The following is a 115,343-nucleotide window of genomic DNA, read 5'->3' on the forward strand; positions in this document are numbered from 1 at the left end:
AGGAATTTCAGGATACCCTGATTTACAGAAGGATGGAATCTTAAACCACCTTTGTATGGTCCGATGGCGCTGTTGAACTGAACGCGATATCCTTTGTTAACCTGTACAGTTCCGTTGTCATCGATCCACGGTACTTTGAAGGAGATGATTCTCTCTGGCTCTACAAGACGCTCAAGGATGGAAAGTTTACGATATTCTTCCTCATTTTTGTCAATTACAACTTTAAGGGAATCGAGAACTTCCTTAACTGCCTGATGGAATTCTGGCTCGCCAGGATTCTGTGCTACAACTCTTTCATAAACTTCTTCTGTGTAAGACATAGTTGTTTCCTCCTCATCACATATTAAATTGCGTTGAAAACTAAATTCGAGTGCTATTATACATTAACATGCTAAAAAAGGGAAGTGCTAAGTTTATTTTTTTTAAATTTTTATTTCTTGCGTTGAAAGCCTAAATGTGAGATGATATAGAATAAATATTTTTGACTATGAAATTAAAATGGTTAAATAATAGTGAAAATTAGAAGAGGAGTGGTTTTTATGAGAACATTCGGGAAATCATCAAAGCTTGACAACGTGCTGTACGATGTGCGCGGACCGGTTGTGGATGAAGCTGCCAGAATGGAAGAAGATGGAATGGAGATTCTGAAGCTGAATATTGGTAATCCGTATCCGTTTGGGTTTTCAGCACCTCAGGAAGTGATCCTGGATATGCTGAGTAATGTCCGTACTTCCCAGGGATATTCTGACTCCAAGGGCATTTTTTCTGCAAGAAAAGCGATCATGCAGTATGCACAGCTTCGCGGGATCCCGGGAGTTACCATTAATGATATTTATACGGGAAATGGTGTCAGTGAACTGATCAACCTTTGTATGCAGGCGTTGCTTGATAACGGGGATGAGATCCTGATCCCGGCTCCGGATTATCCGCTGTGGACAGCTACTGCAACACTGGCAGGCGGAAATGTAGTTCATTATATCTGTGACGAACAGTCTGACTGGTATCCGGATATTGAGGATATCAAGAGCAAGATCACACCAAGGACCAAGGCGATCGTTATCATCAATCCCAATAACCCTACAGGTGCAGTATATCCGAAGGAGATCCTGGAACAGATTGCAGACATTGCAAGAGAAAATGAGCTGATCATCTTTTCTGATGAGATATATGACCGTCTTGTTATGGATGGATATAAACATACTTCTATTGCATCCCTTGCACCTGATGTGTTCTGTGTAACGTTTTCAGGATTGTCCAAGTCTCATATGATCGCAGGTTTCCGCATCGGATGGATGATCTTAAGTGGTGCAAAAAGTAAGGCAAAGGGTTATATAGAGGGAATCAATATGCTCTCGTCCATGCGTCTCTGTTCAAATGTTCCGGCACAGTCCATTGTACAGACCGCACTTGGCGGATATCAGAGTGTCAATGAATATATTCAGCCGGGCGGACGTGTTTATGAGCAGAGAGACTTTATTTACAAGGCACTGAATGATATTCCGGGAATTTCCGTTGTAAAACCACATGCGGCATTTTATATATTCCCGAAGATCGATACTGAGAAATTTAATATTTTCAATGATGAACAGTTTGCTTTGGATTTTCTTCATGAGAAACAGGTGCTTGTTGTTCCGGGCAAGGGCTTCAACTGGAATCAGCCGGATCACTTCCGCATTGTTTATCTGCCGGATATACGCCAGCTTGACAAGGCAATGAAGAAGATGAAAGAGTTTTTTGCTACATATAAGCAGGTCTGATCGCAGATAGATAAGAGGAGGTTTGCGATCCACATTCGCTGCCGGTTCATAACCGATAAACTGTAAAGCAGGTATTCGGTTATATTTTCGGCATAGACCGGAACAGAAAAAAATGTTATAATATATCTGAAATATCCCGGCCAGCTATGCCGGGATATACAAATAAGACCAAAATTGCTTGAGAGGGGAATGAGGAGGGACCGTTATCGAACAGCAATAAAACAGAAATCGAAAGGGGAAATAACTGATGAGCAAATTCAACATGAAAGTGACACCTGAGATTGAGAAACTTACCCAGATCTGTCGTGAGAATGACAAACTGGATCTGTCTTTATATGGCAAATACGATGTCAAGCGAGGCTTGCGTGACCTGAATGGAAAGGGTGTCCTTGCAGGACTGACCCAGGTTTCCAATGTTCAGGCAACAAAGATTGTGGATGGAAAAGAGGTTCCCTGTGCAGGTAAGCTTTCTTATCGTGGGTATGATATTAAGGATCTGACAAATGGATTTATCAATGACCGGCGCTTCGGCTTTGAGGAAGTAACCTATCTGCTTCTTTTCGGAAAGCTTCCGAATCAGGAAGAGCTGAATGAGTTCTCCGGGATTCTTGCGAATCAGCGTATGCTGCCGCGGAATTTTGTAAGGGATGTCATTATGAAGGCACCGTCCAGAGATATTATGAACGCTCTGTCAAGAAGCGTGCTGACGCTTTATTCCTATGATAAAGACCCGGATAATATTGAACTGGAGAATGTGCTCCGTCAGTGTATCAACCTGATCAGCGTTTTCCCATTGTTATCTGTTTATGCATATCAGGCCTATAACCACTATGAGAAAGGAAAGAGTCTTTATATCCATCAGCCTAAAAAGGAGCTTTCCACAGCTGAAAATATCCTGCGTCTGTTAAGACCAGATAAGAAGTATACGGCATTGGAGGCAGAGATCCTTGATATTGCTCTGATCCTTCATATGGAGCATGGTGGTGGTAATAACTCTACCTTTACTACACATGTGGTTTCCTCTTCCGGGACAGATACGTATTCTGCGATCGCGGCAGCACTGGGCTCTTTGAAAGGCCCGAAACACGGCGGTGCCAACATCAAAGTCGTAAAAATGTTTAACGATATGCGTAAACATGTACATGACTACAGTGATGAAGAGGAAATCAGTGCATATCTTAAGAAGCTTCTTCATAAAGAGGCTTTTGATAAGCGTGGACTGATCTATGGTATGGGACATGCGATCTATTCTGTTTCCGATCCACGTGCAGAAGTCTTTAAAGGCTATGTAGAACAGCTTGCAAGAGAAAAGGGCAGAATGAAGGATTATCAGCTGTATGCTACAGTAGAGCGTCTTGCACCAAAGGTTATTGCAGAGGAACGTAAGATCTATAAGGGCGTCAGTGCCAATGTGGATTTTTACAGCGGATTTGTTTACAGCATGCTGGATCTGCCTCTGGAGCTTTATACACCGATGTTTGCCATTGCACGTATTGTAGGCTGGAGCGCACATCGTATGGAAGAGCTTATCAATGTGGATAAGATTATCCGTCCTGCATATAAGAATGTCCTTCCGGAAGCAGAGTATGTTCCTCTTTGCGAGCGATAGGAAAGGACTGAGGTGGAATAGATGTTCAGATGCTTTTTTCCGGATGAATATCTGGATTCTGCGTATGGTATCGATTATGAGAAGCTTTACAGAGAAGGATACAGAGGGCTTCTCTTTGATATCGATAATACTATTGTTCCCCACGGGGCACCGGCGGATGCCCGGGCAAAGAAACTGTTTGAAAAGCTAAGGGCTATCGGGTTTCGATACTGTTTTGTATCCAATAACCAGAAACCTCGTGTAGAACCCTTTGCCAAAGCAGTAGAGGGGGATTTTATAGAAAATGCCCATAAACCGGCTGGAAAAAATTATAAGAAAGCCTGCCAGGTGATTGGAATCGATCTTGACAGGACGATCTTTATAGGAGATCAGCTGTTTACGGATATTTATGGAGCAAAGAGGGCGGGGATCCGGACGATCCTTGTGAAACCGATTCATCCAAAAGAGGAGATCCAGATCGTGCTGAAGCGATATCTGGAAAAAATAGTATTACATTTTTACCAAAAAGAGGAGGGAAAGAATTCATGAACCATATTGTAATCATCGGCTTTATGGGTTCAGGAAAGACACGAGTTGGAAAGAGACTGGCGAAGGACCTGGGGCTTCCGTTTATTGACGTGGACAGACTGATCGTGAAAAAAATGAACATGTCAGTAAAGGAGGTATTTGAACGCTTTGGAGAAGCATTTTATCGTGCGTTGGAGACTATGGCAGTCAAGGAACTGTCCACAGACAGTGAACGCAAGGTGATCTCTGTAAGTGCGGGATTGCCTCTTCAGGAGCAGAACCAGAAATATCTCCAGAGTATGGGAACGATCATCTATCTGAAAGGTTCTGCTGCAACGTTGATCAAACGTCTGGAAGGAAGCAACAATCCTACACTGGAAGGAACTGAGAATAAAGAAGAGAAGATCAAGAAACTTCTGAAACAGAGAGATCCGGTTTATGAGAAGTTTGCGGACATTAAAGTTGTCACAGGAGTGAAGCCTTTTGATGAGCTGATCGCAGAAATTGAAGAAAAATTGAAGGCTTAAACAAAAAAACAGTTGAAAAATGGCAAAAGGTATTATAGAATAATCCATAGCGAAAAAGAACCGCATATATTAAGGAGGAAATATTTATGATTTCAGCAGGTGATTTCAAAAATGGTATCACACTTGAAATTGATGGAAACGTATGTCAGATCGTTGAATTCCAGCATGTAAAACCAGGAAAAGGCGCAGCCTTTGTAAGAACAAAATACAAGAACGTTATCACAGGCTCTGTATTAGAGAAATCCTTCCGTCCTACAGAGAAATTCCCGGCAGCACGTATTGAGCGTGTAGATATGCAGTATCTGTATCAGGATGGTGGTTTATATTACTTCATGAATACAGAGACATATGATCAGGTTGGTCTTACAGAGGATCAGGTTGGCGATTCTCTGAAATTCGTTAAGGATAATGAGATGGTTAAGGTTTGCTCTCATAACGGCGAGGTATTCGCAATCGAGCCGCCTCTTTTTGTAGAGCTTGAGGTTATTGAGACAGAGCCAGGATTTGCAGGAAATACAGCACAGGGTGCTACCAAACCGGCAACTGTTGAGACAGGTGCACAGGTTCAGGTTCCTCTGTTCGTAAACCAGGGCGACAAACTGAAGATCGATACAAGAACAGGTGAGTATCTCTCACGTGTATAATGCAACAAAAAAACCCGCGTAAGCGGGTTTTTTTGTGTCATAAAATAGAAAGATCATTTTTTTAACTGCTTCAGATATTGGCTGGGAGACATCCCCTCATGAGCTTTAAACACCCGGCTGAAGTAAAAGGCATCAGAAAAGCCTATCATTTCTGCGACATCCTTGGTAAGAATATCAGGGTTGTTTTGTAATAATGTCTTAGCCATTTTCAGGCGAAGTTCACTGATATATTTACTGGGAGAGATACCGAATTCTGATTTGAAAAGTGTGGAAATATATTTCTCATTATAGCCAAAAATATCCTGAAAAGATTTCGTGGTGATCTGTTGGGTAAAATTTCTGTCCAGATAATTGCGCACCTGACGGGCCAGAGAAGGAAGTTCTTCTCCGAAAGCAGGATTTTGGAAACCGCAGATTTTGGAAGCTTCGTATTGAAGTTCCCGTTCCAGTTCATCATAGGAATGGCTGGTAGAAACAATCTCAGATACATCCGGATAAATGATATCTTTGTGACTGTTCTGGATCACGGCGGAGAAGAAATATCTCAGGTTGGCAGTTAGCTGGAACTGGGAAAGTTCTTTCTGATCCTGCATGATGATCAGAGAATGGATCATATGGTACAGGCTTTCCTGGTCAGAAAGAGCGGTGATCCCTGCACAAAGCTGCTGGACATCCGGAGAAACGATCATCTTTTGGTTAGATAAAATACTACATGTCTGTAAAGAGCTGGATCCGAATCCGTTTTTGAACAATGCAAAAAGATAAGTGTCTTTAATAATGTCAGAAACAGATCCGGAATCTGGTGATCGCGGTGACAGTACTGTGTTGATCCATGATTCCGGATGCTGGGCTGACAGATCAAGGCTGCTATGGATCTTGCCAGCAAGTCCTTCTATATCCGGATGCCTGGAAGATGGGTAAGTGACGGCATATACCTGTTCGTTAAAATGTCTTCCATGAAGAAGAATGAGGGAAACTTGAAATTCATTTTCCAGCGTGGTCATATATTCAGGAGAAATCGGTGCAAAATCCGAATCAGAAATGGTCTCGCTGTATATACTGGGACGCAGTGGCCCCTGAAAAACAAAAATAAAAGAACAGGATGTACTGTCCATAAAATCAGGGGCAGGTTCCACAGGATTATTGCTGCGCAGGGCACATTGCAGATATTCTTTCTGAAGCAGATGTATCTTTGCTTTTTGCTGTTCCAGGCAGGAATGCAGGATATCCTCCAATGTTTTAGGCACAATAGGCTTGAGAAGATAATCAGAAACACCGAGATGGATTGCTTTTCTGGCATATTCGAAATCAGCATATCCGGTAAGAATCACAAAACGGGTGTGAAAATGAGCTTTCTGTACTTCCTCGATCATATCAAGACCATTCATTACAGGCATGGTAATATCCGTAAATACCAGTTCAGGCTCCAGCTCCAGGATATTCTGAAGTCCATCTCTGCCATTTTTGCAGATGCCAAGAACCTCAAAGTCAGTATAATTTTTTGTGATGAGAAGAGAAAGTCCTCTGGCAAGTGCTGGTTCATCTTCAACAATAAGTACGCGTATCATAAATCCTCCTTTGCAGATCAGCAAAATTTTACATATGTTTTGACCGAAACTGCGGAGCAGTTATTCGGTTTGTATCATAGGGAATTCCGGCTGAAGGATTTTTCTGGTTTTAACGGGCCGCCAATAGTTACGGTGGTCTGTTCATTTTCATTTCCGGAAACATGGAAATATTCTTCACCGTGATAGTAGATATGAAGGCGGAGAATGGTATTTTCCAGACCATATCCTTGATGTCGGAAAATGGACTCGTGATCCATATCCTGATTTCCGGTAAAAGTAAAGCCGGCAATCTTGCGGCGTAAATTGGAAAGCTTTTCTTTCTGGAAAGGCGCTCCGTTATTGGCAATGGAAAGATACCATCTGTTTTTGTCGTGGTGAGAACGGATCTGTATTTTCCATGGGGGAAGGATTTCCGTGCCGGCCTGATGAAAACCATGCTGAAAGCAATTCTCAATCAGAGGCTGGAGAATCAGCTTCGGGACAGTGATATCGTTTAGGGAATCATCCAGCTGCCATTCATACTTCAGATCATCTTCGTAGCGGATCTTCATAATATAGAGATAATGTCTCGCATTGTCGATCTCCTGGGACAGAAGAACAGACTGCCCTGTATAGGAAAGGGAGTAGCGGAGAAGCTGAGACAATTCTGTGCACATATCGGAGACATCCGTATTTCCGGAGGCTAACCCGGTCATTCCTATAACAGAAAGGGTATTATAAAGAAAATGCGGGTTCAGCTGCGCTTCCATAGCATCATAATGGGCAATCAATGTTCGGTGCCGTTCTTCTGTAAGACGCTGGTTCTGGTCATAAATTTCAGAAAGATATCCCTGGATCGCATTGGTGAGAAAGATGATTTCATTGTCGACGCTTCCGGGGAGAGCAGGAATATTTTCACCTGGTTCGAGCCTGATCAGCTTATCCGTTAGCTGACGGAGCGGCTGTGTAAGATTTTGTGTCAGACCCATAAGGAAGGCGGACATAACTGCAAACATAATTACAAAAAGCAAGGTGCTGATCATAAGAAGCCGTTTTATGGACGCGGCAAATATGGATGAGTTTTCGCTGAGGATCACAGTCCATCCGGTCTGCGGAGAAAGATGATAGCTGGAAACAGATAGATTTCCATTGGAAAAGCTCCCGCTGTCAGGAGAAGCCTGAGCAGCAGTGTGCCAGCTGTCCAGAAAAGTCCTGCGATCCATTGAAGTTCCGCTTGTATAGACAAGGTTATGATTGCCGTCCAGAATGGTGATATCATAATCTTCCGGAGTGTCAAAGTCAGAAAGGAGCTGACTGGTCAGGGTATCCATATCAAAATCGGCAACGAGAAGTCCATATTGATGATAAATATCACGCATGGAACGTACAACCGAAATTACGGTACGATTGTATCCCCAGTAATCCTTATGGGGCGGGATATAGAAAAAATAGTTAATGTTATCCATAACACTGGTAAGATTGGCGTTATTTTCCAGAACGGATTTTTCTGTGTAGCGGGTACCGTTTGGGGAAAAAATCCCCAGGTGATCGTAATATTTGCTTACGTAGTTAAGAGAGATATCCAGATCTGAAGATATCAAAGCAGTACGAAACCGGTCCTGAAAAGCGAATCTTGCTGTAATATGGGTAGGCAGGTAATTGTTTTCTCCCTCTGGAATATTTCTGGCGGTATCAAGAAGCGTGGTATTTAACTGTAATTCTTTCAGAGTGTTATCAGCATCGTTCAGGAATGTGTCCAGATTAGTCTGTATCATGGCTGCGCTGCCACTTAAGGTACTGCGCATATTTTCGCGCAGAGAGTTTGCTGAATAATAATAGAAAAACAATGAAAATCCGGCAAGCAGCAGAGAGTTCAGTATGATACAGGATATAAAGAGCTTTTTCTGAAAAGGAAATTCATGAAATTTCATAGTCGGACCTCCGGGAAAGTGTTGTATCTATTTTATATGAAGTGCGTGAAAGAAACAAGTAAGATTGTGCAAATAGATGAATTAATGTAAAGATGGAAAAAAGTACATGTTGAATTAAACAAATATCCATGGTATTTCTGAAAATGTATTTGTATAATGTGAACATATTAAGAACGAAAGAAAAAGTTATACAAAGGGAGGATTTGTACAATGAAGAAAAAAATGTTTGCAGCACTTATGGCAGCGTGCATGACAGTATCCGTATTCGGAAGCGTGGCAACAGTCAGCGCAGCAGATGGAGTGACACTGACACTTTACGGAAATGCAGATGACCTTGCAAAACCGTATATGCAGAAGATCATTTCTCTGTGGGAAGAGTCATCCGGAAACAAGATCGATCAGCAGGGTCTTGATACAGACAATGCAGAGACTATCGCGCTGACAAAATTTACAACAGGTGATATCCCGGATCTTTATATTCATTTTGGAAACAGCAATCTGAAAAACTTCAATCCGGAAGAGAATTTTGTAGACTGGTCAGATGCTGACTGGGTGTCCGATATTCAGGATTCTGTTCTTCCTCAGGCAACTTATAATGATAAAGTGATCGGACTTCCGTTCTGGGAAGCATCTAATTCAGGCTGTTTCTATAACACAAAGATCTTTGAGGAGCTGGGAATCAAGCAGCCGACGACACAGGAAGAATTCAATGCAGCTTGTGATACTCTTCTGGAGAATGGTGTGCAGCCGATCTACCTTGCGGCAGCAGATGCATGGCCGATCCTCTACCAGTTCGCACTGGATCCGGTACTTGAGGAGCATCCGGAATATATCGAGAAGCTGAATGCAGGAGAAATGTCCTATGCAGATATCCCGGAATTCACAGATATGTGTACCTGGTTTAAAGAAGCGGCAGATAAAGGATACTTTGGAAAGAACTTTGCATCTGATACATGGGATTATACAAGTGAGGTTCTCGGAACCGGTGAAGCAGCAATGCTCTTTTGCTGGGATACCTGGTTTGATACAGATTATGACAGTGAATCCTACGATTATGTAGGCGATGATTTTGGAATCATGCCGGTATTTATGGGAACCTGTGATGAAGGAACTTATGAGGGTGGTAACGTAAACCTGATGCTTGTAAATAAAAATGGTGATAATGTAGAGGCTGCCAGTGATTTCGTAAACTTTATGGCAGATCCTGAGAATTATAATCAGGCATTTGATGGTGTTTCTACAGCAGCAGTTTTCAAACAGGAGACAACCAATGTGAATTCTTCTCAGTATGACGGAAATAAAGACAGCGTAGATAAGCTGATTCGTGCATCTTCCGCCCAGCCTAAGATCGTAGGATTCAACCAGCAGGAAGGTGGTAAAGCACTGCTTCAGCTTATGAATGGAGACATTAGTGTAGAAGAATGTGTGAAGCTGATCGATGACGACAGAGTAGCAACACTTGAATCTTTTGCCCAGTAAATAAACATCCGTTTTAAAGATGGTTTCAGGTTTGGGGATAAAACTTCAAACCTGAAACTGTTTAAGGAGGAAATTATGAATCGAAAAAAAATATATCCACTGTACCTGGCACTGATCCCGGCTGTGGTATTTTTTATCTTTTTTATTGTACCATCCACAGTTGGATATTATTATGCATTTACAAACTGGAGTGCAGCCAGAACAACGAATCTGAAATTTGTAGGATTTGACAATATCATGTCTGTTCTCAGTAGTACAAAAGTTCCGGTGGCTTTTGTAAATACGCTGATCTATGCAGGCGTAAAAACTGTTACCGTAACACTTCTGGGCTTTGTTTTTGCTTATATTCTCAACCGTGAGATCAAAACCCGTACTGCTCTGAGAACGGTTTATTTTATTCCGTCCATTTTTTCCTGCCTTGTTGTAGGACTTATTTTCAGCGCTGTATTCCAGACTCGCCATGGTACCATCAACAATATCCTGAATCTTATGGGAATTGCAAATATACAGTGGTTAGGACAGAGAGGAACTGCTGTTTTTGCTATTTGTGTAGCTGAGGTATGGAGAAACGTAGGTTATGCGATCATCATCACATTGGCAGGCCTTCAGTCAGTATCTTCGGATTACCTGGAAGCAGGTAAGCTTGACGGAGCATCTGAGTGGCAGCTTTTCCGCCATATCACATTGCCGCTGATCATGCCTACCGTAAATGTAAACATCCTGTTCAGCCTGATCTATGGCCTTAAAATGTTCGACCTGATCTATGTTATGACAGGCGGCGGCCCCGGAAATGCAACGGAGAGCTTTGGTACTTTGATGATGAATGAAATGTCAGCAGGACGTTATGCGCAGTCTGTAGCTGTCAACCTTGTATTTACAGTGCTTTTGGTGATCGTTTCAGTTGTTTATCAGAAGTTTTCATCAAGATGGGAGACGGTGTTATAGTATGAATAAGAAAAAAACTAGAATCAATCTGCTGCTGGAGATCATACTCTGGCTTGTGAGTATCGTGACGATTTATCCGATGCTGATGGTGCTTCTCACTTCCTTTAAGAACAAAGGAGAAGCTGCTTATATGAATATCAGTCTGCCCAGTGAGTGGCATCCGGAAAATTATATAGCAGTTCTGGAAAAAGATTTTATGCGCTCACTTGGGAACAGTGTGTTCATTACATTTATATCTGTGGCGCTGATCGTTTCTCTTTCTGCATTTTTAAGTTTTATTATTGTAAGAAGAGATACAAAAGGATGCAGGATCGGATATAAGATCATTACGCTTGGAATTATTGCACCCTTTGCAGCACTTCCTACTATTCAGCTGATGCAGAAAATGGGGATTTACGGATCGAGAATTGGTCTCTGTTTTGTGTATTCTTCTCTGTATATGCCATTTACAACGATGATGTTCAGTGGATTTATCAAAGGAATCCCGAAAGAGTTGGACGAGGCAGCGGTTATGGATGGAGCAGTGGGTGGAAGGCTTTTCTGCACAGTGATCCTGCCACTTTTGAAGCCGGTCCTTGCGACAACAGGTGTTCTGAATTTTATGTGGGTATGGAATGAACTTCAGATTCCGATGTACCTTCTGAATTCTTCATCCAAATGGACATTACCTCTTTCTGTATACAATTTTTACGGACAGTTCAGCAGAAGCTGGAATCTTGTATGTGCCGATGTTGTACTGGTTTCCCTGCCGGTGATCCTGGTATACATTTTTGCACAGAAGTGGGTGATCGCAGGTATGACAGCCGGTGCAGTAAAAGGCTGATCTGTTAGGAAATTATATTCCAGACTGCACAGGTAACGAAAAAACTGTACAGTCTGGACTTTTTTTGAAATATCCTTGACACGAAAAATCATTCTGGTATAATTAAACCCAGTCAAAAAACTGACTAAGAAGTTCGTCTGTCCACCAGAGATGACCGGAAATGATCCGCCCATAGAAGTCTTTTAAGGGCTTGTACTGGTTTCGACGGGGGCTTTGAAGTTAGGGAAGCCATCCGCAGACTCCTGGACTGCGTACCAACCGGGAACTAAATATAAACGCAGACGAAAAGTTAGCGTTAGCAGCCTAAGCTGCTCGTCAGCCCCGTTGCACTCACACATCGGGAATCTGGCGTCGACCATGTGAGAAACCTTGCCGGGTAAGCTTTGCCCCGGTAGATGTATCATGAAGCTACTGAAGCAGTAAGCCTGTCGGTGGGCGTACTGCTGAGGGAATGTTAAATCAGCGACTGTGATGGGAGATGCCTTAAGGGATAGGCTTTCGGACAGGGGTTCGATTCCCCTCAGGTCCATTTATGGAACGTCCCGGAAAGACAGCATTTATGCGGCTTTCCGGGAATTTTTTTTACTTTCGTTATTACTCGTGGATATCAGGAAATTCTTCGCAGATACAGAAAGCGATGGTGATAGAATGAAAAAAACTCTGCTTAACAGAAAAAAGCAGAATAAGAAATCTGATTATTATGATTATAATCTGGTAGCTGTTATTGTACTGCTGGTGTGCTTTGGACTGGTCATGCTTTATAGCACCAGTTCATATATGGCAGAAGTGAATTATGGCAACGATATGTTTTATTTTAAGAAACAGGCACTGATCAGTTCGGCATGTCTGATCGGAGCATTGTTTATTTCAAAAATACTGGATTATCATATCCTTCTTCCTCTTACAACTGCGCTGTATGTGGCTTCACTGATCCTTATGGGACTTGTGCGGACTCCGCTGGGACATTCCTCTCATGGTGCTACCAGATGGCTGTATATCGGACCGATCAACTTTCAGCCTGCCGAGCTGGCAAAGATCGCGGTTATTATCATGATGGCTTACATGATCGGAAAAATGGGACGAAAGGTGAAGACTTTAAAGAGCTGTATGATCCTGGGACTTCCGGGGGCAGGACTTGCGCTTGCGGCTTATATACTTACGGATAATCTGAGTACAGCCATGATCATTCTGGGAATAACAGTTGGAATGGTATTTGTGGCACATCCGGATATGCGTCCGTTTATTGTTGTGGCAGTGGCAGGAGTGATCCTTATTGTGATCGGAGTACTTTTCCTGGTTGTGACGACCAAGGACAGTGACAGCTTCCGTGTTATGCGAGTGCTTGTATGGCTTCAGCCGGAGAAGTATTCGGATGAAGGCGGTTATCAGACGCTGCAGGCATTGTATGCCATCGGATCCGGAGGGCTTTTCGGCCGCGGGCTTGGAAATAGTATCCAGAAGCTTGGAAGTGTTCCGGAAGCACAAAATGATATGATCTTTTCTATTATCTGTGAGGAGCTTGGAATTTTCGGAGGGATTTTTGTACTGATCCTGTTCGGATATCTTTTGTACAGGTTGTTTTTTATTGCGCAGAATGCACCGGATCTGTTTGGTTCACTGATTGTTACCGGGATTTTTATACATATTGCGCTGCAGGTGATCCTTAACATTGCCGTTGTACTGAATCTGATGCCCAATACAGGTGTCACATTGCCCTTTATCAGTTACGGAGGAACATCCATTTTGTTCCTGATGCTGGAGATGGCAATAGCTCTCAGTGTGGCTCGTCAGATAAAATTTCAAGAGTAAAATAGTTTTAAAATCAAAATATTTTTGCTCTGGAGCCATTTTTTGAGAAAATCCTCTTGACAACTGTTTTTGCAGACTATATACTTTGCTCAAAAAGAGGAAACAGATTCGATCTGTAATGATTAAAGGAGAAAAAGACATGTTAGAAAAAATGAAAGAAATGCTTGCAGAGCAGTTAAATTGTGAGGCATCTACAATCACACCGGAGACATCTTTCAAGGATGATCTTGGAGCAGATTCTCTTGATCTGTTTGAGCTGGTTATGGCTCTTGAGGATGAGTACAATGTTGAGATCCCGGCAGAGGAGCTTACAGATCTGAACACGGTTGGAGATGTGATCGATTATCTTAAGAACAAAGGCGTAGAAGCATAAACAGGAATTAATGATCCTCTGAGACGACAGTGTCTCAGGGGATTTTTTCTGTATACATGAAGATACAGGAGCGGTATGGCAGGGGATTCCGCCGGAAAACCTATGGACATTTTGAAGGATTTGGGTATATAATAGCACCTATAAAGAGAAACAACAAAAACGAGGAGAAAAGAAATGACAAAGATCAGAACAAGATTTGCACCGAGCCCTACAGGAAGAATGCATGTGGGTAATTTAAGAACAGCTCTTTATGCTTATTTGATCACAAAACATGAAGGCGGAGATTTTATCCTCCGTATTGAAGATACAGACCAGGAACGTTATGTGGAGGGAGCTGTAGATATCATCTACCGTACTCTTGAGAAAACAGGACTTCTTCATGATGAGGGACCGGACAAAGATGGTGGATTTGGTCCGTATGTACAGAGTGAGCGTCAGGCAACAGGCATGTATTTGAAATATGCCAAACAGCTTATTGAGCAGGGAGATGCATATTACTGTTTCTGCGGTAAGGAAGAACTGGAAAGCATGAAACGTACTGTTGCAGGTAAGGAGATCTCTATTTATGACAAGAGATGTCTCCATCTTTCCAAGGAAGAAGTTCAGCGCCGTCTGGATGCAGGTGAGCCACATGTTATCCGCTTTAATATGCCAACAGAGGGAACAACCACATTTCATGATGTTATTTACGGAGATATCACTGTTAACAATGAGGAGATGGAGGATCTGATCCTGATCAAATCTGACGGTTATCCGACCTACAACTTCGCAAACGTAATTGATGATCACCTTATGGGAATCACACATGTTGTAAGAGGTAACGAATACCTTTCCTCTTCACCGAAATATAATCGTATTTATGAGGCGTTCGGATGGGAAATCCCGACCTATGTTCATTGTCCGTTGATCACAGACGAAACACATCAGAAGCTTTCAAAGAGATGTGGACATTCTTCCTATGAAGATCTGATCGATCAGGGATTTGTGACAGAGGCAGTGATCAACTATGTTGCACTCCTTGGATGGAGCCCGGCAGACAACCGTGAGATCTTTTCTCTTCCGGAGCTTGTGGAGACGTTTGATTATCATCATATCAACAAATCACCGGCAGTTTTTGATATTGCCAAGCTGAAATGGATGAATGGTGAGTATATCAAGAAGATGGATCAGGAGGCATTCTATGAGAGAGCACTTCCGTATCTGAAAGAAGTTCTGAAAAAAGACTTTGATTTTAAGAAGATCGCAGGAATGGTTCAGACCAGAATTGAAGTATTCCCGGATATTCCGGAGCTTGTAGATTTCTTTGAGGCAGTTCCGGAGTATGACAGTGCGATGTATTGCCACAAAAAAATGAAGACAACAGAGGAAACTTCTCTTGCAGTTCTCAAAGAAGTGCTTCCGGTACTGGAAGCACAGGAGGAGTATACCAATGATCCGCTGTATGCATCTTTAAGTGCCTTTGTAAAGGAGCACGGATATAAGAATGGTTATGTTATGTGGCCGCTTCGTACAGCAGTATCCGGCAAGCAGATGACACCGGCCGGTGCAACAGAGATCATGGAGATTATTGGCAAGGAAGAGACACTGAAACGTGTACATGCAGCAATCGAAAAGCTTGAAAATAAATAAGTGTGTGATTGATAATCCAGTTATGAAACGAAATCCATCTCAGAAAAGGGCGATCGCCCACCTGTCAGGACCTATGATGGTTCTGGCAGGCCCCGGTTCGGGGAAAACTTCCGTCATAGTAGAAAGAACAGCACATATGATCCAGGAAGGGAAGATACCGGCTTCCTCTGTTCTTGTTGTGACTTTTTCCAGGGCAGCAGCAGTGGAAATGAAAGAACGGTTTCTGAAATTTACCGGTGTTCAGCGAACCGGCGTTACTTTCGGGACTTTTCACGGAGTGTTTTACGGGATCCTCAAACAGGCTTATGGTCTGAATGGAGGAAATATCCTGTCCGAAGAAGAAAAATATGCGATCTTAAGAGAATTGGTGGTAAATTGTGCTGCGGAACAGTCCCAGGAAGGGGATTTTGTGGAAGATATTGCCAAGGAGATCAGTGTTGTAAAAGGTGGAAGGATCTCTCTGGAACATTATTATTCTTCCTGCTGCCCGGATGAAGTATTCCGACAGATCTTTCAGGGATATCGAAAAGTCCTGAATGAAAGAAGAAAACTTGACTTTGATGATATGCTGTTAAGCTGTTACGAACTTCTGAAAAAGCGAAAAGATATCCTGTCTGCATGGCAGAAGAAGTTTCACTATATTCTGGTGGATGAGTTTCAGGATATCAATCATCTTCAGTATGATATCGTGAAGATGCTGGCAGCACCGGAGAACAATCTGTTTGTGGTGGGAGACGATGATCAGTCTATCTATCATTTCCGCGGCGCTCGCCCGGAGATCATGTTGAATTTTCCGGAAGATTTTAAAAATGCGGAGACGGTGATCCTGAATATCAATTACCGGTGCAGTGGAAATATCCTGGATACAGCTATGAAGGTGATCAACTGCAATGAAAACCGTTATGCAAAAAAACTTTCCACACCAAATGAACCGGGAGAGCCGGTGCAGATAAAAGAATTCCGAAATCCCAGAGACGAATATATGGCAGTTGCAGGCCTGCTGCGGAACCGTATGGAAGAAGGGGATAATATTGAAGATACAGCGCTGCTTTTCAGGACTAATCAGGAAACCGAAGGACTGGTCGCCGCGTTGATGGAGTATGGGGTTCCTTTTACTATGAAGGAAAAACTGCCCAACCTGTTCCGACATTGGATCTGCCGGAATATGATCGCTTATTTGAAGATGGCAGAAGGAGACCGGAGCCGCAGTACATTTCTGGAGATCATGAACCGGCCAAACCGATACATAGCCAGAGACGCTCTGACAGAAAAAAACATTGATTTTAAAGCACTGGGAGAGTTTTACAAAGACAAGGACTGGATGTGTGACAGGATCACAACGATGGAGACACATCTTCGGATCTTAAAGACTATGGCCCCTTATGCAGCCATTAATTTTATCCGGAACGGCATGGGATACGAAGAATACTTGCAGGAATATGCAAGGTATCGTAAAATAAAACCGGAAGAGCTTATGGAAACCCTGAACCGGATCCATGAAAGTGCCAGAGGAATGAAAACATTGGAAGAATGGCTGGCCTATATGGATGAGTATACCAGAAAGCTGGAAGAACAGGCGAAGAAACAGGATGTGAAACGGGAAGGAGTGGTGATATCCACTCTTCATGCGGTCAAAGGTCTGGAATATGACAATGTATATATCATGAATGTAAATGAAGGCAGCATGCCTTATCGGAAGGCAGTCCTGGAGGCACATCTGGAGGAAGAACGGAGGCTTTTCTACGTTGGTATGACACGGGCAAAGAAGAAACTCTGCCTGTATTATGTAAGACAGCAGTATGAGAAGGAACGGGAACCGTCCCGTTTTCTTGAGGAGGCCGGATTATGAACGGGATCATTTATTATACGAAGATCAGAGATGAATATAACAGCAAGAACATGGAGCATATGATCGGGGAAAAGCTTCTGGAAATCGGACTTGAGCGGGAATTTGGACGGAAGCTTGCTTTTGAGCCTCGGTCAAAGGGGGAACATGGGAAACCGTTTTTTACCCTGCTTCCAAGAATTCATTATAATATCACACATTCCGGAAAATATGTGATGTGTCTGTTTGCCGGAGAAGAGGTGGGCATTGATGTGCAGATCCACAAGAAGGTGAATTACGAACGGATCCTTGAAAGAATGGTACCGGCAGATATGATACGGGAAATCCTGGATGCAGATGATATGGAGAAAGCTTTTTTTACCCAGTGGGTTTTGAGAGAGGCATATATCAAATGGACCGGAGAGGGACTGTCCAGGGATCTGCGTACGATTTCCATGGACAAGGGAAATTACATAATGCTGGAACTGGAACCGGGATACAGTGGTGCGATCTGGTCCAGAGACAGCCTGGAATTACGATTTGAATACGAAGACATCATTTTGAGATAGCAAATAGAGACGATGAAATGAACAAAGAGATGAAACGCAGCTTCAGGATTTTCATTCTGAAGATCCTGGCAGTTGTTTTTGTGCTGTGCATATGTTATTTTTTATATGCATTTGTTTACCGTGCAAAAACTGAGCTGCCCACAAAAGCTGTGGTGACAAACCGAGGTGCTGCAGTGTATACACTGCGGGGACAGAAACAGATGCTTTCCCAGAAAGAGGATTTTTCTTATTTTGCCTTTGATGGGAGAGAAAAAGAGAAGGAATATGGAACATATGTCATTCCCGGGCTGAAGAATACCAGGACGCTGCTCACAGAAAAAGGTGCCACTCCTGCCATGTGTACGTCCATGACGCCTCAGGGACTGGCGGTTACAGAGGATTATGTGCTGATCAGCGCTTACTGCAGCACACAGAAACATAGTTCGGTCATCTATGTGATCGATAAGGAAAAACATAATTTTATTAAAGAAGTGATACTGCCTGGACAGCCTCATGTGGGAGGACTTGCCTATGACCCGAAGCATAAGTTATTATGGTATTCCTCCAATATCAACGGGATCGCCCAGGCAGTGAGTATAAAGATGGATACAATAGAAGCCTATGATTATGATGACAGCCATCTGCCGGTGGAGACTTTCCAGATAGTCAGTCTTTATGGGATCGTGAGAGATTCTTTTATGACCTTTTATGAGGGGTGTCTGTATGTAGGCTGCTTTGAAAAATATAACGAAAGTGTAATTGCACGATACGGAGTTGACGAAGAGGGAAAACTGATCAATACCATGGACGAGAAACTGGGCATGGATTTTGAAATGGCAGTTCCATTGGATTATTCCACCATATCGGAGCAGGTTCAGGGAATTGCTTTTTATAATGATAAGCTTTTGATCTCTCATTCTTTTGGAATTCTGCCATCCAGGCTGGTGTTTTATGAACAATCCGATAAGCGTTTGTATGTAAACGAGAATTCTGCCAGAACTTATCGTTTTCCGGAACGACTGGAACAGATCGTGGTGGAGGGTGACAGCCTTTATGTGATGTTTGAATCCTGCGCCTATGCATACCGTGCGTCCTCCGTAAATATTGTGGATCGGGTTCTGAAGCTGAATCTTTCGAAGATGGAGACCTATGACGAAGAAGAAAGCCTTTTTTTTCTGTCGGAATAAAGAAAAAACGAGAGAACATCAAAAAAGACAACAGGTACTAAATCCGGCATGTCCGCAATATATTTAAGTGTAAGAGGTGAAAACATGGACGCAAACCAGATCCAGAACCTGTTTGCCAGTAATGTCCGCCAGCTTCTGGTGGATGCAGACCTTGATTATGATAAATTATATGAGATACGTCTCCGCGTGGGAAGACCTCTGTTCCTCACTTATGATGGGGGAGAATGTTTCCTCCGGCAAAAAGATACAGAACCTTATCTGGTTACGCGGGAAGATCTTAAGGAAACACTGGAGTATGTCAGCGGCTATTCCCTGTATGCTTATGAAGATGAGATCCGCCAGGGGTTTTTGAGTGTACAGGGCGGGCACCGTGTAGGAGTTACCGGAAAGGTGATCCTGGACGGAAATCGTATTCGTGGGATGAAATATATTTCCTGTATCAATGTCCGTCTGGCACATGAGATCCAGGGATGTGCAGAAGAAGTGCTGCCATATATCCAGACAAGAGAGCAGATCATGCATACCCTGATCGTTTCTCCGCCCAGATGTGGGAAGACCACGCTTCTTCGGGATATCATCCGGCAGATGAGTAATGGATGGGGAAATATTTCCGGTGTAACGGTAGGAGTAGTCGATGAGCGCAGTGAGCTGGCTGGATGCTATCAGGGGATCCCTCAGAATGACCTTGGAATGCGTACGGATATCCTGGACGGATGTCCGAAAGCAGAAGGGATGCAGATGCTGATCCGGTCAATGTCGCCGGTTGTGGTTGCTGTGGATGAACTTGGAAAAGAAGAAGATTTCAAGGCCGTGGAATCAGTTATCCACTGTGGATGTCGTCTGATCGCAACTGCACATGGAGCTTCCATGGAAGAGACATTATCCCAGCCGTTTTTTCGGAAATTGTGGGAAGCGCGGGTTTTCCAGAGATATATTTTTCTGGGAAAGCATGAACGTGCAGGAATCGTGGAAGGAATCTATGATGAAAATGGGAAATGCCTATGTACCGGATTGTAGGATGTATTCTGGTAGTGGCGGCAGGAGCTGGTATGGGATTTTCCGGAAGTATGAGACTTTCGGAGCAGATCCGCATACTGGAAAAACTGCTTCAGATGGTGATCTGCCTGAAAGGCGAGATCCGCTGCGGGAATGCATCACTGCCGGATGCTTTTTATGGAGCAGCAGGAAGAATGAATGGAAAATACAGAGAGTTTCTCATCAGTGCCGCGGACAGGATGAAAGCGGGGACAGGAGAAAAACTTTCACAGATATGCAGGGAATGTGCGGAAAGCGCCCTGAAAAAAAGCTGCCTTACCCATGGGGAAAAGGACGCTTTTTTTTCTTTCGGAGAATATCTGGGCTATATGGATCTGGAAATGCAGATGCGACAGCTTTCCCTGTATGAAAATAATCTGGAAGCAGAGATTTTGAAGCGGAAAGCGGAGGTTTCCGGAAAGAAAAAACTGTACCAGGGAATTGGGATTCTTGGAGGCCTGCTGCTTGCGGTCCTTCTGGTATAGCATTGTTTATCAGACAGTAGTAAGAAGGACAGGCGTTCAGAAGAAAAGGAGGGATCATTTGGAGGTCAGTATCATATTTAAGATCGGTGCAGTAGGGATCCTGGTCTCTGTTCTTTCTCAGATTCTGAAACATAGCGGAAGGGAGGAACAGGCTTTTCTGGTGAGTTTTTCAGGACTTCTTTTAGTACTGTTCTGGATCGTGCCGTATATTTATGAACTTTTTAAAAATATCCAGCAGCTTTTTGTACTGTAGGGGAGGGAAAGAACCGTGGATATTCTGAAGATTTCTGTTCTGGGAACGGCGGGGGTTCTTCTTGGGATTCTCCTGAAAGACCGCGCACCGGAGTATGTAAGCCTTGTTACGATGGGAATAGGTCTTGTGATACTGGGATTAGCTGTAGGGAAGATCAGCTACCTGTTCCAGTCTCTGGAGAGACTGAAACAGAGTCTTCCTATTGATGGAAGCTATATCACTACTTTGCTGAAAATGATCGGGATCACCTATATCGGACAATTTTCATCCGGGATATGCAGAGATGCAGGATATTCATCCACTGGTGCACAGATCGAACTGTTCTGCCGGTTATCTGTAATGGTTTTAAGTATGCCGGTTCTTTTGGCACTGCTGGATACCATACAGGGATTTCTTGCATGAAAAGATATGGGTCAGAGATTTGTGTAGCTCTGCTTCTGGCTGTAGTTATAAGCTGTTTTGGCGGAGTGATCGTTTATGCTTCTTCGGCGGAAAACCAGATCACAGATCAGATGGAGCTTACCGATCTGCAGTCCATGGTAGATGAGATGCTTGGAGAAAAAACATTTTCTGTTACAGAAGCGTTTCACAGACTGTTGTCAGGGGAAGAGGTGCTTTCGGAGGAGAGTGTGCGGGAATTTTTGCACAGTCTCCTTTTTTATGGTATTGAAAGAGAAAAAGAGCTGATCGTGAAGTTGTTGCTTCTGCTGTTGTTTGCTGCCGTTTTTTCCGGGTTTGCCGGTGCCTTTGATAACGGACAGGTGGGAGAAATCAGTTTTTATGTGGTGTATCTTCTTGTTTTTACTCTTCTGATGAACAGCTTTTCCGGTTTGAGTGCATCATTGCTTTCAATGCTTGCGTGGATCACGGAATTTATGAAAGAACTCTCACCGGTGTATTTTATGGCAGTGGCAGCAGCGTCAGGTGCATCCAGTGCAGCTGCTTTTTATCAGGGAGTACTGCTTCTGGTGTGGCTTTTTCAATGGATCCTGGAACGAGTACTGCTTCCCGGAGTGAGTTTATATATTCTTCTGAGATTCGTGAATCATCTTTCCAGGGAAGAAATGCTGGGAAAAATGGCTGAACTGATCGAGACTGTGATCTCCTGGGGGCTTCGGACATTACTTGGAGTGGCAGCAGGACTGCAGGTGGTGCGTGGTCTTGTAGCTCCGGTAATGGATTCTCTGAAGCGGAGTGCTGTGGGAAAAACTGCCGGTGCTCTTCCTGGGATCGGGGGCGCGGTAAATGCAGTTACGGAACTAGTCCTTACCACAGCTGTTCTTGTAAGAAACAGTCTGGGTATTGCGCTTTTGCTGGTGATCCTGGCAGTGGGGGCGGGACCATTGGTCCGATATGGACTTTTGTCACTGACCTATCGCTTTTTGGCGGCTGCGGCGCAGCCTGTATCAGACAAACGGCTGGTAGAAGCGTTTGGCACCATGGCAGAGGGATGTGCACTTCTGATGAGAATCCTGTTTACTGCGGAAATTTTATGTATGCTCACATTTCTGATCCTGATGGCAGGAGGAGGATTGGGATGAGAACAGAACTTTATCAGTGGATGAAAAGCCTGGCTTTTTTTCATGTACTTACTACAGCGCTTCTGCATATTCTGCCTGACAAGCGTTATGAGCAGTATATACGGCTGTTTATGGGGTTTCTGTTAGTGCTTTTGATCTGTACACCTATATTTGCCGTAGTGGGAAAAAGTGAGGAACTTCTGTCCGGATTCAGCAATAATTATGGGAGAGAAGAACAGGTACGTATGGAGACAGAAGCAGAAGGAATAAGGGAAACATTTCTTAAAGGCGCATATGAACAGGAGCTGAAGAATCAGGTTCAGGGTATCCTCAGGAAAGAAGGGATTTTTTCGGCAAAAACAGAAGTAGATATGGAAAAAGAGCTTCAGCTGACCATAACACTTTATGGAACAGTCACAGAAAAACAGAGGGAGGCGGTGAAAAATGAGCTCGAAAGAATCTGCGGACTCAGGAAAGGACAGTATCAGATCCTGGCTTCTGAGGATGGGATGGAAGGAGTGGGGAGTTTTCCTTCTTCTGGGAATCCTTCTTCTGGTGGCAGGACTTCCGGTAACCCGAAAGAACAGTAAAACAGCAGAGGATCAGAATGCGGAGAAAACCCGCCTGGAGAGCCGTCTTGAGGAACTGCTTTCCAATGTGGAAGGAGTAGGAGAAGTGGAAGTGATCATTATGACCGGGGATGAGGGAAATACGGAAAACTTTTCCATAAGCGGCAATAATGAAGTTACCGGTGTGCTGGTGGCGGCCCAGGGAGCAGGCAGCGCAGTGACAGTCCAGAATATTCAGCAGGCAATTATGGCATTATTTCAGATCGACGCTAATAAAATTAGAATAATGAAAATGAAATGAGGAGAGTAGAAGTGAAAAAGATCATGAAGAAAAATCAGGTAATCATCACCTCGCTGGCCATTCTCATTGCTGTGGCCGGATATCTGAATTTCGCAGATGTGGATCTGGGATTTAAGGATAAGGAGACGAGTACGGACAGCAGCAGTATCCTGGACGATGTGAATTATGACCTGACCGATGAAACAGCCCTTCTGGATGAGAACGGGGCAGATGGCACAACCCAGTCGGAGGTGATGGATACCGCATCCCCGGGCGAGGCCGTACTTACCGGTGCTTCGGATTTTGCAGCACAGGCAAAAGTCAGCAGGGAGCAGGTGCGTTCCCAGAACAAAGCGGACCTGCAGGCGATCATCAGTAATAAAGACATCAGCGATGAGGAAAAACAGAATGCCATTAACACAATGGTTTCCATGACAGATTTTACAGAAAAAGAGGCGGCTGCAGAGCTTCTTCTGGAGGCGAAGGGCTTTGAAAATGTGATCGTAAATCTGACGGGCGAAACTGCGGATGTTGTGGTGCCGGATGCAGATCTGGAGGATGCAAAACGTGCACAGATCGAGGATATTGTAAAAAGGAAAACCGGTGTGGCAGCAGAGAGCATTGTGATCACGCCTCTGAGTCAAAGTAAAAATGCATCGGATGTTATAAATACTGCAGATGAAGCTGAAAAAAATACGGGAGGTGCAGAGGATAATGCGGAAAGTACAGGTGATGAGGTGCAGGATACCGCTGCATCTGTGGAAAGCGATCCGACGGATCAAACATCTGAGGACGCAGAGACGGCTGCAGATATCCAGAACGATCAGACTATTGATACAGAGGGAATTTACGACTGAATTGCCTTGACAGCAAAGCCTTGTCTATACTAGAATAGGAAAGGTTATAGTAAAATAGAGATATCAGAGAATATACAGGAGGCTCACGTGTCGAAGTATACGAAAGAAATAGAAAAAAGAAGAACATTTGCCATCATCTCTCATCCGGATGCCGGTAAAACAACATTAACAGAAAAATTTCTGCTGTATGGCGGGGCCATCAATTTGGCCGGAAGTGTAAAGGGTAAGGCTACGGCCCGCCATGCAGTATCAGACTGGATGGAAATCGAGAAGGAAAGAGGTATTTCCGTAACTTCATCCGTTCTTCAGTTCCATTATGACGGATATTGTATAAACATTCTGGATACACCTGGACATCAGGATTTCTCCGAGGATACCTACCGTACATTGATGGCTGCGGATTCAGCAGTTATGGTCATTGATGGATCCAAGGGTGTTGAGGCACAGACCCGTAAGCTTTTCAAGGTCTGTGTTATGAGACACATTCCGATCTTTACTTTTATCAATAAGATGGACAGAGATGCCAACGATACTTTTGATCTTCTGGATGAGATCGAAAAAGAGCTTGGTATTGCAACCTGTCCGATCAACTGGCCAATCGGCTCCGGTAAGAAATTCCGGGGCGTGTTTGATCGTAATACAAAGAAGATCCTTACCTTCTCCGATACACAGAAGGGCACCAAGGAAGGTGTGATAGAGGAGATTGATATTAATGATCCCCGTGCAGATGAGATCATGGATCCTGAGCAGAAAGAGCAGCTGATGGAAGAAATCGAGCTTCTGGATGGCGCAAGTGCGGAGTTTTCTCAGGAAGAGGTCAGCAAAGGACAGCTGACACCGGTATTTTTCGGTTCTGCTCTTACCAACTTTGGTGTGGAAACATTTCTGGAGCATTTCCTGAAGATGACCACTTCTCCACTTCCGAGAACTGCAGACTGCGGACTGGTAGATCCTATGAGTGATGATTTTTCAGCCTTTGTATTTAAGATCCAGGCGAATATGAACAAGGCTCACAGAGACCGTATCGCATTTATGAGGATCTGTTCAGGTAAGTTTGATGCGACAAAAGAGGTTTATCATGTGCAGGGAGACAAGAAGATGCGACTTCTTCAGCCGCAGCAGATGATGGCAGAATCCCGTCATGTTGTGGAGGAGGCTTATGCAGGTGATATCATCGGTGTCTTTGACCCGGGTATTTTTTCTATTGGGGATACTATCTGCGCACCTGGAAAGAAATTTGCTTTTGAGGGAATCCCGACCTTCGCGCCGGAGCATTTTGCACGTGTGCGCCAGATCGATACCATGAAGAGAAAACAGTTCGTAAAAGGTATCAACCAGATCGCCCAGGAGGGTGCGATCCAGATATTCCAGGAGTTTAACACCGGTATGGAAGAGATCATTGTGGGTGTTGTAGGTATTCTGCAGTTTGATGTCCTGAAATACCGTCTGGAGAATGAGTACAATGTAGATATCCGTCTGGAAACACTTCCATATGAGCATATCCGCTGGATCGCCAACAAGGAGACTGTAAAAGTAGACAAGATCGTGGGAACTTCTGATATGAAGAAAGTCACAGACCTTAAAGGAAATCCGTTACTGCTTTTTGTCAATGCATGGAGTGTTGGCATGGTTGAGGATAGAAACCCTGAGCTGGTACTGACAGAATTCAGTAAATAAGCCCTTTTATTTCATAACTTTTTTTGATATAATAGTATAAAATTACGAACAAAAATATTATATCCGTAGGAGGGTTTCCCATGGCAGAAAAAAGAACAACATATAAGATACAGGATCTGGGTGGAATCGGTGAAGTTCACATTGCAGATGAAGTTGTTGCAATCGTTGCAGGACTTGCAGCAACAGATGTGGATGGAGTTGCTTCCATGGCAGGAAATATCACTAATGAGCTGGTAAGTAAACTTGGAAAGAAGAATCTGTCCAAGGGTGTGAGAGTAACCATTCTGGAAGGAGTCGTTACCGTGGATCTGTCACTGAATATCGAGTATGGCAGAAACATTCTTGAGACAAGCAAGAAGGTTCAGGAGAAGGTTAAATCCGCTATTGAGAATATGACAGGACTTGAGGTTGCAGATGTAAACATTCATATTGCCAGCGTGGATATGGAGAACGAAAAAGGAAAGTAAACCTTTCCTTTTTTCCGTCTTAGGAGGAAATTATGAGAAGAAGAGAACAGAGAGAACATGTATTTAAACTTATGTTTATGACAGAGTTTAATTCAGAAGAAGAGATGACAGAACAGCTCTCTCTTTATTTTGAAGGTCTTGGAGAACTTTCAGAACAGGACCAGGAATATATGAAAAAGAAGTACGCACATGTGAAAGAACATCTGGAAGAGATTGATGCACAGCTGAACAATGCAAGCCGTGGATGGAAGACAAAGCGTATGAGCCGTGTGGATCTTGCGGCACTTCGTCTGGCAGTATATGAGATGGAATATGATGCAGACGTACCGACAGGAGTAGCTATCAATGAAGCGGTAGAACTCGCCAAAAGATTTGGCGGAGATGCTTCCGGTTCTTTTGTAAATGGAGTACTGGGTAAGATCGCATCTGAGAAGGATGAGAAGAAAAACGAGGAGAAGACTGCTGATACAGAAGAGAAGTCAGCAGGAGCCCCGGAAGAAAACGCATGAGAAACGTCTATTCTGTCGGTCAGGTAAACCATTATGTCAAAAATATGTTTACCCAGGATTACTTTCTCCGGAAAGTCTATGTAAAGGGAGAAGTATCCAACTGTAAATACCATACCAGCGGACATATTTATTTTTCTCTGAAGGATGAAACAGGCACATTAAGCTGTGTGATGTTTGCGGGACACCGTAGGGGTCTTGCTTTTCGTATGAAGGACGGGGATAAGGTAGTCGCAGGCGGAATTGTAGACGTATATGAGAGAGACGGGCGTTATCAGCTTTATGCAAAAGAGATCACACTGGAGGGTGCTGGTGCCCTCTATGAGCGGTATCTGGCACTGAAACAGGAACTGGAGGATATGGGGATGTTTGCCCAGGAATATAAGCAGCCCATTCCTCATTTTATTCATACCCTTGGCGTGGTGACAGCACCTACTGGGGCAGCAGTACAGGATATCCGCAATATTGCAGGCAGAAGGAATCCATATCTGCAGGTGATCCTTTATCCGGCACTTGTGCAGGGAGAGGGAGCGGCGCAGAGTATCGTAAAGGGAATCCGGAAGCTGGATGAAGCAGGGGTGGACGTGATCATCGTCGGCCGTGGAGGTGGCTCTATTGAAGATCTCTGGGCCTTTAACGAGGAGAGCGTTGCCCGTGCTATTTTTGAGTGCAGGACACCGGTGATCTCGGCAGTGGGACATGAGACGGATTTTACCATTGCGGATTTTGTGGCAGACCTGCGGGCACCTACACCATCTGCTGCAGCAGAGCTGGCAGTGGATGATTTTCGCAGTGTTCTGGAGAGCTTTCATATGTACGGAGACCGTCTGCAGCGTGCTATGAATAGTAAGACAGAACTTTTTGCCGCAAAACTTAAGGCCTATGAGAATAGATTCCAGTATCTGAGCCCGGAGTCCGTGTTACGTGAAAAACGTCAGTATGCATCGGAGTTGGAGGAATGCCTGCGTTCTTCCATGGAACAAAAGCTTACAGAGAAAAGACATGAACTGGCAATATGGATCCAGCGGTTTGAGGGACTTTCTCCATTAAGAAAGCTAAATGGAGGATATGCATTTGTGTCCGATTCAGACGGACATGCGGTGACAGAGATCAGTCAGATAAAAAAAGGCGACAGGATCTCCATTGCAGTAACCGATGGAGTCATAGAAGCAGTTGCGGATCGCATCAGGAAGGAAGAGCGATAATGGCAGAGACAGAAGCAAAGAAAGAAGAGAAATCCATAGAAGATACTTTTGGGGAGCTTGATCTGCTTGCCCGGAAGCTGGAGGATAAAGAAACACCTCTTGAGGAGTCTTTCCGTCTCTACAGACAGGGAATGGAGCTCCTTAAGAATCTGAACGGAAGACTGGATACTGTAGAAAAAAAGATGCTTCAGATGAATGAGGATGGGACATTTCGTGAATTTTAAAGAAGAACTGAAAAGAAGAACAGAAGAAGCAGAACATGTGATCCGGGAATATCTTCCGGAAGAATCCGGTTTTGCAAAAACCATGGCAGAGGCCATGAATTACAGTATGACGGCAGGCGGAAAGAGACTCCGCCCGATCCTGATCAGGGAAACCTACGAGCTGTTTGGAGGAAAGGATAAGCTTTGTGAGCCTTTTATGGCGGCTATGGAGATGATCCATACACATTCGTTGATCCATGATGATCTCCCTGCACTGGATAACGATGATTACCGGAGAGGAAGGCTGACTACGCATAAAGTATACGGAGAGGCCATGGGAGTTTTAAGCGGCGTGGCACTCCTTAACAGAGCTTACGAAGTGATGCTTTCCGCTTTTGACCTGACCGGGGATAAAGACCGTGTGATAGCCGCCATGCGGATCATTGCAGATAAGACCGGCATCAACGGTATGCTAGGTGGACAGAGTGTGGATGTGGAAAATGATGGTAAACCTCTGGAACACGAGATGCTGGATTATATTTACAAAAACAAGACCTCCGCATTGATCGAGGCTTCCATGATGACCGGTGCTGTGCTGGCAGGGGCATCTGAGAAAGAACTTGAGGTTGTGGAACAGGCTGCAGAAAACATCGGGCTGGCTTTTCAGATCCAGGATGATATCCTTGATGTGACCAGCACCCAGGAGGAACTGGGAAAACCGATCCACAGTGATGAAAAGAATAACAAGGTTACCTATGTAAGTCTTGTTGGAACCCCGGCAGCAGCCAGCAGGGTTAAAGAACTTTCTGACCATGCGGTAGAACTTTTAGAAGGCCTTGACAGGAAGAACGGATTTCTGGATCTTCTTGTGGAAAGTCTTGTCAGCCGCAGGAAATAGAAGGAACAAAGGAAGGGTACGAATGATTCTGGAAAAAATTAAAAAGCCAAATGATATTCATAAAGTTTCATTGGAGGATTTTCCGCGCCTTGCCGAGGAAATCAGGAGCTTTTTGATCCAGAGTGTAAGTGAGACAGGTGGCCATCTGGCATCCAATCTGGGTGTGGTGGAGCTGACTCTTGCTCTGCATAATGTGCTTGATCTTCCACAGGATAAGCTGATCTGGGATGTGGGACATCAGGCTTATACACATAAGATCCTTACAGGAAGAAAAGACGGTTTTAAGGATCTTCGTAAAGAAGGAGGCTTAAGCGGTTTTCCAAAAAGGAATGAAAGTGACTGTGATTCGTTTGATACCGGACACAGCTCCAATTCCATTTCCGCAGGACTTGGCTATGTTCGTGCCAGAGACCTGATGGGAGAGAAATATCATGTGGTTTCCGTGATCGGGGATGGTGCGCTTACCGGTGGGATGGCTTATGAAGCATTGAACAATGCGGCTGAGCTGAAGACTAATTTTATTATTATCATCAATGACAATAACATGTCTATTTCCAAGAATGTAGGAGGAATGTCCACCTATTTAAGCGCTCTGCGTACAGCTGAGACTTATACAGGAATGAAGATCGGCGTGACAAAAACACTCAAAAAGATTCCCCATGTTGGAACCGCCGTGGTAGATACGGTCCGAAAGACCAAGAGCAGCATCAAGCAGCTGATCATTCCCGGAATGCTTTTTGAAAACATGGGGCTGACTTATCTGGGACCGGTAGATGGCCATAATATGCGCCAGATGATGAAGCTTTTTAATGAGGCAAAGAGAGTGGAGGGACCGGTTGTTGTCCATGTCCTTACAGAAAAAGGCAGAGGCTATGGACCGGCATCTTCCCATCCGGAGCGTTTTCACGGAACAGGTCCTTTTGACATTCAGAGTGGCAGACCCCTTGCAGCAAAAACAGCGCCGACATATACGAATCATTTTTCCGGCGCAATATGTTCTTTGGCAGAGAAGAACCGAAAGATAGTTGCTATTACAGCTGCTATGCCAGATGGAACCGGATTGAACCAATTCCGGAAGAAATTCCCGGAGCGTTTTTTTGATGTGGGTATTGCGGAAGAACATGCAGTAACCTTTGCAGCAGGCCTGGCACTCGGGGGAATGATCCCGGTTTTTGCGGTATATTCTTCGTTCCTTCAGAGAGGGATCGATCAGATCCTCCACGACGTATGTATGCAGGATCTGCATGTGATCTTTGCTATTGACAGGGCAGGATTTGTCGGAGCAGATGGAGAAACACATCATGGATGCTTTGACCTTTCTTATTTGTCCATGATCCCCAATATGACAGTTATGGCTCCCAAGAATGGAAAAGAGCTTGAGGAGATGCTGAAATTTGCAGTAGAAGAGCTGGATGGTCCCTGTGCGATCCGATACCCGAAAGGACCGGCATGTACCGATATGGAAGAATGTCATGAGCCACTTAAGAAGGGCAGAAGTGAAGTGATCACTCCGGGCAGTGAGATTGCAGTTCTTGGGGTTGGCAGCATGGTTTCTGTCTGTCAGAAGATCTGTGAGGAAATAAGAGATCACAGAATAGCAAGAGCTACGTTTGTCAATGTACGTTTTGTAAAGCCGCTGGACACAGGTCTTCTTGACCGGCTTTCGCAGAACCACAGTCTTTTGGTTACTGTGGAGGAGAACGTAAAAAGCGGTGGATTCGGAGAACATGTATCTGCTTATATGGAAGCATGTCATCCGGAAGTAAGAGTTCTTCCACTGGCAATACCGGATCATTTTATTGAGCATGGAACGGTGGATCGTCAGCGGATGAAAACAGGTTTAAATGTACAGGGAATCCTGGATGCGGTAGAACAGAGCTGGGAAGATCTTGTGAATAACAGAAAATAAAGGACATAGCCTTTGCAGAAGAATACGAAGCTGTGAGGCATTTTACAGCCCGGCACATAAAGAGCCGGGCTGTTGGAGGATAATATGAAAAAAAGACTGGATATCATGATGGTGGAACAGGGACTTGCACCGTCACGTGAAAAAGCAAAAGCATATATTATGGCCGGGGAAGTATATGTTAACGGTCAGAAGGAAGACAAGGCCGGTTCCATGTTTGCTGAGACTGCCAAGCTGGAGGTAAGAGGAAAAACCCTTCCCTATGTCAGCAGAGGCGGTCTGAAACTCGAAAAAGCCATGAAAAATTTCGGTGTGACGCTGAAGGATAAGGTGTGCATGGATGTAGGCGCATCCACCGGCGGCTTTACGGACTGTATGCTTCAGAACGGAGCGGTCAAAGTCTATTCCATTGATGTAGGATATGGACAGCTGGACTGGAAACTCAGAAATGATCCGAGAGTTGTGTGTATGGAAAAGACAAACATCCGTTATGTAGTACCGGAAGATCTGGAAGGCCCGGCAGCATTTTCTTCGATCGATGTTTCTTTTATCTCCCTTACAAAAGTACTTCTTCCTGTAAGAAACCTTCTCACAGAAGACGGAGAGGTCGTATGTCTCATCAAACCTCAGTTTGAGGCCGGCAGAGAAAAAGTCGGAAAAAAAGGTGTTGTCCGTGATCCGAAGGTCCATGAAGAAGTTATTGAGAAAGTCAGAGATTATGCCATGAGTATTTCTATGGAGCCCTGTCATCTTTCCTTTTCTCCCATCAAGGGACCTGAGGGAAATATTGAATATCTCCTTCATCTGAAAAAACATCCGGAAGGAACAGAAGTACCTGTGAGTCTTGACGTATCCGTAGAGAATGTGGTAAAGGAAGCCCACGGACAGCTGGACTGATGTTTGGAAAGGACTGAAGCAATATGGACAGATTTTATATAATTCCAAACAGTGCCAAGGATCCGGAACTGACATTTTCTAATAGGATCATTGCCTATCTGGAGAAGCATGGTGCCAGATGTCATGTGCAGAAGATCACCGAAAAAATGGAAGGACCGTATCATTATACAGATCCGGAAGGGATTCCGCAGGATACACAGTGCATTATTGTACTGGGGGGAGACGGAACACTTCTGCAGGCTGCAAGGGATGTGGTGCATCTGGATATCCCACTTCTTGGAATCAATCTGGGAACTCTGGGATTTCTTGCCGAGGTGGACAAAAATTCCGTGTATCCGGCTCTGGATCGGCTTCTGTCAGATGACTATGAGCTGGAAGATCGGATGATGCTGGAAGGAAAGATCTATCGGGGAGAAGAACTTATTGGAAAAGATATCGCATTAAATGACATTGTGATCGGAAGAGAAGGACATCTCCGTGTGATCCGTTTCAAGAATTATGTTAATGATGCATATATGAATTCGTACAATGCAGATGGTATCATCATTTCCACGCCGACCGGTTCTACCGGATATAGTCTGTCAGCGGGAGGCCCCGTGGTTTCTCCCAGTGCCAGTATGATGATCATGACCCCCATCGCTCCCCATACCATGAACACCCGAAGTATCATTCTTTCCGGGGAAGAGGCAGTTACAGTAGAGATCGGTGAGGGAAGGCATAATACCATTGAGAAAGCAGTGGCCTCTTTTGACGGGGATACCCAGATATCCATGGTCACCGGTGACCGGATCGTGATCCGGAAAGCCACAGTCAGGACAAAAATCCTCAAGCTGAATCATCTGAGCTTTGTGGAGGTTCTGAGACAGAAAATGAGTAACAGCTGATGCAGGAGGTTCAATTTTGAAAGTAGCAAGACATGAAAAAATTATCGAACTGATCCGTCAGTACGAGATCGATACACAGGAAGAGCTTGCGGCAAGACTGAATGAGGCCGGTTTTAAGGTTACGCAGGCTACCGTATCCAGAGATATCCGGGCTCTGAAAATGACAAAGGTTGCAGGCAGCAACGGAAAGTCCAGATATGCGATTCTGGAAGAACATACACCGGATGTGTTAAGTGATAAATATTCCAGAGTTCTGAAAGATGCAGTGATCGCTATGAACATTGGACAGAATATCGTAGTAGTAAAAACAATTCCGGGAATGGCCATGGCGGCAGCAGCAGCTCTTGATGCCATGAAATGGCCGGAAATCCTGGGATGTATTGCCGGAGATGATACCATTATGTGTGTGGTGAAAACTTCTGAACAGGCACCGGGTGTAGTTCAGAAGCTTGGTGGGATCTTATCCAGAGGAAAATAAAATGACAGAATATGTAAATGCTTTATACCAGAAAGGAAATCAATGTTAGTACATCTGCATGTAAAAAACCTTGCACTGATAGAGGAATCAGAGGTGGAATTCGGACCGGGCTTAAATATCTTAACCGGTGAGACCGGAGCCGGAAAATCCATTCTGTTAGGATCCATACAGCTCATCCTGGGTGGAAAAACTTCCAGAAGCATGATTCGTGAAAATGCTTCCTATGCCCTGGTAGAGTTGCTGTTTCAGGTTGAAAACACGAAAGCCAGAGAGTCCCTTGCGGCGCTTGACATCTATCCGGAAGACGGACAGGTGCTGATGTCCCGTAAGATCATGGACGGCAGAAGTATCAACAAGATCAACGGAGAGACAAGTACTGTCAGCCAGATGAAAGCCGCAGCAGCCTGTCTTCTGGACATTCACGGACAGCATGAGCATCAGTCACTTCTTTATGGAGACCGCCAGCTGGCTATTTTGGATGTATACGGAAAAGAACAGATCCTTCCTGCCAGAGAGAAGGTCCGGAAAGCTTATCAGGAGTATCGGGACTGTGTGGATCAGCTGAAAGCACTGGATATGGATGAGGAACAGCGCAACCGTGAAAAAGCCTTTCTGGAATTTGAGATCAATGAGATCGAGGAGGCAGCTCTTATTCCGGGAGAGGACGAAACACTGGAGGACCGCTACCGGAAGCTGAGCAATGCCAGAAGGATCATGGAAACAGCACAAATGGTCCGTGGGATGACCGGATATGAACAGGGCGCCGCAGATATGACCGGAAATGCCTTGAAAGAGTTTTCAAGAATTGCAGATTACGATAAGGATCTTGCACCTTTACAGGAAGCTCTTGTGGAAATCGATTCACTTCTCGGTGACTTCTGCCGTGATCTGTCCTCTTATATGGATAGTCTTACTTTTGACGAAGAAACTTTTTTTGAAACAGAAAAAAGACTGGATCTGGTCAATAATCTGAAGGCAAAGTATGGACAGACGATCCAGGAAATTTTGTCTTATCAGAAGGAACAGCAGAAAAAATTAGAAAAACTTCAAAGATTCGAAGAAAATTTCCGGTTACTGAAAGAAAAACTTATGCAGGCAGAAAAGATTCTTGAGGAAGCTTCGTATGAACTTTCAGAAATCCGGAAAAAATACAGTAAACAGCTGGATGAAAAGATTATCGAAGGATTGAAGGAACTGAATTTTGAGGATGTGGATTTTTCTATCCGTTTTGACCGCAGAAAAAATTATACAGATAATGGTTATGATTCGGTGGAATATGAGATTTCCACAAATCCAGGTGAGAGCAGAAAACCGCTGGGACAGATCGTATCCGGTGGTGAGCTTTCCAGAATCATGCTTGCCATCAAAGCAATCCTTGCAGATAAAGATCAGATTGATACACTGATCTTCGATGAGATCGATACAGGGATCAGTGGGCGTACTGCACAGAAGGTTTCTGAAAAAATGGCAGTGATCGGACAGCACAGGCAGGTGCTTTGTATCACACATCTTCCACAGATCGCCGCAATGGCAGATACCCATTTTGAGATCGAGAAACATGTAGAGGGAACTGAAACCATCACCCAGATCCATCCTCTGGAAGGAGAGAAATCTGTCCGTGAGCTTGCCAGACTTCTGGGCGGTGCCCAGATCACTCCAGCTGTTCTTGGAAATGCAAGAGAGATGAAGGAATTGGCACAGCAACAAAAAAATACAAGACTGAAATAATTTATACGTTACATACTAAGAGAGGACGGCCGAAAGGTCAGTCCTCTTTTTTAACCGAATCAAGTCAGTCCCCTGCTTCAATTGCGAAAAGCAATAAGCAGTGGGAGGGGATTTGCTTGTATCAGAAAATTACAAAGGATGTGACGTAAGATGAACAGAAAAAGAAAATACCGATGTTTGCTACTTGTATTTCTTGCGCTAGATCTGATTCTGATGGGATGGCTGGGATACCGGCTTCTGGACAGGAAGATCCCGGATCAGATCCTGGTGGATCATGAGGACAGCCGGGAAGTAGCTAGTATTCTTAAGCGCCCTTTTATCAGCTTTGATGATGCTATTACAGTTTCAGGGAAAGACAGCTATAAGTTACACTGCAGACTCCTGGGAGTGATTCCTTTTAAGGATGTGAAAGTGAAAAATATAACTGCGAAAGAAGTATATGCAAGCGGAGATGCAGTAGGCATTTATATGCAGACGAAAGGAGTTCTGATCATTGATACAGGCGAGATCCTTTCGGAAAGTGGCGAGATGGAAGAACCGGCCCGGGACATTGTAAAGCCGGGAGATTATATTGTGGCTTTTGATCAGAACCGGATCCAGTGTAAGCAGGATCTTCTGGAGGATATGGCAGATCTTTGCGGAGGATCTGTGACGCTGAAAGTCCGCCGGGGAAAAGAGACGATTCCCCTGTCCCTGACTCCGGTGAAAGATGAGAAAGGAAAATACAAGCTTGGGATCTGGGTGAGGGACGATACACAGGGAATCGGAACTCTGACTTATGTGGATGAAAATGGAGAGTTCGGTGCTCTTGGTCACGGGATCAGCGATGTGGATACCGGCGAACTTTTAAGCATCGCAGATGGAAATCTTTACAATGCCCAGATCCTGGGGATTCGGAAAGGAGAAAAGGGAAATCCCGGAGAACTATCCGGTCTGATCCGATACGAAGCCGGTAATATTCTGGGTGAGATTTCCAAAAACAGTAAAAACGGTATTTTTGGAACTGTGGATGCTGACCAGGTGAAAAATCTGGATCTGAAGAAGCTTCCTGTAGGTTACAAACAGGATCTGAAAATTGGACCCGCATCTGTTCTCTGCTGCACAGACGGCGAAGTAAAAGAATATGCCGCAGAGATCACCAGGATCGATATGAACCATGAGGATTCTAATAAAAGCTTCGTGATCCAGATCACAGATAAGGAACTCCTGGAAAAAACAGGTGGGATCGTTCAGGGAATGTCTGGAAGTCCTGTGCTCCAGAATGGAAAACTCTTTGGTGCCGTGACTCATGTATTCGTGCAGGATTCTACCGGCGGATATGGGATTTTTATTGAAAATATGACAGGCAATGCATAATCTGCAGTTGAGGAAAGAGGCACAAAAAACATGGAAAAAGTCCGGGAAAAGTGCCTCTTTTTTATATGGGGAAAAATGCCGGATACAGATTGAAATACCTGCATTTTGGTGAATTTTGTGATATATAAGAGAAAAAATGTCGAAAAATATCGTACGAAAGTGTGATAAAATAACTACTTTTATCTTGATTTTACTACGGGATTTCTACTATAATAATTTTGTCGCCAGCAAGGGGAAAGCGCAGGCAGCTAACAGTGTCGGTTACTGCCGTGGTGACGGGGGGGATGTCTGGAAACCCAAGGAGATAGAAGTTAGGAGGGTCCTCATGGACAAATTAAATGTTGCAATTGCTGATGATAACGCGAAAATGACAGACATGCTCGGTCAGATGATCGAAGAAGATAAAGACCTTGAACTGGTCGGAAAAGCACACAACGGAGAAGAAATCTGTAACATAATCAAAGATAAGGAGCCGGATGTGGTAATTCTCGACATCATTATGCCGAAGATGGACGGTCTTTCCGTTATGGAGAAATTTTCCCATAACGCAAATGTCAAAAAAGTTCCAGTGTTTATCGTATTATCTGCAATTGGACAGGAGAGGATTACAGAGGATGCATTCAGTCTTGGAGCAGACTATTATGTTTTGAAGCCTTTTGACAACACTACACTTTTAAACCGGATCAAACATATTCGGAAGATCGGGGACAGAAGAGTGCGGGAGATTGCAAGGCCAGGTATCACAGAAACCAAAAAGCCTCAGCCGGAGAGGAATCTGGAAACCGATGTGACGAATATCATTCATGAGATCGGAGTTCCGGCACACATCAAAGGGTATCAGTATTTAAGGGATGCGATCATTTTGTCTGTCAATGACATAGAAATGCTCAATTCCATTACCAAGGTATTATATCCAACCATTGCGAAACGCCATCAGACAACACCGAGCAGAGTGGAGCGGGCGATCCGACATGCGATCGAGGTGGCATGGAGCCGGGGAAAGATGGATACCATTGATGAATTGTTTGGATATACTGTAAGCACCGGAAAAGGGAAACCCACGAATTCTGAATTTATAGCACTGATCGCAGATAAAATCAGACTGGAATATAAAAATCGGTCTTTAAATTAGATGAATTTTGGAGTATAATCATAAATAAAAACGGGTGTACCCAGGGAGGGGAATACAGATGAAAAAAATTCTGTTTGCTACATCAGAAGCAGTACCTTTTATCAAAACAGGAGGACTCGCTGATGTTGCCGGCTCACTGCCTAAGTGCTTTGACAAAAAATATTTTGATATCCGCGTGATCTTACCTAAATATGCCTGCATGAAACAGGAATGGAAAGACAAAATGGAGTATGTGACCCATTTTTATATGGATCTGGGATTTAAGAACTGCTATGTAGGTATTATGCAGATGCAGTATGACGGCATCCAGTTTTACTTCATCGACAATGAATATTATTTCAGCGGTCCGAAACCATATGACAGTGCACCATGGGATCTTGAGAAATTTGCTTTCTTTTCCAAAGCTGTGTTATCGGTTCTTCCAGTGATCGGATTCAGACCGGATATCATTCACTGTCATGACTGGCAGACAGGACTTGTTCCGGTTTACCTTCACGATTCTTTCCAGGAGAATGAATTCTTCCGTGGAATCAAGACTGTTATGACAATACATAACCTGAAATTTCAGGGTGTATGGGATGTTAAGACTGTTAAGGATATCACAGGCCTTTCCGATTACTACTTTGCACCGGATAAACTGGAAGCATACAAGGACGCAAACTTCCTGAAGGGCGGTATGGTATTTGCAGATGCCATTACCACAGTAAGTAATACCTATGCAGAAGAAATCAAGACACCGTTTTATGGTGAGAAGCTGGACGGACTTCTCAATGCGAGAGCCAACAGCCTGCGCGGTATTGTAAATGGTATTGATTACAATGAATTCAATCCGGAGACAGATCCGAATATCACCAGAAACTACAATGCAAAGAACTTCCGCAAAGAGAAGATCAAGAATAAGATACAGCTTCAGAAAGATCTTGGACTTGAGCAGGATCCGAAAGCTATGATGATCGGCATTGTATCCCGTCTGACAGACCAGAAGGGATTTGATCTGATTGCTTATATCATGGATGAACTGTGTCAGGATGCGGTACAGATCGTTGCGCTTGGTACCGGTGAGGAACGTTATGAGAATATGTTCCGTCATTTTGACTGGAAGTATCATGGTAAGGTTTCCGCACAGATCTATTATGATGAAGCAATGTCTCACAGAATTTATGCAGCATCTGACGCATTTCTGATGCCATCACTGTTCGAACCATGTGGCTTGAGCCAGTTGATGAGCCTTCGTTATGGAACCCTTCCGATCGTCAGAGAGACCGGTGGTCTGAAGGATACAGTTGTCCCGTACAATGAATTCGAGGGAACCGGAACAGGATTCTCCTTCGTAAATTATAATGCACATGAAATGCTTGCTACGATCCGTTATGCAGAGAGTGTATATTATGACAAGAAACGTGAATGGAATAAAATGGTAGACCGCGCGATGGCTGCAGATTTTTCCTGGAATAATTCCGCACGTCAGTATGAGGAAATGTACAATTGGTTAATTGGTGAGTAAGGATTCACCGAAGCGGTTCAAAGCAATAAAAAAGCACAGACGACAATAATATGTCGTCTGTGCTTTTTTGAGTACGAGAATATACATGCATGTTATCGTATGTCTGCAAGAAAAGATGAAGGTGCTTGTTTATCAAATACGAATTGCACTAAAATGAGAAAATAATTAAAAGTTAATGATAAATAACTTTTGAATTAACATTATTTATACGAAACTTATCAGATTAATCAGTTATTGTCAAACAACTTAAATTGTGTTACATTTATACCAGTGGATAATACAGATGTATGTATTGACCATGTAAATTGTACTTATGATGAGGTGACAATATGACACTGGACAAATTAAAGACTGGAGAATGTGGCAGAATCATCAGTGTTCGTGGCGAGGGGGAGCTGAGACATCATCTTCTGGATATGGGGCTTACACCGGGGACAGAAGTGTCTCTTCGTAAAACAGCTCCTATGGGAGATCCGGTACAGCTTGTGCTGCGCGGATATGAGCTGACATTGCGGTTGGCGGAAGCTGCAAAGATTGAGATCGTATCAATCGAATCCATGACGGAGACGAAGAAAGAAAATGAACGGCATCAGCCGATTGCTCATCCTGGTGTGGGAGAACTTGGAAAGGCTCGAGATTATCGTAAGAACCGGATCGGTGATACGATTCCCAAGGGGGAACCGATCACGTTTGCACTGGCAGGTAATCAGAATTGTGGAAAGACAACTCTTTTTAACCAGTTGACAGGTTCCAATCAGCATGTTGGTAACTTTCCGGGTGTAACTGTTGACAAGAAAGAAGGAAGCATCCGGAGGCATCCGGAGGCAACGGTAACGGATCTTCCTGGAATCTATTCACTTTCCCCGTATTCCAGCGAGGAGATCGTAACAAGAGATTTTCTGCTGAATGAGAAGCCGACAGGAATCATTAATATTGTAGATGCTTCCAATATTGAGAGAAATCTTTATCTTACCATGCAGCTAATGGAGCTTGGAATCCCAATGGTGCTGGCCTTAAATATGATGGATGAGGTAAGGGCAAATGGAGGCTCTGTTCGGATCAATGAACTGGAGGAGATTTTAGGAATTCCGGTTGTACCTATTTCAGCAGCGAAGAATGAAGGAATTGATGAGCTGATCGATCATGCAGTCCATGTTGCAAGATACAGAGAAGCACCGGGAAGAATTGATTTCTGTACTGACAATCAGTCACCGAAGGATCCGGTAGGTGCACTTCACAGATGTATCCATGCAGCCGTTCATCTGATCGAACCCTATGCAAAAAAAGCAGGACTTCCTGTACGCTTTGCAGCTACGAAGATCGTAGAGAAAGATTCTCTGATCGAAAAACGTCTGGCTTTGCCTGAAGGTGAAAAAAAGGTTCTTGATGGTCTGGTACATGTTATGGAGAAGGATGGCGGTCTGGACCGTGAGGCAGCTCTTGCGAACATGCGCTTCAATTTTATCGAAAAGCTTTGCGAGAAAACTGTGGTAAAACCGGCAGAAAGCCGTGAACATAAACGAAGTGTCGCCATAGATCATATCCTTACCGGAAAATATACAGCAATTCCCTGTTTTGTGGGAATTATGGCCATTGTATTTGTGATGACGTTCAATTATCTGGGAGCCTGGCTTTCAGACGGAATGAGCATGGTCGTGAACTGGGTAATTGCACTTATTGGCAGGGGACTGGAGACAGCGGGTGTCAGCTCAGTACTGCAGTCATTGGTTGTGGATGGAATTTTAAGCGGTATCGGAAGCGTGATCGGATTTCTTCCCACGATCGTTACTTTGTTTTTCTTTCTGTCAATCCTGGAAGATACCGGATATATGGCTCGTGTAGCCTTTGTTATGGACAAGCTTCTTCGAAAGATCGGACTTTCCGGAAGAAGCTTTGTGCCGATGCTGATCGGATTCGGCTGTTCGGTGCCGGCTATTATGGCAACCAGAACATTATCCAGTGAACGTGATCGGAAAATGACGATCCTGCTTACGCCGTTTATGAGCTGCAGTGCCAAGCTTCCGATCTACGGACTTCTCACCAGTGCATTTTTTCCGAAGCAGTGGAGAGGAGTTGTGATGATCAGCCTTTATTTTGCAGGAATTCTCTGTGGGATCCTGTATGCTCTGGTCCTGAAAAAGACGAAATACAGGGGAGAGCCGGTTCCGTTTGTAATGGAGCTTCCCAATTACCGGCTTCCTTCTGCAAAAAGTGTAGGACAGCTGATATGGGAAAAGGCGAAGGACTTTATCCAGAAAGCGTTTACAATTATTTTTGCGGCAACGCTGATCGTGTGGTTCCTGCAGAATTTTGATGCAGGTCTTAACCTTGTTGCCAGCACAGATCAGAGCCTTCTGGCACAGATCGGAAGCATCGTGGCACCACTTTTTGCACCGCTGGGCTTTGGTGACTGGAGAGTATCCACTGCATTGATCACTGGCTTTATGGCAAAAGAGAGTGTTGTGTCTACGCTGACAGTTCTTCTGGGCGGAAATACGGCATTGCTTCAGGATTTGTTTACGCCGTTTACTGCTTACGTATTTTTGATCTTTACCTTGCTCTATACACCCTGTGTTGCAGCTATTGCAACTGTGCGGCGGGAGATGGGAACTGTAAGAGCTGCCGCTGGTATTGTAGCAGTACAGTGTGCCACTGCATGGATCGTTGCATTTGCGGTACATGGTGTGGGAATGATGCTTGGATTATAGAAAAAATATCTTACATATGGCTTTTCACAAACTGCAGAAAACATTCTGCAGAGGTTGTGAGAGCCATATTTTTTTTATGGGCAATTCCAACGGATAGCTTTTCCAGTCCATTAATCGGGACAGCAACAAGTGAAGGCTGACGAAAGAACTGAAAGCTGCTTTCTGTAAGGAGACTGATCCCTTCGCCAATTTCCACTGCGCTGACAATAGATTCTGCACGGGCAGTACGCAGAAGCTGAGGGTGGATCCCTGCATTATGAAAACTTTGCATACAGAAACGGTAAATGGAAGTGTGCGGAGGCATCAGGATAAAAGTCTCTTTTTTCAGTTCAGAAAGAGTGACCGATTTTTTGGACGCAGAAGGATGAGCTTCAGGAAAAACAGCAACCAGACGGTCTTCTGTGAGAGCGTGAAAAGTATAGAGCTCCGGGTCTATCATATGTTTTCGTACAAAGATCAGATTAAAAATGTCTTTTTCAAGACCGGAGAGAAGTTCTTCGTCTTCCACCTCCTTCAGAGAAAAGGAAAGCTCCGGGTGTGTATCACAAAAACTGTGTATCACAGAAGTAAGATGGTACTGAGAAAGAAAAGGAAGTGTTCCAATATGAAGTGCCTGGAGCTTACTATCCTTAAAATGGTACACTGCTTCCAGAGAACGATGATACTGTCTGGAAATCTTAAGTGCTTCTTTGTAAAAAAACTCTCCCTCAGGAGTAAGCACAGCAGTACGCTTGCTGCGGTCCCATAAGGTAAGCTCCAGTTCTTTTTCCAGTTTCATGATCTGCTTGGAAAGGGAGGACTGGGAGATATGCATAGCTTCTGCAGCATCAAAAAAAGTCCGGGATTGAGCTGTACAGATAAAATAGTCGATCTGTTCAAGAGTCATGGTAACACCTGCCTTTTAGAAAATAGTGACGAATCATTCCATATTGGAAACAATTATATCATAGAAAGAATTGATTCACCATATTAAAAAGAGATAAAATAATATGAAAAAATAAAGATAATGCAGGAGGTTTTTATGGCAGAAAAAGTAAGAGATCTGAGAAGTGCCCTGGCACTTCTGGAGCAGATGCCGAACCAGCTGATCGAAACAGAGGTGGAAGTTGATCCGATGGCAGAGCTTGCAGGGGTATATCGTTATGTAGGAGCCGGTGGAACGGTGAAGCGTCCTACAAAGGAAGGGCCTGCCATGATCTTTAATCGTATAAAAGGACACCCGGATGCAAGGGTCGCTATCGGTCTTCTGGCAAGCAGAAAAAGAGTTGCTGCTTTACTTGACACTCAGCCGGAAAATCTTGGAAAGATGCTCTGCAAAAGCGTGGAGAATCCAATTCCACCGGTAGATATTGAAGGAGATGCACCGTGTCAGCAGGTGGTGCATAAGGCTGCAGATCCGGATTTTGACCTTTATAAATTGGTTCCTGCGCCAACGAATACGCCAGATGATGCGGGCCCGTATATCACACTTGGCATGTGCTACGCCACACATCCGGATACAGGAGTTCACGATGTGACCATTCACCGTCTATGCATTCAGGGAAAAGATGAGCTTTCCATTTTCTTTACACCTGGTGCCAGACATATCGGAGCAATGGCAGAGCGTGCTGAGGAGCTGGGACAAAGGCTGCCGATTTCTATCAGTATCGGAGTTGATCCTGCTATTGAGATCGGTTCCTGTTTTGAGCCGCCTACAACACCACTGGGGTATGATGAGCTGTCTGTAGCCGGTGCACTGCGCAAAGAGCCGGTGGAACTCTGTAAATGTTTAACCGTTAACGAGCGTGCCATCGCCAATGCGGAATACGTGATCGAGGGAGAAGTAATCCCAGGTGTGCGTGTAAAGGAAGATCAGAACAGCAATACCGGATACGCCATGCCGGAGTTTCCGGGATATACAGGGCCTGCAAGTGATCAGTGCTGGCTGATCAAGGTTACAGCAGTGACACATCGTGAAAATCCGATCATGCAGACCTGTATCGGGCCAAGTGAGGAGCACGTATCCATGGCGGGAATCCCTACAGAGGCCAGCATCTATGGTATGGTGGAAAAAGCAATGCCTGGAAGACTTCAAAACGTATACTGCAGCAGTGCCGGCGGTGGAAAGTATATGGCTGTCCTTCAGTTTAAAAAGCTTTCTCAAAGTGATGAGGGAAGACAGCGTCAGGCTGCACTTCTTGCATTTTCCGCCTTCAGTGAGTTGAAAAATGTATTTCTGGTAGATGAAGATGTGGACTGCTTTGATATGAATGACGTACTTTGGGCGATGAATACAAGATTCCAGGGAGATGTGGATGTGATCACCATTCCGGGTGTCCGTTGTCATCCTCTTGATCCGTCCAATGATCCTGCATTTTCTCCAAGTATCCGTGATCATGGGATTGCATGCAAGACTATTTTTGACTGTACGGTGCCTTATGATCTGAAGGAAGATTTTCACAGAGCCCGTTTTATGGAACTGGATCCGGAGAAATGGCTGAAAAAATGAAAAAGAGAATTATAGTTGGTGCGACAGGTGCAAGCGGCCTGCCGCTTCTTGTAAAATGTCTGGAGATCATCCGGGAGAATTCGGATTTTGAGTCGTATCTGATCATGAGTTCCAGTGCAGAGCTGACTCTTCGCCAGGAGACGGAGCTGGAACCGGAGGATGTGAAACGGTTGGCAGATCATGTATGTGCACCGGGAGAGATCGGGGCAAAACCGGCCAGTGGTTCTTTCAAAACAGAGGGGATGCTGATCGTGCCCTGCAGCATGAAGACGGTCGCGGGGATCCACAGTGGCTATGCGGATAATCTTATTCTGCGTGCGGCAGATGTGACGGTCAAGGAACAGAGAACACTGGTGCTGGCAGCCAGAGAAACACCGTTAAGCGGGATTCATCTCCGAAATCTTTATGAGCTTTCTATGCTTCCGGGAGTGCGTATCATTCCACCGATGCTGACGTTTTATCATAAACCGGAAAATATTGATGATATGGTATATCATATGGCGGCAAAGCTTTTGGAACCGTTTGGAATTGAAGCAAAGGAGTATCGCAGATGGAATGGATTGTAATGGAGTGTGTGGAGACTGCAGACTGTGAGCTGGAGGTCAGTGCTGCATTTGTCGGAGAGGATGTGCTTATCTGCCTGAAAGGAGGAGAAAAGCCTCATCTGGGATGTGTGGTGCAGACGGAACCGAGAGTGTCTCTGACAGGAGATGGTTCTGTGAGCGCGACTTCTTCAGTTTTGAATTTTCCGGGACATAAGGACGAGGTGATCTGCCGGTGGATGGCGGAGAAGGTTTCGAAAGAGCTGGGAAAGAGAGTGGTTTGCACCGGGGGATTTCATAAGGAGGGTATTTCAGAGAAGGAGATCCGGGAGGTACAGGAAAGTGTTGTGTGTCTGACAGAGAAGGTGATAGAAGGACTGCAGATGTAGTTGAGGAACGGCTGGAATCTGCTAAAGCTACTTTTCAAAAGTCCGGAGACTTTCTTCGCTCAAACAGCGAATTTTTGAAAAATAACACAGGTTCCAGCCGTCTAAAAGGCAATCATATTCTATTTATTTTCAAATATGTTCTCACGGGTAATATTTTTAGCCCATTTCCCACTAAGATACCTTTTGATCACCCATGGCCACTTCACAAATTCATCCGTACAGAGCAGAAAATACACCCACATAACCGGCAGCTTCAGTACAAAAGCAGCGAAAAATCCAAGGGGTACTGCATATACCCACATATCAATAGTATCACAGATCAGACCAAACTTTGTATCACCACCTGCCCGGAACACACCGGCGATCAGGGTTGTATTTACGGCAGACCCCATAATATAGTAGCTGTTGATCAGAAGCATATATTTCAGATAATGCATGGCAGTGGGTGTCAGGGACGCAAATCTCATTACGAACGGTGTGATGGCAAGAACGATAAGTCCGCCAAAAAAACCTGCAATAACAGTAAGCTTCAGTGTTTTGGAAGCATAACGCCTGGAACGTTCCAGATCACCCTGCCCCATAACATTGCCAAGAAGAATACCTCCTGCACTGGCAATACCGAAACAGAAAACAGAGCCGATATTACGGACTACTACAACCAGAGAATTGGCAGCAACCGCATCCGTACCAAGATGCCCCAGGATCACAGAGTACATGGAAAAACCAATACTCCAGGAAATATCATTACCAAGAGCCGGCAGGGAAAGCCGCACGAAATCACTGAACAGAAGTTTGTTTTTTATGAACATACATCGAAGATCCAGTCGGACATTTTTGCTGAAAGCAGAAACAATAAAACAGGCGAACAGCTCGATCATTCTGGAAAGTGCAGTAGCGATAGCCACACCGGTAGCACCAAGCTTGGGTGCTCCGAACAATCCGAAGATAAAAGTCGCATTCAAAAGGATATTCAGTCCAAATGCCAGCATATTCATCGCCATGCTGGTAGTTACCCGGCCAATGCTTCGAAGAACAGCCAGATAAACCTCTGTCATACCCCAGCAGATATAGGTGATACCCATAATGCGGATATAGGAAGAACCGATGGCCAGAAGCTCCGGATCATTGGTGAATAGTTTCATCATCATCTGTGGCATGGTAAATGCAACGAGCGCCACGAGAACAGAGATGATCATGGAAAAACGAAGAGCGATTCCCTCGATGATCTGAATGGCTTTGTAATCTCCCTTTCCATAATACTGGGCACAAAGCAGGGTTGCTCCCGTACCAAGACCGTAATATACCATAAACAGGATATTGGAATAATTTGCTGCCAGGGATACTGCGGAGATGGACGACTGACCTACAAAGTTCAGCATGATAACGTCGGCAGAATTGACCGCTGCACTTAATAGGTTCTGAATGATGATGGGGATGACAAGCTTAACGATCTGTGGATAAAAATCATCCCGCTGTGAAAGTTGATTCCTCATTTCCTCCTCCAAAAAAATACAATTACAATGATGTGAAAAACGGTAAATCACATATATGGTAACTGTGTCAGCTTTTGTAAAAAATGAAAGCAGACATGATTGCACGATAACATAGTTTACAGGCAGTGTCAATCGGCAAACTGCAAAATTGTTTAAACAACTTACGGAAAAATGACGAATACAAAAATGTGTAAAAAATTGTATCAGCGGTTGTTGAGATTTCCAATCCATGATAAACTGAATGGAGATATTTTTCAGAGAAAGAGGAGTAAAAAGTATGCCAGTTTTTGATTTCAGCGCAGCACCGGCAGATAAAAAAGAGACAAAACGCCAGTGCACATATATAACGTTTCGTTCCAATGAAACAAAAGCCACGCCGGAGAAACCGGTGCTGATCCTGGACAACAGCAAAAGAGAGTGGAAACATCATTCCTGTGGATATTTTTCCAATCCTGCGAAGCGGACTGCATTTGAGTTTAAGGAAGAGGACGGTGTTTTCCCGGCAGACATCCTGAAGATCGATTCACGTTTTACAAGCCTGATCAAATGGCTCGGAGAAAATCATATCAACATCCGTCTTTCCGGACAGAATACAGAAGAAGGATATGCCGTTTACAAAATCCGAGAGATCGCTTTTGGCGGAGGCACCAAGCTTTCTGCTGAGGACGGATTTCTTCAGTTTATGATCGAGCGTCTGTTTGCAAGCAGTGCGCCGGCAGAAGAAAATGAGAACGATGAGGAGGAAGAAGACGGTGACGATATGAAGCTTACCAGTATTCAGAGTATCACCGACTTTATGAACTGTGCCGGAAAGACTATGCCTGATAATATCCGTCTCTGGGCAAGAAGAAATCTGGCAGTTGCCCGTTCTCATGAGGTTTCTCAGGAGGAAAGACGCCATGCCCAGAGAGCACTTTCCATCATGATGAATATTCAGTGGAAGCATAATTATTTTGAGTCTATTGATCCGAAGGAAGCACGCCGTATCCTGGATGAGGAGCTTTATGGAATGGAGCGTGTAAAACAGAGGATCATTGAGACGATCATTCAGATCAACCGTACCCATACACTTCCTGCTTACGGACTGCTTCTTGTAGGACCGGCAGGTACCGGTAAATCTCAGATCGCTTATGCAGTTGCAAGAATCCTGAAAATGCCGTGGACAACCCTGGATATGAGTTCTATCAATGATCCGGAACAGCTTACCGGAAGCTCTCGTGTCTATGCAAATGCCAAGCCGGGAATCATCATGGAGGCTTTTTCCATGGCAGGAGAATCCAATCTGGTATTTATCATCAATGAGCTTGACAAGGCTGCATCAGGTAAAGGAAACGGAAATCCGGCAGACGTGCTTCTGACATTGCTGGATAACCTTGGTTTTACAGATAACTATATGGAATGTATGGTTCCGACAGTTGGTGTCTATCCCATTGCCACAGCCAATGATAAGGCACAGATCAGCGCACCTCTGATGTCACGTTTTGCAGTGATCGATATTCCGGATTACACACCGGAGGAAAAGAAGATCATCTTTTCTAGATTTGCGCTTCCCAAGGTTTTGAAACGTATGAGCCTGAAACAGGAAGAATGTATCGTAACGGATGAGGCGCTGGACGCAGTAATTAAGAAATTTGAAGATACCACAGGAATCCGTGATCTGGAGCAGGCTGCGGAGCATATTGCAGCCAATGCCCTGTATCAGATCGAGGTAGATCATGTGAAGGCTGTAACCTTTACCCCTGAGATGGTACAGGAGCTTCTGGACTGACAAAGGGATCCGTTTTGCAATGATAAAAATGCTTCCGGAGATTTTTTCGGAAGCATTTTTGGCTGAGGTAATGCACCTGGTTATGCCGGGCATGTCTGATCGTAAAGGGAAATTATAAAAATAATGAAATCAGGGATTGCCTGAGAAAGTGTAAATGTGTATAATGAGATAAAAGAGCGTGCTCGTGAACACAAATCACACAGGAGAGGTTTTGGAGGGTAAAATATGGCAGTAACATTACAACAGATTGCGGAAGCAGCAGGAGTTTCGAGGGGCACTGTGGACAGAGCACTGAATAACAGAGGCCGTATCCGTCCGGAAGTAGAGGAAAGGATCAAAAGGATCGCCCGGGAGATGGGATATCAGCCCAGCCGTGCCGGTCGTGCCCTTGCCATGGCAAAGAGGAAGATCCGTATCGGTGTGATTCTTCAGTATATGGAGACTCCTTTTATGCAGCAGGTTTTAAAGGGGGTCCTGGAAGCAAAAGAAGAAGTGGAGAGTTTTGGCGGAACAGTAAAGATCTATGAGATCGAAGGCGTGGAACCGGAAAAAGTAATGGCTGCAATGGAAGAGCTCCGGGAAAAGGGCTTTAATGGAATTGCGCTGACTCCATCAGAGGATCAGCTTTTGAGAGCGAGGATCGATCAGTATCAGGAAGAGTATGGAATTCCGGTAGTTACCTTTAATGCAGATCTGGAAGATACAAAGAGGTTATGCTTTGTGGGACAGGATACCTTTCAGGCCGGTCGTACGGCAGCAGGCCTGATGGGAGAGATGACAGGCGGAACCGGGCAGGTTGCCATAATTTCCGGACAGGTTGCCAATCCTGGCCTGATCAGCAGGCAGAAGGGATTTTCAACAGAAATCAAAGAAAGCTTTCCGGGAACTGAGATCGTGGATATAAGGTATTCCTATGATGACGAATGGGTGGCATCCAAGATCGTGGAAGAACTTCTGGAACTTTATCCGGAGCTGACCGGTATCTATATTACAGGTCATGGTGTAAAGGGTGTCTGCCAGACCTTGCAGAAGCTTGGAAAGGATAAAACCATGCATGTGATCGCCAATGATTTCCTGGAAGAAAATCTGAAATGGCTGAAAGAGGGGACGATCAATTTCCTTATCGGTCAGGATGCAGCTGTACAGGGACATTCCCCGGTGACTATTTTGTTCCAGCTTCTCTTTGACAGCAAGGCACCGGAAAAGGAATATCAGTATACAGATATTGTGATCCGGACAAAATATAATATGGGATAAAAAGGAATTGCTGTTGCGTATAGAACCCATGATCAGAAATATCATATGGCAGAATCCTGTACAGGGAAAGCAGATTCAGGAGGTAAAATGAATTATAAAAATGTAAAGATCGCAGAAGGTGCCAGGATCGCAAAGCAGTCTGTGATCCTTGGAAATGTAACGATCGGCCGTGACAGCTGTGTATTATATTATGCGGTGCTCCGCGGAGATGATGCTCCGATAGTAATCGGAGAAGAAACCAATATCCAGGAAAATTGTACTATTCATGTGAGCCACAACATGCCGGTCCATATCGGAAACAATGTTACTGTAGGGCATAATGCGGTGCTCCATGGATGTACTATCGGAGACCGGACACTGATTGGAATGGGATCCGTGATCCTGGATGGTGCAAGAATCGGAAATGACTGTATCATAGGAGCCGGAAGCCTTGTGACTAAGAATACGGTGATCCCGGATGGCTCTCTGGTAATGGGAAGTCCGGCCAGGATCAAACGAAACCTTACCTGGGAAGAGAAGCTTGGCATCGTGGAAAACAGCAAAGAATATATTGCTGTGTCCGAAGAGATGAAAGCGCAGGATGTATTATAAACAGCACACGATAAGGGATGAGTCCCTTTTTACCGGAAAAATACTCCACGCATCGCTCGCCATAATATGCCCATCCAAGGAATGTACCGGGATCACCAAGAGCAATGGCAGTACCGACATAGGAAACATGTGCTGTACGCCCTTGTACGTTACGCTCTTAAGTTTTGATTATTGTGCTGATTTTACAGGAATATTCAGAATAATGCAACAAAAACATTCCTTCTGAACAGAAGATCTTTTGCTTCAACATATGTAGATCAAAACCCTACAGGACATTCCTCGCAGTACATATAAAATCCCGGGCGTACTGTGGAAGATAGGTACCTCTTCGGTACGCAATTGTCAGTGTGCTGAAAACCCCATCTTCACCAATGGAAAAACAGGCTGGTTTTACAGGGAGGTCCATATTTTGGACATAAGTTTCCGGGGTGAAACACATACCAAGTCCTTGCATGCAGAGCTTGACGCAGGTTTCTGTGTTGCGGCTCTGAATTGGCACATAAGGCTTGATATGGGCAGCTTTCAATGCTTCCAGCGAAAGCTGTCCGGTAGTCTGTTCCGGAAAATGCAGGATAAAAGGCTCTTCTGCCAGAAGTGAGAGATCAAGCTTCGGGTATATGCTGTGAGTGGATACACTGCCGGCAGCAGCCAATGGGTGCTCCGGATGCATGATCAGAAGGATCTCTTCCTTTTTCAGCAGTTCGTATTCCAGCTTAGGGTGTTTATGTACTTCATTGAAAATGCCAAAATCAAGCTGATCATTGAGAAGAAGTTTTTCTTGGATGGAATATGCCTCTTCCAAGATATTGACCTTTACTTTAGGATATTTTTGAAAAAAAGAGGTCATGATCTGAGGAACCATACAGGTACTCCTCATCAGTGGGAAAGCAACGTTCAGTTCTCCTTCATTATTTTCTGTAAGATCTTTCAGCTCTTTTTCCCAGTCCTGTCGTATCTGCAGGATCTTTCGGGCATACTGCATATATTTGCGGCCTGCAAAGGTAGGTGTATAGCTGTTTCCGCTGCGGCTGAATAGCTTGGTCCCCATTTCCCGTTCCAGCTTCTGGAGATGCTTGGTTAGGGTTGGCTGGGAAATATAAAGCTCCTGTGCGGCTTTTGTAAGATTCTGATATTTAGCAATGCAGAGAATGTACTTCAGTTCATGATAGTTCATGTTTTCCTCCAACTATTCCATTTTGGCATAATTTTTATGTATAATATGAATTTGACTTCCTAATATGTGTATTTTACAATACTTCCTATCATCATATCAAGGGGGAAAACAAATGAAAAACTGGTTGGAAAAACAGTTCAGACTGTCTGAGTTCAATACAAATATAAAAACAGAACTTCTGGCAGGACTGACAACCTTTGTAACTATGGCATATGTGCTGGCCACGATTCCAAATATTCTGGCAGGTGCCGGTTATGACAAACATACGACTCTGACAGCTATGATCCTTCTGATCATTTTGACTAGCTGTGCAATGGCTTTGGTCACTAATCGTCCGTTTGCTTTGGCACCGGGACTCGGAAGTGTGGGAATCATCGCGTCTATGATCACTAATGAAGGCGTAAGTATGCCGATCGCAGCAGGTGTGATATTCTGGAGTGGTGTTCTTTTTATCATAATTTCATTCTTTGGTCTGAGAGAAGCAGTGGTACGTGTGATCCCGGTAAGCCTGAAACATGCGGTTAGTGCAGGTATTGGTCTGTTTATCGCACTTCTTGGTGCAAAAAACTGTGGACTGATCGTGGCAAATGATGCAAAAAACTGTCTTTCCTTCGGAAATCTTGCATCTCCATCTGTGATTGTAGCAGTGATCGGATTTCTGATCCTTCTGGTGATCAAGGTACGAAACATTCCGGGAGGTATGATCCTTGCGATCCTGCTGACTACTCTGGCAGGAATTCCTTTCGGTGTTACACATGCTCCGGAATCCATTTTTGCATTTCCGGCAGGTATCGGCCATCAGTTCCTGAAAGTTGATTTTCTGGGAGCACTGAATTTTGCTTATATTCCATTTCTGATCGCTCTGTTTGTGCCGGATTTCTTTTCTACATTCGGAACAGTTCTGGGAGTGGGAGCAAAGGCAGGCTATCTGGATAAGGATGGAAATCTTCCGGGTATTGATAAATGCTTTAAGGTAGATGCAATTGCAACAAGCTTTGGAGCATTGTTTGGAATGCCGAGTCTTACTACTTATCTGGAGTCATCTGCAGGCGTAGAAGCAGGGGGAAAAACGGGACTTACGGTTATTTTTACAAGCATTTTCTTCGGACTTTCGCTGTTTCTGGCACCACTGGCTCTTGTGATCCCATCTGCGGCAACCGGTCCGGTGCTGATCTATATCGGCATCAATATGCTTGGTGCTATGAGAAATATTGATTATTCGGATATTACAGAGTATATTCCGGCATTTTTATGTGTAACCTTTACGATTTTTGCAAATAATATCGCAAATGGTATCTGCGTGGCGCTTCCGGCTTATCTCGTTATGAAGATCGCAGCAGGAAAGATCAAAAAGATTGAACCGGTCATGTATGTATTGGTAGCAGTCTGTCTGTTGTATTTTTATTCAATTATCTAAGGATGGTGAAATGGTATGGAGCAGGTTCATCTGCTGATCAAAAACGCAAAGGTATTTAATTCCTATCTTAAGAAATTCATATCTGCCAATGTTGCGGTGAAAGATGGAAAATTTTATTACATAGACAGAAAACAGGATACGGATTTTCAGACTGACAATGTGATCGATGCAAAGGGATCATACATGATTCCAGGCCTGACAGATATTCATATGCATATCGAAAGTTCTATGACCACACCGGCTTTTTTTGGAAAATGTGCAGGAGAAAATGGTGTGACGACGGTGGTTTCAGAGCCTCACGAAATGGCCAATGTCAAAGGGATCCGAGGGATTCTGGAAATGATCTCTGCGGCAAAGAATGCACCTATCGATATTTTTTACGGGATTCCAAGCAGCGTTCCGTCAACCAGTGAAAAGCTGGAAACAACAGGTGGAATCATTGACTACAATGCAATGAAGCATCTGCTGGAAGAAAAAGATGTGGTATGTGTAGGCGAAATCATGAATTACCGGCAGATCATCCGGGAAAATGATCTGGAGATCAGCCGGTTTCTGGAATATCTGAAAAAAGAGCATCCGGGATATGTGATCGAGGGACATTGTCCGTCATTGCTGGACCTGGATCTTGCAAAATTTCTTTATCTGGGTATCAATGGTGATCACACGGAACATACTCTGGAGGAAGTAAAGCAGCGGATCGAAAACGGAATGTTTTTTGAGATCCAGGATAAAATGTTGAAACCGGAAATCCTAGAGTATATCTGCCAGAACCAGCTCTACGAGTATTGTTCTTTTGTAACAGATGATACCATGGCGGATGCTTTGTATGAGCAGGGGCCGCTGAATGCAGTGGTACAGAAAGCTATCGATATGGGATTTCCGATGGAACAGGCGATCTACTGTGCCACATATACACCATGTCAGCGGATGCATTTTTATGACAGAGGAGCTATCGCACCGGGAAAACTTGCGGACTTTATGCTGCTTAAAGATCCGTCCGTTCTTAAACCGGAAGCTGTATTCAAAAATGGTGTTTCGATTTATGTAAAGGATGAACCGCAGTTGCCGCTGTCTGCTTCCTCATATGAATTTCCGGCAGATTTTTACCGGAGTGTACAGCTTCCGGAGATTTTTCTGAAGGATTTTCAGGTGAATGTTCCTTTTCAGGAAGGATATGCAACGGTTCGTGTGATGGAAGTCAATCCGGATCGTACCCATACTACTGAAAAACTGGTGGAAATGCCGGTGAAAGACGGAAAGATCTGCTGGGAAAACAGCGGATGTCTTCTGGCTATGGTGGTGGAACGTCATGGGAAGAACGGAAATATCGGCTATGGATTTCTTACAGGCTCCTGCTTGAAAAAGGGAACTGTGGCAACAACATATTTTCATGATCATCATAATCTCTTTGTAGCAGGAAGCTCTCCGGATGATATGTTATTTGCTGTAAACAGGATCCGGGAACTGCAGGGGGGATTTCTGACAGTAAAAGATGGAAGGATCCTTTCTGAGCTTGCACTTCCGGTATGTGGGCTTTTATCCGAAAAATCGATCAGGGAGAATGGCCTTGCATTGAAGGCGGTGAGAAAAAGCCTTACAGATCTGGGATATGTGCATAATAATCCGATCATGTCAGTGGGAACACTTGGATTACCGGTAAGTCCGGCGCTGAAGCTGACCGATAAGGGACTGGTGGATGTAAAAAAAGGAGAAATTGTTCCGCTGATCATAAGCACAAAGAAAAATAAATAACGTTGTTCTTATTGCAGCAAGATAAGCCGGACGTGAGTCGCGGAAGGCGGCATAATAAGGCATAATAATCAGATATCGTTGTAAAAAATCTGCATTTTTCAATCTTATGATTGGAATCTGCAGATTTTTTGTTATAGAGAAAAAACAAAAATTATGGTAAAATAAGAATGCATGGCACAAAAGGTTAAATCAGGAGAAAACATATGAAAAAGAATCACTTTGAATTAAAAAATTATGTTATGGCAACCGGTGTTTTTATTTTGGCGGTTGTAGCAGGGATTCTTATTTTTTTCGAGTGTGTGCAGAGATCTGTACAGGTGAATTCTCAGAATACTTTGAAGATAAATGTGCAGAGACAAAGTGAACACTTGCGGACCATACTGGATATTAATTATCAATATCTGAATGAGATTGCCTCTGCAATGGGAAGATCAGAAGAACTTTTTTCAGAAGAAAATAAAGAACGACTGGTATCCATTTATGAAAAAACAGACCTGGAGAGGGCTGCTCTTATTGATAAGAATGGAGATGCATACTACGACAATGGAGTAACCAAGAATGTTTCTCATCGCAGATATTTTCAGGAGGCCATCAGCGGAGAGCAGACCATCAGCGATCCCCTGGAGAGCAGTGTGGACCATGAAGTGAGGGTGGTTTTAGGCGTGCCGATATACAAAGATCATAAAGTGATCGGTGTTCTGGGCGGATCCTGTAATGTTACAGCGCTGAGTCATATGCTTTTTAATGATCTTTTTGACGGAACGGGAAACAGTTTTCTGACCACAAGTGATGGAGAGCTCATTGCCTTTGACATTGGTTCGGCGTCCGGTACGGAGATCACATATGGAATCAATCTTTTTAAATATTACGGAGAAAAAAATCTTAAAGGGAAGCATGCTCTTCAGGATATTCAGGAAGATTTTAAAGTTGGCGAAAGAGGTCTGGTGAAGCTTAGCCTCAAAGAGAGAAAAGAAGAGGACCGATATCTGGCATATATGCCTCTTGGGTACAATGACTGGATGATCTGTTACGCAATTCCTGTAAAAAATGCACAGCAGGCGTATGAATTTATTTCCGGTTATGAAATTATATTTATGGGAAGCTTCTGTATTCTGGTATTGATCCTGCTTCTGTACATTGTTGTAAGAAATAATCAGGAGAAAGCGGAATTGGTACGTTCTGTCCAGCATGATGCACTTACAGGCGTTTATAACAGAGAGAATACGCAGAAGATGATCGATGCTATTCTGAGAGAAAAAGCTCCGGAAGGCTTTCATGGCTTTCTGATCCTGGATATGGATCATTTTAAAGAAGTGAATGATGTTTACGGACATGTCATGGGAGATAATGTCTTAAGGATGCTGGGAGGTTTTCTTAAAGAGCAGTTCCGGGAACAGGATGTGATCGGACGTATCGGCGGGGATGAGTTTGTGATCCTGCTCTGTAATATCGGTTCCAGGGAAAATATGGAGAGCAGAATAAAAAATCTTCATGAAAATCTCAGGGAGATCCGAATGGAAGGAATGGGAGAGCATACATTCACTTTTAGTGCAGGAATTGCTTTTGCACCACAGGATGGAGATACCTTTATGGAACTGTATCAAAAAGCAGATCTTGCTCTTTATCAGGTAAAACGCTCCGGAAGGAATGGCTACCGGATCTATAAATAACAATAAAAAAGACATATGAGGGATTCAAGAGAAGAATATCCTTCTGACATTATTATAAATGGTTCATACTAAAAATATTTAAACGATTTTGATAGTTGACATGAATTTTCAGATATGCTATGCTTATGAAGATTTTGAAGGACAAGAAAGAGTCTTTTCAAAGCAATTATTTTGGACCACTCCATTTTGGAGTCAAGGCCATACGGACAGCCGGGTCCACTGCCGCTGATGGTAACTTTGGTTGCCTTATTGATTGAGTTAGAAGCTCAAATTTTATAAGTTGGTTCCTTTGATAACCGTCATGCGCCTGTTGCGCAGACTTGTGAAACGGTCAATAAGAGTAGTAAAAGTATGATTGCTATATAGACTCTGACATATATCATCCGGATTTTGATCTCATGTAAATATGAGGATTCTCATATTTATATGCGATGAAAATAAAATTTGGAAGAATGATCTAAGCAGGTTTACGGTTTTGTATCGGCCTGCTTTTTTTTGTGCGGATAAAGGAACTGGAAATGGAGAAGCAATGAACAGAAGTCGTTTTAAACTGGACCAGAATCATGCTCCAATTCATGAAGCTCTGGAAAAATTCCTGCGTATGAGAGTAGTACCTTTCGATGTGCCGGGACATAAAAGAGGAAGAGGAAATCCGGAGCTTACTGAATTTCTGGGACAAAAATGTGTAGGTGTGGATGTAAACAGCATGAAGCCGCTTGATAATCTCTGTCATCCCGTATCTGTGATCCGGGAGGCGGAAGAGCTGGCAGCAGATGCCTTTGGAGCAGCTCATGCATTTCTTATGGTTGGAGGAACTACAAGCTCAGTGCAGACTATGGTGCTAACTGCTTGTAAGAGGGGAGATGAGATCATTCTTCCCCGAAATGTCCACAGAAGTGTGCTGAATGCGCTGGTTCTGTGCGGAGCAATCCCGGTCTATGTGAATCCGGAGGTGGATCAGAGACTTGGAATTTCTCTTGGAATGCGACGTGAACAGGTGGCAAAGGCAATTAAGGAGCACCCAAATGCGGTGGCTGTGCTGGTGAATAATCCCACCTATTATGGAATCTGCAGTGATCTTCGCGCAATTGTACGTATGGCTCATGAAGCAGGAATGCTGTGTCTGGCAGATGAGGCACATGGAACCCATTTTTATTTTGGCGGAGGTCTGCCGGTTTCGGCAATGGCAGCCGGTGCAGATATGGCATCTGTATCCATGCATAAAAGCGGCGGAAGCCTGACCCAGTCCAGCCTTCTTCTTACAGGACAGGGTGTTCATGCCGGTTATGTCCGTCAGATCATCAATCTGACTCAGACTACTTCAGGCAGCTATCTTCTGATGTCAAGTCTTGATATTTCGCGCCGGAATCTTGCACAGCGAGGACGCCAGATTTTTCACCAGGTAGCAGATATGGCAGAGTATGCAAGGGAAGAGATCAATGCTATTGGCGGCTATTACGCATTTGGAAAAGAACTGGTGAATGGAGATTCGGTTTTTGATTTTGATATTACGAAATTAAGTGTACATACCCTGGACATCGGACTTGCAGGAATCGAGGTTTACGATATATTGAGAGATGAATATGATATTCAGATCGAATTTGGTGATATTGGAAATATTCTGGCTTATCTGTCAATCGGAGATCGTGCCCAGGAAATAGAGCGGCTGGTAAGTGCTCTTGCGGAGATCCGCAGGCGATTCCAGAAGGATAAATCAGGATTGCTGGATCAGGAATATATCGATCCTCAGGTAGTGACAAGTCCTCAGGAAGCTTTTTATGCAGAAAAATGCAGCCTTCCTCTCAGAGAAACCGAAGGCAAAGTATGCAGCGAGTTTGTAATGTGTTATCCTCCGGGAATCCCGATTTTGGCTCCGGGGGAACGAATCACTCCGGAAATCCTGGATTATATTGAATATGCCAAGGCAAAAGGATGCAATATGACAGGCCCTGAAGATCCGGATATATTGCGTTTGAACGTGCTGGCAGGGAGGTAAAGAAAATGGAAATGTGGTTTTCGGAATTTCATACACCGGATGTGAAGCATAGTATCCGGGTAAACCGTCAGCTTTACTCAAAGCAGAGTGACTATCAGAGAATTGATATTTTTGAGACACCGGAATTTGGCAGGGTGCTCACACTGGACGGTAATGTAATGCTCACAGAGCGTGACGAATTTATTTATGACGAAATGATCACTCATGTACCTATGGCTGTTCACAAAGAAGCTAAGGATATTCTTGTGATCGGAGCAGGAGACGGAGGAGTTGTACGTGAACTGACCAGGTATGATCGTGTCAGCCATATTGATCTGGTGGAGATGGATCCTATGGTAGTAGAAGCCTGTCGCGCATATCTTCCGGGAAATGCCTGCAGGCTGGATGACAGGAGAGTGCATCTTCATTATGAAAATGCGTTGAAATATATACGCCGCTGCGAAAATAAATATGATCTTATTATTGTAGATTCCTCGGATCCCTTTGGCCCATCGGAGGGATTATTTACCCGTGAATTTTACGGAAACTGCTATAATGCGCTGAAGGCGGATGGAATTATGGTTAATCAGCAGGGAAGTCCTTTTTATTCCGAAGATGCGCATGCCATGCAGCGCAGTCACAAAAGAATTGCCAGTACTTTCCAGATCAGCCGTGTTTACCAGGCTCACATTCCTACCTTTGCTGCCGGTTACTGGCTGTTTGGCTTTGCAAGTAAGAAATATCATCCGGTGGATGACCTGGATCCGAAGGCATGGAATTCACTGAATCTTCGCACCCGTTACTATACTACAAGGCTTCACAAAGGTGCATTTTATCTTCCGGCTTTTCTTGAGGAAATGCTTCAGGAGGTGGAGGACTGATTTATGATCTTACCAAATATTGAAAATTTTATCGGTTGTGACAGCAGTTTTGAGGAAGCAGAAATTGTTCTTTACGGAGCTCCCTTTGATTCGACCACAAGCTTTCGTCCGGGAGCCAGGTTCGGTCCTTCTGCCATTCGTCATGAAAGCTTTGGACTGGAAACCTACAGCCCTTATCAGGATCGTGACCTTATGGATATCCAGGTATTTGACAGTGGAGATCTGGAGCTTTGCTTCGGCAGCAGTGAAAAGGCGCTTGCTGACATACAGGATCGTGCAGAGGAAATCCTGAAGGAGGGAAAAATGCCGCTGCTCCTGGGGGGAGAGCATTTGGTGACACTGGCTGCTGTGAGAGCTGTCGCCGGGAGATATCCGGAACTTCATATTATTCATTTTGATGCGCATGCAGATTTAAGAGACGATTATCTTGGTGCCCATTTAAGTCATGCGTGTGTTATCCGCAGATGCTATGATATTCTGGGAGATGGACGGATACATCAGTTTTGTATCCGAAGCGGGGAAAGAGAAGAATTCCGGTTTGCAAAAGAGCATACAGATTTTCATCCCTTTACCTTTGAATGCCTGGAAGAAACCGTACAGGAATTGGCCAGGAAGCAGGTTCCGGTATATTTTACCATTGATCTGGACTGTCTGGATCCATCTGTATTTCCGGGAACCGGTACACCGGAGGCAGGAGGCGTAAGCTTCCTTGAATTGCTCGATGCTATCCGGAAGGTATCAGAATTAAATATTGTGGGAGCAGATGTCAATGAGCTGGCACCTATGCTGGATCCAAGCGGTGTTTCCACAGCTACAGCATGTAAGGTGGTCAGGGAACTGCTGCTGGCGTTGGCAAAATAAAAACAGTTACGAGAATTGAGTATAAAAAAGGAGACAAAAAACATGAGCAGAGTACTTGTAATCGGCTGCGGTGGAGTAGCCAGTGTAGCAATTCAGAAGTGTTGTCAGGCAGATACTGTATTTACAGAACTGTGTATAGCAAGCAGGACAAAAGAAAAATGTGATGCACTTGCCCGGAAACTGGAAGGAAAAACAAAAACAGTTATTACCACCGCAAAGGTGGATGCAGATGATGTAAACCAGCTGATCCAGCTGATCAATAGTTACAAACCGGATCTGGTAATGAACATTGCGCTTCCGTACCAAGATCTGACCATCATGGATGCATGTCTGGCATGTGGTGTAAACTATATGGATACGGCAAACTATGAGCCGGAGGATACGGATGATCCCAAATGGCGTGCTATTTACGAAAAACGCTGTAAGGAAGAGGGATTTTCCGCATATTTTGATTATTCCTGGCAGTGGGCATACCGGAAGAAATTTGAAGAGGCAGGACTTACAGCACTTCTTGGCTGCGGCTTTGATCCGGGTGTTACCCAGGCATATTGTGCATATGCATTAAAGCATGAGTTTGACCAGATCGATACCATTGATATTCTGGACTGCAATGGAGGAGACCACGGATATGCATTTGCAACCAACTTTAATCCGGAAATCAATCTTCGTGAGGTAAGTGCGCCCGGAAGCTACTGGGAGAATGGACACTGGGTGGAAATTCCTCCGATGGCAATCAAGAGGGAATATGATTTTGATCAGGTCGGCGATAAAGATATGTATCTTCTGCATCACGAGGAGATTGAGTCCCTTGCCCAGACAATTCCGGGAGTAAAGAGAATCCGTTTCTTTATGACCTTCGGACAGAGCTATCTGGATCACATGCGCTGTCTGGAGGATGTGGGAATGCTTTCTACTACTCCGATCAACTATAACGGACAGGAAATCGTTCCTATCCAGTTTTTGAAGGCTCTTCTCCCGGATCCGGCCAGCCTGGGTCCACGTACTAAGGGAAAAACTAATATTGGCTGCATTTTCACCGGAGTAAAGGATGGAAAAGAGAAAACCTATTATATTTATAATGTTTGTGATCACCAGGAATGTTATAAAGAGGTTGGAAGTCAGGCGATCAGCTATACGACAGGCGTTCCGGCTATGTGCGGAGCATTAATGATGCTTACCGGAAAATGGATCCGCCCGGGAGTGTACACAGTAGAAGAATTTGATCCGGATCCGTTCCTGGAAGCACTTGACAAATATGGACTTCCACGCAGCGAAAATCATGATCCGGAGCTGGTGGATTAATGGAAAGAATAGATACAAGACCACCCTTTGCAGCGTCCGGCGGAGTTATTCCGCCGGAGTTGCGGAAGATCAAAACACCTTGTTATGTTCTCGACGAAGCGGCGCTTATAAAAAATGCAGAATTAATGGGAAATATTGCCAAAAGAACTGGCTGCAAAATGCTGCTGGCACAGAAGGCTTTCAGTAATTATGACTGCTATCATCTTTTGGAACCTTATCTGACAGGAACAGAAGCAAGCGGACTGTACGAAGCTAGGCTTGGTGCCCAGGAGATGCCTGGGAAAGAGGTACATGTATTTTGCGCCGGATATCGTGAGGATGAATTTGAGGAGCTGCTTAGCTTTGCAGATCATATAGTGTTTAACTCACCTTCTCAGCTTCTTCGTTTTGGGAAAAGAGTGAAGGAGGCCGGGAAAAGTGCAGGGCTTCGGATCAATCCGGAATGCTCTACCCAGGAGGGACATGCTATTTATGATCCTTGTGCTCCAGGCAGCCGAATGGGTACCACAAGGGCGCAGTGGGAAACTGCGGTGAGAAAGTATCCGGAGCTGATCAGATTATTGGATGGTATTCATTTTCACACCCTTTGTGAGCAGGACTCTTCTGATCTGGAAACTACTCTTACAGCAGTAAAGACGAAATTCGGAGATCTGATTTCTAAGATGAAATGGCTGAACCTGGGAGGAGGACATCATATTACAAGACCAGGCTATGATATTGCACGGCTTGAGAAGTGCATTAGGGCCGCAAAGGAAGAATGGAAGGTAGATGTTTATCTGGAGCCTGGAGAGGCATGGGCCTTAAATGCAGGATTCTTTTTGACAACTGTTCTGGATGTGCTGCAAAATGGTGATACCCGGCTTGCGATTTTGGATGGAAGTGCTGCCTGTCATATGCCGGATGTTCTGGAAATGCCTTATCGTCCTCCTCTTCTTGGAGCAGATGAACCGGGAGAAAATGCAGTCACAATCCGACTCGGAGGACCAACCTGCCTGTCAGGAGATATCATAGGAGATTACAGCTTTTCAGAGCCGTTGAAGTACGGAGATATCCTCATGTTTGGTGATATGGCCATTTATACAACCTGCAAAAACAATACCTTTAATGGAATGCCTTTGCCTGATATATGGCTGAGACATGGCGATAAAACCATGGAACGTCTTACTGATTTTGGGTATGAAGATTTTAAAGGCAGACTTGGACGCTGCAGGAAATAAGAGCAGTTTTTTTGAAAATCTGACAGGATGTGGCTATTGGTGTTATAAATACAGGAAATACTGGGGTTATTTCATGTTTCAAAAAGGTGTGGATCTGCATTTGGTTAAGATAATTTGACAGGTTCTTATAAAACAAATAAATTTGATAAAATATGTAAAGTTTTAGTTGGATTTTAAGCATTTTGTGGTACACTGATATAGTATATCAAAAATGGGAGGGAGATTCAAAAATGAGCAAAAACGAAGGAAAAGGGTTAAAGTCTTTTAACAAGGGGTTCCAAGTGCCTGATACCTACATTATCATCTTTTTAGTAGTTGTTGTCGCAGCACTTATGACATTTCTTGTACCAAAGGGATTTTACGAAACACAGGATATTTCATATATGATCAATGGTGTTGAGAAAACCCGTACGGTAATCAAAGACGGAAGTTTCCAGTATCTGACAGATGATACGGGAAATGTAGTAACAGAAGGAGTAGCACTCTTTAGTGGAGATGGTGGAACAGGATTTTTCAACTATATGTATAACGGAATTGTAAATAGTTCTGCAATCGAGATTATTGCATTTCTTATGGTAGTAGGTGGTGCATTTGGTATCATGATCCGTACAGGTGCGATTGAATCTGGATTGATCGGATTGATCCGCAAGTCAAAGGGAGCAGAAAAACTATTGATTCCGGTACTTTTCGTACTGTTTTCTCTTGGTGGAGCAGTTTTCGGGATGGGAGAAGAAGCGCTTCCGTTTACTATGATTCTTTGTCCGTTGTTTGTAGCAGTTGGATATGATTCAGTTATTGCAGTTCTTGTTACTTATGTTGCAACACAGATTGGTTTTGGTTCATCCTGGATGAATCCATTTTCTGTAGGTATCGCACAGGGTATTGCAGGTATTGACGTATTCTCCGGAGCAGGATTCCGTATGGTAATGTGGGTAGTATTTACAGCACTCGGCTGTGGAATGACTATGTTCTATGCATCAAAGATCAAAAAGACTCCGACAATCTCAATCGCATATAAGACTGATTCATATTTCCGTGAGCAGAATGAAAAAACAGGAATTGACGAAGGACATTCATTTGGTCTTGGACACATTTTAGTTCTTCTGACACTGGCTGCTACAGTAGTATGGGTAGTTTGGGGCGTTATGATTCAAGGATACTACATGCCAGAGATTGCTACACAGTTCTTTATTATGGGAATTGTTTCCGGTGTGATCGGAGTTATCTTTAAACTGAATGATATGAAACTGAATGATATCGCAATATCATTCAAAGATGGAGCAAAAGATCTGATTGGTGCTGCACTTGTTGTTGCTATGGCACAGGGTATCATGCAGGTTCTTGGTGGATCTGATCCGACAACACCTACAGTTATCAATACAATTATGTATAATATTTCAAATGCATTGTCTGGAGTTTCCGGAGCAGTTGCAGCAGTACTTATGTATCTGTTCCAGTCTGTATTCAACTTCTTTGTTGTATCCGGAACAGGACAGGCTGCGATCACAATGCCGATTATGGCTCCACTGTCAGACCTGTTAGGTGTTTCACGACAGACAGCTGTAGTTGCATTCCAGCTTGGTGATGCATTTACAAACCTGATTGTTCCTACATCTGGATGTCTGATCGGATCTCTTGCAATTGCAAAGATTGAGTGGTCTAACTGGATTAAATTCATGTGGAAATTCCTTGGCGTCTTAATGATTGGTGCAATCATTACAGTTCTTATTGCAGTTGGAATTGGATTCTAAAACATGCATTATATAATTTGGAGTGATTTATGATGAAATTAATTCAGAATATTGATATTTATGCTCCACAGCATCTGGGGAAAAAAGACGTACTTATAATCAATGATAAGATTGTTAAGATTAAAGATTCAGGTTCTATATCTGCAGATGGATTTCTTGCGGAGTCAGAAATGATCAATGGAGAGGGGTTACTTTTAACTCCGGGATTCATTGATAGTCATGTTCATGTACTAGGAGGCGGTGGCGAAGGTGGATTCGCCAATCGTACTCCGGAAGCAACTATGGAAGGACTTACGAAGTTTGGAGTAACAACAGTTGTTGGCTGCCTTGGAACAGATGGAATCGGTCGTGATATATGTGCATTGGTTGCAAAGACAAAAGGATTGAATGAGCAGGGAATGTCTGCATACTGTTATACAGGCAGTTATCATATTCCGGTTCGTACGTTGACTGACAGTATTGTGAAAGATATCATGATGATTCAGGAAATCATTGGAACTGGAGAAATCGCGATTTCTGATCATCGGTCTTCACAGCCGACTTTTGAGGAATTTGCACGTGTCGTTGCGGATACAAGACTTGGTGGTGTTCTTTCCGGGAAAGCTGGCATTGTAAATGTTCATCTTGGTGACAGTCCGAGATGCTTAGATCTTATTGAACGAGTGGTAGATGAGACAGAGATACCGACTTCTCAAATACTGCCAACACATATCAATCGAAATGAGATGCTTTTCTGTAAGTCAGTTGAATATGCGCTGAAGGGCGGAGCAGTAGATTTTACCGGAAATGAAGATATTGACTATTGGGAAACTATCTGTGATGAGGTACGTGTATGTAATGGTATCAAACGGATGTTAGATGCAGGAGTAAATCCTGACCGCATGACAATTTCTTCTGATGGACAGGGAAGCCTTCCGATGTACAGCAGTGATGGCGAATTCCTTGGAATGGGTGTTGGACAGTCCAGCTGCCTTCTGAAGGAAGTAAAAGAGTGTGTGTTTAAAGCGGATATCCCGCTGGAAATTGCACTTTCAACAATAACATCCAATCCGGCAGAAATCCTTCGCCTTAATGGAAAAGGAAAGATTGAAGAGGGCTATGATGCGGATCTTTGTATCCTGGATCAGGACCTGCAGCTTGTTGAGGTAATAGCAAGAGGTAAAACAGTGTATACAAGATAGAATCAGAAATATCCGGTATAAGAACAGAAGTGTTCCGTACCGGATATTTTATTAGCATATATTCTAATAGATGGGGGCAAAATAATGCTGACTTATACATATGTTTCAAAGGGAAAATTTGAACTAATGGAAAAACCGAAACCAGTGCTCATGCATGAACGAGATGCCATTGTAAAGGTGACACTGGCCAGCATCTGTTCCAGTGACCTGCATATTAAACACGGAAGTGTACCGCGTGCAGTCCCGGGAATTACAGTTGGCCATGAGATGGTAGGTATTGTTGAGGCAGTCGGTTCTAAGGTGACGCATGTAAAACCGGGAGACCGGGTGACTGTAAATGTAGAAACTTTTTGCGGAGAGTGTTTTTTCTGTAAGAAAGGATATGTAAACAATTGTACCGACAAGAATGGTGGCTGGGCACTTGGCTGTCGTATCGATGGGGGACAGGCAGAATATGTCCGGGTTCCTTTTGCAGATCAGGGATTGAATAAAATCCCGGAAGGTGTTACGGACAGACAGGCTTTACTGGTAGGAGATGTTCTTGCTACTGGTTATTGGGCAGCACGTATTTCTGAAATCACAGAGGAAGATACTGTACTGATCATTGGAGCCGGTCCAACAGGAATATGTACTTTACTTAGTGTTATGCTGAAAAATCCAGCGAAGATCATTATATGTGAAAAGGACGAAACACGTATTCGCTTTATTAAGGAGCATTATCCGGAGACTCTTACTGTTTCACCGGAAGACTGTAAAGAGTTTGTTAAGACTAATAGTGAGCATGGTGGAGCTGATGCAGTCCTTGAAGTTGCCGGAGCAGAATCGACATTTAAACTGGCGTGGGAATGTGCCCGACCAAATGCAATCGTGACAGTGGTTGCGCTTTACGATAAAGCACAGATGTTGCCACTCCCAGATATGTATGGTAAAAATCTCACTTTTAAAACAGGTGGAGTGGATGGCTGCGATTGCGAAGAAACTCTGAAGCTGATATCAGAAGGTAAGATCAACACGGAACCGCTGATTACGCATACATATCCGTTAAACAGGATTGAAGAGGCATATGAATTGTTCGAAAATAAGAGAGATGGCGTGATTAAAGTAGCAGTGGAATGCTGAGAAACAGGTAAGGAAGGCTGCTTTGTAAACTTGTAAAAGAAAAGGATGTCTATTTTCCCTTTACACTGACAGGATATGAGGCTGAATTGTTTTGCGTCTGGTACAACAGGTGCTCATGGCTGTAGTTGTATTTTCTTTCTTGGTATTTCCGCAACGCTTTGGTAAGAGCAAATTATAACGATCTGCAAAACAGCGTTCATGCCACAACAAAGTTTTTGGAAATGTTCTTCAGCAATTTAATTTTGGGAACGGAATATGAGCTGAAAAACAGAGATATGCACGTGGGCTATGTGGATGATAATTCCCAAAGTGTCACTCCAAAAGCTCCAAAGTCTCAATTTGACACTTTGGAATGTACTTTAGAGGAGCTGGCGTTCTTGGAGCTGATTTACAAGAATCCGTCAATTAAGCAGAAGGATCTTGTTGCTGAGACCGGAAAATCGCTCAGCACCGTAAAACGAATTATGGAGTCCTTGCAGAAAAAGGAATATATCCGTAGAGTGAACGGAAAAAGATATGGAAAATGGGAAATATTGATTTGAATAAGTATTAAGAAAGAGGAACTGCACCTCATTTGTTAGACAGTATGGTATACTATCTAATAAGTGAGGTGCAGTTTCATAATTGCGAGGGATTTAAGGAGCGCTGGTACGATAAAGAAGGAACGTGGAAATCCGAATGATTCTGCTCGATTCATAGGGAAAGTCGCAGTAACTGAAGATGGAGAAACTGCAAAGATCTACAATTATCTGGACACAGAAAAGATCGAACAGGAAGCCTTATATGATGGGATGTATGCAGTAACTACAGACCTCTTAGACGATGACGTAAAAGATATCTTAAAAGTCAGCGAAGGTCGTTGGGAAATCGAGGAATGTTTCCGTATAATGAAAACTGATTTTGAAACAAGACCAGGGTTTTATTCCACTTTACACACGAGACAAGCTAACCGATGCATTGCACACAGTTTGCGGCTTTGGAACGGATTATAAATTTATCACCAAAAGGCAAATGAAAAACATTCAGAAAAAAAGCAAAGGCCGGGAATAAAATACTATATTCCAAAACGGCACAAAAAATCGCCGAACCCCAGTAAATTCAAGAGGTACAGCGATTTTTTTGTTTAGTAACTGTCAAAGACAGGATTATAGCACAAAAACATAAAATCTGTGTTAAATTTCTGTTCTTAACGAAAATTTTATATCCGATGTGCTACAATGACGCCAGAAAATGAAAGGAGTGATTGAATTGACCAGAGCAAAAAAGGCTTTATCACAGGCAGTACTGCTTATTTCGGGAGCTATTATGCTCGGCTTCGGTGCGATGCGTGGCGAAGTTGAAACCGTTTTGAGCAAGGCAATCAGGCTTTGTTTGGAGTGTGTAGGAATTGGATAAAAAGAAAACAAAGAATAAAAACCATAATAAGAAAAAACATTCGGCATCTAACCAATTAGCCAAATTCCGAGGATGGATTCAGGCAGGAGCAACTCTGCTGACAAATATTCATCTGCCAAACTTTTTTAAAGGCGAAATTTATCAAGGCAAAGGCAAGGCCGTTTGTGTGCCTGGTCTGAACTGCTATTCCTGTCCTGCCGCATCGGGTGCTTGCCCAATCGGCTCATTTCAGGCGGTAGTCGGCTCGTCAAAATATAAGTTTTCCTATTATATAACAGGATTTCTCATTTTGTTGGGAGTTCTGCTCGGACGCTTTATCTGCGGATTTTTGTGTCCGTTTGGTTGGTTACAGGATTTGTTGCACAAAGTCCCGACCAAAAAGTTTTCAACAAAAAAACTCAAGCCACTGACATATATCAAATATGCAGTACTGCTGTTGGCAGTTGTTTTATTACCGGTGCTCATAGTAAATGATTTGGGGATGGGCGACCCATATTTCTGCAAATATATATGTCCGCAAGGTGTGCTTGAGGGTGCGTTGCCACTTTCGGCAGTCAACGAAGGTATCCGTTCGGCATTGGGAAAACTGTTTTCGTGGAAACTTGTTGTGCTGATTTCGGTAGTCGTTTTGAGCGTGCTGTTTTACAGACCGTTCTGCAAATGGATTTGCCCACTCGGTGCATTCTACGCACTGTTCAACAAGGTTTCGCTGTTTGGGATGAAGGTAGACGAGCACAAATGCGTTTCGTGCGGAAAATGTGCAAAGGTGTGCAAAATGGATGTTGATGTTACAAAAACGCCTAACAGCACCGAATGTATCCGATGCGGAAAGTGCATAAGTGCCTGTCCTACCGACGCAGTCAGCTTTCAATACGGCTTTGGCATGCTTGGAAAAACAGTAGACGAAAACGCAAAAATCGAAAACAAAACAAACAAAAAAGAAACAAAAGAGGAATTATAACGGAGGAATAATTATGAAGTTTTCAAAACTCTCAAAAATCTTAACAGTAGTATTATTAGTTTCTGTGTTGGCAATCAGCCTTATTGCTTGCTCAACATCAAAGGACAACAAAGACGAAAAACAATCAACAGATTCAAGCATTTCAACCTTGATGGCAACAGAGCCAAGTGATGCTGATGAAGCTTTAAAGCTCTACAATCAGCTTATGAAAAAAGAAAACGAAATTTTGTCAACAGACAAAGCCCTTTGGGAAAAAGTATTTATGGCTTCAAACAAGGAAACCCCAATGATTGAGGACGGCACAAACTACGGCGACTTTCTTCTCAAGACAATCGAAAGTGCAAAGGACCAATTCACAGATGAGGAATACAAAAAACTCGTTGCCGGTGCAGAACAAATCAAGGAAATTGAGGGCAAGCTCACAATCTTGGAACAAAAATATCCTGAATGTGCAAAGGCTCCGGGCAACGGCGACAGCGTTCCGGCTGACAGTAACGGCGTTGTTTCAAACAGCAGTGACGCAACAAGTTTTCCGTCATTTGACGGCAAGGACCTTGACGGCAACGATGTAAAGAGCAGTGAACTTTTCGCAAACAGCAATGTAACAGTTGTTAACTACTGGTTCAGCACTTGCAAGCCTTGTGTCGGCGAACTTTCCGAATTGGAAGCACTCAACAAAAAGCTTGCAGAAAAAGGCGGTCAGGTTGTCGGCATCAACACTTTTACACTTGACGGTGACAAGACAGCAATTTCAGAAGCAAAGGATATCCTTTCAAAGAAAGGTGTAACATACAAGAATATCTGGTTTGATTCAAACAGCGATGCAGGCAAGTTCACATCAGGCATTTTCTCTTACCCAACAACATATGTCGTCGACAAGAATGGCAACATTGTAGGCGAGCCAATCGTTGGTGCAATCACTGAAAAAAATCAAGCAAAGACACTTGAAAAACTCATAGACCAGGCTTTACAGGTCAAATAAGCATAAAGTGATAATCTCTCCCGAATTGAACTGCCCCAAGTTGTGCAGACAGCACAAAAAAACAGGTCTATGGTAGAATAATTAAATTTTAAGCAACAAACTGATTTCGTTTTTCTAACGGAGTCAGTTTTGTTTGAATATGGTAATTGTTGTGCGAGATTGAGAACAAATTAAAAACTATTATATCTGGTAGTCTTCAGGAATATTTTGGTACATCTTGGCTAGTTAAAGGCCTTCCTAAAAACACCTATACCAAGGCAAAGAAACTGGCCGATGAGAAAGCATATGATCTTCAGTTAAATAGCGGTGACGATGCAGAGGATGTTAATGTCTGGGATTTTGTTTCATTAGCGGATTATGTTTCGATTGTAACCAATGGAAAAAACTGGTCTTCTTTCTTTGAAGAGATGTTAGTTAGACCGGAGGAAACAAGGATTGCAGGAGGCAAAGAAGCTAAGACACAATGGATTCTTAGATTGAGTGCAATTAAGAATAAACTATCCAAAGAATCATATAGTGTTCCAGTTGACGAATATAGTTATGTAAAAAGTGTTTACGACTGGATTATGGAAATGTTGACATTGTAATGAACGATGCAATTACTCTCATTACAGATGAAAAAGAAGATTTGCAAACCCTGATTTCTGCAGCAAAATGTTTCTGGATCCTCTATTGTTGTATACGGAACAGTATCCCAATTTACAGAACCGTTTTGAATATCTGTAATTCTTCTTAAAAGTTTATGGGTTCCGCTACTTTCAGCAGAGTTACTTAATCCATACTGAATTGACGAACAAAGGCTACCAAGTTTACACCATTCCCATCCTTCTGGGAGAGCAAACGGTATTTCGGCGTCAATTTTAGAAACACTTTTACCAATCTTCTCATAATAAGAGTTATCCTCACCTTTAAAGATGACGGATTCCTTCTTATCACGTTTGATTTTGCCCTGCTTGATGAGTTCTTTTTTCTCTGCTCGGATACGCTCCAGAAGAACAGAAGCAGGTTCATCATCGGGATTCTGCGGTACAAGCTGACCATGAATGGCAAGATCGAGGGTTTTGGATTTTGCTGCAGAAATCAGGGTTTGCAAATCTTCTTTTTCATCTGTAATATTTTCTATGATTTTTATGGATTTGGAAATTTGATGTCCGATATATTTTTGTTCTTGTATTGGAGGAACTGGAACAAATACGTTAAGTACATTAGCGACGGATAATCCAGGCTGCGCTGCACCTGTTGCATATTCGTTTAGCTTTAATGCTTCTAAAGTATAATTGCTCCAGTTGAAATCTATTCCATTAAACAAAGTTGTAACCACAGCATGTTCAGTGGCATAGAACTTACCAGAGGCAATATTGATATTGCCACAAAGAGCCCCTTGGCGTCCTACGATACTGAATGTTCCTTCTTGGTTGTATTCATCGACATATCCTCTTATACCGTTACCACCAAAGCAAGGATAACAGCCATCAAACGGTTCCGATTTAATTTGATCAGAAGACTTCGCTTTTCCGGCAGCCATCAGCGAACTTCTCATAATGCAAGCATGATGAGAACCTAATTTATCTGGAGTTTGCTAAAAGCATAAAATTTATGGGCCGTGTTCCTACTACATCGAAAATCGGCAGTATGAAATTCGACGATTTTCTGAAGTACGCTCACGAGAACTGGAACTTTTATGACGACCCTCGTTCAGCGCTGTTTATGAAAATGGCAGACACGCTTATTTCAAAGGCCCCACAAGAGTGGGGTCCTGATGATGTGGAGCATATTCTTGAAATGTTCGAAAATTTCGATGCTGAAGGAATGATGCACACATACGCCCTTCATGGCTACTATCAAGTTATTTCTGACATGAAGGACCTTGGATACGACAGCGATACAGTGCAGAGAGTTGTTAAACTGTTGCACGAGTATCTTGTGGGCCATAACACGGAACCGGAACTTGATGGAAAAATCACTCCGCAGTTTATTGCCAAGTACACGGCTCCATTCTTCCTCGGTGGAGATATAGCGATCCAGCACGAGAGGAATTATGGGAAAGCAGGATGTTTATTCATTGCTCAGGCTTTGGCGTATTACGGTGGGTATGATATCGACGATTTGTAAAGGAGGAAAAAATTATGCAGATGTGCCCGTTTTGTGACAAGGTTTACGACGAATCCGAGTATAGCAGATGCCCTTATTGCTCCGGTGAATTAGAAGATGACACTGGGGAGAGATACTTTAAGAATTGCCCTAATTGTGGTGGTATCATGTATTGGGATGACGAATGGGAATGCACCAACTGTGGTGAAACCATCGATTCAGACGAAGACGATAATGATGGAATTATCGAAGGTTAAGCCTTAAGTAACAAAGAGCGCCTCGCTGCAGGAGTTAAATCCAGTGGTGAGGCATTTCTACGTCTACGGGCTTGTCTTTATTTCCTGACCGTATTTATTGTCTCTGATGGTAATCACCTGTGAGATACTCACCAGTCATACAGTAACACTCCACAGATTACAAAGATGTTACGCAGCGTCTTATAAGGAAACATTGACAGGCTCGTAATTGCATGGTTCTGAGTTCGTGATTATTCAATCAAGTAAAAACCCACCGCTTTCAAAAATGAAAATTTTTGAAAGTTTCGAAAGCGGTATCTTTAGAACGGAAAACTGTTATAGGTTGCAAAAATCCTTTCCAGAAAAGCGTATAATCCAAATCCCATTCTCTAAAAGTGTGCATCTGCACAAAAATAGGGAATGGATATGGTGTGACGGATGGACGACCTTGGAAGTATTGTAGGGACAAGTGCGCCCATTTTTACGATTGAAATTCGAGCAATCGTAAAAATTTACGGCCGAATTTGTGCGTGTATTCACATATAAAATCCACCAAAACAATTATAACAGTCTTAACTCAAAACATTTTGTTTTAACTTTTCAAAAGTTAAAATGAAATATAAAGGTTAAATTGAGCATAGATTTGCTGTTATCGGGGTCTGTTTAATCGTCAAAACGGACGAAATAGAAAAAACGGTTAAAAACCAATCAAAAAATCAATCGTAAATTTTTGTGATTGATTTTTTGCGCATTTATGCATATAATATAATCAATAAAGTTGGAAAGGATGCGATTATTATGCGTGAAACGAGAATATTAGAGTTCAAGGAAACGATTACAAATACCTTTTTAAAAACGGTCAGTGCCTTTTCAAATTACGATGGTGGAACAATACTTTTTGGAGTAGATGATGATGGAAATGTAAAGGGATTGTCGGATGTAAAGCAGGCGTGCCTGGATATTGAAAATAAAATCAATGACAGTATTTCTCCTCAACCGAACTATACACTTGAAATACAGAATAATGAGCAGACGATAAAACTTACTGTAACCAGTGGCCTTCAGAAGCCGTATTTGTATAAATCAAAAGCATACAAACGAAATGATACAGCGACGATAGAGGTAGATACTCTGGGATTTTCAAGACTTGTATTAGATGGGAAAAATATTAGATTTGAAGAATTGCCTTGTAAAGATCAGGATCTGTCTTTTGAAGTTTTACAGCGTAAGCTGAAAGAAAGTATTCAGATTAAAACGTTTAATCAGGATACATTGAGAACATTGACCTTGTATGACAATGTAAATGGTTTTAATAATGCAGCGGGACTTTTGGCGGATAAAAATCATTTTCCGGGAATTGATATTGTTAAGTTCGGAGAAAACATCAGTATTATTCAAAAGAGAACAACTGTTGAAAACATATCCATTTTAGATGCGTATGAAAAGGCACTTGCTGTATACAAGGACTATTATCAGTATGAAGTGATACAGGGCGCTGACAGAAAGAAGATGGAGAAGATACCGGAAGCAGCATTCAGAGAAGCAATTGCAAATGCTCTGATCCATAGGGTATGGGATGTAGATTCGCACATCAGAGTTTCCATGTTTGATGACAGGATAGAAGTTGTGTCTCCTGGTGGATTGCCGTCCGGAATAACAGCAGAAGAATATTTGTCAGGTAAACTTTCTGTTTTAAGAAATAGAAATCTTGCCAATGTGTTTTATAGATTAGGATTTGTCGAGATATTTGGAACAGGAATTACAAGAATAAAGCAACTGTATGCAGAAGCTCTGATGAAGCCGGACTTTGAAGTCTCAGAGAATGCTATAAAAATTGTGCTTCCTTTATTTGAAAAGGATGCTAATTTAACCGAAGACGAAAAAGTGATTTATAAACTTTTAAGTAAAACTATGTTAAAACCAATAAGTGAAATTGCACCATATATACCTTTTGGAAAATCAAAGACAACAAAGTTGCTGAAGGATATGGGCGAAAAAGGTGTGATAGCAATTGAAGGTAAAGGCAGAGGCACGAAATATATAATTAAGTAATTGAATTGTGAAGGAAAACATACATGAGACACCATCTAAAAGAATGCGGAAAACGTATCCAGCAACTTCGCAAAGAACGAGAACTTACACAGGAACAGCTCGCTGAGAAGTTAAATGTCAGTCAGAATACAATCGCTAAGATTGAATCTGGGCTGCGCAGACCATCTATTGATTTTCTGCTTGAAATTTCGGAGTTTTTCAATGTATCAACAAATTATCTTGTGTTTGGTGTTCATACTGAAGCTGTTGAGGATAAAAAATTAAAAAAAGATATTGATGAAGCAATTGAAAAGATAGATCAAACGATTGAAAAATTGTTGGAGAAGAAGGAAGAGCTCCTACAGATGAAAAAAGATTTATAATATCAATATCAAAATTACCGTAGTGTGAATATAAAAACACTGCGGTATTTTTATGTCTATGGACTCAGAGGGCGCATGACCCAGCGTACAAGTCCATGGATTTTTTTGTTTCTGAAATTAAAATGGAAGATGTAAGAGATGGAAACTAACAATCAATATCTACTGCAACAGGTGGTAAATAAATTCCCCTTAGGAACTAAGGGCGCACTTTTATACCGGTTATTCTATTCCGGTATGTGTGTTTTCCGAAGGTAAATGCTCCTGTGTCTGAACACATGAAAGCATTTTTTACTTCCATAGGCAATATGGTCGGGCTAATATCGGCAGGAACCACAACACAGCTTGCTATTGACAGTACACAGGCTGATGTAATCAAAGGACTAGGATTCGGTGAAAGCCTTGTGATGCTGATTCTTACGGCATTGCTTGCAATCATCATTATTATCTGTGGCTTTTTCATCATATACACAGTGTATTTTAGATTCCTAAAGATTCTGATTATTGTGCCACTTGGAGCGATTGCATGTTCTACGATGGCAGGAAACAGAATGGTGAGTCATACAATGTCAACTTACTGCAAGTATTTCCTGTCGTGTGTGTTTGAAGCAGTAACAATGGCTCTGGCAATCGTGGTATGTAACGCATTTATTAATGCAGGACTGCCATCATTTACAGGAAGCTATGCAGACTGGGCACAGACACTTATTTATCTGTGTGAGATGACATTCACAATAGCGATGACTGTCGGAAGCGTGAAAGGTGCACAGACACTTACAAGCAAGGCATTTGGATTATAGAAGGGAGGCTGGAACATGGAGAATGAAAACAGACAGGTGACTTACAACTCAAGTTATACAGGAGATACACTGGTGACACTGGATATCCAGCAGTATATGAATAACAAGTCAATGTATATCGGACTTATGTGCAATGAGGACGGACAGGAAGAGCCTTTTGGTGATGTGACAGTGAATTTATCTGTTGCAGCACCGAATTATTGTGGATATCTGAATGTGAATGACATGCCGGATATAGAGAAGTTTATCACAGACGTCTTTGGATGAGGACGAGCTTACTTTCAAGCAGAGTATCGCAAAGTCCAAGGAGTGTTATGTACTTCTTCGTGTGGTGCGTAAGATAGCAAAGAAAAAGGATAAATGCGAAAAGCAGGCAATTGACAATGAGTTAGCAGTCGAGCTGGACAAGGAGGAGTTAAAGCTCTTTAAAGGGTTATTTGCAGAAATGTTTAAGTAGGAGGATTAGGATATGAGTGTTGATATGAAGGTCAAGGCGATATATGACTCTGAGATAGGTAACATCACAAGAACAGATAAAAGCTGGATGGATGTATTAAAGGTCGCAGGTCAGTTATACCGCTATGAATTTGATAATATCGTTATGGTAACAGCTCAGAGATCTCCGGAGAAAAGTACTCTTATGGCAGATTATGATACCTGGAAAAAGGTGGAAAGCACTTTATGGATATCATGAATGGAAGCTATGCCCAAACACATTTCCCTTGCAAGTTATGGGATGCAGGAGAAAAGGGACTTACATTATCTGCTTTTGAATGGGAGAAGGAAAGAAAAACGCTGATATATGGGCAGGTAGACTATATGTATGGAGAAGCACTTTATAAGCTTGAAATAGCAGAAGGGAATCCTATAAGGTTATATAGTTTGGATGAAATCACGGAGATATTCGGTAAATTAGGACTTCGTATTTGTAACAGCTTTGCTGATTTTAATGGAAAGCCGAGTTCTGATAATGATATTCAATTGATGGTTTATTCCATACGGGAATAAATCTTCATCAAATCTTTATTTTTCCCTGATAGATTATATTTCAGTAAGAAATGAAATACAGAAGGAAGGATAGTAAAGATGGAAATGATGTTGCAGACACAAAATCTATGTAAATATTTTAGAAAACAGAAAGCGGTAAATAATGTTTCGCTTAATATCGAAAAGGGACAGATTTATGGACTGCTTGGACCGAATGGTGCGGGAAAATCTACCACATTGAAAATGTTGACCGGTATGATGAAACCAACTGCAGGAAAGATTTACTTTGATGGAAAACTTTTGGATAGGAAAGATTTATCAAAAATAGGAGCGTTAATTGAAAATCCGCCTATTTATGAAAATCTTTCCGCCAGAGAGAATTTGAAGGTAAGACAATTATTGCTTGATACAGATGAAAACAGAATTGATGAGGTCTTGCAGATTGTATCACTTACAAACACCGGAAAGAAGAAAGCAGGACAGTTTTCTTTGGGGATGAAGCAAAGACTAGGCATTGCAATGGCATTGCTTGGAGAACCGGAACTTTTGATATTGGATGAACCTACGAATGGATTAGATCCAATAGGCATCGAGGAATTACGAGAGCTGATCCGGTCTTTTCCGGAACAGGGAATCACTGTAATTCTCTCCAGTCATATTCTCTCAGAGGTACAGTTACTTGCAGATAAAGTCGGGATTATTTCAGGTGGAATCTTAGGATACGAAGGAGCATTAAAGCAGGGAGATAATCTTGAAGATTTGTTTATGAATGTGGTAAGAAAAAACCAGAAAGCAGGTGAAATCCATGGTTAATATTATAAAAGCAGAACATCAAAAAGCCAAAAGAACCATGCGAAAAAAGTTTATCTGGGGATTTCCTCTTCTTACATTTGTCATGGCATTTATATTTACTCTTGGGATGACAAATGCTTATGCAGAAAGTGTTTGGAACTGGTGGTATACACTTTTGCTGCCGGGGATGATTGCTCTATTTTGTTATCTTTCTGTGGCGCAGGAGAAAAAGATAAAATACTATCATTTAATGACTATTCCCACAGACAGAAGAAAATTGTTGCTGGGGAAAATTATTTATATTGGGTACATGATTTTGTTTTCTAATGTGATTGTGTTTGCAGGAGCAACGCTTGGAGGCTTTCTTCTAACGACATATGTTCCAGTTGGAGGAGCGTTGATTGCAGTATTGTTTCTGACGGTTTCTGAGTTATGGGAGATTCCGGTAGCTTTATTTTTAAGTGAACGATTTGGAATGATTGTAAACCTGTTCGTCTGCCTGTTTATTACCGTTAGCGGTGTGGTAATATCACAAACCAGAATCTGGTATGTACTTGTTTCTGCAATCCCTATGCGAATGATGTGCCCGTTGCTTCATGTTTTACCAAATGGACTTGCCGCAGAAGCAGGGAATCCTCTTTTGGATACGGGAGTCATTGTTCCGGGAATGTGTCTCTCAATCATCTGGTTTGTTTTTGTAACGGTTCTGTTTTTGAAATGGTTTGAGAGAAGAGAGGTGAAATAAGATGATTGGAAGATCTCTTAATGCAGACTTGCGAAAGATGAAAGGAACATCTGTGATTCTGGCACACTTACTGATTCCGATTATAACCAGCGTTATATTTTTAATATATTACTTTTTTTCACCATGGAATGAAAATATGAAAGTGATTGCATTTTATCAGGCAATAGGAGCAGGACTTCCGGTACTTATTGGAATTTTTACAGCAAGTGTGATGGAACAGGAACAAAATGCAGGTGATTTTCAAAATCTGTTGTCTTTACCGGATAAACCTGCAGCATTTTTATCGAAAATGTTGATGCTACTGGTTTTGTGTCTGTGCTCTATCCTATTGACAGCAATCATATTCGGAATTGGATTTGGAAGAATCGCATCAAGCGATATCGAAATCATGAAAGGATGTATATTTGCAGCATTGCTGCTGTGGGGAAGCAGTGTTCCACTTTATCTGTGGCAGCTGATTCTGGCTTTTCAGTTTGGAAAAGGGGTATCCATTGGAGCAGGGATTATATCAGGACTAATTAGTGCATTGATGCTTACCGGACTTGGAGATTATGTGTGGAAATATGTATTTGTCTGCTGGACGGGTAGAGTACCATATACTTATCTGCAATCTGTATTGGAAGAAACTAGTGTAGGTGAATGGTTGTCATTCATACCAGGTTGTTTAATATTTACAGGGATTAGTATGGTATACTATTTTTGGTGGGTAAACCACTGGGAAGGAAACAGAATATCGGAATAGAATCGAGGGAAACTATGGCAAAAATACTGGCAGTTGATGATGAACCGGCAATTCTGGAAATGATAGAAAGCATTTTGAATAAGGATGGACATCTGGTTACCAAAGTAAGTAATCCACTGAAACTTAATATGGAAGAATTACATCGTTATGACCTGATTTTACTTGACATTATGATGCCTGGAATTGATGGCTTCGAGTTATGCAAAAAAATCAGGACACTTGTGGATTGTCCGATTTTGTTTCTTACGGCAAAAACAGAGGAAAACAGTCTGGTGAATGGGCTTTCGTTGGGAGCAGATGATTATATTTCAAAGCCATTTGGAGTGATGGAACTTCGGGCAAGGATCAATGCACATCTTAGAAGAGAGCACAGGGAACATTCTGTCCGGATGGTTTTGGGGAGAGTCTGCATTCAAATATCTCAAAAGAAACTGTTGATGGATGATAAAGAACTTCCGTTTACGAAAACAGAGTACGAAATCTGTGAATTTCTGGCTAAAAACAGAGGACAGGTTTTCTCGAAGGAACAGATATTGGAAGCGGTCTTTGGCTTTGACAATGAGAGTAATGACAGTACTATAATCACGCATATCAAAAATATAAGAGCAAAATTTGCGGATTATGATTATATACCGATAAAAACAGTCTGGGGGATTGGATATAAATGGGAAGAGTAAAGAGAAGCAATGCACTCAGCAGGATTTTTATGAGATATGTACTGGTCATGCTTGGATCATTAGTTGGTTTGGTGATTGTTGCTTATCTGCTGCTGTACCTTTTGATTAGTGTGGGCTGTATTTATCCGGCAAATTATGCAGAGCAAAAGATTAATGAAGCATATGATACGATTTTGCATGCAGATAAAGTGACTGCTGAGATGATTCCTGCACTTTGTAATTATGTCATTTTTTCAGAGAAGGGAGAGGAAATAGGTGGAAATCTTCCAGAACAATACGAACAGATAGCATGGAATGTTGCAAAGTACGGAAACGCATCCGGGAAATATTTTTATAAAGTAATTGTAAGGGAAAATGAATATGTTGTATTGCAATATCGCCTGACACCTCAATATCATTCAGCTTTTTTGAGGGAGCATTTTATAGGACCACAGAATGTGATGAGTATTATGGCTGTGATTGGAGCGGTAGCGATTATCATCATTCCGTCCATACGTTTTGGAAAAAGAATCAAAAAGCAGATGCAGCCTGTGTTAGATGCCATCGATCAAATAAAGAATCAGAACCTGGATTATGAGACATCTGGTTCCGGTATCAAAGAGTTTGATGATTGTTTATCGGCAATCGATGATATGCGAGATGCATTGCGGGAATCCTTAGAAAAGCAATGGAAAACAGAGCAGGAAAAGAACCAGCAGATGTCTGCTTTGGCGCATGATATTAAAACACCTCTTACGATTGTAAGGGGAAATGCAGAACTACTTTCAGAGACTGAACTGACCACGGAACAGAAAAATAATATTACCTATGTTTTAAACGGTACAACACAGATACAAAGTTATGTCCAGCAGTTGATAGATGTCACAAAATCATGGAATTGCAGTGATGTTACCTATACAACGGTGATGTTAGAAGATTTTTTTACAGATATAAAGGAGCAGGCACTTGGGCTGGCAGAAATCTATCACCAGAAAATAGATTGGAAGGCAAAGCAAAGTGATAAAAAGGTAATGATTGTCTATGATCCAATGTTTCGGGCAGTAATGAATGTGATCCAGAATGCAGTGGAGCATACAAAAGAAAATGGAATCATTTATATTGGTGCAAAGGAGCATGATGGTCGGCTGACATTCATTGTGGAGGATAGTGGATCAGGATTTACAAAAGAAGCATTATTGCATGGCACAGAGCAGTTTTTTATGGATGACACAAGTAGAAATGGAGAAGCCCATTATGGGATTGGGCTATTTTTTGCAAAAACTGTGGCTGAAAAATATGGCGGAGGGATTAAACTTTCAAGTTCTGAAAATACAGGTGGGGCGAGGGTAGAAATATTTTTCCTGAGTAGTCAAGAAACAAGCTAAATAGACCGCAATTAAGCTATGTAAAAGAAATTTTGAGAGTATGAAACTTTTTCTGTAAAATAGTGTTTAAAAGGTTCTTCTATGATAAAATAAATATCATTAGGAGGGCCTTTTATTATGGCAAGACAAACGAAACCTGTACATCGAGTACAAATGACAGAAGGAAAAAGAAACATTATCCACCAGCTTCTTGAAGAGTATGATATTCAGTCCGCAGAAGATATCCAGGACGCCCTGAAAGATCTTTTAGGCGGCACCATTAAGGAGATGATGGAAGCGGAAATGGATGATCATCTCGGCTATGAAAAATCAGAACGTTCTGATAATGATGACTATAGAAATGGCTATAAACGCAAACAGGTCAATAGCCGTTATGGTTCTATGGAAATCGAAGCGCCGCAGGATCGTAAATCAACTTTTGAGCCACAGGTAGTGAAAAAGCGCCAGAAAGACATTTCTGATATCGATCAAAAGATCATCTCTATGTATGCAAAAGGTATGACTACACGACAGATCTCAGAAACTATCGAAGATATTTATGGATTTGAAACATCTGAAAGTTTCATTTCTGATGTTACAGACAAGATCCTCCCACAGATTGAGGACTGGCAGAACCGGCCATTAGATGAGGTATATCCGATCCTGTATATTGATGCGATCCATTATTCTGTGCGGGATAATGGAGTGATCCGTAAGCTTGCAGCTTACGTCATTCTGGGTATCAACACCGAAGGAAAGAAAGAAGTCCTGACTATTAATGTTGGAGATAATGAAAGTGCCAAATACTGGCTTTCTGTTATGAATGAGCTAAAGAACCGCGGTGTAAAAGATGTATTGATCATCTGCGCTGATGGTCTGACAGGAATCAAAGAAGCTATTGCTGCCGCCTTTCCCAAAACAGAGTATCAGCGTTGTATCGTGCACCAGGTAAGGAACACTTTGAAATATGTCCCTGATAAGGAACGAAAAGCTTTCGCAACAGACCTGAAGACCATCTATCAGGCTGCAGATGAAAAGAAAGCACTGTCTGCTCTGGATCGGGTAACAGAAAAATGGACTCCCAAATATCCGAATTCCATGAAACGCTGGAAAGATAACTGGGATGCGATCTCCCCGATCTTCAAATTTTCAGCCACCGTCAGAAAGGTCATTTATACGACCAATGCGATCGAATCGCTGAATTCAACCTACCGTAAGCTGAACCGCCAGAGAAGCGTATTTCCAAGTGACACCGCGCTTCTGAAAGCCCTGTATCTGGCCACATTTGAGGCAACAAAAAAATGGACGACAACCATCCGGAATTGGGCACAAGTTTACGGGGAACTGAGTATTATGTACGAGGGACGATTACCAGAATAATCCGTTTTGAGACATGTTAAGACGGGCGGAATATCCGCCTGCTCTTGACATGCAGATTTGCAACTGTTATATATAAAACAAGGGCAAAAAGCTCTATGAAAGAACTTTTCACCCTTTATTATCATAGAAGAATCTTATTTACAGACTTTTTCTCACAGTCTCCTCAAAACCGCCGGTAAGCATGGTATTCCCAAAGTGGGCACACGAAATTATCTGCCCAGACCAACGGTTTTTTTCTTTCCCCGTTCGGGGGCAGATAATTCATTATGCAGTGCAGGGCCGACGTGCGCTATTCGGTTCCCTGTACTTTTTTCTTCAACTTCTGAAAAGCTGTATCACTGATTGCATGTTCTATCCGGCAAGCATCCTGCTTCGCCGTTTCCCAATCATTACCAGTAATCACAAGTTCATGCGGAAATTTTTTGCTCTGCATTCCACATGGCAGCATATTTCCCGCCTTTCGTCAAAAGCTCGTCATGTGTGCCAGATTCTGCAATTCTGCCGTCCGCCACAACAAGTATCTGATCTGCATTTTTCACGATGGACAATGTGTGAGCAATCATAACTACGGTCTTTTTCTCTTTCAGAAGATTAGCGATTGCCTGCTTTACAGCCAGCTCATTTTCAATATCAAGAGACGCCGTTGCTTCATCCAGCAGCAGGATAGGACTGTTTTTCAGGATAGCGCGGGCAATCGAAATTCTCTGTCGCTCACCACCTGAAAGCAGATTGCCATTTTCGCCGGTTGGCGTGTCATACCCTTTTTCCATCTTACGAATAAATCCGTCGCAGTTCGCCTCCCGGCAAGCCACCTCTATTTCAGCGTCCGTAGCGTCAGGACGGGCATGACGGATATTTTCACGGATGGTATCATCAAACAGAAATACATTCTGATCCACCATAGAGATTTGTTCCAGTACCCGCTCTGCTGCCACATGATCTATCGGCTTACCGCCAATGGAAATTGTACCACCGCCAGCTTCATAGTATTTTGCAATCAAATTCAAGATTGTAGACTTTCCGCTTCCAGAATCCCCGACAATGGCGGTCAACTTCTGATCGGGAACCGTAAAGGAAGCGTGTTTCAAAACAGGCTCTCTGGGGACATAGGAGAAATCCACATCTTCAAACCGAATCTCATGTGTAGCTGTTTGGAATGTCTCCATACTGCCTGTTTCTTCCGGCTCGTCCATAACACCCAGGATTTTGTTTTTGGAAATCATCAGGTTTTTATAGCTGGTGAGGTCTACAAAAATAGAGTTTGCCAGCTTTGCACAGAACAAAGGCAGCATACAGATCAAAAGATAGTCTACCGTGTTCAGTGTCCCTGTGGCCCAGGGCGCATACGCTGTCCAAATAACCAGTGGGCAGGACAGCCAGCTTAAAATGCCAAATCCAGCACCGATAGGCAGTACCTTTGCTTCGTACACAAAGCTGATCCGGCAGAACTCCCGCATGGCATTGATAACGGTTTTATTCTTCAAACCACCTACGCCATAGGTCCGGAAAGTTTGAATACCAGACACATACTCCACAATGCTGCTGATATTCTCCGCACAAATATCATTCTTTTCTTTACCATACTTCCGAACCATACGGAAAGAAAGCCACAGTCCAGGGATCAAAAGCAGGTCGGCAATCAGCAGGATAATTCCGGCAGGCACATAAATGGTCATCACAAAAATAATCAGCATGAGCGACAGTGCAAAACTCTTTGCCAGATCACCGATCTTATGGGTCAGGATTTTTTCATAGTTGTTTACATCGCTTGTGATGGTATTGATATAATCGCCGGTCTGTCCCTGGGTAAACCGGGATAGCGGGATACGCTTTAAATGGTCGCCCATAAAAAGTCTGATGTTTTTGCTGACCTCTGCGCCGCCAATCTGCGCTTTGGTATAACCATAGCTGTAAATCAGAATACGAAGCAGGAAAATGACCGCAATTACACCAGTCAATATCAATGCCCGGTTCATGTCAAATTGCCATGACCACAGAAATTGCATGACAGAGTAAAGAAGCATGAACAAGCTGCCGGAGAGAAGCCCTTCCAGAACAGTCCCGCCAACGCCAATATAAAAATTACGGTTCTTTTTCAATACATCATGCTTACTCATGCTGCTCGCCTCCCTCCAACTGATAAGTAATATTCCGAGCTGTTTCGTAGTCCTCCCACGCCTTCCGATAGTAAGCATTGTTCTTTCGGACTTCCTCATGGGTTCCGACACAGGTAATTGTGTGATTTTCAACCACTGCTACACGCTCGCACATCTTCAACGCGCTCAAACGATGGGCTACCACAATGACGATCTTTCCCTTGCAGAGATTTTGAATGGCTTTGTCAATCTCCATCTGATTTTCCGGGTCAGAGGCGCTTGTGGCTTCGTCTAAAATCAAAATGGGGGCGTTCTTCAGGATAGCGCGGGCAATGGCAATCCGCTGTTTTTCACCGCCGGAGAAGCGAGAGCCAAAGCTGCCCACTTTCGTGTCATATCCATCTGGCAAGGACATGATAAAATCGTCAATCTGCGCCTCTTTTGCAGCAGCCCGCACTTCTTCCAGAGTGGCGTTGCTGCCCATTCGGATATTTTCTAAAACGCTGTTACGGGTCAGGAATGTCTTTTGAAATACGATGGCTACATTTTTCAGAATGGTATCGTAGTCAAGCTCCTTGACATTTTTTCCGCCAATCAGCACTTCGCCCTCCTGCACATCATAGAAGCGGGAGATCAGTTCAATCACAGTGCTTTTACCGGCACCAGACTGTCCCACAAGAGCCACGCGTTCCCCGTCATTGATTTTGAGGTTGACACCTTGCAGTACATCGGTCTTGCCGTCATAGGAAAATCGAACATTGCGAAGTTCAATATCGCGATTTTGGGGAAAGTCCGTTCCACCCTCATAAATCGGAATATCCAGGATTTCTTTGGTCTTGGTAATAGCGTTCAGTACATTGGCAAAATTAGTCCCCAGTTCTTGCAGGGGGCGGATTTCCGTCAGATACATGGAACCTACATAGACGAACAGCAAAAATGCGCTGGCCGCCAGTGAGCCTTTGAGGAAAAACATTCCGCCGATTGGAACCATCAGCAACATCCCACATTCGATGATAACAACAAAGGCCGCATAAGGTGGCCCCATGCGCCGGGAAGTTTCATTCCACATGGCGTTTTCTTCCTGGATAGCGTCTGAAAACTTTTGAAACGATTTGCTCCCCATGTTATAGGCTTTAATCAATTTCATACCGCTGATGTACTCAATCATAACCGAGTTCAGTGTGGTAATGGAGCGATTAGCCCGTTCCATCAGGTCATCCGTGTTGCGGAACATCATCCCCATTACAACAACAGCAAGGATCAGCGGAACCAGGGAAATCAATGCCAGAGGAATATTGACGGTCATCAGGTAAATAAAGATGACTACCGGCCCAACCAGATAGCACACAAGGTCAGGAAGGTTATGGGCCAGGAACAACTCCAGCTTTTCAATATCTTCATTCAGAACCGTTTTAATATCCCCGGTGCGCCGTTCATTCAAGGCCCCCAAAGGCGCTCTGGCTATGTGTTCAACAACCATGCAGCGCACTTTGAACAGTGCGCCGTATGCGCCTTTATGGGCTGCCACGCCGGAACAGCCGAATAATGCAAAACGCAGGGTGACAGCGGCGGCAATCATTGCCACAGTCTGTACCACAAGTTCTTTTGTGCAGGCATTGTTAAATGTGGCATCCATCAGCCTGTAAATCCCAATGTAAGGGACGATAATGCAGAGACCACTGACCGCCGATAGAAAAATCGCCAGAAACAGCCAAATTTTCTGCTCACCGGCCCAGTGGAGCAGCAAAGCCACTCTGTTTTCCTTTTTCTGCTTCATAGACTACCTCTCCTTTCCATCTGAAACAGAGAACAGCTCTCTCAATTTCGGGAGGGCATCCATTGTAACTTGTACATCATCGGGCATTTCGCCCTCGTCAAAATGCAGGACACGGGAGCAGGTACGGCAGACAAACTCAAAATCATGGGTAACAATGAAAATAACCTTTCCCATATTGGACAACCTGCGGATCAGTCCTGCCACCTGTGTCATACTGTCAAAGTCAAGGCCGCTGGTCGGTTCATCGAATACCAGCAGGTCTTTCCCACAAATCATACTGACGGCTACCGCCACCCGTTGTTTTTGACCGCCGGAAAGTGTGTTTGGATGGCGTTCCCGGTATGGGGCAAGCCCCAGTTCCTCCAAAGTCGCATTTATCAGCGTTTGATCTGGATTGCGGATACCAAAGGAACACTCTGCTTCCACACTGTCAGCAAAAAGTTCATAATTTACATCCTGCATAACCATATAGGAACGTTTCAGCCTTGCCTTACGATCCATCGGCTTACCTTCCCACAGGAATTGTCCCTCGCAGTCTTTGTGAAGCCCGCAGATGGCACGGGAAAATGTAGTCTTTCCGGCTCCGTTGTGACCGACCACTCCGATCACTTCACCCTTTGTAGCAGAAATATTGATATTATGTAAAATCGACCGTTCCTTATAATGCAGCGCCACATCACATAGCTTCAGCATTTCCTTTCCAGATGCAGGCTGACATGTCAATGGAAGAACCTCCTGCAAATCCACTGCCCGAAATCCCATTCGTTCTCGCATATCCTGAGGCAACCGCCGCAATTCCTCCGGCGTGAAAATATTTGTAATCCTGCCGTTATCCAGATACACAATGCGGTCTGCAATATCCATCAGGTAATATAGACGGTGTTCGGCAATCAGAACGGTTTTGCCCTGCGCCTTTATCAGTCGCAGATGTCCCGCTAATTCCTGGATCGAAGTCATGTCCAGATTAGAGGAAGGTTCATCAAGCAGATAGATTTCCGGGTTCATTGCATAGACTGACGCAAATGCAATTTTTTGCTTTTCCCCTCCAGACAACTCAAAAATATTGCGGTTCCGCAGATTTTGAATATTCAGATCATCCGTTGTCTGATCTACACGCTCTGCCAGCTCTTTCGGAGGCAGTGCCTCATTTTCGATTCCAAAAGAAATCTCGCTGTCAGTATCCACGTTAAAAAACTGCGTCCGGGGATTCTGAAAAACCGAACCGACCTTTGACGCGATCTGATACATAGGTAGATTGCTGATTTTCTGCCCGTCTACCAATATGCGGCCTTGTAACTCACCCTGATAAAACTGCGGAATCAGACCATTTACCAGCCTTGTAATTGTCGTTTTCCCACATCCGCTGCGTCCGCAGAACAGGACACATTCGCCGTCTGAGATTTTCAGATTGATTTCATGCAGGCCATTATGTTCCTGTCCCTGATATGAAAAAGACACATTTTCAAATTCAATCAACCAATCACACCTCCCTGCAAACACAATTCGAGTGCAAAAAAGGCAACAGCAACGCTCATTCCGATCCAGTCCGCAGCCCCACATTTTATCTGAACAAGGCAAGTGCGGGGACTGGGGTTCTCAATGCCACGAGTAATAGAAGCGATGGAAAGTTCGTTTGCCGCTTTTGAAGCTGCCATCATCAGCGGTACATAAATACACTCGATTGTCATTCCCGGATTTTTAAGAAACCCGGCTGGCGTTGGGGAAACATCCCGCATACGCATAGCGTCTTTGATAAAGCGCCAATCCTCCTGAATAGTTGGAATGTAGCGCAGCATGACCGCCAGCGGGATAACCAGCTTTTTGGGTGCATGAATCCGGTTCATTGCTGATAAAAATTCGCTGACTTTCGTTGTTGACAAGACAATTCCGGCCAACATACCACAGGCATAAACCTTATGGAACAGACCGAGAAACGCCACAAACATTGTCCGCAACGTGCCAGTCATCTCTGTCATGATCCACACCGTCAAAACACAGATAACAGCATAGAAGCACACTGCGTTTACAGCATACTTCCACTTTCCGAACAATACTCCTAATAATGCAATCAGAAGTACAAGTATAAATTGATATCCGAGTGACGGAGCAACCATGGACGCCAGTACACACATCAGAATAAGAAAGAGTTTGGCCCGTGGATCGAGCCAGAACCCTTTCTTACGGTTTTCACCCATCATGCTGTAATACCTGCTTTTTCAAACTGCTTTATTAACATCCGGCTTCCTACTATGGCACTGATTGTGGCCGCCACAAGCACAGCTGCGAACATTGCAATCAGAATCCCGGTATTTGCCGTTGCCTGCATGGTATCAATGTAGCCCTGTTCCGTCCCGTTTCCTAACATTGTTTGCGCCCATCCATCCGGGTCTGCAAAGAACACGAGATACGAGCCTGTTCCACCGAGGGAGAACAGGATGTAGGAAATGATATTGAATTTTTTGCTTTTGTACTGTCCTGCACCAGCGACAAAATCAGCGATGATACCCATAAGCATATACCCAAGAGCAAAAGCCCAATGCATACCCGTCACAAACCAAACAATGCCAATCAGAACCCCCATGATCGTCAGGCTCCAGCGTTTTTGCACTTTAGCGGCCATCAATAAGTAGATTGGCCCGCAGAGCAGGGCGCTGCCTGCCGGCATATAGAACGTAAGTACCGGGTTTGTTGCAAAGAAAACACCGCCCACCATCGTGAAAACGAACAGCAGCGCCGTAAAGATTCCTGTCGTTACCAAGTTCTTGACGGACAATCCTTTTCTCACAGTTTCTTGATTGCTCATAAAATTTTCCTCCTTGTTTCAGGAGCGATTGACCTTTCGCCCCGAATCTGTTATAGTATGATTAGTTACTGCTAACTACGCTCCTATAATACTCACAGGACGAAGATTATGCAATAATTCAGGGAGATGTTCGTCCTTTCATTGCAAAGGTTCGTCCAATCGTTTCAAAGGAGGCCGTTATTTGGACAATAGCATTATTGCGGACTACTATGAACCGCTTTTAACAGATAATCATTTTATTCCAGCAGATGACAACAACAGCTTTAATTCTGCTGGACAATGTTGGAGGCTTTCTCATGAGTTTGGAGAAGGCTTCTATTGGGTCTATGCAAAAAAAGACCTGTATGATATTAAGATTCACGACTTCTATTTCCACGATGATTTTTTCATGGAATTTAATTTGCCGGAATGTTTGAGTATCACTCAATACGAATCAATCTCCGGCGAAGAACTGAATCCATATCGGCGTCTTTCTGCCGGATGTATCAAGACTTTTATCGGAGGTGACAAGCCCTATAAGGCATTGATCCACAAGAAGATTCCCATTTATTCCATCGGTATTGAGGTCATGCCTGCATATTATGAGGGCTATCTGAAAAAGCAGTATCCGAGTGATTATATAAATCCTCTTGCTGCATTCAAGAAGGTGGATCAGACAACGGATTTTCCAGCCATGGCAAAGTTGCTCCATGAAGTAAAACTCTATCGAGGAGATGGTATTGCTGCAGGTTTATTTTATGAAGCTAAGGTTGCCGAGGCGGTTTCTCTTGTGGTGGAAGAACAGAAAAAGCTTCTCACTCGCAAGGAAAAACAGCTAACTGATCAGGATATAGCACAACTGGAAAATGTGATTGCTTATTTGAACGACCATTATGCTTTTGACGTTCCGCTGGAACGACTTGCCAAGATTGCATGCATGGGAACAACCAAGTTGAAATCATCTTTCAAGCAATTACAAGGCTGCACGATCACGGAATATGTTCAACAGCGTCGCATGAGCCAAGCTGAACACTTGTTGATAGATACGGATTTTACGATGGGACAAATTGCGGAAATGATTGGATATTCTACATCCAGCCGGTTTGCGGAGCTGTTCCGTAAAAGCACAGGAATTTTGCCGATAGATTATCGGAAGATGGCACATAAGCAATAACATCATGAACGCTAGGGATTTTTTCTCTGGCGTTTTCTTTGTCAATTTATACGATATATCTTTTCCGAACAGCCAAAATCTCCGTTCCAAATTGTAGTATTAACAGAGGGAAAAACAAAGATAGGGTTTCGATAGCAAGCACAGCAAGCGAGTACCCGCTTGCGATTTTTCGGATTTTCAGGTCCCTTGCCCGAAAATGAAAAATGCTTGCTGGGATATCCCAGACCCTTATGAGAAACGGAGGCGGAGCATGGCAAACCGGAAGCGGAGCGTTCAAATGAAATTTTATATCACGGAGGAAGAAAAACGGCTCATTGACGAGAAGATGGCACAGCTCCCCACAAGGTGCTATGGTGCCTACCTCTGCAAGATGGCGATTGACGGATATATCATTTACACCGATACGGCGGATATCAAAGCGTTCACCGCGGAGCTTTCCGCCATCTGACGGAATATCAATCAGATCGCCAAGCGGATCAATGCAGAGGGCTCCCCCTATCAGGCGGATATGGAGGAAATCCGGGAAGAGGCACCGTTAAGTAGGTACCTCTTCTTTTTAAAGAGCTAGCTCTTTTCCTGATACGGGAACTTGCATCTCTGGAGCATTAAGCAGTGATGTGAAGTTCTGCCGAATGATATCAAGTGTCTTTTGCTTTTTCTGTAATTCCTGTTTTTCCCGGACGGTAGCAGCCTGTTCAGATTCAAGATTTTCAATTTGCTTCTGGATTTTGTCAGAGCTTGGGATTTTGGTAACGCCGAGATCCTGAAGCTCTTTTCTTAGTGAATCGTGGAGCTGGTATTCTGCCTGATGCTTGGTACGGTAATCTTTTGGATTTTTAGCAGATTTGCAATCCTCAATCACTTTTCGACAAAGCCGGTAAGAATCGCAGTGTTTCTGAATGATTTTCTGCGTGCTCAGCTCACTGTTGATTTGTGCTATTCTTTGGTCGGCAACTTTCACAGAAGCTTCAATGTCAGATACATGCTGCCTGAAATCGTCATAATTCGGCAAGTTATTTTCGGAAAGATAGTTGAAGGTGCGGGCTGCCTCTTTTAGATTATTGAGCTTTGCCCATCGTTCAAATCCCTCTCGATTTCCAGTTGTGACATAAGTGGAGATATTGATATACAAGCGAGCTTCTCTGGACAGATGTCTTGGAGTTTTTACTTTGCTACGATTTTTAGCTAGACGGATGCGAACATTTTCTTCGGAATAATAGCTTCCGAGAGATTTCATATAAGTGAAGTTCTGCTGTTCCGGTGCACGGAATGACAGGTGCTTTCCCTGCCGGATTTCATATCCGGCTAACTGCATTTTTTATAGAAATTCCTCATAGTTGATGGAAGTCCAGATTGCCTTATCAACTGCAACACGTAGCTTGGCTTTCCAACTGGTGCCACGATGATATTCCATATTCTCTTTATAGCTTTTACCTTTTTCTCCGGTTGGCATACTGGTGGCAAGTCCGTTTTCATGGCAAATGCGATTACTGATCCGGCAGATTTTATGGTAGCTCCGCTTATTGGAAACATACTTGTGATGATCAACAAAGCTTGCAGCGTTGAAGATGATGTGGTTATGGATATGATTTTTGTCAACATGGGTACTGATCACATATTCATATTTTCCTTTCAGTACTTCGTCAGCAAATTGCTGCCCTAAGCGATGGGCATTTTCGGCATCAACTTCTCCAGGCTTAAATGACTGGATCAGATGAAATGCCAGGTTATCGCCCTTGTCCATTCCATTCTTTTTTGCCATTTCTCTTGTCATAGAAAATTCAAGATCTGCAGTTTCCGGGGAACAGCCAAAACTGGAAACTAACAGTTTTTCATCTGTCTTATCTGGATTTGTAATATAGTCTAGAGCTTTCTTGTCTGTTACTTTAATGGGGAAGATTTTAAGATATGCCATATTTCTTTTACCATCTCTTTCAATTCTTGCATTTCTTCCGGATATAGATCTCCGGTGGTATTTACCTTTTTTGCAATCTGATTGATATTTACACCAATCTTGTGCATTTCCTCATACTGTTTCTTAAGTGGAGTGGTATCTGTGTTGACGATGTAACCGTCGATTGCCATTTTGCGCAGATAAGCTCTCATGTTTTTTGTCTTTGATTCTATCATCTTCCTGCGGATTAACTTTCGTTCTTCTTCGGTTACATAGAAATGGCTTTCTTTGTTTCTCTTTCTTTCAGCCATTGGCGGGTTCTCCTTTCTGAGAGGACAGTAGTATCGTTGCTTTCAGCGTTTTTTCAATTTAGGGCAGGGTTCCCTAAATTGGGATTTCCCGGAAGTGTATCCTCACTTCCTGTCCTTGCTGTTTTACCCCTCTATTAGTTAAAGTCAGGAGAACCGGGAAAATGCAAAAGAATTTGGCAGGTAGTACGGGATACGAAAATGTGGTATGATTATGAGCAGGATATCAGAAGAATCAGGAGTTGAATAGATTGTGAACAAAGAAGAAATTTTTGAATATGTGCAGAAACAGTATGGCACAGTTCCGGAATATTTATGGAGTAAACTACCGGACAGTGCAATACTCCGACATAAAAATGGAAAATGGTATGCAGTGATCATGACGGTTGAAAAATCGAAACTGGGATTAGAGGGAAATGATCTGGTTGACATCATGGACGTAAAGTGCGATCCAGAAATGACCAGCATGATTATTCAGACTTATGGATTTTTACCAGGATACCATATGAATAAACAGCACTGGATCACGATTTTACTGGATGGTTCAGTCAGTGAAGCGAAGACATTGGACTTTTTGGATATGAGCTATGACCTGATTGACGGAGCAGACAGAAAGGAAGAAAAATGAGAACAGCGATAGTATACGCATCTGTGCATCATGGAAATACAGAAAAATTAGTAAAGAGGATCGCAGAAGAATGTCAGGTGGATTTGATGGATGCTGTGAAACAGCCAGATGCAGATCTGAGCAGTTATGATATGATTGGGTTTGCATCAGGAATCTATTTTTCAAAGTTTCATCAGTCGATATTGGAATTTGCAGAGAAGAATCTACCGGACGACAAAAAGATATTTCTGATCTGTACTTATGGTGGAAGTGCGAATTATAAATCCATAGAGCAGATTTTGGATAAAAAACATGCCAGTGTAGTTGGAAAATTTGGCTGTAAAGGGTATGACACATTCGGACCATTTAAACTGGTTGGAGGTATTGCTAAAGGCCATCCGAATGAGGAAGATATGAAAAATGCAACGGACTTTGTAAAAGGATTACACTGATTTTGGAGCAAAAGGAAAACCGGGGATTTTATTCCTCGGTTTTCTGGCTGTTGTGCTTTAGTCTTCAACCTGAAAAATATCTTCTACAGGCACTTTCAGGTAATGTGCCAGCCGGATTGTAATCTCAAGAGATGGATTACGTTCTCCACGTTCGATATGGCCTATAGTTTGGCTACAGGAACCTATGGCTTCAGCCAAATCTGCTTGAATGAGATTACGTTCTTCACGAATATCTTTTAGTGTATTATTGATTGCCATTCAATCACTTCCTTTGCTTATTGTTATCAGCAGGATCATGAACCTGCTGTTGAAATCTAATGGAATCCCGGAATTTCTGCACCTTTGCATTTCCCGATTACTTTTCCAAAAATCTTAAAAGAGTCAGATTCCAAAACCTGGATAGGACGATATTTTTGATTTAAAGAAATCAGATAAACACCATCTGGCTCATCGTGTAATTCCTTGATGTAAGTATTACCGTTGAGATAGAAGATTCCAATTTCACCATTAGCAAGAGAATCTTTTTTCTGAATCCATGCGACATCGCCTGTGTGATAAAGTGGCTCCATACTGTCACCGGAGATCCGTACACCAAAGTCAGTCTGCTCAGGAGCAAGATGTCCTACGTCATAGGTTTCTTTTACAGAATCTTCCAGATAATTTCCAGTACCAGCAGAAACAGGTTCCCAGGTAATGTCTATAGGATGATGGAATGGGATAATCTTTGCAGACAGTGGAGAAAACTTTTTAGAAGCTTTCAAAATATCAGCAAATTCAATCAATTTATTTCTGCCTTCTTCATTCAATCCATTCATAATGTTATATGGGTTTTCTCCAAAGAAGGATTCATATATATCTTCGATATCAAGTAACTGGCAAAGTGTCAGGAAAACATGTAAAGCTGGTTCTCGTGCATTGGTCTCCCATTTGGAGATTGCTTTTGTAGTGACCTGAATACCTTCCTGAGAAAGCAGGTCTACCAGATCTGATTGAGAGTATCCTTTCTTTTTTCTATTTTCTGCTAATATTTCCCCGAAATCACGCATTTGTTCGCCTCATTTCTATTTGAATTTTCTATATGCATTATACCGTATGTTAGAAATAAAATCAATAATAATCTCCAAAATGGAGAAAATACAACCAAGATGTCGCTTGACCATCTCCGGAATGTCGATATATACTAAACATACAAAAATTGATAAGACATCATGTTTAAGGAAACAGCTGGGAGGTGAAAAGTTTGAGTGAGCGTGTGATCCTGCATAGTGATATGAACTGTTTTTACGCCAGTGTAGAAATGTTACATCATCCGGAATTTGCCGGAATGCCGCTGGCAGTCGGTGGCGATCCGGAAGCCAGACATGGGATTGTGCTGACAGCAAATTATATTGCAAAGCAAAAAGGTGTAAAGACCGGAATGGCATTATGGCAGGCAAAACAGATTTGTCCGGAAATCATATTTGTACCACCACGGATGGATTTGTATTTGAGATTTTCACAGATGGCAAGAGAAATCTATTCGGAGTATACGGACAAGATCGAGCCATATGGAATTGATGAAGCCTGGCTGGATGTATCGGACAGCAGAAATCTGAAAGGAAGCGGAATGACGATTGCAAGAGAAATCAGCCATCGGATTAAATACGAACTGGGTGTAACGGTAAGTATTGGAATTTCCTGGAATAAGATTTATGCGAAACTTGGTCCAGATTATAAAAAGCCGGATGCAATCACAGAGTTTAATCGAGAAAATTATAAAGACAGGATATGGCAGCTTCCAGCGTCAGATTTGCTTTATGTCGGAAGACAGACAAATAAGAAATTGCAAAAACTTGGAATCCGGACAATCGGGCAACTTGAGGAATCAGACGAGAAGTTGTTAGAGAGTCATTTTGGAAAAATAGGAAATGTATTATGGGCTTTCGCAAATGGCTGGGATGAAGATCCGGTTTGCAAGGAAGGATATGAAGCACCAGTAAAGTCGATAGGTAATAGCACTACAACACCGAGAGATCTGGAAAATGATCTGGATGTCTGGATCATTCAAATAGCATTGGCAGAAAGTGTAGCTGCACGATTGCGGAAACATGGATTTAAATGCAAAACAGTAGAAATTACAGTTCGAGATAATGGATTGTATAGTTTTTCCAGACAGATACATTTACGACAGCCAACGAATATTACAAACGAGATTGTAACTGCAGCATTTCAGCTATTTAAAGATAATTACAAATGGGAACATCCCATTAGAAGCCTGGGAATCCGAGCTGCGGATCTTGTGTTAGATGATATTCCCGTGCAGTTGGATTTATTTGGAAATCAGGAGAAAAAGGAAAAGTTAGAGAAGCTGGATCGTACTGTAGATGAGATCAGACGACGGTTTGGTTATTTCAGTATACAGCGAGCGACAATGTATCAGGATAAAGTCTTATCCCACTTAGACGCTGGTACGCACACGGTCCATCCACACAGTTATTTTCATGGGTAATTGGAGGGATAGATTTGAAAAAAGTATTAACCAGAAAACAGAAAGAAAGTTATCAGTGTATTTTGAATTATACGAAGGAGCATGGATACCCGCTGACAGTCCGGGAATTTGGAGAGTTGATCGGGGTGAAATCAACATCATCTGCTTTTTCCAGAATCAAGCAGTTGGAGCAAAATGGATATATCCGCAGAATCCCGGCATCACCAAGAGCAATCGAGATTTTATAGTGAGGTGTCGGCATGAACAAAGTATATGTAGATGTAGTGGCAGAGTTTCGGAAAGACGGACGGCTGGTTCCCATATTTTTTACATGGGAGGATGGAAGAAAATATAGTATTGACAGAATTTTGAAAATTGAGCGATGCGCCAGCAGAAAGGCAGGCGGTGTAGGAATGATGTACACCTGTATGATACAGGGGCAGGAAAGCCACTTGTTTTACGAAGTGGATAAATGGTTTATGGAGAGAAAAACAGCATAAGGAGAGATTAGTATAGACGATATTATTTGGATTATTAATCGGCAGGGATAGTCACTTTCCCTTTATATTCCTGCAGGTTTTACATAAGAAGATGGATTTCGGTCAGCAAAGGCAGCTCCCACAATGCCTTTTGGATATCCGTTTCTGCAAGTTGTAGTAAGTAATTGCTTTCCATCAAAATCATGGGGAAAGCGAACTGGTCTGAAAGACCGCCAGTTAGTGTGATGATGATAAGGAGATTTTGAAACTGATGACAGACAGAGATTATGCAATTAAATCAATGAAAGAAATCACCTTCCAGATGGCAAGTCATGCACAGGATTATCTGGAAGTTACAATCGGAAGACATTATACTGATATTAAAGAACTGATGACAAGCTACCAAAAACTGATTTTAGAAAACCAGGTTGTATTGGAAGAACTGGATATGGAGTGCCAGGAGAAAATCAATGAAGATATGGCATATGCATTGAGTTATCTGAGCATTTATAACAATCAGCTGAATGTGCCAAAGATGCACCGGGAAATGAACAACCTGATGATCATTTATGGCTTGTCTGATATGATCTATCGTGGAATGACACTGGTGAAGTTCTATGCACCGAATGGTGTGATGCTCAGTGGAATCCTTCATTCCTGTTTTTGCAGTCATTATAATAAGACAGATGTGGAAGTACAGCAGGAGTTAGGAATAGGCAGGACTTCTTTTTATAAAATGAAGAAGCAGGCACTTGGATATTTAGGATTTTATTTTTATGAGATCGTGGTACCGCAGGCAAAGGATAAAAGATTTAAACCGTCACTGGGCGTTGAGGAAGAGTAGGTGAGTAATATGAGATACGAAGATTCGATGAAAGGTGTAGCTGATCAGATAATCAAAGAACAGCAGCGAGTCAGTAAAATTAAAAACAATCCAGAAGAGTTCCATTGGCATGACGAATATGCAACGTTGAATTTCTTTCGGTTTATCTGCAAAAATATCGGTAACTTGAGAAATGGAGAAATTGAAAAAATGGTCACACGTTTAAAGAACATAGATCAGAAAGCAGTGGAAAACCATGTGAATGGTGCTGTTTGGGCATTTGATTATGATAAGATGTTCTGTGTATTGATGGAAAATGAAATTTGCCGAAAAGTGTGTGAAAAGAATAAATATAACAGTTGGATGAATCTGATTGGAAAGTATTGTGTTTCAAGGACTTAAAGACGAAGAAAGTTGTTGTAGAGAAATAATTTCCAGCAACTCTGTCTTTAATGAATAGAGTTCATTTTTTTATTCAACTATTCCCATGATATATACAATATGTAAATGTGCAATTCAAATATCAGTTTATGCTAAGTGTAAAAATGATAATAATTACTATTATTGACAAAAGAATAATTATCATATATAATACAGATATACAAGAAACAAAGTGTTAGAAAAATTGTTAGGAACTTGGTAACAAAAATAAATCGACATTGAAAAGGGAAAATGACTATGATAAAATATGAATGTGAACCATGTGGATATATTTATGATCCGACAGTAGGAGATCCAGACGCTGGTATCGAGCCAGAAACTGCATTTGAGGATATTCCAGATGACTGGACATGCCCAATCTGCGGATTAGGAAAAGATGTTTTCGTTCCTGTAGAAGACTAAGCAGAAAATGCAGGTACGAAACTGCCAGACATTAAAAGATCCTAAGAGAACATATAAAAGAAATGGAGGTCAAATTATGACTTACGATTTAAACATTACCTTTGATGACAATTTAGTAACAGGAAATGAAACAATTGATACCCAGCATAAAGAATTGATCGACCGTATCCAGAACTTTGTAACTGCCTGTCAAAATGGCGACAGCAAAGTAAAAGCAATCAAAATGCTGGATTATCTGGATGAATATACTGACTTTCATTTCAAAGAAGAGGAAAAGCTTCAGGAAAAATCCGGTTATCCAGAGCGTGAAAACCATCATGAAAAACATGAAGAGTTTAAAAAGACAATTCAGGAACTGCATGAATACCTTCAGGAGTATGAAGGACCAACAGATCGGTTCAGTGAACTTGTACAGAAAAATGTAATCGACTGGCTGTTTGGACACATTAAAACATACGACCGCTCTGTGGCAAAATTTATCTTTATGAAACAAAATCCAGATCGATGCTAAAATAAACCAGGGAACGAGTTCACTCAGAATGTAGACAACGTGATGAAGTAAACTAGGGGCTGTCACAATGCAGCCCCTTTCCTGTTATAGCGATATTCTAGGTAATATATTGCGCTGGCATGACATATTATTTTACTACTACTATATGGGAAGAGTAAGCAGCTCTTCTTTTTTGTTGTCCTTTTTATCCGATTTTAAGTTGTAAAGTCTCTTTTCATTCGACAAAATTCTCCACAGACAGAGGATATGCGACGAGCATTGATATGAACATCTATTTATGGAAAGAGGATATTGAAGACGGGGAATCGGTAATGACAGCCGAATATAGACCTGTAGAATACGGAAAGGACTATGATGTTGTCAATAATCCTGATAAATTTCAACTATATATAGATGGAAAAGAGATTAAATAGTAATCTCCTGAAAGCAAGCTTTTTGTCAATTATTTCAAAGAAAAATTAAAGGATAACAATACATAGTTTTGACAATGATATTTTGAAAAAATTTATAGGAATGCTCTATTATCAAATTGACATAGGAATATGGTAGCGTATAATTAGAATTGAATACACTGAAAAAATGGAGGAATTACATGAAAGCACATAAATATTGGTCAGTAGGAGCATTGATCACAATGCTTGGGACTTTTTACACTGGATATAAAAAGCAAAAATCAAGTCACAAATACTTTGCTTTAAGTTCTATGTTATGTATGGTAATGGCGATATATACAGGTCATAAAATGATTACCAGGAATAGGAAAAAAAAGGCGAATAAAGAGAAAGATACAGAAAGGGAGGGATAAATAATGTTGGAAGTAGGGGTTAAGGCACCGGATTTTGAGTTGCCAGATCAAAATGGGAAAATACATAGATTATCGGATTATACAGGAAAAAAAGTGATCTTATATTTCTATCCCAAGGATAATACAGCGGGATGCACGAAACAGGCATGTGGGTTTTCTGAGCGATACCCTCAGTTTACCGAAAAAGGAGCAGTTATTCTTGGAGTCAGTAAGGATTCTGTATCCTCTCATAAGAGATTTGAGGAAAAATATGGATTGACATTTACACTTTTAGCAGATCCAGAGCGGAAAGTTATTGAAGCATATGATGTATGGAAAGAAAAGAAAAATTATGGCAAAGTCTCTATGGGAGTAGTAAGAACCACATATCTTATTGATGAACAGGGGATTATTATAAAGGCAAATGATAAAGTCAAGGCTGCAGATGATCCTGAAAATATGCTCAAGGAATTAGATTAATGAAGATAATATTATCCCCTGCTAAAAAGATGATTACAGATACTGACAGCATAGCGCCGGATGGATTGCCTGAATTTATTGAAAAGACGACAGAGATACAAAATTGGTTGAAAAGTAAGTCAAAAGAAGAACTGAAGACTATTTGGAAATGTAATGACAAAATTACAGAACAGAACTTCAATAGATTGGAAAACATGGATCTTTATCATTTACTTACCCCAGCTGTCTTATCATATGAAGGAATTGCTTTTCAATATATGGCTCCATCCGTGTTTGAGGACAGTCAGTTCGAGTATGTACAAAATCATTTGAGAATAATATCTGCATTTTATGGTGTGTTAAAACCAAGGGATGGTGTGACGCCTTATCGTTTGGAAATGCAGGCGAAGGTTGGAATAGGAGAAACAAAAAATCTGTATGAGTACTGGGGAGATTTATTATACCGCTCAGTGATTGATAACAGCAGGATTATAATCAATCTGGCATCGAAAGAATACTCTAAGTGCATAGAAAAATATCTGACACGACAGGATAGATACATTACGATTACATTTTGTGAGTTATCAGGAGATAAACTGGTGACAAAAGGTACATATGCTAAGATGGCCCGTGGTGAAATGGTTAGGTTCATGGCTGAAAACAGAATTGAAAATCCTGAGGATATTAAGAAATTTGATAGACTAGGCTATTCATTCCGCTCTGATTTATCATCAGATGCAGAATATGTTTTTGAACGGAAAAAATGATGATTGAATGATTATTTTAAATAAAAGGTAATCAGTAATATTAATTATTGTAATAATAGTAATTATTACTATTATTTATTGACAATAAACAGATTGAGAAGCACCACGAAGAGAGATATCGTGCACTTCTTAAGAATATTGAAACTGCACAGGTGTTTGAAAAGAGTGAAGTTAAGGTATGGGAATGCCGTAACTGTGGACATGTTGTGGTAGGAACAAAGGCACCTGAGATATGTCCAGTATGTAACCATCCACAGAGTTATTTCGAAATACGTGAAGAGAACTATTAAAGAGAAGGAGATTATTACAAAGAAGAAAGTGATTATTAAAAAAAGCAGTAATGATAGGCTGTGGCTTTGTTGGTTCTGCATCAGTTGGTAAAGAAGCATTAAAGTTTAAGAATCGGCGGATGCTTTGAAAAAAGTTATAGAAACAATTGGATTTTAAATTTTAAACATAGGAAGATAAAAAAGATGGAAGTAAAATATTCTGTATGCAATCATTGTGGAAACATTATTGAAATGGTAAAGGATCAAGGCGTACCAGTAATGTGTTGCGGAGAACCTATGCAGGAATTAAAAGCCGGAGTGACAGATGCTGCTGTCGAGAAGCATGTACCTGTATATACGATAGAAGGCAGTCATGTTCATGTTGTGGTCGGAGAGACAAAACATCCAATGCTTGAAGAGCATTTCATTGAGTGGATTACATTAAATACAAACCAGGGAATATACAGAAAACAGTTAAATCCAGGGCAGGAGCCGGTAGCAGATTTTTGTCTTTGCAATGGTGAACAGGTAGAAGAAGTATATGCATATTGTAACCTGCATGGATTATGGAAATGCTAAAAGCATTTATACATATTAAGGTTACAGAACAACACAAATACAACAGTAATATATGCTGTGTATTAATATATTTATAAGGAGGAACAAACTAATGAAATATGTATGTGACGTTTGCGGATGGGAATATGATGAAGAGGAAGGTTATCCTGAAGGTGGTATTGCACCAGGAACAAAGTGGGAGGATGTTCCGGAAGATTTTGAATGCCCATTATGTAATGTTGGAAAAGATCAGTTTTCAGAAGTTGAATAGAAGCCTAATCTTGTGTTAAATACGGATGGATAAACCAAAACCCTGGTGCGTGAGCAACAGGGTTTTTTATTGCGATATTTTGTGATGATATCACAGAAAATAATCTACCTTTTGCTTATAATGTAGTTAGAAACTAAGTAAGGAGGTAGTCTAAATGAGATTAAAAGATAAAGTTGCAATCATTACGGGTGGAAGCCGTGGTATAGGATTTGCTACAGCTGATAAATTCTTGAAGGAAGGCGCTTCAGTTGTGTTGGCAGCAAGTTCACAGGAATCGGCAGATGTTGCTGTAGATAAATTAAAAGAAAAATATCCCAATGCAATAGTTGCTGGAATTAGTCCAAATCTGGCAAGCATGGAGTCTGTCAGAAAGGCTTTTAAAGAGGCAACTGAAAAATATGGATGTGTCGACATACTGGTAAATAATGCAGGTATTTCAGAAAACACCTCATTTATGGATTATACAGAGGAGACTTTTGATAAAGTCATGGATCTAAATGTAAAAGGAGTATTTAATACTACTCGTGTAGCAGCAGAATGTATGGTGGCAAGAGGCAAGGGGGTCATTCTCTCAACTTCCTCCATGGTGAGTATTTCGGGACAGCCAAGTGGGTTTGCTTATCCGGCATCGAAGTTTGCAGTAAACGGATTGACTGTATCATTAGCAAGAGAACTAGGACCTAAAGGTATTCGTGTTAATGCTGTTGCACCTGGGATTACAGAAACTGATATGATGAAGGCCGTGCCAAAGGAAGTTATCGAACCTATGATTGAAAGAATTCCATTGCGTCGTCTTGGACAGCCAGAAGATATTGCCAATGCGTTTGTGTTTCTTGCTTCAGATGAGGCGAGTTACATTACAGGTGTTATATTAAGTGTAGATGGTATGGCAAGAAGTTAAGTTAATGAGGTATGGTGATGTAATCACGGAAAATAAATGAAATTAAGACTATAATAAATCTACAAAAAGAAAAAGATAAGGAGGACTGTAAAATGTCTGCTATTAATATCAATAAAAACAATTTTCAGAACGAAGTACTGAGTTCCGATAAACCCGTTCTTTTAGATTTTTGGGCATCTTGGTGTGCACCTTGCCGCATGGTAGTACCTATTGTAGAGGAGATTGCAAGTGAGCGTAGAGATATTAAAGTTGGAAAGATTAATGTAGATGAAGAGCCTGAACTGGCAAATAAGTTCAGTATTATGAGCATTCCAACTTTAGTGGTTATGAAGAATGGGAAGATTGTACAGCAGGTTTCAGGGGCGAGACCTAAGAATGCGATTTTAGAAATGCTTTAGGGAGGTGTGCTAATGGGATTTTTTGATCTCTTTAAACAGACGAATATTAATCAAGGCATAGAAGAATATAAAAGGACTGATGATGCAGTTCTGCTGGATGTACGTACACCGCAGGAATATCAGGAAGGACATATACCAGAAAGTAAAAATGTGCCGTTGCAGCAACTTAACAATATTGCTTCTGTAGCGAAGAATAAGGATATCCAACTGTTTGTATACTGTTATTCCGGTTCACGAAGCCGCCAGGCAACTGGGATACTGCAACGAATGGGATATTCTAAAGTAAATAATATCGGTGGCATTGCAGCTTACTCAGGAAAGGTGGAAAAATAAGATGAAGGTAATAATTGTAGGAGGTGTAGCCGGAGGAGCTACAGCCGCAGCAAGAATACGCAGACTGAATGAACATGCTGAAATTACTGTGTTTGAAAGATCCGGATACATATCCTATGCAAATTGTGGACTTCCATATTATATTGGAGACGTGATCACAGACCCGGAAGAACTTACACTACAGACACCAGAGAGTTTTTTTAAACGCTTCCGTATTAACATGAAAATTCATCATGAAGTTATCTCCATACATCCGGAACGTAAAACGGTTTCAGTGAAAAATTTAGAGAATGGTGAGATATTTGAAGAAAAATATGATAAGCTGATCCTCTCTCCAGGTGCAAAGCCAACACAGCCGAGACTTCCCGGAGTAGGTATTGATAAACTTTTTACACTTCGTACTGTAGAAGACACTTTTCGGATAAAGGCATATATAAATAAGAATCATCCAAAATCGGCTGTATTGGCAGGTGGCGGTTTTATTGGTCTGGAACTGGCAGAAAATTTGAGGGAGCTTGGCATGGATGTTACGATTGTCCAGCGGCCTAAGCAGCTGATGAACCCTTTTGACCCGGATATGGCATCCATGATCCATAATGAAATGAGAAAGCATGGGATAAAACTGGTACTGGGCTATACAGTAGAAGGATTTAAAGAAAAAGACAACGGAGTGGAGGTCCTGTTGAAAGATAATCCATCCCTTCAGGCTGATATGGTAGTTCTGGCAATCGGAGTCACACCAGACACAGTATTAGCAAAAGAAGCCGGTCTGGAACTTGGCATCAAGGAAAGTATTGTAGTGAATGACAGAATGGAAACCTCTGTACCGGATATTTATGCTGCAGGTGATGCAGTTCAGGTAAAACATTATGTTACGGGTAATGATGCGCTGATCTCTTTGGCAGGACCAGCCAATAAACAGGGCAGAATCATCGCTGATAATATTTGTGGCGATGATAGTCGTTACCTGGGCAGTCAGGGAAGCTCCGTTATAAAAGTGTTTGATATGACAGCAGCCACTACAGGTATCAATGAAACCAATGCCAAAAAGTCAGGATTAGAGGTAGATACAGTAATTCTTTCTCCTATGAGTCATGCTGGTTACTATCCTGGTGGAAAAGTGATGACCATGAAGGTGGTTTTTGAAAAAGAGACCTATCGTTTGCTTGGCGCTCAGATTATTGGATATGAAGGAGTTGATAAACGTATTGATGTGCTGGCAACAGCAATTCATGCAGGGCTGAAGGCAACCCAGCTGAAGGATTTGGATCTCGCATATGCACCGCCTTATTCCTCTGCCAAGGATCCTGTAAATATGGCAGGATTCATGATAGACAATATAGCAAAAGGTACCTTAAAACAATGGCATCTGGAAGATATGGATAAGATTTCTAAAGATCAAAATGTGGTGTTGCTGGATGTGAGAACGGTAGGTGAATTTAACAGGGGTCATATGGATGGATTCAACAATATTCCTGTAGATGAACTGAGGGAACGAATTAACGAAATTGAGAAAGGAAAGCCTGCGTATCTGATATGCCAAAGTGGTCTGCGCAGTTACATTGCCAGCCGTATTCTGGAAGGAAATGGATATGAAACATATAACTTTTCCGGTGGATTCCGCTTCTATGATGCAGTGGTTAATGACCGTGCGCTGATCGAAAGGGCATATGCATGCGGTATGGATTATTAAAAATAATCATAATATTTTTATAATTTTTTTGTAGTATAAAAAGATCCCCCATTTATTAGAATGACTTTTATAATTCTGATAAATGGAGGATTTTTTAAATGTTATAGAAAACAGTTTTATGATCTTTGTAGAGTTTCCAGTCTTTTCGAATCAAGGATTGTGATTTTACCGCGGGAGAGTTTGACGAGTCCTTCGCCTTGAAAGTATCGGAGCATTCGCGTGATAACTTCCCTGTGGGAACCAAGATGGTTGGCGATGGTTTCGTGAGTGATCTTTAATTCATTTGTTCCTTCGATAGAGGTCTCTTCTAAAAGAAATGAAGCAACACGCTTATCCAAACTCTTCCACATGATTTGTTCAATCAGCCACATGACATCAGAAAAACGGGTAGCCATTAACTCATTGGTATAGTTTGCGACAGGAGCAGATTCCTTCATGATGCCCTTATAGATTTCAGCAGGGATGATCCAAAGATCAGTATCTTTTTCTGCTTCAATGGTTACTTCAAATTGAATGGATCGCATGATACATGAGGCGGATAAAAGACACATATCCATATCGAACAGACGGTAAAGTGTAATCTCTCGTCCTTCATCTGAAAGTATGTAAGTTCGAAGCTGCCCGGATTTAACCAGTAATAATCCAGTACAATCCAGGTTTCCATTGTGAATGATTGTCCCTTTTTTTACATACTGTGTGATTAAATTGTCTGAAATTATTTTTTTCTGTGCTGTATTTAAGTCATTCCATAGTGGAAAACTATTTTCGAAGTTCATAACCGTTATCTCCTTTACGAACATAGTATACTTGCTTTTTTTAGATGCGTCAATTATATAACTGGCATATGCCATAAATAGAAATAAAAAGAAGTGTAATAAAGTAAATTATCTTTTCTGTGATATCATCACGGAAGCAAGCACTTATTTGGGGTATATTAAGTTCAAATAGGAGAAGGAGTTGAAAAATATGACATCTATAAATATAAATAAAGAAAAGTTTGGACAATTAATTCATAAGGAAAAACCGGTTTTGGTTGATTTCTGGGCACCTTGGTGTGGTTATTGCCGTAGAATTGGAGCGGCTTATGAAAAAATAAGTGAAGAATACAGCGATATTCTTATTGCTGGAAAAGTGAATATTGATGAAGAACCACAGATTGCAGAAGCTGAAAAGATTGAGGTGATTCCTACGCTGGTTTTATATCGAAATGGAAAGGCAATAGATTCTATTGTTGCACCTGAATCAAAAATAATGATAGAGAATTTTATTAATGAAGCATTGGAAAAATAAAAGGAGGACTGCTGTATGAATGAAAATCATGTTTACGATATGATTATCGTGGGGGGAGGACCTGGAGGGTATACTTCAGCATTATACGCAGCCAGAGCAGGATTTGATACCATTGTTTTAGAAAAATTATCTGCAGGTGGTCAGATGTCATTGACCTGGCAGATTGATAACTATCCTGGTTTTGAAAATGGAATTGACGGATTTTCATTGGCAGAGAAAATGCAAAAACAGGCGGAAAAATTTGGCGCTAAAAGTGAATATGCTGAAGTTTTTAATATGGATTTAACAGGAAAGCTTAAGAGAGTAGAAACTAGTTCGGGAATTTATATTGGGAAAACAGTAGTGATTGCTACTGGAGCAAATCCAAGAGAACTTGGTCTCGCTAAAGAAAAAGAATTGATAAGTCATGGGGTTGCTTATTGTGCCTCTTGTGATGGTATGTTTTATAAAGATAAGATCGTGGTGGTTGTTGGTGGTGGAAATTCTGCTGTATCAGATGCTGCTCTTTTAAGTCGAATTGCTAAGAAAGTCATCATTGTTCATCGTAGAGATACATTACGTGCAACGAAAATCTACCATGACCAGCTGATGAAAACTGAAAATATAGAGTTTCGATGGAATAATACAGTAAATGAACTGATTTATGGAGAACGATTGACTGGTGTGCGGTTGAAAGATACAGTTACAGGAGAAGAAAACATTATAGAATGTGACGGCCTGTTTGTGAGTATAGGAAGAAAACCGACAACAGATTTTTTAGATAATCAGATAGAACTGGATAATAAAGGATATATTGTGGCAGGTGAAAACACTGAAACGAGTATTCCGGGTGTTTATGCTGTAGGAGATGTCAGAACAAAGTTACTTCGTCAGATAGTAACAGCAGTGGCAGATGGTGCTATGGCAGTACATATGGCAGAAGAGTATATGGAGAAATAATAATCAGAATTTGAATAGTGAATTTTTTATACTGAAATATGTACGATTTCAATAATGACATGAACTTATGGGAACGTATTGCGGATACTTTGTGAACTTTATCCTGATACAATGATTATGCTGATGAAAGAAGGCATAGATAACTGAATACAAGAAAGAGACAAAAGCCTCAGTAGTTAGGAAAAAAACTACTGGGGCTTTTTTTCGTGCCTGAATTTCTCGGCCAATAACTGCGGGGATGTCCCGGCAGGATAAAGGTGGAGCAGGCATGATCCTAAACAGAGGTCCGCCTTCTGAATTAGAAACGAGCAACAAGATTTCAAATTCAGGAGGAACGGATATGTATATTGAACACCCATATTTTTATGAAGGAAAGTACTACGCAAATATTGATGGAGAAATGATCGAGATTACAAAAGAAGTTGCGTATGCGATGAACAATTTTTACAGAAGCAGCAAGGCAAAAAAAGTTGAGATTAAGAATGAACTGGGTGAGGTTGTGGATAAGATGCTGAGAGAAGTACCTTACAGCGGTCAGTCCATTGATGGAGAAGGCTTCATGATTGAGGATTTTCCAGATCTGAACTGTGATGTGGAGCACTGTGTACTGACAAAAATGGAACAGCAGGATATTCACACAGTGATCAATCAACTGAACTCAGAGGAACGCATGATTATTTATGGCATTTTCTTTGAAAACAAGACACAGACACAGATGGCGGAAATTATGGGGATTTCCAGACAGATGCTGTCATACAAGCTGAAATCCACTCTTAATAAGATGCGTGAAATGTATATGAATAAATTTTTTTAAAAAATTTTTCAAAATCTTTTGCATCTGCCAAAGTCATTTGACTTTAGTAATTAGAGGAAGTTAAAGGACTTCCTAAAATGAACCATGATAACTGAATATCCAATAATAACTGACGTGACATTTCATGCAAAGAGCACGAGGAAGATGCCGCTATAGGATTATAAGACAAAACAAAGATTTTTAGTTCAGTCTGTAATGCTGCGAAAAAGCACTGACCGAAGCCGGCTGGCAGGCTGGTGATGCGATGATATGTATGAGATGCGATACACTTGCAGATCCTGAGAAGTCTGTAACTGGTAAACCTATGAACTGCTGGAGCCTGGAAACGAGAGTTTCCGGGTTGTGGTCCGGAGTATGCATCCGGGCAGGTTATTATTCCCTTCCTCATATGCGGGAGTAACGATTCGGGGTATCGAGGATAAATAGAATCGAGCGAGCACTGTTTAATAATCAAATTGGCTATAGAGGTTATGCGGCAGAGCTTTCCTTATGGGAAAGAAACTCTGCCGTATTCCTGTGGAGCCAATATAGCGCTATGGATGCTTTACAAATAAAAATAATAGATTGGAGAGAGGACAAATGACAATCCGCAGAGGAGATATTTTATGGGCAGATCTCGGTATGTTTCCTACAACATCTGTTCAGGGTGGAGTAAGACCGGTGATCGTAGTGAGTAATAATAAAGCCAATACATACAGTTCAGTCATAACGGTAGTTCCGCTGTCATCAAGAATTTATAAGAAACGGTATTTGCCAACACATGTATTTATCAGCAAATATGATATGACGGGAATCCGAAAAGGAAGCCTGGCACTGGCTGAACAGGTTATGAGCATTTCTACGAAATGTATTATTGAGAAATGCGGAAGAGTGAACAAGTGGAGCCTGGATCGGGTACTGAAAGCAGTACAGATTCAGATGGGAATGGAAGGAGAAGGGCATGACGGCAGAGGAATACAGAAACTATCTGGAGCAGGATTTCAGTGATGTAGATATCAATGAAATGACTGATCTACGGATGATAAAAGCAGACAGAAATAAATCGCTTCAGGAACGGAGAGATATTTTTCTGAATAAAGTAGGAAATCCATATTTGGTCCGGATCGGCAATATGAAAGTAAAAGTCAGATTTGCCAATAACGGTATATCTATGGAGCAGGCATTTGAGAATATGCTTCTGAGTGTCTGAAAAAGTACTGGCAAGATTGAGGGGACTGTGTTAGAATGTCGGTAAGGACAAATTATGCAGCCCCCTTTTATTACATGGATTTTCTGACGTAATAAAAGGAGGTAAGATATGTATCAGAATATCAATAAAATCTATCATGCCGCCATCTATGTCAGATTATCTAAAGAAGATGGCGATATTTCCAGTTCAGCAAAACTGGAAAGTAACAGCATTTCTAACCAGAAAGCTTTGATTCTGGATTTCCTGAAAGACAAAAAAGATATAGAAGTTGTTTCAGTCCGAGTTGATGATGGCTACTCAGGCTCTAATTTTGATCGTCCTGCATTCCAGGCAATGCTGGAAGATATCCGGCGTGGAATTGTAGATTGCGTAGTGGTAAAAGATTTATCACGATTTGGAAGGGAATATATTGATTCCGGGAAGTATATCGAGAGATTATTCCCGGCTCTTGGTGTGCGTTTTATTGCCATCAATGACAATTATGACAGTCTCAAGGGAAAGAATCAGGCAGACGAAATTATTATCCCATTTAAGAATTTAATCAATGATGCTTATTGCCGTGACATTTCTATTAAGATCAGGAGTAATCTTGAGATTAAGAGGAAAAAAGGCGAATGCGTGACTCCGTTTGTAGCTTTTGGATACAGGAAGACAAAGACAGATAAGCATAAATTAGAGATTGATCCATCTGCAGGCAGTGTAGTACAGGATATTTTTAAGATGAAGCTGCAGGGAATGAGTCAGGATGCGATTGCTAATCGTTTAAATGAACTGGGTATTCTTTCCCCATTTGAGTATAAAATCAGCAGTGGTAGTCATTATGAAACAGGCTTCCGGCAGAAAGAACAGGCACTTTGGAGTTCCGTTACCGTCCGCAGGATACTGGAAAACGAGGTTTATATCGGAAACCTTGTGCAGGGAAAAAGGACGACACCGAACCATAAAGTGAAGCAGACTTATGTGAAACCGGAAGATGACTGGATCCGGATTGAGAAAAATCATGAGCCATTGGTGAGTGACCGTGATTTTGAAATTGTTCAGAGACTTCTGGGCATGGATACACGTACTTCGCCTGACCAAAAGCAAGTATATCTGTTATCTGGAATTGCTGTATGTGCGGATTGTGGTGCACCTATGACAAGAAAGGTTTCTACTGTGGCAGGGAAAAAAATATGCTTATTATCTATGTTCCGCAAATAAAGAAACAAAACGCTGTTCTAGTCATAGAATACCGGAAAAGGATCTGGAAGATGCCGTACTGGTGATGCTGAAACAGCATATCCAGAATATCCTGCACCTGAAAAGAGTCCTGGAATTTGTTGGTACTGTGCCATTTCAGGAGATCAATATGAAGAAGCTGCAGGACAGGCTGGAGAAGAAAAAACAGGAGACAGAACGTTGTAAGGAGTTACGGATGATGCTCTATTCGGATATGAAAGAGGGCATTGTATCAAAAGAAGACTATGTAGAGCTTCATGCAGCCTATGGAAAGAGGCTTAGAAATGTGGAAGAGAGTCTCCGTGCAATCCAGAAAGAAATGGATAGTGAGCTGGAAAAAGCAGACAATGCCAATACCTGGCTGGATTATTTTGTGAAATATCAGGATATTGAAGAACTGTCCCGCGCAGTGGTGGTAGAACTGATCAGGAAAATCAGAGTATATGATAAAAAGAATATAGAGATCACTTTTGATTTTGATGATTGTTATCAGACATTGCTGAATCAATTACCGGCTATGGGAGTTGATACGGTAATAGATGATGATAATAATCTGCAGGTCAAGGTAAAGGAGGTTGTATAAAATGGCACGAAAGAGTAGGAAAAACATTCCGGAAGTAGTCGGCAGTGCAACCGTCCAGACAGAGGTGAGAAGACCATTCCGGGCAGGATTGTATGCCAGAATTTCAATGGAAACAGAAGAAACATTGGAAAGAGGAACGATAGAAACCCAGGTGGAATTGATGAAAAACTTTGTAGCAGATACGGAAGATATTTCGGTTGCGGAAGTTTATAGGGACTCAGACTATTCAGGTACAAATTTTGACCGTCCTGGATTTGTACAGATGATGGAAGATATCAAGCATGGAAAAATCAATTGTGTTATTGTAAAAGATTTGTCCAGACTTGGAAGAAATTATGTCGAAACCAGCAATTATATTGAACGAGTATTCCCGTTTTTCCATGTAAGATTCCTGGCTGTGACAGATGATTTCGATTCCTTCAGAGAGGGTGTGGATCTTACAGTTCCACTGAAGAATATTATCAATGAGTTCTATTCGAAAGACCTTGCCAAGAAGAGCAGCAGCGCAAAAAAAGCACTTTGGAAAGAGGGGAAATTTACAAGTGCCTGGGAACCGTATGGTTATAGAAAGTCAGAAGAAGACCATCATCAGTTGATTGTTGATGAAGAAGCTGCAGACCATCTGAAAAGTATATTTTCTATGTATATGAATGGCAGGAACTATAGTGATATTGCAAGACAGCTCAATAAAGATGGAGTTTTATCGCCGACTTTACAGAGAAAATTCTATAAAACCGGTGAAAAGCCGCTTCCGGAGTCAAAACCCTGGAACAATTATGAAGTGAAGCGAGTACTTCAGGATGTTCATTGCACAGGTGATTCTGTATTTGGAAAATATCAGCAAAGTGTTTTCCAGGGAAATAAACAGAGAAATCGACCAGAGAGTGATTGGGTGCATGTGGAGAACACGCATGAAGGGATTATAGATAGAGAGTTGTTTCAACAGGTACAATCTAAAATCCAGGAATATACGGAAGCTTATAAGAAGAAACATCAGCAGAACAATGGGGCTATTAGAAACCATAATTTCTATACAGGAAAGATATGGTGCGGAGGCTGTGGCAACCGCATGACGTTGTCCAGAGAAAGAAATGGCACATTCTTTTATATCTGCGGAGCCAATACTAACCATAAATCCGGAGGAAAGCAATGCAAAGGGCACAGAGTCAGAAAAGAATATGTGGATGACGATGTTCTTCGCCTGATCCAAACGCATATGAAAACCGTATTGGATACAGAAAAAATGATTCAGAAAATGAATGCAGCTTCCAAAAATCAGACACAGTACCTGCTTTTGGATAAAGAGGTGGGAAAACTTCGACGGGAACTAAGCCGTATCAGTAAGCGTAAATCGGATTTATATGAAGACTATTCCGAACGTTTGATTACAGAAGAAGAATACATACAGTTTTCTCGGATCTATTCCAATGAAATTGAGAATATCAAGAGCCGTCTGGACACAGTATTGGCGGCACAGGTTCGGTATTCCCAGGATTACCACATTGAAGAAGGCTGGGGAAATGTGATACATACTTATATGTCAAAGCGTAAGCTGACAAAAGAAATGGCAGATGCCTTTGTGGATTCAATTATTATCCATGGTAAGTATGATTATGAGATCAAGCTGGTATATGACGATCAGTTTGCAGATTTACAGAAACTAAAGAAAGAGAAGGAGGCGCAGTCAAGATGACAGATCTTAGAAAAACAGCTGTTTACATCCGTTTGTCTGCAGAAGATGACAATGTAGATGGCAGAGCCAAAAAAGAGAGCGACAGTGTAACTTCTCAGAGAATTCTGTTAAAATCATTTGTAATTGATGAGCTGGGTGTAGCTGAGTCGGATATTCTAGAATATGTGGATGACGGTGTCAGCGGTACTCATTTTAAAAGGCAGGGATTTCAACAGCTGCAGGATGACATGAAAAGCGGAGAAATCGGCTGTGTAGTTGTGAAAGACTTTTCCAGATTTGGAAGAGACTATCTGGAAGTTGGATTTTATATTGAATATATTTTTCCACTTCTACAGATACGATTTATTTCGATTAATGACAGCTATGACAGTGCAGCAAGCAGCGGAATGACTGGTGGAATGAATGTGGCATTGCAGAATCTGGTATACAATATGTATAGCCTGGATTTGTCCAAGAAAATTTCATCAGCATTGCAGACAAGAACGAGAAATGGTACACGCCTTCCGGTAAATGCCAGATATGGCTATAAAAAAGGAAAAGATGGAAGGCTGGAAGTAGATCCGGAGGCTGCAAAAGTTGTGAAAATGATTTTTAAAATGGCAGCGGAAGGAACAAGTTTTGCAGATATTACAAGGGAATTGAACAGACAGGCGATTGCCACTTGTGATGAGCAGAAATTATCAAGAGGGGACCAGGTGCAGTTCCAGAGGTTTGACACGATCAAAAAGAAACACTGGAGCCCTACGACAGTAGCGGCAATTGTCCGGGATGAGATTTATATTGGAACCAGAATCTGGGGAAAAACACGTTGCAGTATGCATACCGGTCATAAAGCAGTTCTGAATGATGAAACAGAATGGGTTCGCCTGGAAAATCATCATACGGCAATTATAGACAGGGCATTGTTTGAAAAAGCAAATGAAATGCATCCGAAAAAGAAGAGAAGTGTTGCGGAATCACGCACCAATTTTATTCTGGAAAGGCGTAAAAAACAGCCGGCATTACTGATATGTGCCAACTGTGGGCATTCTTTACTAAAAGAAACGGAGCATCTGCTAAAATGCTCAGATGCTCGAACCAATGGAGATCCTGTGTGTCGAAGTCTGGTGATCCGACGGGAACCGCTAGAGTAGAATATCCTTGGGCTTGTTCATCAGTATGCAGCGTCAATGTTGGAAAAAGAAAAGAAAGTATCTTCCAACAGGCAATGCGACTACAAAGAGATCAATACCGCAGAATTGCAAAAACAGAGCCGACAGTTGACCTCGGAAAAGATGAAATTCTATGATGATTACAAAGATGGTCGTATAGATCGTGATTCGTATAAGCAGAGAGCTGGAAAGATAAGTGTACAGCTGGATGAAATAAAACGAAAGATAGAAGATGCGGAGAATAGCAAAAAGCTTCTTGAACAAAATGAACTTTCTGATAAAATAAAACTAAAAGATTTCTTGGGAATTCAGAAGTTCGATACAGAGAAGCTGCGTGAGATTATCAAAGTGATCCGTGTTCATAGTCATGATGAAATTGAAATCGAATGGAATTTTGACGATATTTTTTCGGAACAGAGGTAACTTGAGCAGGACAAGAATGACTTATCAGAAGATAATAAAGGTACTGGGACTACCTGATGGAAGCGTCAGATAGTCTTCGGCAGAAAAAAATAAAATTTTTTTTATCCTATACTTGACACATCCACATGTATGTCGGCATACCTATTGCTCAAATATGGCAAAATCCGGAATGAATCCAAAAGCATTGCAATATTTGATGGGGCACTCAGACATCAGCGTAACGCTGAATACATATACGTATGTAAATCTTGAGGATGCCAGGGAAGAAGTTGCCCGGATTCAGGTTGTGTAATTACGATTTTTAATTGAAAATAGCAAGGTGTAAAATAGAAAAACATACACCTTATTTTACACCTTTTGCGGACGATATTATGCGAAAATAAACCAGGTTATGCCAGAAAGCAAAAATTTACAAAGGCTCACAAAGCCCGAAATACCAAGAAAAACTAAGAAATGCGAGGTTATGCAACAATGATAAAAGTATTATTCATCTGCCACGGCACTACCTTAGCAAAATTCTGAAAAACCTTGATTTTACAGTATATTTTTGAACCAGTAGGGATGTTTTACTAAGTTTTTACTAAAGAGGAATCCCTAGCACGAATTTAGAAAAGTAACATATAGTATGACCTTATTAATTGGTAGAACAATTGGTAAGGTCCTTTTTTATTTCAAGGAGGTTCAAAATGAAAAGTACAGCGTTAGGAGCAGAAAACATTATTTTTATCAGTGATGCACATGAAAAATTCTACTATGAAAAATTACAAGAAGTACGGTATCAGGATGTGTACCATAAGGCATTGTGTTATTGTCTGGGTATTAATGGAGATACCAGAAAAAATGCTGACAGAATTTATAATTTTAAAACGGGGTCTGTTAAAACGAAATGTTTACATGAAGGATGGCAGACAAGCGGTAGCTTAAAAGTGGTAAGGATGGCATTTAATCTGTACTGTAACAGCACGCCAAGCGTTTGGGATTATGAAGATGCAGAGGAACAGGTAAACGAGTGCAGACAGTATACAGTAGAGGATATCTTCTGCTGTGCATATGCACCATATTTTTGGCAGGCAGTACAGATCCGTTATCCGGAATATGTAGTGTACAATCAAAAGTTACATGCCATGCTTGGAGGAATAGATTAATGCTGAAAGTGAGAATGATGGGAACAAAAAATGATATTGCATGGTTTCAGAAAATCCTGCAGCGTCATCCTAAAATTGAAGTTATGGAATTATCGGAACTTTATTCCAATAAAGGGACGAGCAAATATTATAGAGCTTATGCTGAAATTGAAAAAAGTAATGTAAATAAAAAATAGTAGAAAAACAGGAGAATT

Annotated in this window: 125 protein-coding genes, 1 other RNA gene and 3 pseudogenes (1 of these 129 cut by a window edge); 110 read left to right on the forward strand and 19 right to left on the reverse strand. The window is 42.3% G+C overall.

Annotated elements, in window-relative coordinates:
* Positions 1-320: the beginning of an NADP-specific glutamate dehydrogenase gene (gene gdhA, locus DWX61_RS06955; protein WP_118513324.1), read on the reverse strand. Its footprint begins 1,015 nt before the window's first position; only the first 320 of its 1,335 coding nucleotides appear in the window; it begins with the start codon at positions 318-320; the stop codon falls past the left edge of the window.
* Positions 321-539: 219 nt separating this feature from the next.
* Here gdhA and DWX61_RS06960 point away from each other — a divergent pair, with 219 nt between their 5' ends.
* From DWX61_RS06960 to efp, 5 genes are all read left to right on the forward strand, one after another.
* On the forward strand, positions 540-1,757 hold the full coding sequence (locus DWX61_RS06960; protein WP_118624461.1) for an aminotransferase class I/II-fold pyridoxal phosphate-dependent enzyme: 1,218 nt from the start codon (positions 540-542) through the stop codon (positions 1,755-1,757).
* A gap of 247 nt (positions 1,758-2,004) precedes the next feature.
* Positions 2,005-3,366 carry a citrate/2-methylcitrate synthase gene (locus DWX61_RS06965; RefSeq protein ID WP_118624463.1) on the forward strand — a complete coding sequence of 454 codons (1,362 nt, stop codon included), beginning with the start codon at positions 2,005-2,007 and terminating at the stop codon, positions 3,364-3,366.
* Between the two features lie 21 nt (positions 3,367-3,387).
* On the forward strand, positions 3,388-3,894 hold the full coding sequence (locus tag DWX61_RS06970; RefSeq protein WP_118513322.1) for a YqeG family HAD IIIA-type phosphatase: 507 nt from the start codon (positions 3,388-3,390) through the stop codon (positions 3,892-3,894).
* Positions 3,891-4,400 (forward strand): shikimate kinase, encoded by a 510-nt coding sequence (locus DWX61_RS06975; RefSeq protein ID WP_015524429.1) that lies wholly within the window; start codon positions 3,891-3,893, stop codon positions 4,398-4,400. Before DWX61_RS06970 ends, DWX61_RS06975 begins: the two co-directional genes overlap by 4 nt.
* An 86-nt stretch (positions 4,401-4,486) precedes the next feature.
* Complete coding sequence (efp, locus tag DWX61_RS06980; RefSeq protein WP_118368419.1) at positions 4,487-5,044, forward strand: elongation factor P; 558 nt, start codon at positions 4,487-4,489, stop codon at positions 5,042-5,044.
* A 53-nt stretch (positions 5,045-5,097) separates the two neighbouring features.
* On the opposite strand, the gene DWX61_RS06985 is transcribed toward efp, so the two are convergent.
* A complete protein-coding gene (locus tag DWX61_RS06985) occupies positions 5,098-6,612 on the reverse strand; it encodes a response regulator (protein ID WP_118624465.1) in 1,515 nt (504 codons plus the stop codon).
* Positions 6,613-6,686: 74 nt separating this feature from the next.
* Entirely contained in the window at positions 6,687-8,522 is a 1,836-nt protein-coding gene (locus tag DWX61_RS06990; RefSeq protein ID WP_118624467.1) for a sensor histidine kinase, read from the reverse strand.
* A gap of 210 nt (positions 8,523-8,732) precedes the next feature.
* Between DWX61_RS06990 and DWX61_RS06995 the strand changes: the two genes are divergently transcribed.
* From DWX61_RS06995 to feoB, 33 genes are all read left to right on the forward strand, one after another.
* Positions 8,733-10,001 carry an ABC transporter substrate-binding protein gene (locus tag DWX61_RS06995; protein WP_118368416.1) on the forward strand — a complete coding sequence of 423 codons (1,269 nt, stop codon included), beginning with the start codon at positions 8,733-8,735 and terminating at the stop codon, positions 9,999-10,001.
* Between the two features lie 75 nt (positions 10,002-10,076).
* The gene (locus DWX61_RS07000; protein WP_118368415.1) at positions 10,077-10,946 is read left to right on the forward strand and encodes a carbohydrate ABC transporter permease; all 870 of its coding nucleotides are present in this window, start codon (positions 10,077-10,079) and stop codon (positions 10,944-10,946) included.
* Between the two features lies 1 nt (position 10,947).
* On the forward strand, positions 10,948-11,769 hold the full coding sequence (locus DWX61_RS07005; protein WP_118368414.1) for a carbohydrate ABC transporter permease: 822 nt from the start codon (positions 10,948-10,950) through the stop codon (positions 11,767-11,769).
* A 186-nt stretch (positions 11,770-11,955) separates the two neighbouring features.
* Positions 11,956-12,301, forward strand: a transfer-messenger RNA (tmRNA) gene (gene ssrA / locus DWX61_RS07010).
* Positions 12,302-12,417: 116 nt separating this feature from the next.
* Entirely contained in the window at positions 12,418-13,578 is a 1,161-nt protein-coding gene (locus DWX61_RS07015) for an FtsW/RodA/SpoVE family cell cycle protein (RefSeq protein WP_118513371.1), read from the forward strand.
* A 139-nt stretch (positions 13,579-13,717) separates the two neighbouring features.
* Complete coding sequence (gene acpP / locus DWX61_RS07020; RefSeq protein WP_015524431.1) at positions 13,718-13,951, forward strand: acyl carrier protein; 234 nt, start codon at positions 13,718-13,720, stop codon at positions 13,949-13,951.
* A gap of 174 nt (positions 13,952-14,125) precedes the next feature.
* Positions 14,126-15,580: a glutamate--tRNA ligase gene (gltX, locus tag DWX61_RS07025; RefSeq protein ID WP_118368413.1), complete on the forward strand. Its 1,455-nt coding sequence runs from the start codon at positions 14,126-14,128 to the stop codon at positions 15,578-15,580.
* A gap of 22 nt (positions 15,581-15,602) precedes the next feature.
* Positions 15,603-17,429, forward strand: coding sequence for an ATP-dependent helicase (locus DWX61_RS07030; protein WP_118624587.1), 1,827 nt, complete (start codon positions 15,603-15,605; stop codon positions 17,427-17,429).
* On the forward strand, positions 17,426-17,974 hold the full coding sequence (locus DWX61_RS07035) for a 4'-phosphopantetheinyl transferase family protein (RefSeq protein ID WP_118513319.1): 549 nt from the start codon (positions 17,426-17,428) through the stop codon (positions 17,972-17,974). The genes DWX61_RS07030 and DWX61_RS07035 overlap by 4 nt, the downstream gene beginning before the upstream one ends.
* 17 nt (positions 17,975-17,991) lie before the next feature.
* On the forward strand, positions 17,992-19,140 hold the full coding sequence (locus tag DWX61_RS07040) for a YncE family protein (protein ID WP_118513318.1): 1,149 nt from the start codon (positions 17,992-17,994) through the stop codon (positions 19,138-19,140).
* 84 nt (positions 19,141-19,224) lie between these two features.
* Positions 19,225-20,157 carry a stage III sporulation protein AA gene (gene spoIIIAA, locus DWX61_RS07045; protein ID WP_015524435.1) on the forward strand — a complete coding sequence of 311 codons (933 nt, stop codon included), beginning with the start codon at positions 19,225-19,227 and terminating at the stop codon, positions 20,155-20,157.
* Positions 20,142-20,660, forward strand: coding sequence for a stage III sporulation protein AB (locus DWX61_RS07050; RefSeq protein WP_021650701.1), 519 nt, complete (start codon positions 20,142-20,144; stop codon positions 20,658-20,660). Before spoIIIAA ends, DWX61_RS07050 begins: the two co-directional genes overlap by 16 nt.
* A gap of 58 nt (positions 20,661-20,718) precedes the next feature.
* Positions 20,719-20,913: a stage III sporulation protein AC gene (gene spoIIIAC, locus DWX61_RS07055; protein WP_021650700.1), complete on the forward strand. Its 195-nt coding sequence runs from the start codon at positions 20,719-20,721 to the stop codon at positions 20,911-20,913.
* 15 nt (positions 20,914-20,928) lie between these two features.
* Positions 20,929-21,315: a SpoIIIAC/SpoIIIAD family protein gene (locus DWX61_RS07060; protein WP_022426372.1), complete on the forward strand. Its 387-nt coding sequence runs from the start codon at positions 20,929-20,931 to the stop codon at positions 21,313-21,315.
* Positions 21,312-22,454: a stage III sporulation protein AE gene (locus DWX61_RS07065; protein WP_118624469.1), complete on the forward strand. Its 1,143-nt coding sequence runs from the start codon at positions 21,312-21,314 to the stop codon at positions 22,452-22,454. Before DWX61_RS07060 ends, DWX61_RS07065 begins: the two co-directional genes overlap by 4 nt.
* Positions 22,451-23,023: a stage III sporulation protein AF gene (locus tag DWX61_RS07070; protein WP_182433959.1), complete on the forward strand. Its 573-nt coding sequence runs from the start codon at positions 22,451-22,453 to the stop codon at positions 23,021-23,023. The genes DWX61_RS07065 and DWX61_RS07070 overlap by 4 nt, the downstream gene beginning before the upstream one ends.
* Entirely contained in the window at positions 22,989-23,303 is a 315-nt protein-coding gene (locus tag DWX61_RS07075) for a SpoIIIAG-related protein (RefSeq protein ID WP_227752199.1), read from the forward strand. Before DWX61_RS07070 ends, DWX61_RS07075 begins: the two co-directional genes overlap by 35 nt.
* A gap of 11 nt (positions 23,304-23,314) precedes the next feature.
* Positions 23,315-24,139, forward strand: a complete 825-nt coding sequence (locus DWX61_RS07080) for a SpoIIIAH-like family protein (RefSeq protein ID WP_118513315.1) — start codon at positions 23,315-23,317, stop codon at positions 24,137-24,139.
* Between the two features lie 87 nt (positions 24,140-24,226).
* Entirely contained in the window at positions 24,227-25,816 is a 1,590-nt protein-coding gene (locus DWX61_RS07085) for a peptide chain release factor 3 (RefSeq protein ID WP_118624473.1), read from the forward strand.
* An 80-nt stretch (positions 25,817-25,896) separates the two neighbouring features.
* Positions 25,897-26,283, forward strand: a complete 387-nt coding sequence (locus DWX61_RS07090; protein WP_015524453.1) for an Asp23/Gls24 family envelope stress response protein — start codon at positions 25,897-25,899, stop codon at positions 26,281-26,283.
* A 32-nt stretch (positions 26,284-26,315) separates the two neighbouring features.
* Positions 26,316-26,792 (forward strand): transcription antitermination factor NusB, encoded by a 477-nt coding sequence (gene nusB, locus DWX61_RS07095; RefSeq protein WP_118624475.1) that lies wholly within the window; start codon positions 26,316-26,318, stop codon positions 26,790-26,792.
* Positions 26,789-27,994 carry an exodeoxyribonuclease VII large subunit gene (gene xseA, locus DWX61_RS07100; RefSeq protein ID WP_118624477.1) on the forward strand — a complete coding sequence of 402 codons (1,206 nt, stop codon included), beginning with the start codon at positions 26,789-26,791 and terminating at the stop codon, positions 27,992-27,994. Before nusB ends, xseA begins: the two co-directional genes overlap by 4 nt.
* Positions 27,994-28,218: an exodeoxyribonuclease VII small subunit gene (gene xseB, locus DWX61_RS07105; protein WP_118624479.1), complete on the forward strand. Its 225-nt coding sequence runs from the start codon at positions 27,994-27,996 to the stop codon at positions 28,216-28,218. The genes xseA and xseB overlap by 1 nt, the downstream gene beginning before the upstream one ends.
* Positions 28,190-29,095, forward strand: coding sequence for a polyprenyl synthetase family protein (locus tag DWX61_RS07110; RefSeq protein WP_280520126.1), 906 nt, complete (start codon positions 28,190-28,192; stop codon positions 29,093-29,095). The genes xseB and DWX61_RS07110 overlap by 29 nt, the downstream gene beginning before the upstream one ends.
* A gap of 22 nt (positions 29,096-29,117) precedes the next feature.
* Complete coding sequence (dxs, locus tag DWX61_RS07115) at positions 29,118-31,004, forward strand: 1-deoxy-D-xylulose-5-phosphate synthase (protein ID WP_182433960.1); 1,887 nt, start codon at positions 29,118-29,120, stop codon at positions 31,002-31,004.
* A gap of 84 nt (positions 31,005-31,088) precedes the next feature.
* Entirely contained in the window at positions 31,089-31,898 is an 810-nt protein-coding gene (locus tag DWX61_RS07120; RefSeq protein WP_118624481.1) for a TlyA family RNA methyltransferase, read from the forward strand.
* 23 nt (positions 31,899-31,921) lie between these two features.
* Positions 31,922-32,782 (forward strand): NAD(+)/NADH kinase, encoded by an 861-nt coding sequence (locus DWX61_RS07125; RefSeq protein WP_118624483.1) that lies wholly within the window; start codon positions 31,922-31,924, stop codon positions 32,780-32,782.
* Between the two features lie 16 nt (positions 32,783-32,798).
* Complete coding sequence (gene argR / locus DWX61_RS07130) at positions 32,799-33,260, forward strand: arginine repressor (RefSeq protein ID WP_021650687.1); 462 nt, start codon at positions 32,799-32,801, stop codon at positions 33,258-33,260.
* Between the two features lie 42 nt (positions 33,261-33,302).
* On the forward strand, positions 33,303-34,988 hold the full coding sequence (gene recN, locus DWX61_RS07135; RefSeq protein ID WP_118624485.1) for a DNA repair protein RecN: 1,686 nt from the start codon (positions 33,303-33,305) through the stop codon (positions 34,986-34,988).
* Between the two features lie 150 nt (positions 34,989-35,138).
* A complete protein-coding gene (gene spoIVB / locus DWX61_RS07140; RefSeq protein WP_118513308.1) occupies positions 35,139-36,344 on the forward strand; it encodes a SpoIVB peptidase in 1,206 nt (401 codons plus the stop codon).
* 325 nt (positions 36,345-36,669) lie between these two features.
* Positions 36,670-37,476: a sporulation transcription factor Spo0A gene (gene spo0A / locus DWX61_RS07145; protein ID WP_118513307.1), complete on the forward strand. Its 807-nt coding sequence runs from the start codon at positions 36,670-36,672 to the stop codon at positions 37,474-37,476.
* A gap of 58 nt (positions 37,477-37,534) precedes the next feature.
* The gene (gene glgA / locus DWX61_RS07150) at positions 37,535-38,980 is read left to right on the forward strand and encodes a glycogen synthase GlgA (protein WP_118513306.1); all 1,446 of its coding nucleotides are present in this window, start codon (positions 37,535-37,537) and stop codon (positions 38,978-38,980) included.
* A gap of 329 nt (positions 38,981-39,309) precedes the next feature.
* A complete protein-coding gene (gene feoB, locus DWX61_RS07155; protein WP_118624487.1) occupies positions 39,310-41,688 on the forward strand; it encodes a ferrous iron transport protein B in 2,379 nt (792 codons plus the stop codon).
* A 10-nt stretch (positions 41,689-41,698) separates the two neighbouring features.
* On the opposite strand, the gene DWX61_RS07160 is transcribed toward feoB, so the two are convergent.
* A complete protein-coding gene (locus DWX61_RS07160) occupies positions 41,699-42,574 on the reverse strand; it encodes a LysR family transcriptional regulator (protein ID WP_118624489.1) in 876 nt (291 codons plus the stop codon).
* Between the two features lie 135 nt (positions 42,575-42,709).
* Between DWX61_RS07160 and DWX61_RS07165 the strand changes: the two genes are divergently transcribed.
* Genes DWX61_RS07165 through lpdD form a run of 3 tightly spaced genes read left to right on the forward strand, consistent with a single transcriptional unit; the run spans position 42,710 to position 45,107 of the window.
* Positions 42,710-44,176 (forward strand): UbiD family decarboxylase, encoded by a 1,467-nt coding sequence (locus DWX61_RS07165; RefSeq protein WP_118624491.1) that lies wholly within the window; start codon positions 42,710-42,712, stop codon positions 44,174-44,176.
* Positions 44,173-44,742 carry a UbiX family flavin prenyltransferase gene (locus tag DWX61_RS07170; RefSeq protein ID WP_182433961.1) on the forward strand — a complete coding sequence of 190 codons (570 nt, stop codon included), beginning with the start codon at positions 44,173-44,175 and terminating at the stop codon, positions 44,740-44,742. The genes DWX61_RS07165 and DWX61_RS07170 overlap by 4 nt, the downstream gene beginning before the upstream one ends.
* On the forward strand, positions 44,727-45,107 hold the full coding sequence (gene lpdD, locus DWX61_RS07175; RefSeq protein ID WP_118624495.1) for a prenylated flavin chaperone LpdD: 381 nt from the start codon (positions 44,727-44,729) through the stop codon (positions 45,105-45,107). Before DWX61_RS07170 ends, lpdD begins: the two co-directional genes overlap by 16 nt.
* Before the next feature lie 119 nt (positions 45,108-45,226).
* Here the strand turns inward: lpdD and DWX61_RS07180 are convergent, their stop codons facing one another.
* Entirely contained in the window at positions 45,227-46,600 is a 1,374-nt protein-coding gene (locus DWX61_RS07180) for an MATE family efflux transporter (RefSeq protein ID WP_118513300.1), read from the reverse strand.
* Positions 46,601-46,877: 277 nt separating this feature from the next.
* Here DWX61_RS07180 and DWX61_RS07185 point away from each other — a divergent pair, with 277 nt between their 5' ends.
* From DWX61_RS07185 to DWX61_RS07195, 3 genes are all read left to right on the forward strand, one after another.
* The gene (locus DWX61_RS07185; protein WP_118513299.1) at positions 46,878-48,368 is read left to right on the forward strand and encodes an AAA family ATPase; all 1,491 of its coding nucleotides are present in this window, start codon (positions 46,878-46,880) and stop codon (positions 48,366-48,368) included.
* Between the two features lie 225 nt (positions 48,369-48,593).
* On the forward strand, positions 48,594-49,625 hold the full coding sequence (locus DWX61_RS07190; protein WP_118513298.1) for a LacI family DNA-binding transcriptional regulator: 1,032 nt from the start codon (positions 48,594-48,596) through the stop codon (positions 49,623-49,625).
* An 87-nt stretch (positions 49,626-49,712) separates the two neighbouring features.
* A complete protein-coding gene (locus DWX61_RS07195; RefSeq protein WP_118513297.1) occupies positions 49,713-50,216 on the forward strand; it encodes a gamma carbonic anhydrase family protein in 504 nt (167 codons plus the stop codon).
* 265 nt (positions 50,217-50,481) lie between these two features.
* Here the strand turns inward: DWX61_RS07195 and DWX61_RS07200 are convergent, their stop codons facing one another.
* On the reverse strand, positions 50,482-51,390 hold the full coding sequence (locus DWX61_RS07200) for a LysR family transcriptional regulator (protein ID WP_118513296.1): 909 nt from the start codon (positions 51,388-51,390) through the stop codon (positions 50,482-50,484).
* 112 nt (positions 51,391-51,502) lie between these two features.
* On the opposite strand from DWX61_RS07200, the gene DWX61_RS07205 reads away from it, so the two are divergent.
* The 16 genes from DWX61_RS07205 (at position 51,503) to DWX61_RS07285 (ending at position 70,441) form a co-directional block, all read left to right on the forward strand.
* Positions 51,503-52,807 (forward strand): NCS2 family permease, encoded by a 1,305-nt coding sequence (locus tag DWX61_RS07205; protein ID WP_118624497.1) that lies wholly within the window; start codon positions 51,503-51,505, stop codon positions 52,805-52,807.
* A 15-nt stretch (positions 52,808-52,822) separates the two neighbouring features.
* Positions 52,823-54,559, forward strand: a complete 1,737-nt coding sequence (locus tag DWX61_RS07210) for an adenine deaminase C-terminal domain-containing protein (RefSeq protein ID WP_118624499.1) — start codon at positions 52,823-52,825, stop codon at positions 54,557-54,559.
* A gap of 203 nt (positions 54,560-54,762) precedes the next feature.
* Positions 54,763-56,229, forward strand: coding sequence for a sensor domain-containing diguanylate cyclase (locus DWX61_RS07215; protein ID WP_118624501.1), 1,467 nt, complete (start codon positions 54,763-54,765; stop codon positions 56,227-56,229).
* 529 nt (positions 56,230-56,758) lie between these two features.
* Complete coding sequence (locus tag DWX61_RS07220; protein WP_118624593.1) at positions 56,759-58,225, forward strand: aminotransferase class I/II-fold pyridoxal phosphate-dependent enzyme; 1,467 nt, start codon at positions 56,759-56,761, stop codon at positions 58,223-58,225.
* A gap of 5 nt (positions 58,226-58,230) precedes the next feature.
* Positions 58,231-59,085, forward strand: a complete 855-nt coding sequence (gene speE / locus DWX61_RS07225) for a polyamine aminopropyltransferase (protein WP_118513292.1) — start codon at positions 58,231-58,233, stop codon at positions 59,083-59,085.
* A 3-nt stretch (positions 59,086-59,088) separates the two neighbouring features.
* Positions 59,089-59,946, forward strand: coding sequence for an agmatinase (speB, locus tag DWX61_RS07230; RefSeq protein ID WP_118624503.1), 858 nt, complete (start codon positions 59,089-59,091; stop codon positions 59,944-59,946).
* A gap of 42 nt (positions 59,947-59,988) precedes the next feature.
* Positions 59,989-61,248 (forward strand): saccharopine dehydrogenase family protein, encoded by a 1,260-nt coding sequence (locus DWX61_RS07235; protein ID WP_118624505.1) that lies wholly within the window; start codon positions 59,989-59,991, stop codon positions 61,246-61,248.
* A complete protein-coding gene (locus tag DWX61_RS07240) occupies positions 61,248-62,465 on the forward strand; it encodes a carboxynorspermidine decarboxylase (protein ID WP_118624507.1) in 1,218 nt (405 codons plus the stop codon). Before DWX61_RS07235 ends, DWX61_RS07240 begins: the two co-directional genes overlap by 1 nt.
* Before the next feature lie 230 nt (positions 62,466-62,695).
* Complete coding sequence (gene yfcC, locus DWX61_RS07245; protein WP_118513288.1) at positions 62,696-64,216, forward strand: putative basic amino acid antiporter YfcC; 1,521 nt, start codon at positions 62,696-62,698, stop codon at positions 64,214-64,216.
* Positions 64,217-64,248: 32 nt separating this feature from the next.
* A complete protein-coding gene (iadA, locus tag DWX61_RS07250) occupies positions 64,249-65,397 on the forward strand; it encodes a beta-aspartyl-peptidase (RefSeq protein ID WP_118513287.1) in 1,149 nt (382 codons plus the stop codon).
* An 84-nt stretch (positions 65,398-65,481) separates the two neighbouring features.
* Positions 65,482-66,516 carry an alcohol dehydrogenase gene (locus DWX61_RS07255; protein WP_118513286.1) on the forward strand — a complete coding sequence of 345 codons (1,035 nt, stop codon included), beginning with the start codon at positions 65,482-65,484 and terminating at the stop codon, positions 66,514-66,516.
* A gap of 242 nt (positions 66,517-66,758) precedes the next feature.
* Positions 66,759-67,058, forward strand: a complete 300-nt coding sequence (locus DWX61_RS07260) for a winged helix-turn-helix domain-containing protein (RefSeq protein ID WP_286188060.1) — start codon at positions 66,759-66,761, stop codon at positions 67,056-67,058.
* 688 nt (positions 67,059-67,746) lie between these two features.
* Entirely contained in the window at positions 67,747-67,911 is a 165-nt protein-coding gene (locus DWX61_RS07270) for a CD1871A family CXXC motif-containing protein (RefSeq protein WP_015541225.1), read from the forward strand.
* A gap of 76 nt (positions 67,912-67,987) precedes the next feature.
* Positions 67,988-68,872 carry a 4Fe-4S binding protein gene (locus DWX61_RS07275; RefSeq protein WP_207663253.1) on the forward strand — a complete coding sequence of 295 codons (885 nt, stop codon included), beginning with the start codon at positions 67,988-67,990 and terminating at the stop codon, positions 68,870-68,872.
* 13 nt (positions 68,873-68,885) lie between these two features.
* A complete protein-coding gene (locus DWX61_RS07280) occupies positions 68,886-69,854 on the forward strand; it encodes a TlpA family protein disulfide reductase (RefSeq protein WP_118513285.1) in 969 nt (322 codons plus the stop codon).
* A gap of 149 nt (positions 69,855-70,003) precedes the next feature.
* On the forward strand, positions 70,004-70,441 hold the full coding sequence (locus DWX61_RS07285; RefSeq protein WP_118513284.1) for a hypothetical protein: 438 nt from the start codon (positions 70,004-70,006) through the stop codon (positions 70,439-70,441).
* On the opposite strand, the gene DWX61_RS07290 is transcribed toward DWX61_RS07285, so the two are convergent.
* Positions 70,408-71,379 carry a restriction endonuclease subunit S gene (locus tag DWX61_RS07290; protein WP_182433962.1) on the reverse strand — a complete coding sequence of 324 codons (972 nt, stop codon included), beginning with the start codon at positions 71,377-71,379 and terminating at the stop codon, positions 70,408-70,410. The two genes, DWX61_RS07285 and DWX61_RS07290, sit on opposite strands and share 34 nt — an antisense overlap.
* Before the next feature lie 107 nt (positions 71,380-71,486).
* On the opposite strand from DWX61_RS07290, the gene DWX61_RS07295 reads away from it, so the two are divergent.
* From DWX61_RS07295 to DWX61_RS07365, 15 genes are all read left to right on the forward strand, one after another.
* Positions 71,487-71,966 (forward strand): hypothetical protein, encoded by a 480-nt coding sequence (locus DWX61_RS07295; protein ID WP_147419613.1) that lies wholly within the window; start codon positions 71,487-71,489, stop codon positions 71,964-71,966.
* A 14-nt stretch (positions 71,967-71,980) separates the two neighbouring features.
* Positions 71,981-72,202: a hypothetical protein gene (locus tag DWX61_RS07300; protein WP_022271552.1), complete on the forward strand. Its 222-nt coding sequence runs from the start codon at positions 71,981-71,983 to the stop codon at positions 72,200-72,202.
* A 777-nt stretch (positions 72,203-72,979) separates the two neighbouring features.
* The gene (locus tag DWX61_RS07305; protein ID WP_118513281.1) at positions 72,980-74,233 is read left to right on the forward strand and encodes an ATP-binding protein; all 1,254 of its coding nucleotides are present in this window, start codon (positions 72,980-72,982) and stop codon (positions 74,231-74,233) included.
* 23 nt (positions 74,234-74,256) lie between these two features.
* Complete coding sequence (locus DWX61_RS07310) at positions 74,257-74,595, forward strand: helix-turn-helix domain-containing protein (RefSeq protein ID WP_118624515.1); 339 nt, start codon at positions 74,257-74,259, stop codon at positions 74,593-74,595.
* Positions 74,596-74,870: 275 nt separating this feature from the next.
* Complete coding sequence (locus tag DWX61_RS07315) at positions 74,871-75,392, forward strand: hypothetical protein (RefSeq protein ID WP_502696283.1); 522 nt, start codon at positions 74,871-74,873, stop codon at positions 75,390-75,392.
* Positions 75,393-75,407: 15 nt separating this feature from the next.
* Entirely contained in the window at positions 75,408-75,659 is a 252-nt protein-coding gene (locus DWX61_RS07320) for a DUF4313 domain-containing protein (RefSeq protein ID WP_118624517.1), read from the forward strand.
* Positions 75,652-75,849, forward strand: coding sequence for a hypothetical protein (locus DWX61_RS07325; protein ID WP_243101088.1), 198 nt, complete (start codon positions 75,652-75,654; stop codon positions 75,847-75,849). The genes DWX61_RS07320 and DWX61_RS07325 overlap by 8 nt, the downstream gene beginning before the upstream one ends.
* Before the next feature lie 12 nt (positions 75,850-75,861).
* Positions 75,862-76,086 carry a hypothetical protein gene (locus DWX61_RS07330; RefSeq protein WP_243101087.1) on the forward strand — a complete coding sequence of 75 codons (225 nt, stop codon included), beginning with the start codon at positions 75,862-75,864 and terminating at the stop codon, positions 76,084-76,086.
* Entirely contained in the window at positions 76,074-76,400 is a 327-nt protein-coding gene (locus tag DWX61_RS19215; RefSeq protein WP_243101086.1) for a hypothetical protein, read from the forward strand. The genes DWX61_RS07330 and DWX61_RS19215 overlap by 13 nt, the downstream gene beginning before the upstream one ends.
* 78 nt (positions 76,401-76,478) lie before the next feature.
* The gene (locus DWX61_RS07340; RefSeq protein WP_118624519.1) at positions 76,479-77,192 is read left to right on the forward strand and encodes a lantibiotic protection ABC transporter ATP-binding protein; all 714 of its coding nucleotides are present in this window, start codon (positions 76,479-76,481) and stop codon (positions 77,190-77,192) included.
* Positions 77,185-77,916, forward strand: coding sequence for a lantibiotic immunity ABC transporter MutE/EpiE family permease subunit (locus DWX61_RS07345; RefSeq protein WP_118624521.1), 732 nt, complete (start codon positions 77,185-77,187; stop codon positions 77,914-77,916). Before DWX61_RS07340 ends, DWX61_RS07345 begins: the two co-directional genes overlap by 8 nt.
* Position 77,917: 1 nt before the next feature.
* Positions 77,918-78,658, forward strand: a complete 741-nt coding sequence (locus tag DWX61_RS07350) for a lantibiotic immunity ABC transporter MutG family permease subunit (protein WP_118624523.1) — start codon at positions 77,918-77,920, stop codon at positions 78,656-78,658.
* A 14-nt stretch (positions 78,659-78,672) separates the two neighbouring features.
* Complete coding sequence (locus DWX61_RS07355) at positions 78,673-79,335, forward strand: response regulator transcription factor (protein ID WP_118513278.1); 663 nt, start codon at positions 78,673-78,675, stop codon at positions 79,333-79,335.
* Positions 79,323-80,699 (forward strand): sensor histidine kinase, encoded by a 1,377-nt coding sequence (locus DWX61_RS07360; RefSeq protein ID WP_118513277.1) that lies wholly within the window; start codon positions 79,323-79,325, stop codon positions 80,697-80,699. The genes DWX61_RS07355 and DWX61_RS07360 overlap by 13 nt, the downstream gene beginning before the upstream one ends.
* A gap of 153 nt (positions 80,700-80,852) precedes the next feature.
* Positions 80,853-82,058, forward strand: coding sequence for an IS256 family transposase (locus DWX61_RS07365; protein ID WP_502696285.1), 1,206 nt, complete (start codon positions 80,853-80,855; stop codon positions 82,056-82,058).
* A gap of 289 nt (positions 82,059-82,347) precedes the next feature.
* On the opposite strand, the gene DWX61_RS07370 is transcribed toward DWX61_RS07365, so the two are convergent.
* From DWX61_RS07370 to DWX61_RS07395, 6 genes are read right to left on the reverse strand one after another with little or no spacing between them, the layout of a single operon-like run.
* Positions 82,348-82,506 (reverse strand): iron dependent repressor, metal binding and dimerization domain protein, encoded by a 159-nt coding sequence (locus DWX61_RS07370; RefSeq protein ID WP_118050727.1) that lies wholly within the window; start codon positions 82,504-82,506, stop codon positions 82,348-82,350.
* Positions 82,466-84,175: an ABC transporter ATP-binding protein gene (locus tag DWX61_RS07375; RefSeq protein ID WP_118624525.1), complete on the reverse strand. Its 1,710-nt coding sequence runs from the start codon at positions 84,173-84,175 to the stop codon at positions 82,466-82,468. The genes DWX61_RS07370 and DWX61_RS07375 overlap by 41 nt, the downstream gene beginning before the upstream one ends.
* Positions 84,168-85,931 (reverse strand): ABC transporter ATP-binding protein, encoded by a 1,764-nt coding sequence (locus DWX61_RS07380; protein WP_118624527.1) that lies wholly within the window; start codon positions 85,929-85,931, stop codon positions 84,168-84,170. Before DWX61_RS07380 ends, DWX61_RS07375 begins: the two co-directional genes overlap by 8 nt.
* Before the next feature lie 3 nt (positions 85,932-85,934).
* Positions 85,935-87,407 (reverse strand): ABC transporter ATP-binding protein, encoded by a 1,473-nt coding sequence (locus DWX61_RS07385; RefSeq protein WP_118624529.1) that lies wholly within the window; start codon positions 87,405-87,407, stop codon positions 85,935-85,937.
* Positions 87,404-88,129, reverse strand: coding sequence for an energy-coupling factor transporter transmembrane component T (locus DWX61_RS07390; protein WP_118624531.1), 726 nt, complete (start codon positions 88,127-88,129; stop codon positions 87,404-87,406). The genes DWX61_RS07385 and DWX61_RS07390 overlap by 4 nt, the downstream gene beginning before the upstream one ends.
* Positions 88,126-88,734 carry an MptD family putative ECF transporter S component gene (locus DWX61_RS07395; protein WP_118624533.1) on the reverse strand — a complete coding sequence of 203 codons (609 nt, stop codon included), beginning with the start codon at positions 88,732-88,734 and terminating at the stop codon, positions 88,126-88,128. The genes DWX61_RS07390 and DWX61_RS07395 overlap by 4 nt, the downstream gene beginning before the upstream one ends.
* Before the next feature lie 181 nt (positions 88,735-88,915).
* On the opposite strand from DWX61_RS07395, the gene DWX61_RS07400 reads away from it, so the two are divergent.
* Both DWX61_RS07400 and DWX61_RS07405 read left to right on the forward strand, forming a co-directional pair.
* Positions 88,916-89,887 (forward strand): helix-turn-helix transcriptional regulator, encoded by a 972-nt coding sequence (locus DWX61_RS07400; protein WP_118624535.1) that lies wholly within the window; start codon positions 88,916-88,918, stop codon positions 89,885-89,887.
* A 250-nt stretch (positions 89,888-90,137) separates the two neighbouring features.
* Positions 90,138-90,455, forward strand: a pseudogene (locus tag DWX61_RS07405) (plasmid mobilization protein).
* On the opposite strand, the gene DWX61_RS19220 reads toward DWX61_RS07405, so the two are convergent.
* The 3 genes from DWX61_RS19220 to DWX61_RS07415 form a co-directional block, all read right to left on the reverse strand.
* Positions 90,444-91,124: a hypothetical protein gene (locus DWX61_RS19220; protein ID WP_286188061.1), complete on the reverse strand. Its 681-nt coding sequence runs from the start codon at positions 91,122-91,124 to the stop codon at positions 90,444-90,446. The pseudogene DWX61_RS07405 and the gene DWX61_RS19220 overlap by 12 nt on opposite strands.
* An 81-nt stretch (positions 91,125-91,205) precedes the next feature.
* On the reverse strand, positions 91,206-91,802 hold the full coding sequence (locus DWX61_RS19225; protein ID WP_270427064.1) for a relaxase/mobilization nuclease domain-containing protein: 597 nt from the start codon (positions 91,800-91,802) through the stop codon (positions 91,206-91,208).
* Positions 91,769-92,092 carry a MobC family plasmid mobilization relaxosome protein gene (locus DWX61_RS07415; protein WP_118624537.1) on the reverse strand — a complete coding sequence of 108 codons (324 nt, stop codon included), beginning with the start codon at positions 92,090-92,092 and terminating at the stop codon, positions 91,769-91,771. The genes DWX61_RS19225 and DWX61_RS07415 overlap by 34 nt, the downstream gene beginning before the upstream one ends.
* Positions 92,093-92,342: 250 nt before the next feature.
* On the opposite strand from DWX61_RS07415, the gene DWX61_RS07420 reads away from it, so the two are divergent.
* Positions 92,343-92,717, forward strand: coding sequence for an MmcQ/YjbR family DNA-binding protein (locus tag DWX61_RS07420; protein ID WP_118050733.1), 375 nt, complete (start codon positions 92,343-92,345; stop codon positions 92,715-92,717).
* Entirely contained in the window at positions 92,714-93,148 is a 435-nt protein-coding gene (locus DWX61_RS07425; RefSeq protein WP_118624539.1) for a flavodoxin family protein, read from the forward strand. Before DWX61_RS07420 ends, DWX61_RS07425 begins: the two co-directional genes overlap by 4 nt.
* 57 nt (positions 93,149-93,205) lie before the next feature.
* Here the strand turns inward: DWX61_RS07425 and DWX61_RS07430 are convergent, their stop codons facing one another.
* Positions 93,206-93,406 (reverse strand): helix-turn-helix transcriptional regulator, encoded by a 201-nt coding sequence (locus tag DWX61_RS07430; protein ID WP_118624541.1) that lies wholly within the window; start codon positions 93,404-93,406, stop codon positions 93,206-93,208.
* 56 nt (positions 93,407-93,462) lie between these two features.
* Positions 93,463-94,194: a helix-turn-helix domain-containing protein gene (locus DWX61_RS07435; RefSeq protein ID WP_118624543.1), complete on the reverse strand. Its 732-nt coding sequence runs from the start codon at positions 94,192-94,194 to the stop codon at positions 93,463-93,465.
* A 194-nt stretch (positions 94,195-94,388) separates the two neighbouring features.
* Here DWX61_RS07435 and dinB point away from each other — a divergent pair, with 194 nt between their 5' ends.
* From dinB to DWX61_RS07520, 18 genes and pseudogenes are all read left to right on the forward strand, one after another.
* The gene (dinB, locus tag DWX61_RS07440) at positions 94,389-95,636 is read left to right on the forward strand and encodes a DNA polymerase IV (protein ID WP_118624545.1); all 1,248 of its coding nucleotides are present in this window, start codon (positions 94,389-94,391) and stop codon (positions 95,634-95,636) included.
* A gap of 14 nt (positions 95,637-95,650) precedes the next feature.
* Positions 95,651-95,863 (forward strand): LexA family protein, encoded by a 213-nt coding sequence (locus DWX61_RS07445; protein ID WP_118624547.1) that lies wholly within the window; start codon positions 95,651-95,653, stop codon positions 95,861-95,863.
* A gap of 12 nt (positions 95,864-95,875) precedes the next feature.
* Positions 95,876-96,115, forward strand: coding sequence for a hypothetical protein (locus DWX61_RS07450; RefSeq protein ID WP_117846065.1), 240 nt, complete (start codon positions 95,876-95,878; stop codon positions 96,113-96,115).
* A 250-nt stretch (positions 96,116-96,365) separates the two neighbouring features.
* A complete protein-coding gene (locus tag DWX61_RS07455) occupies positions 96,366-96,938 on the forward strand; it encodes an ArpU family phage packaging/lysis transcriptional regulator (RefSeq protein WP_118050736.1) in 573 nt (190 codons plus the stop codon).
* Between the two features lie 9 nt (positions 96,939-96,947).
* A complete protein-coding gene (locus DWX61_RS07460; protein ID WP_118050740.1) occupies positions 96,948-97,319 on the forward strand; it encodes a hypothetical protein in 372 nt (123 codons plus the stop codon).
* A gap of 276 nt (positions 97,320-97,595) precedes the next feature.
* Positions 97,596-97,760: a rubredoxin gene (gene rd / locus DWX61_RS07465; protein WP_118513885.1), complete on the forward strand. Its 165-nt coding sequence runs from the start codon at positions 97,596-97,598 to the stop codon at positions 97,758-97,760.
* A 76-nt stretch (positions 97,761-97,836) separates the two neighbouring features.
* Complete coding sequence (locus tag DWX61_RS07470) at positions 97,837-98,271, forward strand: bacteriohemerythrin (RefSeq protein ID WP_044924563.1); 435 nt, start codon at positions 97,837-97,839, stop codon at positions 98,269-98,271.
* Positions 98,272-98,534: 263 nt separating this feature from the next.
* Positions 98,535-98,684, forward strand: coding sequence for a hypothetical protein (locus DWX61_RS18910; RefSeq protein ID WP_015524977.1), 150 nt, complete (start codon positions 98,535-98,537; stop codon positions 98,682-98,684).
* A gap of 179 nt (positions 98,685-98,863) precedes the next feature.
* The gene (locus tag DWX61_RS07475) at positions 98,864-99,076 is read left to right on the forward strand and encodes a DUF6219 family protein (protein WP_015541210.1); all 213 of its coding nucleotides are present in this window, start codon (positions 98,864-98,866) and stop codon (positions 99,074-99,076) included.
* Between the two features lie 3 nt (positions 99,077-99,079).
* Positions 99,080-99,535: a thioredoxin-dependent thiol peroxidase gene (gene bcp, locus DWX61_RS07480; protein WP_005421605.1), complete on the forward strand. Its 456-nt coding sequence runs from the start codon at positions 99,080-99,082 to the stop codon at positions 99,533-99,535.
* On the forward strand, positions 99,535-100,281 hold the full coding sequence (gene yaaA, locus DWX61_RS07485; RefSeq protein ID WP_118624549.1) for a peroxide stress protein YaaA: 747 nt from the start codon (positions 99,535-99,537) through the stop codon (positions 100,279-100,281). Before bcp ends, yaaA begins: the two co-directional genes overlap by 1 nt.
* An 89-nt stretch (positions 100,282-100,370) precedes the next feature.
* Positions 100,371-100,571: pseudogene (locus tag DWX61_RS19230) on the forward strand (rubrerythrin family protein); the annotation flags it as partial.
* 183 nt (positions 100,572-100,754) lie between these two features.
* Positions 100,755-101,129, forward strand: coding sequence for a desulfoferrodoxin family protein (locus tag DWX61_RS07495; protein WP_005421609.1), 375 nt, complete (start codon positions 100,755-100,757; stop codon positions 101,127-101,129).
* A 91-nt stretch (positions 101,130-101,220) separates the two neighbouring features.
* Positions 101,221-101,379, forward strand: coding sequence for a rubredoxin (locus DWX61_RS07500; RefSeq protein ID WP_005339874.1), 159 nt, complete (start codon positions 101,221-101,223; stop codon positions 101,377-101,379).
* Between the two features lie 154 nt (positions 101,380-101,533).
* Positions 101,534-102,280, forward strand: coding sequence for an SDR family NAD(P)-dependent oxidoreductase (locus tag DWX61_RS07505; protein ID WP_005421611.1), 747 nt, complete (start codon positions 101,534-101,536; stop codon positions 102,278-102,280).
* A gap of 92 nt (positions 102,281-102,372) precedes the next feature.
* On the forward strand, positions 102,373-102,678 hold the full coding sequence (gene trxA / locus DWX61_RS07510) for a thioredoxin (RefSeq protein ID WP_118062274.1): 306 nt from the start codon (positions 102,373-102,375) through the stop codon (positions 102,676-102,678).
* 12 nt (positions 102,679-102,690) lie between these two features.
* Entirely contained in the window at positions 102,691-103,011 is a 321-nt protein-coding gene (locus tag DWX61_RS07515) for a rhodanese-like domain-containing protein (protein ID WP_118624551.1), read from the forward strand.
* 1 nt (position 103,012) lies between these two features.
* Positions 103,013-104,704: an FAD-dependent oxidoreductase gene (locus DWX61_RS07520; protein ID WP_118624553.1), complete on the forward strand. Its 1,692-nt coding sequence runs from the start codon at positions 103,013-103,015 to the stop codon at positions 104,702-104,704.
* 116 nt (positions 104,705-104,820) lie between these two features.
* Here DWX61_RS07520 and DWX61_RS07525 read toward each other — a convergent pair whose 3' ends face one another.
* On the reverse strand, positions 104,821-105,555 hold the full coding sequence (locus DWX61_RS07525; RefSeq protein ID WP_353652864.1) for a Crp/Fnr family transcriptional regulator: 735 nt from the start codon (positions 105,553-105,555) through the stop codon (positions 104,821-104,823).
* Positions 105,556-105,670: 115 nt separating this feature from the next.
* Between DWX61_RS07525 and DWX61_RS07530 the strand changes: the two genes are divergently transcribed.
* The 13 genes and pseudogenes from DWX61_RS07530 to DWX61_RS18915 all read left to right on the forward strand — a co-directional run bounded on the left by DWX61_RS07530 (position 105,671) and on the right by DWX61_RS18915 (position 115,325).
* Entirely contained in the window at positions 105,671-105,994 is a 324-nt protein-coding gene (locus DWX61_RS07530; RefSeq protein ID WP_055057012.1) for a thioredoxin family protein, read from the forward strand.
* Positions 105,995-106,009: 15 nt separating this feature from the next.
* Positions 106,010-106,933, forward strand: coding sequence for a thioredoxin-disulfide reductase (gene trxB / locus DWX61_RS07535; protein ID WP_118624557.1), 924 nt, complete (start codon positions 106,010-106,012; stop codon positions 106,931-106,933).
* A 340-nt stretch (positions 106,934-107,273) separates the two neighbouring features.
* Positions 107,274-107,747: a sigma factor-like helix-turn-helix DNA-binding protein gene (locus DWX61_RS07540; protein ID WP_172677211.1), complete on the forward strand. Its 474-nt coding sequence runs from the start codon at positions 107,274-107,276 to the stop codon at positions 107,745-107,747.
* A gap of 579 nt (positions 107,748-108,326) precedes the next feature.
* Positions 108,327-108,734 (forward strand): type II toxin-antitoxin system PemK/MazF family toxin, encoded by a 408-nt coding sequence (locus tag DWX61_RS07550; protein ID WP_118624561.1) that lies wholly within the window; start codon positions 108,327-108,329, stop codon positions 108,732-108,734.
* Positions 108,688-108,936, forward strand: coding sequence for a DUF6870 family protein (locus DWX61_RS07555; RefSeq protein WP_015568866.1), 249 nt, complete (start codon positions 108,688-108,690; stop codon positions 108,934-108,936). The genes DWX61_RS07550 and DWX61_RS07555 overlap by 47 nt, the downstream gene beginning before the upstream one ends.
* 108 nt (positions 108,937-109,044) lie before the next feature.
* Complete coding sequence (locus tag DWX61_RS19530; RefSeq protein WP_330674872.1) at positions 109,045-110,136, forward strand: recombinase family protein; 1,092 nt, start codon at positions 109,045-109,047, stop codon at positions 110,134-110,136.
* A 64-nt stretch (positions 110,137-110,200) separates the two neighbouring features.
* Complete coding sequence (locus DWX61_RS19535; RefSeq protein WP_330674871.1) at positions 110,201-110,737, forward strand: DUF4368 domain-containing protein; 537 nt, start codon at positions 110,201-110,203, stop codon at positions 110,735-110,737.
* A gap of 1 nt (position 110,738) precedes the next feature.
* Positions 110,739-112,430, forward strand: a complete 1,692-nt coding sequence (locus DWX61_RS07565; protein WP_118624563.1) for a recombinase family protein — start codon at positions 110,739-110,741, stop codon at positions 112,428-112,430.
* Positions 112,427-113,563 (forward strand): recombinase family protein, encoded by a 1,137-nt coding sequence (locus DWX61_RS07570; protein WP_270427057.1) that lies wholly within the window; start codon positions 112,427-112,429, stop codon positions 113,561-113,563. The genes DWX61_RS07565 and DWX61_RS07570 overlap by 4 nt, the downstream gene beginning before the upstream one ends.
* A 36-nt stretch (positions 113,564-113,599) precedes the next feature.
* The gene (locus DWX61_RS19235) at positions 113,600-114,004 is read left to right on the forward strand and encodes a hypothetical protein (RefSeq protein WP_270438331.1); all 405 of its coding nucleotides are present in this window, start codon (positions 113,600-113,602) and stop codon (positions 114,002-114,004) included.
* A 121-nt stretch (positions 114,005-114,125) separates the two neighbouring features.
* Positions 114,126-114,296 (forward strand): annotated as a pseudogene (locus DWX61_RS07575) (tyrosine-type recombinase/integrase); the annotation flags it as partial.
* Between the two features lie 394 nt (positions 114,297-114,690).
* The gene (locus DWX61_RS07580; protein WP_015541251.1) at positions 114,691-115,149 is read left to right on the forward strand and encodes a DUF6075 family protein; all 459 of its coding nucleotides are present in this window, start codon (positions 114,691-114,693) and stop codon (positions 115,147-115,149) included.
* On the forward strand, positions 115,149-115,325 hold the full coding sequence (locus tag DWX61_RS18915; protein ID WP_182279022.1) for a hypothetical protein: 177 nt from the start codon (positions 115,149-115,151) through the stop codon (positions 115,323-115,325). Before DWX61_RS07580 ends, DWX61_RS18915 begins: the two co-directional genes overlap by 1 nt.
* Positions 115,326-115,343: the final 18 nt, after the last annotated feature.

Source organism: Ruminococcus sp. AF20-12LB, assembly GCF_003478985.1.
Taxonomy (GTDB): domain Bacteria; phylum Bacillota; class Clostridia; order Lachnospirales; family Lachnospiraceae; genus Blautia_A.

Bases quoted from the DNA above. Each gene is read 5' to 3' on its own strand.
- DWX61_RS06960 (WP_118624461.1), top strand. From the start codon at position 540: ATGAGAACATTCGGGAAATCATCAAAGCTTGACAACGTGCTGTACGAT.
- DWX61_RS06965 (WP_118624463.1), top strand. From the start codon at position 2,005: ATGAGCAAATTCAACATGAAAGTGACACCTGAGATTGAGAAACTTACC.
- DWX61_RS06970 (WP_118513322.1), top strand. From the start codon at position 3,388: ATGTTCAGATGCTTTTTTCCGGATGAATATCTGGATTCTGCGTATGGT.
- DWX61_RS06975 (WP_015524429.1), top strand. From the start codon at position 3,891: ATGAACCATATTGTAATCATCGGCTTTATGGGTTCAGGAAAGACACGA.
- efp (WP_118368419.1), top strand. From the start codon at position 4,487: ATGATTTCAGCAGGTGATTTCAAAAATGGTATCACACTTGAAATTGAT.
- DWX61_RS06985 (WP_118624465.1), bottom strand. From the start codon at position 6,612: ATGATACGCGTACTTATTGTTGAAGATGAACCAGCACTTGCCAGAGGA.
- DWX61_RS06990 (WP_118624467.1), bottom strand. From the start codon at position 8,522: ATGAAATTTCATGAATTTCCTTTTCAGAAAAAGCTCTTTATATCCTGT.
- DWX61_RS06995 (WP_118368416.1), top strand. From the start codon at position 8,733: ATGAAGAAAAAAATGTTTGCAGCACTTATGGCAGCGTGCATGACAGTA.
- DWX61_RS07000 (WP_118368415.1), top strand. From the start codon at position 10,077: ATGAATCGAAAAAAAATATATCCACTGTACCTGGCACTGATCCCGGCT.
- DWX61_RS07005 (WP_118368414.1), top strand. From the start codon at position 10,948: ATGAATAAGAAAAAAACTAGAATCAATCTGCTGCTGGAGATCATACTC.
- DWX61_RS07015 (WP_118513371.1), top strand. From the start codon at position 12,418: ATGAAAAAAACTCTGCTTAACAGAAAAAAGCAGAATAAGAAATCTGAT.
- acpP (WP_015524431.1), top strand. From the start codon at position 13,718: ATGTTAGAAAAAATGAAAGAAATGCTTGCAGAGCAGTTAAATTGTGAG.
- gltX (WP_118368413.1), top strand. From the start codon at position 14,126: ATGACAAAGATCAGAACAAGATTTGCACCGAGCCCTACAGGAAGAATG.
- DWX61_RS07030 (WP_118624587.1), top strand. From the start codon at position 15,603: ATGAAACGAAATCCATCTCAGAAAAGGGCGATCGCCCACCTGTCAGGA.
- DWX61_RS07035 (WP_118513319.1), top strand. From the start codon at position 17,426: ATGAACGGGATCATTTATTATACGAAGATCAGAGATGAATATAACAGC.
- DWX61_RS07040 (WP_118513318.1), top strand. From the start codon at position 17,992: ATGAACAAAGAGATGAAACGCAGCTTCAGGATTTTCATTCTGAAGATC.
- spoIIIAA (WP_015524435.1), top strand. From the start codon at position 19,225: ATGGACGCAAACCAGATCCAGAACCTGTTTGCCAGTAATGTCCGCCAG.
- DWX61_RS07050 (WP_021650701.1), top strand. From the start codon at position 20,142: ATGTACCGGATTGTAGGATGTATTCTGGTAGTGGCGGCAGGAGCTGGT.
- DWX61_RS07065 (WP_118624469.1), top strand. From the start codon at position 21,312: ATGAAAAGATATGGGTCAGAGATTTGTGTAGCTCTGCTTCTGGCTGTA.
- DWX61_RS07070 (WP_182433959.1), top strand. From the start codon at position 22,451: ATGAGAACAGAACTTTATCAGTGGATGAAAAGCCTGGCTTTTTTTCAT.
- DWX61_RS07090 (WP_015524453.1), top strand. From the start codon at position 25,897: ATGGCAGAAAAAAGAACAACATATAAGATACAGGATCTGGGTGGAATC.
- nusB (WP_118624475.1), top strand. From the start codon at position 26,316: ATGAGAAGAAGAGAACAGAGAGAACATGTATTTAAACTTATGTTTATG.
- xseA (WP_118624477.1), top strand. From the start codon at position 26,789: ATGAGAAACGTCTATTCTGTCGGTCAGGTAAACCATTATGTCAAAAAT.
- xseB (WP_118624479.1), top strand. From the start codon at position 27,994: ATGGCAGAGACAGAAGCAAAGAAAGAAGAGAAATCCATAGAAGATACT.
- DWX61_RS07110 (WP_280520126.1), top strand. From the start codon at position 28,190: ATGAGGATGGGACATTTCGTGAATTTTAAAGAAGAACTGAAAAGAAGA.
- dxs (WP_182433960.1), top strand. From the start codon at position 29,118: ATGATTCTGGAAAAAATTAAAAAGCCAAATGATATTCATAAAGTTTCA.
- DWX61_RS07120 (WP_118624481.1), top strand. From the start codon at position 31,089: ATGAAAAAAAGACTGGATATCATGATGGTGGAACAGGGACTTGCACCG.
- DWX61_RS07125 (WP_118624483.1), top strand. From the start codon at position 31,922: ATGGACAGATTTTATATAATTCCAAACAGTGCCAAGGATCCGGAACTG.
- recN (WP_118624485.1), top strand. From the start codon at position 33,303: ATGTTAGTACATCTGCATGTAAAAAACCTTGCACTGATAGAGGAATCA.
- spoIVB (WP_118513308.1), top strand. From the start codon at position 35,139: ATGAACAGAAAAAGAAAATACCGATGTTTGCTACTTGTATTTCTTGCG.
- spo0A (WP_118513307.1), top strand. From the start codon at position 36,670: ATGGACAAATTAAATGTTGCAATTGCTGATGATAACGCGAAAATGACA.
- glgA (WP_118513306.1), top strand. From the start codon at position 37,535: ATGAAAAAAATTCTGTTTGCTACATCAGAAGCAGTACCTTTTATCAAA.
- feoB (WP_118624487.1), top strand. From the start codon at position 39,310: ATGACACTGGACAAATTAAAGACTGGAGAATGTGGCAGAATCATCAGT.
- DWX61_RS07160 (WP_118624489.1), bottom strand. From the start codon at position 42,574: ATGACTCTTGAACAGATCGACTATTTTATCTGTACAGCTCAATCCCGG.
- DWX61_RS07165 (WP_118624491.1), top strand. From the start codon at position 42,710: ATGGCAGAAAAAGTAAGAGATCTGAGAAGTGCCCTGGCACTTCTGGAG.
- DWX61_RS07170 (WP_182433961.1), top strand. From the start codon at position 44,173: ATGAAAAAGAGAATTATAGTTGGTGCGACAGGTGCAAGCGGCCTGCCG.
- lpdD (WP_118624495.1), top strand. From the start codon at position 44,727: ATGGAATGGATTGTAATGGAGTGTGTGGAGACTGCAGACTGTGAGCTG.
- DWX61_RS07180 (WP_118513300.1), bottom strand. From the start codon at position 46,600: ATGAGGAATCAACTTTCACAGCGGGATGATTTTTATCCACAGATCGTT.
- DWX61_RS07185 (WP_118513299.1), top strand. From the start codon at position 46,878: ATGCCAGTTTTTGATTTCAGCGCAGCACCGGCAGATAAAAAAGAGACA.
- DWX61_RS07190 (WP_118513298.1), top strand. From the start codon at position 48,594: ATGGCAGTAACATTACAACAGATTGCGGAAGCAGCAGGAGTTTCGAGG.
- DWX61_RS07195 (WP_118513297.1), top strand. From the start codon at position 49,713: ATGAATTATAAAAATGTAAAGATCGCAGAAGGTGCCAGGATCGCAAAG.
- DWX61_RS07200 (WP_118513296.1), bottom strand. From the start codon at position 51,390: ATGAACTATCATGAACTGAAGTACATTCTCTGCATTGCTAAATATCAG.
- DWX61_RS07205 (WP_118624497.1), top strand. From the start codon at position 51,503: ATGAAAAACTGGTTGGAAAAACAGTTCAGACTGTCTGAGTTCAATACA.
- DWX61_RS07210 (WP_118624499.1), top strand. From the start codon at position 52,823: ATGGAGCAGGTTCATCTGCTGATCAAAAACGCAAAGGTATTTAATTCC.
- DWX61_RS07215 (WP_118624501.1), top strand. From the start codon at position 54,763: ATGAAAAAGAATCACTTTGAATTAAAAAATTATGTTATGGCAACCGGT.
- DWX61_RS07220 (WP_118624593.1), top strand. From the start codon at position 56,759: ATGAACAGAAGTCGTTTTAAACTGGACCAGAATCATGCTCCAATTCAT.
- speE (WP_118513292.1), top strand. From the start codon at position 58,231: ATGGAAATGTGGTTTTCGGAATTTCATACACCGGATGTGAAGCATAGT.
- speB (WP_118624503.1), top strand. From the start codon at position 59,089: ATGATCTTACCAAATATTGAAAATTTTATCGGTTGTGACAGCAGTTTT.
- DWX61_RS07235 (WP_118624505.1), top strand. From the start codon at position 59,989: ATGAGCAGAGTACTTGTAATCGGCTGCGGTGGAGTAGCCAGTGTAGCA.
- DWX61_RS07240 (WP_118624507.1), top strand. From the start codon at position 61,248: ATGGAAAGAATAGATACAAGACCACCCTTTGCAGCGTCCGGCGGAGTT.
- yfcC (WP_118513288.1), top strand. From the start codon at position 62,696: ATGAGCAAAAACGAAGGAAAAGGGTTAAAGTCTTTTAACAAGGGGTTC.
- iadA (WP_118513287.1), top strand. From the start codon at position 64,249: ATGAAATTAATTCAGAATATTGATATTTATGCTCCACAGCATCTGGGG.
- DWX61_RS07255 (WP_118513286.1), top strand. From the start codon at position 65,482: ATGCTGACTTATACATATGTTTCAAAGGGAAAATTTGAACTAATGGAA.
- DWX61_RS07270 (WP_015541225.1), top strand. From the start codon at position 67,747: ATGAAAGGAGTGATTGAATTGACCAGAGCAAAAAAGGCTTTATCACAG.
- DWX61_RS07280 (WP_118513285.1), top strand. From the start codon at position 68,886: ATGAAGTTTTCAAAACTCTCAAAAATCTTAACAGTAGTATTATTAGTT.
- DWX61_RS07290 (WP_182433962.1), bottom strand. From the start codon at position 71,379: ATGGCTGCCGGAAAAGCGAAGTCTTCTGATCAAATTAAATCGGAACCG.
- DWX61_RS07295 (WP_147419613.1), top strand. From the start codon at position 71,487: ATGAAATTCGACGATTTTCTGAAGTACGCTCACGAGAACTGGAACTTT.
- DWX61_RS07300 (WP_022271552.1), top strand. From the start codon at position 71,981: ATGCAGATGTGCCCGTTTTGTGACAAGGTTTACGACGAATCCGAGTAT.
- DWX61_RS07305 (WP_118513281.1), top strand. From the start codon at position 72,980: ATGCGTGAAACGAGAATATTAGAGTTCAAGGAAACGATTACAAATACC.
- DWX61_RS07310 (WP_118624515.1), top strand. From the start codon at position 74,257: ATGAGACACCATCTAAAAGAATGCGGAAAACGTATCCAGCAACTTCGC.
- DWX61_RS07315 (WP_502696283.1), top strand. From the start codon at position 74,871: ATGAAAGCATTTTTTACTTCCATAGGCAATATGGTCGGGCTAATATCG.
- DWX61_RS07320 (WP_118624517.1), top strand. From the start codon at position 75,408: ATGGAGAATGAAAACAGACAGGTGACTTACAACTCAAGTTATACAGGA.
- DWX61_RS07330 (WP_243101087.1), top strand. From the start codon at position 75,862: ATGAGTGTTGATATGAAGGTCAAGGCGATATATGACTCTGAGATAGGT.
- DWX61_RS19215 (WP_243101086.1), top strand. From the start codon at position 76,074: ATGGATATCATGAATGGAAGCTATGCCCAAACACATTTCCCTTGCAAG.
- DWX61_RS07340 (WP_118624519.1), top strand. From the start codon at position 76,479: ATGGAAATGATGTTGCAGACACAAAATCTATGTAAATATTTTAGAAAA.
- DWX61_RS07345 (WP_118624521.1), top strand. From the start codon at position 77,185: ATGGTTAATATTATAAAAGCAGAACATCAAAAAGCCAAAAGAACCATG.
- DWX61_RS07350 (WP_118624523.1), top strand. From the start codon at position 77,918: ATGATTGGAAGATCTCTTAATGCAGACTTGCGAAAGATGAAAGGAACA.
- DWX61_RS07355 (WP_118513278.1), top strand. From the start codon at position 78,673: ATGGCAAAAATACTGGCAGTTGATGATGAACCGGCAATTCTGGAAATG.
- DWX61_RS07360 (WP_118513277.1), top strand. From the start codon at position 79,323: ATGGGAAGAGTAAAGAGAAGCAATGCACTCAGCAGGATTTTTATGAGA.
- DWX61_RS07365 (WP_502696285.1), top strand. From the start codon at position 80,853: ATGACAGAAGGAAAAAGAAACATTATCCACCAGCTTCTTGAAGAGTAT.
- DWX61_RS07370 (WP_118050727.1), bottom strand. From the start codon at position 82,506: ATGCTGCCATGTGGAATGCAGAGCAAAAAATTTCCGCATGAACTTGTG.
- DWX61_RS07375 (WP_118624525.1), bottom strand. From the start codon at position 84,175: ATGAGTAAGCATGATGTATTGAAAAAGAACCGTAATTTTTATATTGGC.
- DWX61_RS07380 (WP_118624527.1), bottom strand. From the start codon at position 85,931: ATGAAGCAGAAAAAGGAAAACAGAGTGGCTTTGCTGCTCCACTGGGCC.
- DWX61_RS07390 (WP_118624531.1), bottom strand. From the start codon at position 88,129: ATGATGGGTGAAAACCGTAAGAAAGGGTTCTGGCTCGATCCACGGGCC.
- DWX61_RS07395 (WP_118624533.1), bottom strand. From the start codon at position 88,734: ATGAGCAATCAAGAAACTGTGAGAAAAGGATTGTCCGTCAAGAACTTG.
- DWX61_RS19220 (WP_286188061.1), bottom strand. From the start codon at position 91,124: ATGAAATCTCTCGGAAGCTATTATTCCGAAGAAAATGTTCGCATCCGT.
- DWX61_RS19225 (WP_270427064.1), bottom strand. From the start codon at position 91,802: ATGGCATATCTTAAAATCTTCCCCATTAAAGTAACAGACAAGAAAGCT.
- DWX61_RS07415 (WP_118624537.1), bottom strand. From the start codon at position 92,092: ATGGCTGAAAGAAAGAGAAACAAAGAAAGCCATTTCTATGTAACCGAA.
- DWX61_RS07425 (WP_118624539.1), top strand. From the start codon at position 92,714: ATGAGAACAGCGATAGTATACGCATCTGTGCATCATGGAAATACAGAA.
- DWX61_RS07430 (WP_118624541.1), bottom strand. From the start codon at position 93,406: ATGGCAATCAATAATACACTAAAAGATATTCGTGAAGAACGTAATCTC.
- DWX61_RS07435 (WP_118624543.1), bottom strand. From the start codon at position 94,194: ATGCGTGATTTCGGGGAAATATTAGCAGAAAATAGAAAAAAGAAAGGA.
- DWX61_RS07450 (WP_117846065.1), top strand. From the start codon at position 95,876: ATGAACAAAGTATATGTAGATGTAGTGGCAGAGTTTCGGAAAGACGGA.
- DWX61_RS07455 (WP_118050736.1), top strand. From the start codon at position 96,366: ATGACAGACAGAGATTATGCAATTAAATCAATGAAAGAAATCACCTTC.
- DWX61_RS07460 (WP_118050740.1), top strand. From the start codon at position 96,948: ATGAGATACGAAGATTCGATGAAAGGTGTAGCTGATCAGATAATCAAA.
- rd (WP_118513885.1), top strand. From the start codon at position 97,596: ATGATAAAATATGAATGTGAACCATGTGGATATATTTATGATCCGACA.
- DWX61_RS07470 (WP_044924563.1), top strand. From the start codon at position 97,837: ATGACTTACGATTTAAACATTACCTTTGATGACAATTTAGTAACAGGA.
- DWX61_RS18910 (WP_015524977.1), top strand. From the start codon at position 98,535: ATGAACATCTATTTATGGAAAGAGGATATTGAAGACGGGGAATCGGTA.
- DWX61_RS07475 (WP_015541210.1), top strand. From the start codon at position 98,864: ATGAAAGCACATAAATATTGGTCAGTAGGAGCATTGATCACAATGCTT.
- bcp (WP_005421605.1), top strand. From the start codon at position 99,080: ATGTTGGAAGTAGGGGTTAAGGCACCGGATTTTGAGTTGCCAGATCAA.
- yaaA (WP_118624549.1), top strand. From the start codon at position 99,535: ATGAAGATAATATTATCCCCTGCTAAAAAGATGATTACAGATACTGAC.
- DWX61_RS07495 (WP_005421609.1), top strand. From the start codon at position 100,755: ATGGAAGTAAAATATTCTGTATGCAATCATTGTGGAAACATTATTGAA.
- DWX61_RS07500 (WP_005339874.1), top strand. From the start codon at position 101,221: ATGAAATATGTATGTGACGTTTGCGGATGGGAATATGATGAAGAGGAA.
- DWX61_RS07505 (WP_005421611.1), top strand. From the start codon at position 101,534: ATGAGATTAAAAGATAAAGTTGCAATCATTACGGGTGGAAGCCGTGGT.
- trxA (WP_118062274.1), top strand. From the start codon at position 102,373: ATGTCTGCTATTAATATCAATAAAAACAATTTTCAGAACGAAGTACTG.
- DWX61_RS07515 (WP_118624551.1), top strand. From the start codon at position 102,691: ATGGGATTTTTTGATCTCTTTAAACAGACGAATATTAATCAAGGCATA.
- DWX61_RS07520 (WP_118624553.1), top strand. From the start codon at position 103,013: ATGAAGGTAATAATTGTAGGAGGTGTAGCCGGAGGAGCTACAGCCGCA.
- DWX61_RS07525 (WP_353652864.1), bottom strand. From the start codon at position 105,555: ATGGCATATGCCAGTTATATAATTGACGCATCTAAAAAAAGCAAGTAT.
- DWX61_RS07530 (WP_055057012.1), top strand. From the start codon at position 105,671: ATGACATCTATAAATATAAATAAAGAAAAGTTTGGACAATTAATTCAT.
- trxB (WP_118624557.1), top strand. From the start codon at position 106,010: ATGAATGAAAATCATGTTTACGATATGATTATCGTGGGGGGAGGACCT.
- DWX61_RS07540 (WP_172677211.1), top strand. From the start codon at position 107,274: ATGTATATTGAACACCCATATTTTTATGAAGGAAAGTACTACGCAAAT.
- DWX61_RS07550 (WP_118624561.1), top strand. From the start codon at position 108,327: ATGACAATCCGCAGAGGAGATATTTTATGGGCAGATCTCGGTATGTTT.
- DWX61_RS07555 (WP_015568866.1), top strand. From the start codon at position 108,688: ATGACGGCAGAGGAATACAGAAACTATCTGGAGCAGGATTTCAGTGAT.
- DWX61_RS19530 (WP_330674872.1), top strand. From the start codon at position 109,045: ATGTATCAGAATATCAATAAAATCTATCATGCCGCCATCTATGTCAGA.
- DWX61_RS19535 (WP_330674871.1), top strand. From the start codon at position 110,201: ATGCTGAAACAGCATATCCAGAATATCCTGCACCTGAAAAGAGTCCTG.
- DWX61_RS07565 (WP_118624563.1), top strand. From the start codon at position 110,739: ATGGCACGAAAGAGTAGGAAAAACATTCCGGAAGTAGTCGGCAGTGCA.
- DWX61_RS07570 (WP_270427057.1), top strand. From the start codon at position 112,427: ATGACAGATCTTAGAAAAACAGCTGTTTACATCCGTTTGTCTGCAGAA.
- DWX61_RS19235 (WP_270438331.1), top strand. From the start codon at position 113,600: ATGTTGGAAAAAGAAAAGAAAGTATCTTCCAACAGGCAATGCGACTAC.
- DWX61_RS07580 (WP_015541251.1), top strand. From the start codon at position 114,691: ATGAAAAGTACAGCGTTAGGAGCAGAAAACATTATTTTTATCAGTGAT.
- DWX61_RS18915 (WP_182279022.1), top strand. From the start codon at position 115,149: ATGCTGAAAGTGAGAATGATGGGAACAAAAAATGATATTGCATGGTTT.